This window comes from Niallia sp. FSL R7-0648 (assembly GCF_038007005.1).
Classification (GTDB): domain Bacteria; phylum Bacillota; class Bacilli; order Bacillales; family Cytobacillaceae; genus Niallia; species Niallia circulans.
Map to the genome: position 1 here is coordinate 3,112,699 of NZ_JBBOWE010000001.1, position 115,343 is coordinate 3,228,041.

Genomic DNA, 115,343 nt, shown 5'->3' on the forward strand with positions numbered 1-115,343 from the left:
ACAGTGGCTTTTCTTTTATGTAATGTACAGGAATATGCGGAAAATTATTTGCTATTAGATTGGTTAAGTATTCCATGCCAGGTTCTTCACTAACTGCATGCCAATTAGGATAAATGCTTTTTTCTTTCCTTGTTGGACGGCATCTCTGACATACTCAGGAGACTCCCATTCTGGTCCTTCTCCTGCAATAATCAGGTCTAAATTTTGATTTTGAAATAAAGGGATCACTACTTCGCCTCCTCCGCGATAACCTGCTAACAAGCCAATTCTTTGGCATTCCATGGATAACTCCCCCACAACTCTTACAAACGGGGCATCAAGCTTATCTTTCACGTATTTTGCAATATCAGCGACAGTTTTCTTTGGTGTGACAATAGTGGTTGCGATGGACAGATGCTCTTCGACATGATTCTCCCATTCCAGTTTTTGAATTAATCCCGCCATAACGCCATCTGGATTGTAACGATGATAATAATCATGAAAGCGAAAAATATGGATAGCAGTATCTTCTATTAATTGGAGCTTAGTCATGTATACTGAATCTTTCTCATATAATTTTTTCCAATTCTCATGGCTGTAAAATGGTCCTTCATGGCTTATAATCATATTTGCTCCAATAGATATCGCTTTCTCCAATACTTGCTGCGTCAACATGAATGCGGTTACAATTCCTTTCACATTAGAATCTGCTGAACCTTTTATTAATACATCTGTTGTGGATTCAACCATTTTTGCGGGCTCCAATAACTTATCTATTACTTCTTGAATAGTTGTCATTCTATCTCTCCCATCAAGTTAATCCAATTATACCACGCTCAAGTTTGTTTATTCAATATACAAACTATATTTTTTTTACAACTTTTACTATATTTTATAATCAATAAGTCATTGACTTCCTCTTATTCTGTGATCGCTTTATTCATATTCTGTTTTTGCAACCGCTGAAAAAGCAGAATACTACTCGACATTAGTATACATGCTGCGGAAATTCCACTAAAAAAAGGGAGAAGTCCAGGTATATATAATAATAGAAAAATATCTGCTGCTAACCCAAGTATAATCAATAATGTAATATGGATATTTAGAATTCCTAGAAAAAAGGAGTATTTAAAGTAATCGATGAATCTTAACTGATAATGTACATAGACAGGAAAGAAGAATAAAAGAGTGATAGCATATATGCATGTAATAAGTAGTAAAATACTTATGGAAACAATCCGAATAAATCCCCCTAAATTTAAGATTAGATAGTAATCTACATACAAGATTATACCAGCCACTATAAATACGAATCCAAAAGTATTACTTTTGATAAATTCGCTTTTATAGACAGATAGATATGTTTTCCAAATAGGAACTTCCGTTTCTTTCCGAAACCATTTACGGACAATGGTAAAAAGTGCAACTGTTGCTGGCATAAAACCAAATAGGAAAAGACCACTTGCAGTGAACATAATCCATAACAAATTAACGGAAGCCAGCTTCATTATCCATTCACAGATGGTATATAATTTTCCCATTGGTTTTGTTGTCATACTATCCCCTCTTCTTTCTTTTTCCTTCTAAGCATTGTTTTCTTATTTGCGGATTAGAACCTTTTCTGCCGCTCGTCTAACCAAAGTATGTTTGTTACACCTCTTGGATGATATTTGCTTCCCGCAATTTCTCCTGAAATTATTTGATCGCTCCAACTCCAAATGGATGGTTCTGGATATGTGAGCCATTCCACATAGAGCCGTATATACTTTCTTGATAGGAAAAGCTTGATATGGTTCCTTTTTTAAGCACCAATTTAAATATTGTGTTTCGGAGAACGGCCAAATTCTAATTCTAATCCATCCCCTATACCTGGAAAACCTAATGTAAAGTTTGAGAATGCTCCAATCGGAGAATGGTGCGCATCAAAAAAATATTTTTGAAGTCGGATGAACCCCTCCCTTTATTATCCTTTTACAGACCCAGCTGCTAAACCTTCTACAATTTTATTACTTAATAAAATGAAAGCGATTAAAATAGGAATAATGCTAATCATTAAAGTTGCTCCAATTGCTCCCCAATCTGTTAAATATTGACCTACGAAGTTATTTACACCAACTGTTAATGTCTTCCATTGATCAGAGCTAATGAACGTATTAACAAATACAAATTCATTCCAATTATAAATCATATTTATAATAACAACTGTAGCCATAACAGGAGTCGTCATTGGCAATGTGATTTGAAAGAATATACGGTGAATCGAACAACCATCCATTACAGCTGCCTCTTCTAATTCTCTTGGCAGTGCCTGATAGAATCCTAATAAAATCATGATAGTTAGCGGCAAATTAAACGCTGTATAGGATAAAAGAATAGAAATAGGATTATCAATTAGCTCCAAGTTATTAAAAAAACTAAATAAAGGGATTAACGTAGAATGTAATGGAATCATAATGCCTACCATAAACAAACCAAGAACAAGTTTACTTAACTTCCAGTGCATTCTTGTAATCGCAAAGGTAACAAAACTTGCTAATATAACCGTCAAAACTACTGCTACAACTGTAATCCATACACTATTGAAGAAATATAAGCTGATATTTCCTTGGGTCCATACTTTTACATAGTTCCCCCATTGTGGGTCTTTCGGAAGAGCAAATGGAGATAAGCCGAAAACTTCTTGATTCGTTTTTAAGGAAAAGAAGAATAACCAAACGAGTGGGTATATTTGAAAAATGGCAATTACTCCAAGCACTAGATACAAAATACCGTATCCAATCTTACTTCCCAGAGATCCTTTCGTTTTAGGAGATGTGGATAATTCAGTTTTATTTTGTTTTTTCAGGATTACTTCACTCATGATTACCTCTCTTCTTAATACTGAGCATCTTCTTTTGATGCTGTTAATTTTTGTATAACCCATGTCATAACAAGACAAATGATTAATAACGCAAAGCCAATGGCACTACCGTAGCCAAAATCATATGTTTTGAATGCTTCTTTATACATATAAGAGGCCATCACTTCACTTGCTCCATTTGGTCCTCCACCAGTCATAACATAGATTAAATCAAAATATTTTAAAGATCCTACAATGGCTAAAACAATAGTTACTTTTATTACTGGTGCAATTAATGGAATTTTGATTTTATAAGCAATTTGTAATGGGGTTGCCCCATCAATTTTAGCTGCCTCAATAATTTCATCTGCTACTCCTTTTAAAGCTGCATAATAAATAATGATGTAAAATCCAGCATATTGCCAAACAATTGGAATGAAAATGGAGTATAGTACTAAATTGGGATCCGCAAGCCATAAGGGTGTATTTTCTACTCCAAACATGGTTAAAAGCTTGTTCAACATTCCATTTGTTGGATCAAAAATTTTCAACCATAGCTGTGCAATAGCTACAGACGATAATAACATCGGAATTAAATATATTTTGCGAAGAATTCCAGCCCCCTTAATCTTGCTTGCTAATATAAGTGAAATTACTAAATATGCAATAAGACTTACTGCAGAAAAAACAGCTAATAAAACGGAATGATACGTACTAGACCAGAACATTTTATCTTTCATAAGCTGTATATAATTATCTAAGCCAATAAAAGTCTTAGCCCCGATACCATCCCAATCCATTAAGCCATAATATCCTGTTAATACAATAGGAATATAGATTAAAACCAAAATGAGCAACAGTGCAGGGAGCACATAAAGAGTGATTACCCATTTGTTTGACATCACGTTTTTCATTTTCTGCTTTCCCTCCTTATTGATTGGGAGGAGCTTTGTTAAATGATATATAATTGTTCATGAGTTATTCATGTAACCAATATCATCGTTTAACAGAGCTTTCTCAAAAATCAATAATGTATCTTCCCAATTATCTAAAGTGATTATCTTTTAAATAGTGGAATCCACCTTTTTTTTCGATAGATTCCACCCATTCTTTATTATTCTTCTTCCGCTAAAGCTTGCTCTTGTTTGGCTGTAAATTCTTTTGGTGCTGCCTGACCGCCAAATAGTGATTGGATCATATCTAAGTGCACTTGTGCAACACTAGAGCTCATTTGAACATCTGCATATAATGTTAAATTAGAAGCATTTCCAAGGTCATTTAAAATATCGATATACATTTGATCTAGTTCAATATTGGAAGTGTCTACAACTGTCGCTGGAATTACACCTGCATCCTTAACAGAATTTTTGCCCCATTCTTCTACTAAATATGCGACAAATTTTTTCGCTTCGTCTTTTACCTTTGATTTTTCAGAAACAAATAGTCCAACCCCAGGGCCACCTACAAAACTGTTTATGTCTCCTTTTCCGCCTACATATGTTGGAAACTTAAAGTATCCTACTTTATCTTTAAATTCTTGCGTAACATCTGGGCTTGTTGTATAGTTTGGCAATTCCCAAGTCGCCATTAAATACATAGCTGCTTGTTCATTCATAAAGTACCCTTTTGCCTCATCATTTGAAAGACCATTAAACCCTTTGACAAATCCGCCCATATCTACTAATTTTTTTACTTCTTCGGCTGCTTGAACAAGCGCTGGGTCTTCAAAGCTTCCAGTACGATTAATTGCATTCGTTAACACTTCAGGCCCACCAATTCTATCTGCAAGATACATATACCACATAGAACCAGTCCAACGGTCTTTATTACCTAAAGTAATTGGTGTAACGCCGTTATCAGCTAACGTTTTAACAATATTTAAAAACTCATCATACGTTGCAGGAACTTCTAAATTATATTTCTCAAAGATTTCTTTATTGTAATAAACAGGTGTGATATTTAATTCAAGTGGAAGACCATATGTTTTCCCATCCATAGCAAATGCCTCTGTTGTACCTGCAACAAATTGGTCTTTAAAATTGCTATCAATTATATCATCTAACGGAGCAAACATTTCTCCTTTAACGAACGGCTGCATATATCCTGCTGCCCATGTCACCCCAATATCTGGTAGTTCATTTGAAGCTGATAATACTTTAATTTTATCTTTATATTGCTCGTTTCCAAGAATTTCTGTCTGAATTTTTACATCTGGGTGGTCTTTTTCATACTGTTTAATGATATCGTTTACAATAGTGTACTGTGCTTTTGAACTTCCCTCTGGCCAAAGATGCATGAATTTAATCACTGTTTTATCTCCATTTTTTGAAGCGTTTTCATTTTTGGAAGATGTCGATGAAGAACATCCTGCTAAAACTAAAACCAGCAATAAAGCAACAGATAGACATGCTGACAGTGCTTTTCTATGAAACATTTAAACTACCCCCTATACTTTCCTTTTTAATTATTCCTTCTAACAATCTAAAGTCTATCATTAATGATTTTTCTAAAAAAGGTAACAATGATTAGGAAAAGTTCTACTATTTTTAGAAAGCCCTTTCATTATTTTTCGTTATTTATTTTTCGGTAACCGCTCGGTGTTATTCCTTCTAATTCTTTAAATATTTTAATAAAATATTTGGCCGTTTTGTATCCTGACTCTTCTGCAATATCCGTAATGGAAAGTTTTGTGGAGATAAGTAGATTTTTCGCATGCTGAATTCTTCTTCTGGTGATATATTCACTAAACGTTAACCGAATCTCTTCCTTAAACAGCACACTAAAATAACTTGGATTCAAATACACATGGGCAGCTACGTCACGTTGTGTCAATTCCTCATTTAAGTGATTATCAATATATTGCAAGGCTTTCTGGATTGGCTCTCTTACTGATTCATTTGTTACTCTTGCATCAATCAGCTTATTATCAACTACTCTTGAGATAATATCATTTCTGTCTTTATCTCTATCAATCTTAAGAGCATCTTCGACGGCTTCTATTAATTTCTGTTTACTAATTGGCTTTAATAAATAATTAATAACGCCTAAGCGAAGAGCTTCTTGCGCATATTCAAATTCTGAATATGCTGAGATAACAATAACAACAGGCAGATGTTTTTGGCTTTTGATAGTTTTCAACATCGTTATTCCAGTTATTTTAGGCATGCGAATATCTGTTAGAAGAATATTTATTTTTTGTTTTTGCATTATATCAATGGCCGATTCTGCATTTTCCGAAATTAAAATTTGATATTGACCGCTAGACCAATTCTCTAGTGCTTTTTTGATTCCTTCTCTCGATCTCGGTTCATCATCAACAATCAATATTGTTTTTGCATGCATCTTACATACCCCCATCTTTTGGAATTTCAAAAGAAATGAATGTACCTTTATTCTCCATACTTTCTATCATTAATCCCTTTTGCTGTCTTTCCTGATAATAGAGCGTAAGCCTTTTATATACATTAGAAATAGCCATTCCCTTACCTGTGATTGAAGTAATTCCTTCCTTTTCCATCGATTCCTTAATCTGCTTTAATTTAGACTCGCTTATGCCAATTCCATCATCTCTAACTATTACCTTTATGTTATTATCTATCTCTCCTTGTTGCACAATAACGTCAACAGTACATTGTCCTACCTTATTCTCTGCTCCGTGCAGGACAGCATTTTCTACTAATGGTTGTATTAAAAATTTGGGGATTTTCACTTCTTCAAATACCTTTGGAAGCTGTATTTGCCAATTCAGTTGTTCTCCAAATCGCATTTTCATTATTTCCATATAGTCTTCAATATGGGCAATCTCCTCTTTTATGCGAACCCACTCATCCTCTGTAGATCGTGAAATGGTATAGCGAAATAAATTAGACATGGTAACAACGAGTTCGGCTAATTCTTCTTCGTCATTTTCCTCTAATGACCAATGGAGAGCATCTAATGTATTAAATAGAAAGTGAGGATTAATTTGTGCTTGCAAAGCTCTTAATTCACTACGGTTTCGAGTAATTTCTTTTTGATAAACCATGGTGATTAAATGGTTTGTTTCTTTTACGAGCTGATTGTATGTACTATTTAATTCATTTATTTCATTTACAGAGGGAATCTTTGGTGTCAGCGGCAAAGACCCTTCACTTGCAAATCTCATTGTGTTCGTTAAGCGGATAATCGGGCGAGTAATCATGTTAGAAAGAAAAAAAGAGCATACAAAGAAAATCATTAATCCAATTATGCCAGCAAGAAGAATGCTTGTGCGCACAACCGTTATGCCTTCCGTTAGCGTCTTATAGGGAGTTAAAATAAGGACAGTCCATCCTGTCATATACGAAGAATTTTTCGTAATCATGTAATCCCTTTCATTTATCTGCACCGTTTTTTTCTTAGTCTGTAAAATGAACTCACTTGATTGCTCATAATTAGTAATAATCGGTTTACTTAATTCATCTAAAAGAATAAAATACTGATCCGTTTTGTCTGTTAATGTTTGATTAGCAAACTGAAAATAATTAGCATAAATACTAAAGAGTAAATACCCTCCATTTGTAAAACTGCGATTAATTAAATTTACTCTTCTTATAGCAAGAAAATAATTGCTGTCATTTGGATCTTCTCCAATCCAAACTAGACTTCCCTTTGCTTGGTCCGCTTTTTCTACCCAATTAGCATGCAAATCGGTCATTATTTTTGCATCATCAAGTGGTAGTATTCGTTCCTGTTCCCTGGTAAATAATTGAAATGAAAAAATCCCATCAGAATTGGCTGTAATTGTATTAACAGTGCCCATTAATTCTTGTTTTTCATAGAAGGTCACTTTCTTTTGTTCGTATTCCTTTGTTAGCAGCTTTTGTACTTTATCATTCGTCGCCGCTAATTTCGAGGCCATATTTAATTGCTCATACAGTGTCTCAATTCTTCCACTTGCTTCCACTGCGACTTGCTGAATTTGTTTTTCTGCATTATTTTCTAATAAAGTAGATACTTGATTAAATATCAATATACTTACAAATAAAAGCACGACTATCATTACGGATAAAAATACAAATAAAATTTGATTTCGGAGTGTATTCCATTTCCTTAATAAGCTGAACATAGATTTTTATCGCCTTTCGCCCCATTTGCAACTTATTATACCAAAAATCCTTTTTACTTTGTTTATTCATTATACAAATAAACATAATAATTATTCTGCTATCTAAAATTTTTATCTTTTATTTAACCAAAAAAAGAGCCTGACTATTTACTATTGTAAAAAATTCAGCCTCTTCTTTTATTCTTATTTATATGAATGGATAATGGTAACTCGATTTCTCTTTTGCAGCTTTCTTTGTATATTTCTTATAAATAAATTCTTTCCAATTCTTCTCGTTGGCGGAAATAGAATAAGGACACCTGCAATATCTGTTAAAAATCCTGGAAACAGCAATAAAAGCCCGCCAATAAGAATACAAAAGCTATCTAATATCGCATCTCCTGGCATGATTCCCTGATTTATTTGCATTTGTACATTACGTATCGCCTTTAAACCTTGTTTCTTCAGTAAAATACCGCCTAGAATTCCAGTGCCTATTGCAATAATTAAGGTTTCTGGTATACCAATTATGTTTCCGGCTATCAGAAAAACCACAAGTTCAATTAGTGGTAATAGCAGCAAGCTGATCATAAAATTTCTCAAATTGTCACCATCCTCCTTTTCATTTCCTTTTTTTATTATACCTTTTTTTTATCTGGTCTGATAGTAAGCTGCCTTCCTTTTCCCTGTTAAATAATGTAATAACGCGTTGCTGCTTATAGTCGATACCTTGGATATTTAAGAACTGAAAAAGAAGAGTAGCCATTGCCTAAAGATTATTAGGTATGGCTACTCTTCCAATTTTTATGCTTTACAGATTAAAGTACGCTCGCATGTCCGCTATATACGTAGCCGCTACGAGAATCAACTGTAATATCTAAGCCATCTTTTAAGATGCTAGTTGCGTTTTCTACTCCTACAATAACAGGAATTCCAATATTTAATCCTACAACCGCAGCATGACTTGTTAAGCCACCTTCTTCAACGATTAAGGCACTGCATTTTTCTAATGCTGGTACCATATCGCGATCTGTAGCATTTGTTACAAGAATAGAACCGAAATTAACTTTATCTAGTGCTTCTTTTGCACTAGTAGCAATTACTGCTTTACCAAAGGCTGTTTTGCGGCCAATTCCTTGTCCTTTAGCAAGTACATCGCCAATTACATGGATTTTCATGATGTTTGTTGTACCTGCTTCTCCCACAGGAAGCCCAGCAGTAATCACAACTAAATCACCATGTGTAACAATTGAGCTGTTAACACCTTCTTGAACTGCTACATCTAGCATTTCATCTGTTGATTCTGATTTTTGGCTAAGACGTGGATATACTCCCCAAACTAGCGCTAATTGTCTTTGAATTTTTGCATCATATGTTACTGCAATAATTGGAGCTTCTGGACGATATTTAGAAATCATTCTTGCAGTATGACCACTGCCAGTTGGTGTGATTACTGCTTTTACTTCTAAATTTAACGCTGTATGAGCAACAGATTGTCCGATAGAGTCTGTAATCGAATGCTCTGAATCTTTGCTGCGTTTTGAGAGGATTTCTTTATAGTTTAATGCCTCTTCTGCTCTTGCTGCAATATTATTCATTGTTTGTACTGCTTCCACAGGATATAATCCTGCAGCTGTTTCTCCAGAAAGCATAATAGCATCTGTTCCATCAAAAATTGCGTTTGCTACATCACTTGCTTCTGCACGAGTTGGACGTGGATTACGCTGCATAGAATCAAGCATTTGCGTTGCTGTAATAACAGGTTTCCCTAATGTATTACATTTTTTAATTAGCATTTTTTGAACTAATGGTACTTCTTCAGCAGGAATTTCTACCCCTAAATCTCCACGAGCAACCATTAGCCCATCAGAAACCTCAAGGATTTCATCAATATTATCCACACCTTCTTGGTTTTCGATTTTAGGTATGATATGGATATGAGAAGCATTATTATCTTCTAATAATTGCTTAATTTCTAGAACATCAGATGCACGACGAACGAAAGATGCTGCAATGAAGTCAATTCCTTGTTCAATACCAAAAAGGATGTCATTTGCATCTTTTTCCGTGATACCAGGAAGATTTACAGCAACACCAGGTACGTTTACACCTTTTTTATTCTTCAAAGTCCCTGAATTTAATATTTTTGTATGTATTTCTCCAGCAGCTTTGTCTATTTTCGTTACTTCAAGGCCGATTAAACCATCATCTAATAGAATTTTGCTACCTGGCTCCACATCATCAATTAAACCTTCGTAAGTAACAGAGAATTTCTCTGTAGTACCTTCAACTTCTGTCATAGATACGATAATATCATTACCAGCAACTAGTTCAATAGCGCCATCCTTCATGTTGTTTGTTCTAATTTCTGGACCTTTTGTATCTAAAAGAATCGCGATATTGTTACCAGTAATTTCAGCAGCTTCACGAATGTTTTTTATTCTTGCTCCATGCTCTTCAAAATCACCATGTGAAAAGTTAAGGCGTGAAACATTCATTCCAGCTTCCATTAATTGCGTTAATTTTTCTACGCTTTCACTTGCAGGACCAATAGTACATACAATCTTCGTTTTACGCATTAATAATAACCTCCGATAAATATTAGTAAAAAATAATAGCGAACTAAAACAGCATTTTAGGAATTTATGGATGATCTAATCATAAAATGCACTAGATAATCATAAATTCCTACTGATTTAAATGGATAATTCTTTTGATAAGTGATATAAATTATTATCAATCGTATGTTTACGTGCTAACGCTTCAATGATATCATAATCAACCAATTGATTTTTTTCGATACCAACAGCTCTTCCACCTTTGCCTTCTACTAAAAGCTCAACTGCATATGCACCTAGACGACTAGCTAACACACGGTCTTGGGCTGTAGGTGATCCACCACGCTGCATATGTCCTAACACAGACACACGAGTATCGAAATCTGTATTTTCTTCAATCAATTTACCGATTTCAACACCGCTGGCTACTCCTTCAGCTACGACAATAATACTATGCTTTTTACCACGCTCTTGACCTTTTTTCAATCTGCCTACAATTTCCTCCAAGTTAAAGCCTTCTTCTGGAATAAGAATTGTTTCAGCACCACCAGCTAAACCAGCCCATAATGCGATATCCCCAGCATTTCTTCCCATTACCTCAATGATGAATGTTCTCTCGTGAGATGTAGCTGTATCACGGATTTTATCAATCGCATCAATAACTGTGTTTAATGCAGTATCGAAACCGATTGTGAATTCTGTTCCTGGAATATCATTGTCAATTGTTCCTGGAACTCCAACACAAGGGTAACCTTGTTCTGTAAGCGCCTTCGCACCCATATAAGAACCATCTCCACCAATGACTACTAGTCCATCGATATTATGTTTCTTTAATTGCTCAATCCCTTTTTGTTGTCCTTCTTTTGTTTTAAATTCTTCACAACGTGCAGAGAAAAGGAAGGTTCCACCACGATGGATTATATCACCAACTGAACCAACTTCTAATTTTCTGAAGTTGCCACTAATTAGCCCAGCATAACCACCAACTACCCCATATACTTCCACACCATGGAATATCGCTTTACGAACTACGGCTCTAATAGCTGCGTTCATTCCTGGTGCGTCACCGCCACTTGTTAATACACCAATTCTTTTAACTGTCAATTTCCTCACCTCATAATTTCATTAACAAATAAATTATGTAGCATAACATACATATACTATTATATAACAAATTACTTGTCTGTAACATTTTTCACAAAATTTACATATATAATTTATGTAATGCTAACTTTTGTAAATTAATCAAGAAATTGGCTTTTCTCTATTAATTTATCTTACATTTATCCAATTATCCATTAAACAATTCTACCATATCATGAAGAATCGTGTATCTCAACTTAATATGAAAAAAAAATAAAAGACGGAATAATCAGCAAAATGCAAACGTTTTATCTATCACTATTTTGTAGCTATTTCCCCTTATCGCAAACTTTAAACCTATTAACTGGCATTCAGAAAAGAAAAATCATAAAAATAGTGTTAATAGTTTTAAAATAAAATAAACATTTTTTATTCTGCAAACTACATTTTTACCTTCTTACCGCATTTTCATACCAATAAAAAAAGAAGAAAAAACAAAAATACTTCCCAAATTGGATCGGACAAACGTTTTCCGCTATTTGATTATGTGTGTTTAGATTAGAACTCGTCCATAACGTTATAATTAAACGATGCACTGGGTGGGAAATTAAAACCTTTTGACGCATAAAAAATGAATAAAACCCCCCCAACAATCATACGAAATAGTTTTACTATCTCCGCATAATTATGGGGGGTTATCTTCGCTTGGAAATTTATTCTTAGTCTCGTTTAAAAACTCTTATCAATGATTTAAATAGACACCCATATTTTTAAACTTAGCATAGCGGTTATTCACAAGTTCTTCCTTTGTCATTCCTTTTAATTCTTTCAGAGATGCATATAATACTTCATCAATTTGTTCTGCTTGTTCTTTTATATTATGGTGTGCTCCACCTTTTACTTCCTTAATGATGGAATCAATAATGCTTAACTCTTTTAAGTCAGGTGCAGTAATCCTCATTTTTTCAGCTGCTTGTTTAGCCTGCCCAGCATCTTTCCATAAAATAGATGCGGCTCCTTCTGGTGTAATAACTGAGTATGTGGAGTTCTCTAGCATGTGAATATGGTTACCAACGCCAAGTGCTAAAGCACCACCACTACCACCTTCTCCAATTACAATACAGACTATTGGGACTTCCATCGATGCCATTTCAAATAAATTTTTGGCAATAGCTTCACTTTGTCCTCTTTCCTCTGCAGCTTTACCAGGGTATGCACCTTTTGTGTCAATAAAACAAATAATGGGACGATTGAACTTATCCGCTTGCTTCATTAGACGCAGGGCTTTTCGATATCCTTCTGGATGAGGCATTCCAAAATTTCTGCGAATATTTTCCTTTGTATCTTTTCCTCTTTGATGGCCGACAATCGTTACTGGTAACCCTTTGTATTTCGCAATTCCACCTACAATTGCCTCATCATCTCCAAAGCCTCTATCTCCATGTAATTCGATAAAATCAGTAAACAAATGGGGAATATAGTCAAGGGTCGTTGGTCTATTTGGATGTCTAGCAATTTGAACTCGATCCCAAGGCTTCATATTATCGTATACATCTTTTTCCAATTTTTTTAAGCGTATTTCTAATTTTTCAATCTCTGTACTTAAATCAACATTTGCATTTTCCGAGAAGTCTTTTAATTCTTGGATTTTATCTTTCAATTCATTAATTGGTTTATCAAAATCTAATCCTACCATTCTAATTCACCACCTGTTTGATGCATTTCAAGCACGAGGCTAAGCTTCTCTTTTAATTCTAATCTAGGTATTACCGCATCTAATTGACCATGCTTTAGTAAAAACTCTGCCGTTTGGAAGTCCTCCGGAAGCTCTTCTCCTATCGTTTGTTCAATAATACGACGTCCCGCAAAACCAATTAATGCACCTGGTTCAGCAAAATTATAATCTCCAAGTGAGGCAAAGCTTGCAGAAACGCCTCCTGTTGTTGGGTGGGTCATAATGGTAATATATAAACCGCCATTATCGCTAAATCGTTTTAATGCTACACTTGTTTTCGCCATTTGCATAAGACTTAGCACGCCTTCTTGCATTCTTGCTCCACCAGAAGCCGTAAAAATTATAAAGGGTACCGAAAGCTCATCAGCCTTTTCGACAGCGAGGGTAATTTTTTCTCCAACTACTGAACCCATACTTCCCATCCGGAAAGAAGAATCCATTACAGCTATTACTACTTTTCTGCCATTTATTTCGCCTGTTCCTGTAACAACAGCTTCATTCATATTCGTTTTTTTAATATCGCCGGCAATTTTATCTTCATAACCAGGAAACTGCAAAGGATTTCCGGTTCTCATTTCTGCATTTAGCTCAACAAAAGTTGCTTCATCCAAAATGCAATTCATTCTTTCATAAGCCTTCATAGGCAGATGATACCCACAGTTTAAACAAACCTTATGATTCTTCTGTAATTCACGTGTATACATTATTTTCTTACAATTAGAACATTTTGTCATAATCCCTTCTGGAACTTCATTCTTTGATAATTCTGAAGGTAATGTTGCATACTTAAGTTTTTTTGATTTCGAAAATATTCCCTTAATCAATATGGAAACCTCCCCATAAGTAACAATTTAGATTTGAATCGGATTCCTATCATTTCCAAGCACCAATAATCAGTTAAAATTATTGTAATTACTAAATACACTCCATAATTGCATTTGATTCTTTTTTTTTAATGAATCTAAAAGAAGGAGGTAATTCTCCCTCTTCCATTCTTTCGCAGGAATTGTTAGTGAATGATAATAGTCATTTAAAATAGTCCATAAACGATGGACCAAGAAATTATCAGCTATTTTAATGATTTGAAAGAAAAACTCACTTTCTGATATTTCTCGTTCATTTACCAACTGTGTTAAATGTGCCAATTCATCTTCTGTAATTTTTTCCATGGCAATATATAGAGCATTTAATTGAATATAGTTCTTTGTTTCCAAAACGTCTTGTTTTGCTTTATCATTCTGCAATATAAAAGTACTGATCAATTCTACTAATTTATGACCTTGAAAATCACGAAGAAAGGTTCCTTCCCCTTTTCTTGTTTCAATCAACCCAAGCAGCTCTAATGCTCTCAGAGCTTCCCTGATGGATGATCTGCCTGCATGCAGGGTTTCACTCAATACTCGTTCAGAGGGAAGCTTGTCCCCTGGTTTCAGGCCGTTTTGATCAATCATTTCTCGTAAATGATTCACGATATCCACATATAATTTGGATTCCTTTGAAGATGATTCATTCACCTTATGTCATCACTCACTTCTTTCTTGCCTTTTTTGGCAATGTTATAAGAAAATAAATAAAGTATAAGTACAAAATATCCAATCCAAAAATTTAGGCTAAGTGGTCTGACCAGTCAGCTTATTAAACAATATAACAACTTTTTAAAGTTGTAAAGTTTTATTCGGATAAGAAAACGCGATTAGCACCTAGTAAAGTAGATAATTCAACGATACATTCCTTACTTGGTGAAATTTTATATTCTTCGTTTAAAACGATGTTTTTTCCTGTTTCCTCATAATGAATAATAACTGGAGTAGTTCCCGGGAATTTTCTCATAACCGCCAGTAACTCTAATCTTTGGTTCATCATATGCTTCTCATTCATCACTTTAATAAACAACTTATGTTCCTTTTTAGAAAGTGACTGGACAATCGTCCTCATCGATTCAACTAATTGAATAACAAATTGTTTACTGCCGTTTCTTTCTTCACATTTCCCTTCTAAATATACGATTTCACCCGAGTTAAGCAGACTTTGATATTTCTTAAAAATAGTTGGAAATATAACCCCTTGCATTTCTCCGCTCTGATCACTCAGCTGGATAAATGCCATCGGCTCCCCTTTTTTAGTGCGAATGATATTTATTTCTGTTATATAGACAATGCTTTTATGTTTTTTTCCTACTTCCATTCCATTAATAGCAATGGTTTGCAAAGTTGCTTGATACGGTTTATAGATAGACACAGGATGGTCTGATAAGTAAAATCCTAAGGCATCTTTTTCTAAAGCTAATTTATCTTCCACTCTGAGTGGTTCTACTTCTACATATTTCGGTTTAAAAAAGAAATCATCCTCACTAAATAAATCATTTTGCTCTTCATCCTCTGGATGAACTAATTGGGCGTGCTGTATGGCTACATCAATAGATGCCAGCAAAATAGCACGATCTACTCCGAATTCATCGAAGCTTCCGGAATAAATAAGCATTTCCAAGACTCTTCTGTTAACCGTCTTCGGGGAAACTCGTATACAAAAATCAAACAAATCTTCAAATTTTTTCTGACTTCTCGCCTTTAATATTTCTCTTAATACATTTCCGCCAATACCTTTTATGCCTGCTAAGCTATAACGGATTTTATTCTTTTCTACACGGAAAAAGTAATTACTTTGATTAATAGAAGGCGGAGTCAATTCAATATTCATCTGTTTTAACTCTTGAATATACTGAATTATTTTCCCTGTGTTTCCAAGGGAAGATGTTAATAGTGCCGCCATAAAATACAGGGGGTAGTTTGCTTTTAAATAGGCAAGCTGATAAGCAATCATACTATATGCTACTGCATGACTTCTATTAAAACCATAGTTGGCAAAACGCACAATTAACTCATATATTTCATTCGCTGTTTTTTCATGATATCCTTTTCTTTCTGCTCCTTTTACAAAATGAATTCTTTCTTTTTCCAGAATTTTCTTTTGTTTCTTACTCACAGCTCGTCTCAACAAATCCGCCTCTCCTAGTGAGAACCCAGCCATTTTAGAAGCGATTTGCATAATTTGCTCTTGATAAACAATCACTCCATAGGTGCTCTTTAGTATCTCTTCTAAATCAGGATGATAATAGTTTATCGATTCTTTGCCATGTTTTCTATTGATGTAATGCGGTATATTCTCCATAGGTCCAGGACGGTAAAGCGCATTAACAGCTACAATATCTTCAAAATTAGTTGGCTGTAACCTCTTTAATACATTGCGCATTCCTTCTGATTCTAATTGAAAGATCCCTGTTGTATCTCCTCTACTTAATAGCTTGAAAACATTTGGGTCATCAATTGGTATTTTTCTTATATCTATTCTTTTCTTTGTTGCTTTATAAAGCATATCAAGAATAGCTTCAATAAAAGAAAGATTTCTTAAACCAAGAAAATCCATTTTCAATAAGCCAAGTTCCTCTAAATATTCCATGCTATACTGTGTTAAATAAATATCGTCATGACCACCTTGAATCGGAATAATATCAACAAGGGGCTGTTGACTAAGAACCACGCCGGCAGCATGGGTTGATGTATGCCTTGGAAGCCCTTCGATTTTACATGCAGTATCAAATAGTTTTTGATTTCGAGGAGATGATTCAACAAATTGCTGCAAACGGATGGATTCTTGATAGCTTTGTTTGAGATTAACACCTAGTTTAGATGGGATCATTCTTGACAGTTCATCCAACTCTTTAACAGATAAGCCAAAGGCTCGCCCAACATCACGCAAAGCTGCTTTAGCAGCAAGCGTACCAAAGGTAATAATTTGCGCAACATGCAGCTCTCCATATTTATTTTTCACATATGAAATAACTTTATCCCGCTTATTATCAGGAAAATCAATATCGATATCTGGCATGGAAATTCTCTCTGGATTTAAAAATCTTTCAAAAAGCAATTGATATTTAATAGGATCTATATCTGTAATATGTAAAACATAGGCAACGATTGATCCCGCAGCTGACCCCCTTCCAGGACCTGTTAGAATTCCGTTCTCTCGCGCAAACTTCATAAAATCCCAAACAATTAAGAAATAGTCACTATAATTCATTCTCCCAATGATGTCCAATTCATATTCCAACCGTGCTGTGTGTTCTGGAGAAGGATGAGAATATCTGTCATTTAAACCAGCCATACATAATTCTCTTAAATAACTAAGAGCATTTTTTCCTGCAGGTACAGTATATTTAGGTAAGGTAGCAAGTATGCCATTCATTTCAATCTGACAAGACTCTCCTACCTTCCATGTGTTTTCCAGAATATCTGGTTGATCATTGAATAATGTGATCATTTCTTCTTTGTTTTTTAGATAATGCTGATTAGAACTCCATTCATCTTGCTCTATATCGGAAAGCTTCTCCCCATTTTTGATTGCCTTTAAGCATTCATAAGCAAAATGGTCCTCCTCCTCCAGGTAAAATACATTATTTGTTGCTACCAGCTTGACTTTTTCTTCAGAAGCTAATCTGAGTAACTTTTCATTTAGTGCATCTTCCACCGCAATGCCGTGTCTTTGAATAGATAAAAAGCATTGACCAGGTTCAAAAATGGACTTCCATAGCATTAATGTATTTCTTGCTGATTCCGTATCATCCCTCAGTAAATTTTGTTCAATCTCCCCTTCAAATCCAGGTGAGATTGCAACGAGACCTTTAGCATAATGCTTTAACCATTTCACAGGAATTCCCTGTGGATTTTTTGTTTGAACAGCACTCGTAATTTTCAATAAATTTTTAAATCCTAGACTAGTTCTAGCTAATAAGACCAATGGATAAACATTATCTTCTTCCCATTCACTTATTACATCTACTGTTAGTCCGATAATCGGTTTTATCCCTTGCTTTAATGATTCTTTATAAAAAGAAGCTGCACCATACATCACATTGCGATCTGTTAAAGCAATAGAACGATAGCCATGCTTTTTAGCATTTGTAACTAACTCTTTTATCGAAAGCGTGCTAGATAAAAGGCTATATGCACTAGATACTTGAAGATGTATAAAAGACATAAATTAATTCACCACTTTTCTTAAAAAATTTTTTTCCTTATAACAAAAAAATATATAAAAATGCTAGAGAAGATGTCATTTTTGCTTTATTTACAAACCTTTTTACCACTTTAAAGGCTATTCCCTTAAAAAAGCAATCATTGTTATTCTATCTTATTAGTTTGCCTCAAAATAAAAGACTTTTTCCTTTCATTATAGATGTTCACAGCAAAAAAAGAAAATATGTTCTCTTTATTAAGGAATGACGTGAAACTTCAACACTTGTATAATCGACCTTTAAATTCATTCATAAATGCAATAGATTGTCCATAATAATAAGAAGAAGAATAGAAGATTACAAGATATGAGAAAAATATACAACCGTGAGAATAAATATTTTGCTCTATGGAGAAGACTTCATTCTATTTGATTTATTGCCTGCTTAGAAACAAAAACTAATAAAAGTTAGAGAGGTAAACGTATGAATCAACAACCATTCTTCCCTACCTTCATCGAAAGCTACTTTATTGCCTTAGGGGTTATTTTAGGAGGCGCACTTTTAGGTGGACTTGCTGCATTTCTAACCGGAAAACCACTCCTTACTGAAATCATACGCATTTCTGGAATCATCAAAATTTGGGCGATTGTTACAGCGATTGGCGGGACCTTTGATGCTATTGATACGATTGAAAAAGGAATCTATGATGCTGGCACAAAAGACCTATTCAAACAAATCTTATTAATCGTTTCTGCTTTCGGAGGAGCTCATACAGGCATTACAATTATTAAGTGGATTACACAGGAGTATATATAAATGAGAATTCCACCATATTATAAAAATCAGGCTGTACAACGTTTTTTTGCCGGAATGGTTATCGGTGGAGTAATCAGTTGGTGTATTTTTGTCTTTATTTTCGGTGTATGGCAGGAACGATATAGCTCGGAAATTAAAACACAAAAAGCAACTATTGAGGATTTAGAAAGAGAGAAAAAAATATGGCAAGAGGAATTTGCTGCACAAAATAAAACGACCGAAGAAAAGCTGACAGTGGAGGATATCGTTGTAAAGATAAACAATACAGATAAAGAAAAATATGATATTAAACCCTTTAATGCCTTAGAAATGGAAGATGCCATTAAAGAAGATTTATCGACCATTATTGCAAAAGACCTCGATATGGTCTATAAAAGTCGCGCACTGTTAAAAAAGTCGATTGAAAACAAAGTAGTTGTTTCCGATAAAAAGCGTTATAAATTTAAAGTAACAGAGTTGATTATTTATACAACGGTTCATGTCGAATTAAGAGTCACCTTTGGCGATTAAAAAGAGGTGCAATCCATTATAACGTAACGGATTGCACCCTTTTTCTTTCTTGTTGAATAATTAAGCCATAAGAAAACTACCTTATTTACAAACTGCTTCTAAATCCTTCACTACTTTACAGGCATCCTCCCATTGATAAATGGTTGCGCCTGAGGCCATTGGATGTCCTCCACCATTATATTTTTTTGCAATTCCATTAATAACTGGTCCTTTTGAACGCAATCTTACACGAATTTGATCTGCTTCTTCAATAAAAAAGACCCATGCTTTTAAACCTTTTACACTCCCTAGACTGCTAACAAGTAACGATGCCTCTGCAGGAGTTGCCTGAAATTGAGCTAATATTTCCTTATTGAGCTTCATACTTGCTACTCCATTTGCATGAACTTGAAAATTTTGCAGAACATAGCCACTCAGCTTGACAATATGGGGATCGAGTTCATACATTTGGTCATACATTTCTGTGCGCGAAAAAGAATATTTGATTAATTCTCCGGCATAAAGAAATGTTTTTTCCGATGTACTTGGATATAGAAATCTCCCAGTATCTCCAACAATTCCCGCATATAGCAGCCTTGCAGCCTCATCACTCATCTTTAGCCCCTGATCTTCTCCAAACAAATAAAACTCATAGATCAACTCACTTGTCGAACTAGCTGCAGTCTCTACCCAAACTATATCGCCATATGCATCATCATTTGGATGATGGTCGATCTTTATTAGCATTTTCCCAGTCAGAAAGCGCTGGTCACATACTCTTTCTTGATTAGCTGTATCACATACAATGACCAGCGCATCAGCATAGGTGCTGTCATCAATGACATCGAGTCTTCGTAAAAAGTTTAAGGAAGCTTCTTCTTTTCCTACCGTATAGACGTTTTTATCGGGATAAGAAGTTTTTATAATTTCTGCTAATCCACCTTGCGATCCATATGCATCTGGATCTGGACGGACATGTCTATGAATAATGATAGTATTAAAGGCTCTTATCGCATCTAGTATTTTCTGTTTCATTTATTTCTCCTTTCATTAATGACGATCGATTAATTGACACATCATCATCGCTTTTCCAACAAGTACTCCGTGGTTAAAAACTTCTACATCGACTTTCCCAAATTTTCGTCCAACTTCTAAAATTTTGGGAACTATTTCAATAACACTATCCATTTGAACTGGCTTGATAAAATAGATGGTCATATTTTCGACAACTAAATCACCTTTTTTAAACCCTCTAAGTACTCTGTTCGCCGCTTCGGAAACAATCGTTGTAAACACCCCATAAGATATGGTCCCTAAGTGATTCGTCATCTGCGGAGTTACTTCACAGGAAAAGGCTGTTTCCCCTTTGTTTTTTCCTTTAGTCAACAAGACATGCTTTGTGACAATATCATCAATCGTTTCGCCAATTTGAGGCTGTCTTTGGTTCATTTGCAGCGCTTTTAATACATCTTGTCTACTAATAATCCCTTCTAGCTTGTTTGCTTCATCTACAACTGGCAAGACTTCAATTCCTTCCCATACCATCATATGCGAACAAGAAGCAACACTTGTTTTGCCACTAACCGTCATTGGGTGTTTTGTCATGACTTTATCGATCGTCATATCCATCGATTTTCCAATGATATCCTTTGATGTAATCATCCCTTGTACTTTTAAACTATGATCCACTACTGGGAACCGACCGTGTAACGTTTCTTTATTATATTTATGCCACAAAGCAACATCATCCGTTGTCTTTAAGTAAATCGTTTCTTTAAGCGGTGTTAAAATATCTTCTACTAAAACAATTTCTTTTTTTATGAGCTGATCATAGATTGCCCGGTTTATCATCGTTGCAACAGTAAATGTATCATAGCTTGTTGAAATAATCGGGAGCTGCAAATCGTCTGCTAAACGTTTCACATGTTCCTCTGTATCGAAGCCACCTGTAATTAAAACCGCAGCACCAGCTTTTAATACATGTTCATGTGCCCGCACACGGTTCCCTATAATCAAGAGATTTCCAGGACCTGTATAACGCATCATTGCATCTAATTTCATTGCCCCAATAACAAAACGATTTAAGGTTTTATGTAAACCAGCTCTCCCACCAAGAACTTGTCCATCCACAATATTAACTACTTCTGCATAGGTTAACTTCTCAATATTTTCTTTCTTCTTTCGTTCAATTCTAATTGTACCAACTCTTTCAATGGTACTTACATACCCTTTATTCTCTGCTTCTTTTATCGCTCTATAAGCTGTTCCTTCACTTACATTTAATGCTTTCGCAATTTGTCGAACAGAAATCTTTTCTCCTACTTGTAATTCATCAATATAATTTAATATTTGCTCATGTTTTGTAGCCAAATTACCACCCTCTTTTAAGAAAAGCACACTGCTTCTCGCAGACAAACTTAGAAAATTCTATTGGTTAAACTCTCTCGTTTGTTCTATGCGAAAACTGCCTGTACTAGACATTTTCATACCATTTATTTCTATTTATTACAATTTATCCATCTATGTTTCAATAGTTTTCGGCTAACTATTAATTTCTTTCATTTAAAGCTGCCTTCTTTAATATCTATGATTTCCCTAGGTAAAAAATCTATTGAAAAAAGCTTGTATATCTTTATTATAGAGTGAACTACTAGGGTATTCAATGAATTCTCTGTTAATCGCCATTAAAACATTCAGTCATTTTGTTTTTTGAGTGGAGTATGTCTTTTGTGGACATCTTTATTTCTTATTAAAATATTACATGCTAAAAGGGCTGGAAGAAAATAATTCCAGCCGTAAATAAATCGAACCACATTATACGGATATCGGCAATAAAGACCCGCATAATCATTTACCAGCATACGGACCCTTATTTATTGATAACGGGAGATAGATTTTCGTTTTAGTTCTATCTCTCTCCTCTTTTCATCTTATTGGTAATAATAGATTTTCTTCTTTTTCTGTGCTTTACTATAGGACCTTTTGGCTGGTCGTGGTTTTTTAGGGGTATATAGTAATGCAGTTAAATTTCCCGCTACTACCATTAAGGCAAAGGCTAGCCATGTAACCGAAAATATTCCTTCAGCCCCGTTACTGAAGGGAGAAAGTCTTGGCATTCCATAATATAAAAGGACACCACATAATAATATACATAGTAAATATCTATTCTTATTCATAGTCGCTAAAACCTCCTTGATACTATCCTATGCGGACAAGGACAAAAAAAGTATTTAAAAATTAGCTAAAGCATCTGATCACACAGAAAGTTTCGTAAGTCTAAATATTTACATACACGACTTATGTTGATAATCTTATAGGATAAGAATAATATTTAACTGGTCCTACAATATAAGGAAATGGAAAAAAGTATAGACTTGTTAAGAAACACTTGGAGGTAGGTTGAATTGAAAAAAAAAATAGCGTCTCTAGCAAATTGGATGAAGCAGGAAGAAATTGATTTCACTTTTTTAACTTCTACAGATAATATTTTCTATTTTAGCGGATTCTATAGTGATCCACATGAAAGATTATTGGCTTTGATTGTCTTCCCAGAAAACGATCCGATATTAGTTTGTCCTGCAATGGAAACAAATGATGCTAAAAATGCCGGGTGGAGCTATGATATCATCGGCTATAGTGATACAGAAAATCCATGGGAGGCTATTCAAAGTATGGTTCAAAGCCGTACAAACCGTACAACAAAAGTAGCTCTTGAAATAGATCACATGAATGTGGCAAGATATCAGGCACTTCAAACGTCATTTCCAAACATTGAAGGATATGTTTCAGCAGAAGAAAAAATTAATACTTTGCGCATGATAAAAACATCAGATGAATTAGCTAAGATAAAAGAAGCTTGTAAATGGGCTGATTTCGCTATAGAAGTAGGCTGTAATGAAATAGCAGAAGGCAAATCTGAAATGGAAATTCTAGCTGCAATTGAATATGAATTGAAGAAAAAAGGAATTGGTAAGATGTCCTTTTCAACCATGGTTTTAACTGGTGTGAACGGCGCTTCCCCTCATGGTAATCCAGGAGAGACAAAAATCAAAAAAGGAGACCTAGTATTATTTGACTTAGGGGTTGTTGTTGATGGATATTGTTCCGATATAACCAGAACAGTGGCATTTGGCGACATTAATGATAAGCAAAAGGATATTTATGATACAGTTTTAAAAGCTCAGCTTACAGCGATTAAAGCCTCTAAGCCAGGCGTTTCTTGTGCTACTGTTGATCTAGCTGCTCGAAACACAATAAGAGAAGCAGGTTATGGCGAGTTTTTCCCTCACCGTTTAGGGCATGGATTAGGGATTAGTGTTCATGAATTCCCTTCCTTAACTGAAACAAATTCCCTAGTTTTACAAGAAGGTATGGTATATACAATCGAGCCGGGAATTTATGTACCGAATGTTGCAGGAGTTCGGATAGAAGATGATGTTTATGTTACAAAAGATGGAGTGGAGATTTTAACTAAATTTCCGAAAGAGCTTCAAATTATTCAATAAATGGTAAACAAGAAAATCCGCCTGTTTTTTAATATCTGTCATGCGGATGTTAACCACAAACCTGTTTTCTAAATAACCCCAACGATAATTCGGAGTTTCCCCTAGCATCTCCGTATAATCGTTGGGGTTTATATGTGAATGAAATACTCATGCCCCCAAAAAAACGAATCTATTATCTTCTCTTTTAATGTACTTGCACCTAAATTTATATTTTACATAAGATACCTAAACTTAAAAAGGAATAAATGGGGGAGAAGAGAATGGTTAAATATGTAGATTATACAGATCCAAAAATCCAATACCATTTTGATGTAAATAAAAGTAATTTTTTCACAAGAGATAGTCATAACTATATTAATGTTTTAGGAGAACAACAGTTAAATTCGTTAGAGAATGTGTCATTGCTAGATATCTATTTAAGCAGAGATATTGTAGTTGAACCACATATTCACCAAAATGCGGCAGAGCTCGTATACTGCATTTCCGGTTCTGCTACTGTTTCACTATTAAATCCTTTTACAAAAAAAATCCTAAACTATACCATTACGCCTGGCCAAGTAGCTAATGTTCCCCAAGGCTGGTGGCATTATGAAATCGCAAATACAAATAAGACACATTTATTAGCTATATTCAATGCACCTACACCTGAAGCAATCTTTGGCTCTGATTTACTTCGTCTAACTCCTCCAGACTTAATGGCACATACTTATTCATTGGATCTTCATAAGTGGAAATCCACCATCTCTCCCATTAATAAAACAACAATTCTTGGCCCAGTGATTAGTAGAAATAGTTCTAGTCAAAATTATTATGCAGACGCCCCTTATCCTCAGCCTATCTACCAGCCTTACTACATTCCAAGAAATTACTAACAAGTTGAGTGCAGATGATGGATTAAAAATTAGGGCAGTTATTTATTTAAAAAGGACGATTTGTTTTGCAACAGTACTCACAGGCTGAATGGTATATATTGCTTTCCACCAGGAGAGCGTTGAGGGAGGTTCAGCCTCCTCCATTCAGCCGCAGGTCATAGTAACTTAAAACTAGTTTATCTTAAATGATAGGTGGAATTAGTTATTATTCGCCTATCATTTAAGGCTCAGGCTCTTCCTACAGTCTTTTTTGTTTAGTCCTTTATTTGTTTCTGCTCTTTATCCAAGAAGGCATCAACCGCACCGTCGTTATAGGATTCCATCACTTGGGCAGTTACTTCTTCGCTTCCTTTTTCATCAAATTGAAAATCATTCTGTATACTTTCATTTTGTTTGTGCATCTCTATTCCTTCCTTTCTTATTTTTCCCCCTATTATTTGATTGAAAAGTTAAACTTATGCATGAATTGGGTATATAATAGAAGTAGATAAACTTAAGGAGTGAATGCTTATGAACGTAAACTATCAAAACATTATTGTGGCAGTAGATGGTTCTGACGAGGCTGATAACGCTATAAAGAAAGCGATTTCAATCGCAAAAGAAAATAATGCTAGACTTGTCATTGCCCATGTTATTGATACGAGATCTTTTGCAACAGTAGCTGCGTACGATCAATCCATTGCAGCTAAATCAGATGAATTCGCAAATGAGCTCTTAGATAAATATATTGTTCAAGCAACTGCAGCAGGAATTGAGAATGTTGTAAAGGCAATTGAATTCGGTTCTCCAAGAGCAGTAGTTCCTCGAGAAATTGCGACAAAGTACAAAGCTGATTTAATTGTGTGTGGAGCGACAGGTTTAAATGCCGTTGAGAGATTTATTATCGGCAGTGTCTCTGAAGGAATTACCAGAAATGCTCCTTGTGATGTTTTAATTGTTAGAAGCAGTGATCAATAGAAATAAAAAGAAGAAAATTCTATTATTGAAAGCAGTGTTTGCAATCAAATAATAGAATTTTCTTCTTTTACTTCACTTCTTCTTTTTCCAAAACGCAAAGCTTTGCTTTTTCAATCGCCTGCTTTATTTGGGTAAATCCAGTTCCGCCAGCACTATTTCGTCTTTCAACTGCCGTTCTGGGATTCAATACATGGTAGATATCCTGTTCAAATAAGCTGCTCGCCGCTTGTAGTTCTGTAATACTTAAATCCTGCAAATAACATTTTTTATTCACACAGTATAGAACCAATTTCCCTACTACTTCATGTGCCTCTCTGAATGGCATCCCTTTTTCTGATAAATAATCAGCTAATTCTGTAGCATTAGAAAAGTCATTTTTCGTGGCATTTTCCATTCCTTGCTCATTAACCTTCATTGTTTGAATCATACCAGCAAAAATGCGCAAAGAGCCAACCACCGTTTTTACGGTATCAAACATCCCTTCTTTATCTTCCTGCATATCTTTATTGTATGCTAAAGGCAAACCTTTCAATACAGTTAACAAGCCCATTAAATTTCCATAAACCCGTCCGGTTTTTCCTCGGATTAATTCAGCCATATCTGGATTTTTCTTTTGGGGCATAATGCTGCTTCCCGTGGAAAAACTATCGTCTAATTCAATAAATTTAAATTCTTGAGAAGACCAAAGAATAATTTCTTCACTAAAGCGCGATAGATGCATCATTAAAATAGAACTAGTCGATAGAAATTCTAGAATAAAGTCACGATCGCTTACTGCATCCATACTATTTTCATAAATGGAATCAAAGCCAAGTAAGTCAGCACTATAGGAACGATCAATAGGAAAGGTTGTTCCTGCTAAAGCACCTGCACCTAGTGGTGATACATTAATTCTCGTTACATTTTCCTGATATCGCTGTTTGTCTCTTTCAAACATCCAGAAATACGCCATTAAATGATGCGCAAAAGAGATAGGCTGGGCACGCTGAAGATGTGTATAACCAGGCATTACTGTTTCAATATGATGCTCTGCCTTTTCCAGCAACGAGCTTTGCAGCTCATTCAATAATTGGATAATTTGTTTCACTTGTTTTCGCAGGTAAAGATGCATATCTGTTGCAACCTGATCATTTCTACTTCTACCAGTATGGAGCTTCCCACCTACAGGACCAATTAAATCCGTTAATTTACTTTCTAAATTAAGATGGATATCTTCTAGTTTTACAGAAAAAGATAATTCATCCTTTTCTGCTTGCTTTTTTAGAGTAAGTAATCCATTTTTGATTTTCTCTGCCTCTGCTACTGACAATATCCCTGTCTTAGAGAGCATTTCCACATGGGCAATGCTCCCTTCTATATCTTCTAACACTAGTTCTTGATCAAAGGAAATGGACGCCCCAAATTCATCTACCCATTCCTCGGCAGATTTTGTAAATCTGCCTCCCCATAACTTCTTCACACAGACACCTTCTTGTCGTTTTCCACAATGCTTTGAACCTTTGTAGGAAGTCCCCAAAGTTTAATGAAGCCAACCGCTGCTGCATGATCAAACTCATCGTCGGAAGTATACGTAGCAAGTTTTTCATCATATAAAGAATACGGTGATTTTCTTCCTTCTACAATCGCATGCCCTTTAAATAGTTTCACGCGAACCGTTCCTGTCACGTTTTTCTGGGTTTCTTGCAAGAAAGCTTGCAATGCTTTTGTAATTGGAGAGAACCAAAGTCCCTCATAAATAACTTCTGTGATTTTCTTTTCGATAACTGGTTTAAAATGAGCTACTTCTTTTACAAGCGTAATATCTTCTAATTCTTTATGTGCTTTCATCAATGTTAAAGCACCTGGACATTCATACACTTCTCTTGATTTAATTCCTACTAATCTATTTTCTACATGATCGATTCTACCCACACCATGTTTTCCAGCGATCTTATTTAACTCAAGAATTAGCGCAGATAAAGAATAAGTAATACCATCTATGCTGACAGGGACACCTTCCTTAAATTCAATTTCAATAATATCTGCTTGATCAGGAGCATTTTCGAGACTTACCGTTAAGTCATACGCTTCTTCTGGAGGGGCAGCCCAAGGATCTTCTAAAATTCCACATTCATTGCTTCTTCCCCATAGATTTTGGTCTATAGAAAATGGACTATCCAAGTTAACCGGGATGGGAATATTTTTTTCTTTTGCATAAGCAATTTCTTCTTCACGAGACCATCCCCACTCACGGACTGGTGCTAATACTTTTAAATTAGGATTTAATGCTTGGATAGATACTTCAAAACGCACTTGGTCATTTCCTTTTCCCGTACATCCATGTGCGACCGCAACAGCATTTTCTTTTTCTGCAACTTCTACTAATTTTTTGGAAATTAAAGGTCTTGATAATGCAGAAACAAGGGGATACTTTCCTTCATAAAGGGTATGTGCCTGCATAGCAGTAAGTGCAAAATCCTGTGCGAATTCTTCTTTTGCATCGATGACATAAGATTGAACTGCACCAACCGAAAGTGCTTTTTGTTGTATAAAGTTCAAATCCTTTCCTTCACCAACATCTAAGCAGCAAGCTACTACATCATAACCTTGATCCTGTAACCATTTTATTGCTACAGATGTATCTAATCCTCCTGAATATGCTAAGACTACTTTTGGATTTGCCATTACCTAATTCCTCCTATATGCGAATAAATATTCATTTATTTATATTTTTATTCAAAAAAAAACTATATGTATCACTTTAACAACTTTCCCTAATAATTTCAATAGAATTTTTATAAAAATTTAAATAATTTTATTTTTATACACACAAAAAGATAGGAAGTCTCAGTATACATCCTATTAATAAACTAATTATTTGTATCTATAAAAGTAAACTTAATCTTTTATGCATTATTTTATACATTTCATTAGTAGATAAATTCTATTTTTATATATAAAAATAGGTCAACCCTTTTCTTTACTTGAAAAGTTATTGACCTTTTTATTATTATTTATGCAATTCGCTGACAACATGACTTAATTCAGGAAGGATTAATTTGTTCATCGCAAGCCGTACAGCACCTGTAGATCCTGGAGTACAAAAAATGACCGTATTATTAATCGTTCCAGCAATCGCTCTTGATAATATAGCACTAGAGCCTATATCTTCTGTATAGCTTAACATTCGAAACAGTTCTCCAAATCCATCTAATTCTTTTGTTAGGAGAGGTTTAATGGCTTCGATGGTAATATCCCTGGGTGAAATTCCTGTCCCTCCATTTAAGAGAATACAATTAATTTCAGCTGATTGTACCCCCGTCATTATTTCGTGTACAATTTGTTCTTTCTCATCCCTTACGATGACATACTTTCGTATAGAATGGTTTTCCTGTTCTAACAGATCAATCATCAATTTACCGCTTTTATCATTTTCCTCAGATCTTGTATCACTAACGGTTATCACTTTACAGCCAACCTGTAAGTATTGATGCTTCGTATGGATTTGTTTATTCATATTCCCCACTCTTTCGCTCGTTTTCTTTCTCCACTGTAAAATATGCTTTATGTGCCTTATCCAATAATAACGAGGCTTTGTCGCGTGTAAATAAATGAAGACGATGCATTGGTCTTGTCATTGCAACATATAAAAGCTTTAAATCTATTTCTTCTTGGGAAAAAGACTCATTTAACGTAAAAAGAAGAACTGCGTCAAATTCCAGTCCCTTGGAAAGGTAGCTTGGTACAATAATTAAATATTTCTTTTCAAGCTCTTCATTTTCTTGAAGAAATTGGACATTAGGCACTTTTCTTTTTTGCATCTCTTTCAATATTGCTCTACATTCTTCCTCTGTTTTACCAATAATAGCAATGGAGTGATAACCGTCATTATGCAGTCGATCTGCTACTTGAATCATTCTGTCAATCAATTCTTGTTTTTGCTCATATAAATGAACAGTCGGTTTTTCTCCATGGCGGACAACTGGTTTCACTTTGGGCAAATCTTCATTGACTAAATGCAAAATTTCATTTGCCAAAAACATAATTTCAATCGTAGTCCGGTAGCTTTTTTGCAAGGTCATATAATTCGCGCGCGGAAAAATAGTTTGCCGTAATGTCTGCCAGTTCTGTAATCCCCGATAGGAGTGAATCCCTTGTGCTAAATCTCCAACAAGGGTAAACATATCTGTTTCTAGTCCTGCTTTTAAGGCATATAGCTGAAATTCGCTATAATCCTGCACTTCATCAATGACAATATTCTTCGCTCGATATTCTTTATCTATGCCAAATATTTTATACTGCAAATAAAATAATGCCCCTAAGTCCTCGATTTCCACTTTCTTTTGTTTTAATATCTTTCGCTGGAAGGCAATCAAATAATCTAATTGCTTTTCTGTTAGCGAATCTTCCGTATATTTTCTAAGGAGCTCCTTATCCGCAAATAATCTGGAATAATACTCATATAAATCGGTTGTCTCCATTGTCTTCATATATCTTCTAACAGCAGTTGAAGCTTCTTTCTTTACAGTTGCTATTCTTTCTGCCTTCGTGTCTAGAAAATAGACAACTTTCTCTTTCCGCTTTGAATCTTCTTTTATCTTTAAGGCACGATCTAATGCATCTTCATACTTATCTTCCAACTTACTTAAAATTATTTTCTTTTTCCGTTTTAAATCAGCTTGTAAGATTCCCTTTATTTTCTCCTTCCGTTTGATTAAGGGAAGATAATCGTATTCCTTCTTAAATAAACGCTCCAGTTTCTTTGCTCCATATAACGGGAATTTTTCTACCCGAAAATCTTCTTTTGGACTCATTTCATTACATATATCCACTAAATATTTATCCATTACCTTTTTATATTCTAAAGATCCTTTATAACGGGAAAGCCACTTAACCAGTTCTTCTTGTTTGTTCTTATGATTTATAAATGTTAGTAATTTCTTATTTGACTGAATTACTTTCATTTTCTTTCCAATGCATAGTAAAACATAATCTAGGAATGTCGTTTGACGAATCTTCTCTACTCCCAAATCAGGCAGCGCTTGTGCAATATAACCGATAAACATATTATTAGGCGCAATAATCATTAATTGCTCAGGCTGAAAATATTTTGCATAGTTATAGATAAAATAGGATATTCGGTGTAAAGCAATTGTGGTCTTTACACTTCCGGCCGCTCCTTGGACAATGATTGGCCGATTTAGATCTGCTCGAATTATTTCATTTTGTTCAGCTTGAATAGTTGAAATGATCTCTGTTAGTCGCTGGTCTGCTTTTCCAGCAAGAGATTGCTGCAATAATTCATCTGTTGTAGTTAAATCAATATCCTGATAATGAAGGAGCTCTCCTTTTTCAATTTTAAATTGTCTTTTTAATGATAAATGCCCTTCAATCGTTTCTTCATTCACTTCGTATGAAACTTCGCCCAATCGTCCATCGTAATAGACATTTGCAATTGGTGAACGCCAGTCTACAATTATTGGTTTTTGTGTGTCCTTTTCAAAAAGCGAAGTTTTTCCTAAATAATAGACATTCTTTTGGGATTTCCCTTTCATTTGATAATCAATCCGCGCAAAATAGGGAGTATCTAAAATACGTTTTAAAATACTTAACTCGGTTGTTGCAAGCTGTAAAAACTTACTATTCGTTAAATAGTTGATATAACTCAAACTACTGTCAAGCGCCTCTTCATTGCTTATGGATTCTCGCACATTTTCCTGTAATGTCCCTTGATTGATCTGCGCCTCCTGCAAAACAATATTCATATAATTTTTCGTATATTCAAGTCTTTTCCTTTCCTGTTCCCATTCGTCTAATGAAAAGTCTTCCATAGTTTCCCCTTTCTCCATTTATAAGAAAACTTCCATCCGCACCTTTTTTGGTCCCGGTTGCTACACTTATCTTAAAGACGGATAAATTCCATCTCGTTTACTTAGTAAATAGCTTTTTTGATAAAAATGATGTGCCAATTCCGTCATCTCTTTCGTAAAATGGTAATTCGCCGCTGCTCCTATTATGGTACCAGCCATACTCGATTTCCTTTTAAAAAATAAGATAAATGAAAGCTTTATCAGCTCATTTAATAAAGAATGCAGCATCTTTTCCTGAACTATTTCATCCTTTCCATCATAAAAGAAACCTTGCTGTTCTTGCTCTAATTCATCCATTAGCTCATTCCATGCTTCTTTTCGCTGCTCATGCGGCAAACATCCTGCACAGAAAACTTTCAATGCCGTCATGATTTCATTGGGACTATCAGCTGGTCTTCCATATAGCGAAGCAAGAACCTGAACGGATCGAAGATTAATAATAAGCATCGAGAGAAAATCGCCCATGAAAAAACCAGTATGCTTCGAAGCCAAAGCCCCTTGGACCGAGGCAAGCATCCTGTAATGAGCCATTAGTTTTTCTGCAATGGATTGTAATTGGTCTATACTCAATTTTGTCATATCTCTTAAAGTGAAGATGGATTCATTATGTACTCTTGCCTGCTGCATAATTTTTTGGGCGGTGTTTCGTTGAAATGTGGAATTAATTAAGATGGCATGAAGATGGAATAAGATATTATTAAATGATCGTACAATTTTTTGTTTTTGCCATTCAGGTAAATAGGATAAGCCAGTATCTATGTAATCAGAATAAAGATGGAGAATTTTGATGGATCGTTCACTTTTCCGTTCATTTTCCCATTGCTCTAATTTATCCAAATAATAAGCTTCAGCTTTTGTAAGCATTTAATCCCCCCCTAAATAATAAGAATCATTCCTTATTTTACTAAAAGAAGCCAATAAAAGACAATATATTTATCCATTCAAGTAGTATTCCTTTTTTTATAGGAAAAAGACAATCTTTCTCGTACATTATGCTACGAAAAAGATTGTCTTCTAATTTTTCATCCTAGACCTTTGTACGCTTAACTTAAATACCAGCTAATCTACAAACGTCTCTTGCAATCATTACTTCTTCATTTGTTGGGATTACCATTACTTTTACTGGAGAATGTGGATAGTTAATGAATGACTCTTCACCAGAGATTTTATTCAATGTTGGATCCCAATAAACTCCCATAAATTCAAGCCCTTGAAGAACTCTAGCACGAACAATTTCACTGTTCTCACCAATACCAGCAGTAAAAATAATTGCGTCTACACCGTTCATTCCAGATGCATATGATCCAATGTATTTATGGATGTTATCTGCAAAAATTCTCAATGCAAGTTCCGCACGATCGTTGCCTTCTTTTGCTTGCTCTGTAATATCACGTAAATCACTGGAGAAACCAGAGATTCCTAAAAGACCACTCTTCTTATTTAATACTTGTAATACTTCATCAGCAGATTGATCTGTTTTTTCCATGATAAATGGAATTAACGCAGGGTCAATATTACCAGAACGAGTTCCCATTGTAACACCTGCAAGAGGAGTGAATCCCATTGAAGTATCAACAGACTTTCCACCTTCAATAGCTGCGATACTAGCACCATTTCCTAGGTGACATGAAATTAAGCGTAATTGGTCAATAGGACGGCCTAATAATTCAGCAGCACGTTGAGACACGTATTTATGGCTTGTACCATGGAAACCATATTTACGAATTCCATATTGCTCATAATATTCATATGGAAGGCTGTATAAATAAGATTTTTCCGGCATTGTTTGATGGAAAGCTGTATCAAATACAGCTACAGCCGGAACATTTGGCAATACATGTTGGAATGCACGAATACCAGTTAAGTTAGCTGGATTGTGTAAAGGTGCTAATTCAGATAAAGTATCAATTTTACCAATTACATCATCTGTAATTACTGCAGAATCAGCAAATTCTTCTCCGCCGTGAACAACACGATGGCCAATTCCTTCGATTTCATCTAAAGATGCGATAATGCCTAATTCTGTTAATTTGCCTAAAAGAATCTTAACAGCGACATCATGATCAGGAATTTCTGTAACTTCCTTGATTTTTTCTCCGTTGACAGAGATATTAAATACAGCATCAGTTAATCCAATGCGCTCTATTAAACCTTTTGTAATTACTTCTTCACTTGGCATTTCGAACAATTGAAACTTTAGTGAAGAACTACCAGCATTAATCGCAATTATTTTTGCCATAAAATGATTTACTCCCCTTTTGTATAACAACTTTTTATTTACTTTGCCTGACATTGAACAGATCGAATCATACAACAGACAAGATTTACTTCTTTCAGTTTTTCATTAAAACATTCTACTAGAAACATTTCAAGCACATTATGCCCAGTTATTCATTTTTTTTTAGATTTTCGTCGATTTTTCGAAAAAAAGACAAATTTGCGCCGATTATCTTCTATATAATAAAAGGAAACTGTCTTATAACACTTAACGTAATTTAAATTATTATCCTTACTTATTTGCTTGTATCCATGTGTCCAATTCACTTAAAACTTGTTCCATTGCACGCATATTAGAGAAGCTTGGAACTTTTGCAAGTAAAACTTGCTTTGGTGCTACTATATTATTCCCCTTTTTCTGTAGAATCAATATACTTTTTGCGGACTGTTTATTTTTGAAAAGCGTTTCCGGCAATTGCATTATTGCTTGTATGTGTACTTCTTCTTTTATATAGTCATGAAGTTTAGCCGCTTGCTCTGACTCAAATAAGTTATTAGGAATAACAAAGAAAGCATAGCCCCCAGGCTTAACATAATTTATACTTTGTTCGATGAACAAATGATGTGCATATGTATGCCCATCTTCCGCTTTCACTTTAAATTCATTCGCACGAATATCGTTCGGATAATACCCTACTGGTAAATCACTTACGACAACGTCGACTGGATCAATAAACAAATGCTCTAAGCTATCTTGGTTAAAAAATTCAATCGGTTGTTCCTGAAGATTCGCATTTACTAATGCTAACTGTAAAAGCAAGTCATCAATATCAACACCGTAGGCTGCAATATTCTTACCGACTTGATGGTTCATCACAGTTGTTAATAGATTGCCTGTCCCAACTGCCAAATCTAATAACCGAAGCTCTTCACTCGTATAAAACTTTTGTACTAAATAACCAAAGAGGATTCCAATTGAATCTGGTGTCATTTGATGATTAGGCTGTGTATTTTCTTTCATTCCTTTTAAAATGACTAATTGAAATGCTTTACGAATTTCCTCTTTTGAATATTTAGCCAAGTGAATCGTTTCATATGATTTTTTTAATCTTTTTTTACTTAATTCACTTAACTCTTCCTGTAAAATCGCTTCTTGAAAAATATTCTCTCCTGTTAAAGCTAAAGATTCTAAATACGTATATTCTAGTTCTTCTTGTATAATCAATGCTGTTTCATTAAAAACTGTAAATAATTCTTCTACTGGAGAAATGTTCATGTTATCACCTAATTATTATAGATTTCTTATAAAATAAACCAAATAAAAAGAGTCTGTCCCTTTTAAAAGGCCAAACTCTAGCTTATCATACGGTTAAGAAATTAACCAGATAATCGATTGTATTATCTGCCGTTCGGCAAATTAATTAGCTTCTTTTACTGCTGCGATTGCTGCCTCATAATTTGGATGATTGCTTCCTTCACTTACATATTCTACGTATGTTACCGTATCATTAGCATCTACTACGAAAACAGCACGTGCTAATAATCGCAATTCTTTCATCACAACACCATATGCTTCCCCGAAAGACAAGTCTCTATGGTCTGATACGGTAATAACATTTTCCAACCCACTTGCTGCACACCATCTTCTTTGCGCAAAAGGTAAATCGACACTTACTGTTATTACTTCCACATTTTCAAGCTTGGAAGCTTCTTCATTAAATTTTCTTGTTTGCGCATCGCACACACCTGTATCAACAGAAGGAACTACACTAAAAAGACGAATCTTTCCTTTTGAGCTAGCTAAAGTCACTTCTGACATATCATTCGCTAATACAGTAAATTCGGGAGCTTTGTCTCCAACTTTAATTTCGTTCCCAATCAGTGTGACTGGATTATGTTTAAATGTTACATTTGCCATTTGTCTCTCCTCCATATTCATATGTAATTACTATCATCATATCGATAGTTGCTACTATTTGCAAAAAATACGAACTGTTTAAGGATATTTACAGGCAAAGTGAAACGAGCTCACCGATTCTTGTGAACTCGTTTTGCTAACAATTAAATTCGCAGTTTGCTGAACATTAAAATTCAATATCTTCTTTTTGTTGCTGTGATTGTCCTTCACTACTGTTGGAATTAGAAGATAAATCTTTCTTGGCAAACATTTGCTGAATTTTATCAACAGCTTGTGGAGCAATATCCAAGATTTTTTCATAAAGATGGGTACTTTCATCTAAGTGGACCATTTTTACTCCTTGAGCATTTACAATTAAAAATGCAATTGGTGTAATACTAACTCCACCACCGCTACCTCCACCAAAAGGATGCTTTGTTAAAGAATCATTTAATGAATGATTCTCTAACGTAAATTCGCTCCCTCCGGCCGCAAATCCAAATCCAACTTTAGAAACAGTTAAAATAACGCTGCCATCTGGTGTTTCGACAGGATCGCCAATAATCGTATTGACATCAATCATTTCTTTTAAATTTTCCATCGCAGTTGTCATTAAGCCTTGAATCGGATGATCTGACATTTTCCTATTCCTCCATTGTCTATTGTTTACTTTGGATAGACGTTTCATTTGTTTTAAAATTAGGGAAACCATCTTTCCAATATTTCACCAGTTTAATTCCTGCCATCATAGCATGCCCTAACCGAAATTGAATCATACAAGAAAATAATGTTTCAGAGGCAACTCCCTGAAATTGAGGATAGATATTTATTTTCGGCATATCACGCAGCTTCATATAATTACTCATCATTCCGATGATACTGCCTTTTACTGCCCAAATTGCACCCGAAACCATCCCTGTATGCGCCGCATCTCCTAGGCCCACAATGGAGCTCCATTCTATATTCTTTATTGTTAGTTTTGCTAAAAACGCTCTTACTATGCGGTGAAAATGAACAACATGATTTAATAACTCTTGGGAATTTGATAAAAAATTTAATAAATCTGAGCCAGAAAATTGTTTCGTATCCTCCATTGTCTCTTTTTTGCCTGTTATTTCTGTTTCTTCTTCTATTACTAATGAAGGAGAGTCCTCATCTATTTTGATTAGTGGTATCGTCTTCTTATACCGAATAATTCCAAATAACGCACGAACTTCTATTTTTAAATCATCGTTATCTTTCTTATGGTAATAGCGGATATGTATCGTTAATTTAAAAAAACATAAAGATAGTAGAAGTAATAAAAAAGCACCAATAATAATAGCTAGAATGAAAAGAACTTTCATTTTGGCAACACTTCCCTTCAGCTTATTATTATTGGATAAAGCAGCCAAAATTAAACATGCTAGGTCTGCAGTTAATTACCAGAAAGCGTGTTTCACAAAATCAATAAAAAAACCCAAACGATTATACGAAAATTACCATTTCCGTATAATTGTTCGGGTCTATATTCGTTAAAATACTGCAATCCTCGTCTCATTTTTGTTATCGGTCATGTACTACTGCCGTATCAGCAAATATATCATGAAGTCCTTGTTTCTTTGGTAAGAAGGCAACTAATGCATATAAAATGAAAAAGCTGCTAGAGATAAATCGACCTATCCACTCACGGAAAAGAATAGTATCCCATGTTAGTTTTTCTTTGTTTATCGGTACAACTTTTAATCCAAAAATCATTTTCCCTAATGTTTGTTTCAAAAACTTTGTCATTAACACAAAATATAAATAAAACGTAATAGCTGTACAAATGTTTACTGTTGAGAAAATCCCTGATTCGTATAACGGGATATCGGCTATTCGTAAAATCGGATAGATTAGAATTCGATTGACACTTGAAACAATAATTAAATCTGCTAGATATGCCCAAAAGCGCATCCAGAATCCTGCATACACATAAGGAGCTTCCCCCAATGGCAACTTCTTTTCTTTTGGTACATTTGGTGTCTGCTCATCCCTATCTACTGTTTCCTTATATGAAATAGTAGATTCTGACACTGTTTCTCCCTTTAAAGAAGTTTCAGTTTCCAACTTTTCATGTTCATTACTCAATTAGTTCCCCTCCTATTCTGCATATAAATACATTAGTCGAGGCGAGTTAGCATTTGTAACGATTTTTAATATATTTGCTAATTCTTTATCCTCACTTGTTATTAATTTTTTCGCAGTCATGCCAAACAAGGAACCAAAGCCAGTATTGTCCGTATACTTAACAACCGCAGCATCATTTAATTGATAGTCTGCTTTCATCTTTTCTACCACATCATCAAAATAACCAAAATCATCAATTAAATTTAATTCCTTCGCTTGTCTTCCATCATAGATACGACCATCTGCGATTTTCTTCACTTCTGCCTCTTTCATACCTCGTCCATCTGCGATGACTTTAACGAAACCAGCATATGAATTATCAATTAATCGTTGTAAAATGTCTCTTTCTTCCTCTGTCATTTCTCTAGTAGAACTCATAATATCCTTGTATTTACCACTTTTAATTGTAACAAATTCAACACCATACTTTTCAGCTAGACCTTCAAAATTATATCCACTCATAATAACACCAAGCGAACCAGTTAATGTTTCAGGACTTGCAAAAATTTTATCAGCAGGGGCTGAAATATAATAACCTCCAGAAGCTGCCATTGATCCCATTGAGACATAAACAGGTATTTTAGCTTCCTTTTGAATTTCCACTATTTTATCGTGAATCTGCGCACTTTCCACTACTCCTCCACCTGGAGAGTTCACTTTCAAAATAACCCCTTTTACACTTGGATCTTCTTTTATGTAATCCAGCTTTTCCATAAAGGAAGTATGGTTATATCCAGCTGCTGAAAAAAGAGAATCCGCATCACCAGTATCCTGTATCGTTCCAGACACTTCTAAAACTGCTATTTTATTAGCGATATTTCCATCCTCTATGTATTCTTCTACATAAGGCGCTTTACCTTCACCTAGAAATTGTCCAAATAACTCTTCCACATCGGTTGTAAATGCTATTGATACCAAACTAGTAATAATGGAGAAGGCAAAAATAACACCTGCTATGCCTAAAGCTGCCCAACGTTTTCCATTCATTCACTCAAAACCCCCTAATATTCGTTCTCTTTCCTTTACGTTCTACCAAGAAAAATGTTTCAGAAAAATGCATAATTCCAACTATAGTATTTTATTATTTTTCTCTTATGCTATTCCTTTAGCTTCTTCTTTCTTTTTTGCTGAAGAAAATAGCTTTGTTCGTGAAAGAGAATAAATCGTTAATGCAGACCAAATAAATATAAATGCTAATAAGTGTGCCGTTGTAAATGGTTCGTGATAGACAAATACACCAAGAATTAATGTTAATGTAGGTGTTAAGTATTGTATGAATCCTAGCATGGATAAAGGAATCCGCTGCGCTCCCTTAGCGAAAAATAATAACGGAACAGCTGTCAACACGCCTGATATAATTAACAAAAAGTCTAAACTGGTTGAAACAGCCAAAAAGGCATGATTCCCTTTTGCAAATAAATAACCGATATAAAGGAGCGCAAATGGGGTAATAAACATGGTTTCCAATGTTAATCCTACATCGGAATCAACTTTGATTAATTTTTTTGCCAAGCCATATAAACCAAATGTCATTGCTAAAGATATTGCTATCCAAGGAAAGGCTCCATGGGCGAATGTAATAATACAAACTCCGATTGCAGCTAATAGTACGGATACATACTGGATCTTCGATAATTTTTCTTTCATCACAAAAATGCCTAATAATACACTTACTAATGGATTTATATAATACCCAAGACTCGTTTCGATTATTTTGTTGGCATTTACCGCCCAAATATAGATAAACCAGTTACAACTAACTAGCACAGAAGCTATAAATAGCATAATCGCCTGTTTTTTTTGATACTTAAATGATCGTAGTGTTTGAAAAAACAATGTCCATTTCCGTGTAATAGTAAGTAAAATACACATAAAAATAAACGACCAAAATATTCTATTTGCAAGAATTTCATCTGCTCCTACTCCTTGCAGATGTTTCCAATATATCGGAAACAGCCCCCATATTAAATAGGAAATCCCCGCAAAGATGACCCCAATCCGAACATTATTTTTCTCCATTTTTCATCGCTTCTTTCTATAATCGAAATATTCCATATTATATACATTTTTTTGGAGGTTGACAATCAATCTTTTTTAGAAATCTTTGTAATGGATTAACTTCCTCTGTTAAATACGTTCGTACATTATTTCATTTCCAACAATAGTTTTCGTTACTTCGATTTGCTCTATTTCATGTGAGTTCACGTGAAATATATCCATATTTAAAATCGTAAAATCCGCTACATACCCTTTCTCAATCTTCCCCCGATCCTCTTCATGACAAATAGCATAGGCACTCCCTTTTGTATACAGGCAAACTGCTTCATAAATCGTCAAAGCCTCTCCGGGAATATATCCTTTTCCTTGTTTATCCTCTTGGTTAGATCTTGTCACTGCTGCTTGAATTCCTACTAAAGGATTCACATTTTCAATTGGAGCATCTGAACCACCTGCACAATGCAATCCTTCTTCTAATAATGTTTTCCAAGCATAACAGTATGCTAAATTTTCCTCTCCCAGTCTATCGATAACCCATGGGAAATCGGAAGCTACAAAGCTAGGCTGGATATCTAATATTAAAGGTAATCCCTTCATACGTTCGATTAAATCCTTGCGCAGCATGGTTGCATGGATAAGACGATCTCTCCCAGACCCTTGCAAGGGATACTTTTCAATAGCATTCAACACCATCTCAAAGGCAGCATCCCCAATGGCATGTACAGCAATCGGATTTTCTTTTTCTCTTGCCTTTGCTACTAGGTCATCTAACGTTTCTTGGGTAAAAATACTTACTCCATTTGTCGAAGGATCATCATGATACGGTCTACTTAAAAAGGCGGTTCTTCCTCCGAAAGCGCCATCTGCAAATATTTTCATGCTACCAAACTCTACCCATTCGGAACCACCTAAGTATTTCCCACCATCTTCTTTCATCTCTTCAAACACTTCATGGTGCACAAGCAGATGAGCTCTAAATAGATTGCCCTCTTCTTCTATTACTTTTTTAAAGGACTGATATGTTCCTTTATATCCATGATAGTAATTTAAGTCTTCTGTATGAGCTCCAGTAAGGCCTAATCGGTAAGCATCTTTAATTCCTGCTCGTAATGCATTCTCCACATATTCGTCTGTTACTTTTGGTAGAACACTTGTGATTAATTCTTGAGCTTGATCTTTAAATACGCCATTAAGGTTGCCTAATTCATCCTTCTCGATAACTCCACCAAATGGAACTGGTGTATCATTTGTAATATTGGCAATCTTCAAAGCATATGAATTCACCGCAATCGCATGCTTGCATATTCGGTTAAGGAGAACGGGATGATTGGGAACATGTTGATCAATGTCCTTAGCTGTCAGGACTTTCTGTTCAGGCCACATGTTTTCGTTCCAACCATCTCCGATAACCCATTCGCCTTCTTTAATATCCTTTGCATAACTAGCTAGCATTTGTAAAGCTTCCTCTTTCGAGGTGCAAGCAGATAAATTTAGTCTTAAAAGTTTTTCTCCGTGACCAATTAAATGCATATGACTATCAACAAAACCTGGTAGAAGCACATCACCTTTTAAGTCTATTTCTTCCTCTATGCTTTCTCCATGTTTTTCTAACAAATATTCCTTATCACCATAGTCTACTATATATTGTCCATCTGTTAAAATAGCTTCTACCAGATCTCCTTCTTCTTTAAGTGTATATATTTTCCCACCATAAATAAGTTTTCTCACGTCAATCCCTCCCCATTTTCACTTTTCTTTTTACAAAAAGGACACTCTTAAAAGTGCCCTTTTTGTCTCCCTGCTTCAATTCAATATACTGTTTTAGTACTTTCTATTTTTTTCATTCTCTCTTAATTCAACTCGTCTAATTTTACCTGAAGTTGTTTTTGGCAGCTCATTCATAAATTCTATTTTACGAGGATATTTATAAGGAGCCGTTAATTTCTTGACATGGGATTGCAGCTCTTTCGTTAATTCCTCGTTTCCTTCCATTCCATCTCTAAGAACGACAAATGCCTTCACAACATTCCCTCTTATTGGATCTGGACTTGCTACGACCGCACATTCTTTCACCGCTTTATGTTTAACAAGAGCATCTTCCACTTCAAATGGTCCAATCGTATAGCCAGAACTGATAATAATATCATCTCTTCTACCTTCGAACCAATAATAACCATCTTCATCTTTTCTCGCACGATCCCCTGTGACGTAATACTCCCCGCGAAATTGATTTTGTGTTCTTTCTGGTTCTTTTAAATATTCCTTAAACAACGCTGGCGTATCTTTGTGAACTGCTATATCTCCAACTTCACCAACTGAACAAATTTCACCATCTTCATTGATGATTTCCACCAAATTTCCTGGTGTTGGTTTTCCCATGGAGCCAGGTCTTAATTCGACTCCTTTTGTTATCCCAACTAATAATGTATTTTCTGTTTGTCCATATCCATCACGTACATCTAGGTGGAAATGTTCTTTAAATACATCAATTACTTCCCTGTTTAATGGTTCGCCAGCAGAAACAGCACTTCGTAATTGGTTTAATTGATACTTATGAATATCCTCCACTTTCGCCATTAGACGATACTCTGTTGGTGTACAACAGAAAACATTCACTTCATATTTCTCCAAAAGTTGTAAATATTTTTCTGGATTAAATCGTCCATGATAAACAAGTCCAATTGCTCCAGATCCTAATACTGATAATAAAGGACTCCATACCCATTTTTGCCATCCAGGTCCTGCTGTTGCCCACACTAAATCTCCTTCTTCAATACAGAGCCAATTTGGAGCAGCTGTTCTTAGATGAGCATATGCCCATCCATGCGTATGTACAACACCTTTTGGATTCCCCGTTGTTCCTGAAGTATAGGAAATAAAAGCCGTATCTGTTTTCAATGTAGGAGCTAACTGCAGCTCGTCAGAAACATCTTCTGCTCTTGCATCTAAATGCATCCAGCCTTCTTTTCCTTCTCCCAGCACAAAGCGTTTAATCATATGTATATCTTCTACTAGTTCTAATTCGCCTATGAAAGGATAATAACTAACAACTGCTTTTACGTCTCCATGCTTGATCCGGTATTGCAAATCTTTGGCCCGCAGCATTTCAGAACTTGGTAAAATCGTTAACCCTAGTTTTAAAGCTGCTAAATATACTTGATATGCTTCTATTATTCGTGGAACAATAACAAGCACGACATCTCCTTTTTGTAACCCTTCATCCTTAAATACATTTCCTATTCTATTTGCTGCTTTCATTAAAGAGGAATATGTAACTTCTTTTGTTTCGCCTTCTTCGTTCTCCCATTTCAACGCTAGCCTATCTGGATTCTGGGCAAATTTCTCAATCTCCGAAACAAAATTATATTGTTTGGGAGCTATTAAATCTTCCGTCTTCATAACCTATTCCTCCTGATTCTAATTGTAAATACTTAACCCATTATACTACCCCATTTGTATTTTTTAAATTATTTAAATTTCAAAGCACTAGGAATTTGATAGTTTTTCAAAGAATTACTCTAAAATCTACATGAAAGTTCAATAGAAACTCACTCTGCAAAATGATAAAGTGTTTCTTTTTATAAAAATATCGTAAAGAAAAGAGCAAGGCATAACACCTTGCTCTTTGTAGCCATTTTATTCAATTATTTAGAGAAACCGCCGCCTAATTGTTGCTCAGCCATTTGAACTAAACGTTTAGTGATTTCACCACCAACTGAACCGTTAGCGCGAGAAGTTGTTTCAGCACCTAAGTTTACACCAAACTCAGTAGCGATTTCATATTTCATTTGATCTAGAGCTTGAGAAACTCCAGGTACTAATAATTGATTTGAATTGTTGCTGCTTGCCATGTGTATCACCTCCTTGTGATAATAGAATGTGTAATACACATGGCATTCATTCGTTTTAATTACTGGTAATTCTTCACAAAAATATTGGGGATTTTTGTTAGCAAAAGTTATGATGCTCCACTTAGAAAAGGGAATCCATTTCTGTGTTTATTTTATTTTCTTCTCTTTTCAGGATTATCGTTTCCACATTTTTGACTGCTTCTTCAATCAAAGGCTCAAAATCAGTAAAGCTTTCGTAATACTGTATTTTTTCCTTTTTCGGTTTTGTTTTTGGAGAAGAAGGTACAAATACTGTACAACAATCCTCATATGGACGAATGGAGATATCATGGGTATCAATTTTCTTTGCCCATTCAATAATTTCCTTTTTATCTGTTGTTATTAAAGGTCTTAAAATAGGAGTATTTGTCACGTCATTGATTGCATACATACTTTCTAACGTTTGGCTCGCCACTTGACCTAAGCTCTCACCCGTAATGATAGCTAGTGCTTCTTGTCTTTTCCGAATTTCGTCTGTGATTCTTAACATAATTCTTCGTGTTGCAGTCATCGTATAGTTCTCTGGAATTTGTTTATGAATCAACTGCTGGATTGTCGTAAATGGAACAATATGCAAGACAAAATGTCCGTTAAAACGAGCCAGTTTCTCCGAAATATCAATTACCTTTTGTTTAGCTCTTTCACTAGTAAATGGCGGACTAAAGAAATGTACTCCCTCTACTTCTAATCCCCTTTTCATGGACAAGTATCCAGCTACCGGACTATCCAATCCTCCAGATAACATCAACATCGCTTTTCCACTTGTTCCTGAAGGTAATCCTCCTGCTCCTGCTATATTTTCACAGGAAAGATAGATCGCTTCTGTTCTGACTTCAATTTGGACATTTATATCAGGGTTTTTAACATCTACTTTTAAACCAAGGATATTTTTTAATAAATGACCACCAATCGCCTGATTTATTTCATTAGTATCAAGTTCAAACCCTTTGTCTGCACGTCGAGCACTTATTTTAAAAGTAGATCCTTCCTCATATAAAGAAGTAACAATATCTAAAGCAGCCGCTTTGATTATTTCGATATCTCTTTCTAGCTTTATTGCAGGACTAAAAGATTGAATGCCAAAGATATTTTTAAGAACTTTGGAAATCTCCTCCACATCTTCCCCATTTAATAATACATACATTCTTTCTCTTTTTGCTTCAATAGACACAGCTGGAAACGCCTCTAAAGCCTTGGCGATTGTCCGTCTTAATTTATCTACAAATTGTTTTCTATTTCTTCCCTTTGTTGATAGTTCCCCATAGCGTATTAAAATACGATCATATTTCATTTCATTACACCTCTCAACCATTCTTTGATATCTTGTATAGCAGCCACTACTTTTTCCATTTCTTCCATTGTGTTTGCATACGAAAAACTAATTCGAAAAGAGCTTTCAGCAATTTGTTCGGATACACCCATACCTAATAATGTCTTACTAACTTTATTAGTTTTGGAGGAACATGCACTCGTTGTAGAAATATAAATATCACGTTCTTCTAACGCATGAACAAATACCTCTGCTTTTATTCCTTCAATAGAGAAATTAAGAATATGGGGCACACTTTTTCCTAGAGCTGGCGAATGGATAGAGACACCATCTATTCTAGCTAGCTGTTCACGCAAATAAAGATTTATCTGTGTTAGGACAGACATTTTCTTTTTTTGATTTTGTAGCTGCATTCGTAATGCCTTGGCAGTTGCTACTGCTCCAGCTACATTCTCGGTCCCACTTCTAAAAGCATTTTCTTGACCACCACCTGCTAATAGCGGTTGAATCCTTTTACCTTCTTTTATATATAGAACGCCATTTCCTTTAAGTCCATGAAATTTATGAGCTGAAATCGTATAAGCGTCTATATTTGCTTTCTTTAAAGAAATTGGCTGCTTTCCAATTCCTTGAACGCCATCCACATGAAAAAAAACATGCGGATAATTAGATAAAAACCTGCCTATTTCTTCAATCGGCTGAATTGAACCTACTTCATTATTAACATGCATCACCGAGACAAGGATGGTTTCTTTACGAATCTGTTTGATTATATCCTCTGCAGAAACTTGTCCATATTCATTAACGGGTACATACGTAATAGTAAATCCATCTTCTTCTAATTGTTCCATTACCTTGTGAATAGAATCATGTTCAATAGTTGTCGTTATTATATGATTTCCTTTTCCTTTAAATGTACGCGCTATCCCTTTTAAAACAGTATTATTCCCTTCCGTTCCTCCTGAAGTAAAAAATATTTCATTACTTTTTACTTCTAAGAGCTCAGCAATTTGTTCCCTTGCCTGTATTAGTAATTTCTCCGCTTCCATTCCTATCCCATGGATCGAGGATGGATTCCCAAAATACTTTTGAGATACAGTAGTATATGCATCAAGAACTTCTGAAAAAGGTTTAGTTGTAGCACTATTATCTATATAGATCATTACATCGGGAGTTCCTTTCCTTAAAAAAGTTAACTTTACTTAGTTAAATGGATATATTTATTAACAGCCATTTTGCTGTATCACATCATAAAAACAAAATCTTTTCTAGAAGGTAGTTTCCTTTTAAAAGAGTATTTATCGATTGAAAACTGCAACTGCTTTTTTATGTTCTTTGACAGGATATCCGATAAGTCGAACACTTCACAACAGATGCCCATTACATTTAGGTAATAAGCCCCACCATGAAAGTTTTACTTTATAATGCTACCATATGTTAAAACTTTTGCAAATACACGGATAAGCTACTATGATTTCTTCATTACATAAAAAAAGTCTGAGTTTATTTCCTCAGACTTTTTTGCACATATTGCATTAGCTTTCTAATGTTGATTTTCTTTCCATTCATTTGACCAAGCTTCGATTTTATTCATACTGCCTGGCTCTATTTCTTCGATGGTGGCTGCTGCATATTGCAATGCTTCTTTATAGCGATAGTGTCTAAAATGAGCTTCTGCTTCTAATAAACCTTGATGGACTTTTTGATATTTACGACGATACCTGTTTCCATATTGAATAATTTTCTCTGCTAAATAAACTGTTTCAACCAATTCAATTGTTACATTTACTAGCATTGTCACTTTTTCTTTGGTCACATCAATTATCTTTTTCACTTCAACCATATTTAATGGCGTATGTTCTAGCATTCTTTTTGCTTGATCAATACTCTCTTTTGCTTCTTGCATTAGTTGATTGTATTCCTCTGTGACACCTGGCAAATTGCTATTTGTCACGCTTCTTACCGCATCTGCCACTTGTTTACTTAATTCTCTTAAGCGATTATGGGCAGAAACTTCGTCTTTACGAAGAGCATGCAGCTTTTCAAATAGTGCTTTTTGTTCTAAAGAGGCACTTTCTAACTGTTCCTTTAAATCTTTTAACTCTTCTCCCAAAAGTGTATGTGCTGCAGATTCGGTCAGTAATTTATGCTCTAATACTTCATATTGCTTGAATAGAAAATTTAATTTCTTCTCCAACTTAAATTGAAGCTCAATATCTTCATTATCTAAATTATAGTTCTTTTGTAACAAGCCAACCTCGACTTGAAGCTGCGCATTTCCTTGCTGCACATCTGCTAAGATTTCTTTTGTTGCATTCATATTGATATGGCAATAATTTTTTGCCAGCACTTCTTTTTCTAATAAGTCATAAAGTAAATCTAGCTTATCCTGAATTTCAGAAACAACCTTCTCTACGGCCTCCACATTTCCTTCCTTTAAATCTGTTTCTGTGGAAGCAAGTTCATTAGTTAAACTTGCTATTTCTTCATCCATCTGCAAATGTTCTAAAATGTATCCTTGCTCCAGCATATCTGCATAGCCATCTTTTAACTCATCAAGTTGTTCAGGCAGCTTCGTTTGACATTCAATTAATAATGGAGGAATTTTTTCAATCAAATAAGTAATAGTAGATAAGCGATCTTGGATTTTATAGACTATTTCTCTTGCTTCTAAATAATCTCCATTATTCGTTTTCTCCTCATAAGTAATAAATAATTCCGCTATTTCTTGAAGCATTGTTTCAATCTTTTTCTCTGTATCACCAAAAGTATGGCGATGGGCTAAAAGATTTTTTTTACTGACACGATAGGATTCTTTTAGTTCTTCCATTTCTGTGCGGTTTTTTTCTTCACTACCGACAAGGTTATTAAGCTCTTCTAATAGTGTATCAATTCTTTTATCCACACTTTCCATTTTCATCCGAATTATATCTTGTGTCTTCTTCGCTCTTGGAAAATTATATTTATCAATATAACTCTCTGTATCAAAAAGCAGCTCTTCAATTTCAGGTAATTCAGCCGTAACGATATCGTCCCATTCTTGTCTCCATCTTTCAAATAACTCTTCAGTTTGTCCAATCATATTCAATTGTTTAACCTTCGCGAGTTCTTCCAGTACTGGACGATTCATGATATTTATTTTCCAGTTTTCTAATTCATCGACTCCGTTATAATACTTTCTTTTAATAAAATATCCCGCTACGAATAGGCAAATAACTATCCCTATTCCTCCAATTATGTAATTCATTTGAAGCCCCCTGTTCATACACCGGCCATAATTCCGTATCTATTTTCACTATTTTTTATCAAAATTAAGCAGCAGTAATCCGTAAGTAACAACAATGGATTAAATGCCCTAAAAAACTAAATAGGTTCAACAAATCTGTACGATAACAAAATAAGAAAAAAAATTAAGAGATGTCTCCCTATAAGCAAGTAAAATTCTTTGTATTTATGATAACATGTAAACGACAATTTTTGACTATTATTTTACGTTTTTTTCATAATTTTGTATTCTTTTTTCAAAGTTCGATAGTTATCTTAATTATATAAGGATTAATTCAAAAAAACACGCAGGAAAACTTCTTTATTTACCTTGCTGTTAAATTAAGTATATATTGAATATAGAAGGAATAGAAAGGATGGTAATTACGTTGAAGAAGGACGGACATATTCATACACCATTTTGCCCCCATGGAACGAAGGATTCTCTTAGACAATACGTTGAACAAGCAATTATGCTCGGTTTTACGGAAATGACTTTTACAGAGCATGCGCCATTACCAAAAGGTTTTATCGATACCACACCAACACAGGATAGTAGTATAACGCTGGAAGCACTGCCATTCTACTTAAAGGAAGTTCAGCATATCAAGAAAGAATATGAAGAAAGAATAAAGATCAATATAGGACTCGAGATTGATTATATAGAAGGATTCGAACTAGAAATAAAAGATTTTCTAGCTGAATGGGGACATTTTTTGGACGACAGTATCCTAAGTGTTCACTTTTTGAAAGATCCATTATCTAATCGCTATGATTGTGTGGATTATAGTCCTGAGTATTTTGGACATATGGTGAAACAGTATGGGGGAGTTTCAAGACTATATGACTGCTACTATCAAACACTTCTTAAATCGATTAAAGCAGATCTAGGCCCAGCCAAGCCAAAACGACTAGGCCATATCACCCTTATACATAAATTCCAGCAGCTTTATCCCCAGGAGCAGAACTTTCAAACCATTATTTTCACCATTTTAGATGAAGTGAAAAGCCATGGATATGAACTGGATTATAATGGGGCAGGCGTAAATAAGCCATATTGCAAAGAACCATATCCTCCTAAGTGGATTGTCAAGGAAGCGATAAACCGTCAAATCCCTTTAGTATATGGATCTGATGCTCATCAGGCAAAAGATTTAGGGCAAGGCTGGGACGTTATGTTATGGAATAATCAATAATTCTTTTTCGTTCAAACAAACAACATCGCGAATCCATCGGTGGATCTCTTCTATATACTTTCTTTTAAAGTAGTCCTCATTTAGAAAAATATGAAGAACCTCGGTCACATAATAAGAGTGTATAAAGGGCATCGAGAGTAGTCCTTTTAATTGAATGATACTATAAGAAATAGATTGTTTTCTAAATTCTTTGCTCTCGATCCCCTTTTCAAGGATTTGCGTAAAAATATATCTTTCTTTCACATAATAGGTGGACATTATTTCTCTTACAACTTGGGAATCGATGGATACCTCTCGTAAAACAAATCTTGTCAGCTGTGGATTTTTACATTGATAGGAAATAATGCAATCCACCATTTTTTTTAATTTCTCTGTTGGACTATCAGACTGGAGAAATACTTCTTCAAGCAGTTCTAAATACGTTTCAAAAAAGTTCATATAGCAATACTCTAATAATCCTTGTTTCCCATTGAAATAATACGATATATTGGCAATATTTACATTTGCTAATCCAGCAATATCACGTATAGAAGTACCATGATAGCCTTTTTGATTAAATAAAGAAATGGCTGCTTCTACAATGGCATCCCTTGTTGAAATTTCTTTCATCTAGTCTACCTCTTTTCTGTTGCGAATCATTAAAAAGTATGGTTGAATAATAAAAACTTCTATATAATTGAGAAAGACTGTTTTTATGAAGACAATCGTTTTCTATTTAATTACAATTTCTTTATCAGCGGAAAGAATCCTTTAAAAACCTTCCGACAAAGTGCTGGATTCTTCTGTATTTATCGTCAAAAAAACACATTTAAAACGAGAAAGATTGGTGATATACATGTTTAGTGTCGAAACATATAATGGTAACCGTGAACAACAGTATCAATTAGTTGAAAAGCAATTACGTGCTTTATTAGAGGGAGAACATAATGCTATTGCGAATCTTTCTAATGCATCCGCATTATTGAATCAATTTTTGCAAAACATCAATTGGGTGGGTTTTTATCTAGTGGAAGAAAATGAACTAGTTCTTGGACCATTCCAAGGATTACCTGCTTGTGTTCGAATTCCATTTGGGAGAGGGGTTTGTGGTACAGCCGCTCACAATAAAGAAACAGTAAGAGTTGAAGATGTCCATCAATTCCCTGGCCATATTGCGTGTGATGCCGCTTCTCAATCCGAAATTGTAATCCCATTAGTAAAAGAAGATGGCACATTAATTGGAGTGCTTGATATCGATTCCCCAGAAAAGAATCGATTTGATGAATTGGATCAAAAATACTTAGAATTATTCGCTTCTACTTTAGTTAAGTATTTATAATAATAGGAATAATTTTGTTATTGTCAGCTTGCAAAAAAGGTGTTTTATCTTTCCTCTGGAGAAAGGTAAAACACCCTTTTATTCTCTAAATAAGAAGAGTATTTTGAATGATAACCTTATCTTTTCCTGTTTCTTTTGCCGTATACAAGGCTTTATCAGCACGCTTAAAAAGAGTATGATACGTATCATTACTTTGTTTATTCCAATAAGCAACCCCGCATGAAATGGTTACTGCTGGTTTAGAATTTCTCCTTACCTTTTTTACTAATCTTTCTGCAATAGTTACACCTAAAGAGAGAGGAACTCTAGGGAGGTAAATAGCTAATTCCTCTCCCCCCCATCTAGAGCCAATATCAGAACTTCGAATATTATCTTTTATAATATTCGCTACCTGAATAATAATATCATCGCCAATTTGATGACCATATGTGTCATTTATCAATTTAAAATCATCAATATCGATTAAAATAAACGTTCCTTCTTTATCTTCCAGTAAAGACATTTGGATTTTTTCATCCAAATAATTTCTTGAATATAATTTTGTTAAATGATCTGTAACAACCATTTTTTCTAATTCTTCTCTTAACAAAGAATTGGTTAAGGCAAGGGTAGAATGATGAATCAATGATTGTAATAGTTTAAATGTATCAAAAGAAAAATGATAGGCAGAAGGATGTATGACAATCGCAACCCCCTTTAATACACCTGTCTGCATCATTGGCACAGCCATAATGGATTTATATCGTGCTCCCTCAAGCTGCATACTAAAATCTCCTAGAAACAGAGAATCTTTCTCGATCTGAATTTTTTCTTTAACATATTTAATATATTGCTGTGATTCTTGATTAAAAAAGAAAGAGGAGCTCCCGGACAGCACTTTTGTAGAATTGTTTTCAAGTGAAAATAAGATAAATCCTACTTCTTTTGCATCAAAACTAGCAGATATTCTTTCACAAATATAGTTCATCATTTCATTTAAACGTAAATTGGAATTTAATTGATGAGAAGCCTCATTAATTAGTTGCAAATCAGTAACTAATTTTTTAGATTGTTGATATAACTGAGCATTTTCCAAAGCCCCTCCTGCTGTATTAGCTAATAAAGAAATAAATTCCACTTCGTTTTTCGGAAAGGAGATTGCATTCGGAACAATAATTTGCAAAACGCCATATACACCTTGTTTTCCTTTCAAAGGTGCATAGATAACCGAACTTTTTTCCCCTTTCAAGTTTTCGAATTGTAATTCAGCTGTAACATAAGCCTCCATTGCAGCCATATTTTCGCCATTGTATTCTAAGTCCTTAACTGGTAAATCTGTTGGACTATTGTTATCATGGGAAAGCAGAAGAAAATAATGATAGAATGGGTAAACTTCCTTTAAAGTGAAGATAACTTCTCTTAATACGTCTTCCATCATCATGGATGAATGAAACTTCTCCGTCACTTTAAATAACTGCTTGTATTTCTTTTTTTCTTTCATTGTATCCACAATATTCTGCATGTTTGTAAAAAAGATTCCAACTTCTTTACCTGCCATATCAAACAAAAGACTCTCTCCATGGGGGTCATCCAATAGTTCCTTCTTCATTTTAATTGCTAAAATATAATCAACTTGTTCTTTTTCCTTGTTCTTAAGTGCTAACAACATATAATCATGTACCGAATCATCTTTTATAGAAGTTCGAGAGAATTTATATTCACATAGAAAAGATATGTCTTCATTCAGATAAACAGCCTGCTCCTTGCAATTCTTTATTACAGTTGAAGACACAATCGTCCAATTCGCATTCCATTCTTCGATAGAATATAAAGTTACTTCAACGGCACCAAGTACTTCTTGGATTGCTTCAAGTGCTGCTTGCATGATGATGCCGATGTTTTCATTTATCACTTTCATACTATATAAATCAAAAAAACGACTTTTTAACATTATTATTTTTTGGTGGCCAAGGAAGTCCATGTATTTATCACCTAATTCACCTAACTATTCTTTCTTTGATTATTTATTCCTATTTTTAGCTAGACAAAATAAACCAATATATTCCATCTCGTCGTAAATAAATTCCATCCATTTTAGTTATTCAATAATAAATATAGTTTTGGAATTCAATCGTAAACAAATTTCTGAGAAACAAACCACATAATTAAAAACAGGGAAATAATTTCTTTGAGGACGTAAACTAATAATGCTAAAAACAAAAACAGTTCTAATTACTTATAATATATACCTATTCAAACAGGAGGAATATTACTCATAAAAGCCTTCAAAGCATTACAACACAATAGGCTTTTCATGAAAATATGTATATGAACAAGTGATTTCTGGGAAATATCACCTAAATGTATAAATCTAGTTAAATTATACTAATTATATCATATTGGCAATAAATAGGTAGAAAAAAATATAAGTGATATTCTAAAATTTTTCCTGATAGTAACCTATCAGCAAATACTACTTGACTTTTCACCTATAAAAAACATATAATATTCTTTGTGTAAAATAGCGCAGCATATGTAAACACTTTTTGTCTTATTTTGTTCCTCAAATATTAATTTGATGGTGTATTGGGTAACCCTTGGCTGCTAGGGCGAAGGTACAGGAAGACAAAATAATCAAAAAGAAATGTTACATCTGTTTTTATTTTACCAAATAAAAACATGAAGGAGGAGTCAATTATGGCTCGTTATACAGGTCCAAGCTGGAAACTTTCTCGTCGTCTTGGTATTTCTTTAAGTGGAACAGGTAAGGAGTTAGATAAACGCCCTTACGCTCCAGGACAACACGGTCCAAACCAACGTAAAAAATTATCAGAATACGGTTTACAATTACAAGAAAAACAAAAACTTCGTCACATGTATGGTGTGAACGAACGTCAGTTCCGTAATCTTTTTGATATCGCAGGTAAAATGGCTGGTAAGCATGGTGAAAACTTCATGATCTTATTAGAAACTCGCCTAGATAACGTTGTTTACCGTTTAGGTTTAGCTCGTACTCGTCGTCAAGCACGTCAATTAGTTAACCATGGTCATATCTTAGTAGATGGCAAACGTCTTGATATCCCATCATACCGCGTTAAGGCTGGTCAAACTATCACTTTACGTGAAAAATCTCGCAACCTTGAAGTTGTTAAAGAAGCAGTAGAAGTAAATAACTTCGTACCTGATTTCTTAACTTTTGATGCAGATAAATTAGAAGGTACATTCACTCGTTTACCAGAACGTTCTGAATTACCAGCTGAAATTAACGAAGCTCTTATCGTTGAGTTCTATTCTCGTTAATAGAATTGCTAAAAAAAGTCCCTTTTTCCTTTTGGAAACAGGGCTTTTTTTATGATATATTTCTTTTTCTAGTCACAATTGTTTTTTCCTCCCAAAGGAAAAAGTAGTTCTCCCCAATTAGTCTTCTCTTTCAATTTTGGTCTTTTCACTAAAATATTGTTTATATATAATCCCTCTTCATAAAAAAATGTCGCTACTTGCACTTGGTGAAAAAAAGGAAAGAATAAATCTTTTATTCTCATTTCTATATCCCTTGAATATTTAATATTCGGCAGGCTAATTTGAATAACAGTCTTTTCTCTTTTTTGTTGATATACAAGCCAATATTCATGGACAACCTGGTTTATTATTTGCTGAAATCCCCATTTTTCCTTCTTCTTTTCTTCCCTGCTAGTAAGACTTATTTTATCACCTAATATCTCTTGATTCTTAAATAGTTCTATTATACCGTCTTTTTGGAAATCCACACTCCATTCGGGGGAAACAAGATCTCCTGTTAGAATTGTCGGAAAGCAGTCCATTCGATCTTCTACTTTTGTTTGTTGATTTAAATAATCTATTATCGCCATATAGGATGACCGACTATCACATTGATTCACTTGCATGAGGATTTGTTCATATATATCCTGGCGTAAATTAATTAAAGTAACAACATTATTTTTCCACTTCACTTTATCAAAAAGCATTTGAAATTCCGGAATCACATAGCTGCTCTCAAAACGACTTAAAGGGTATTGAAAAGCGATGGAATAATGATCCTTTTCATAATACTTCATCATAAACATTCGCATTACAACATACTCTAAAAAAGGAGACGGTACATTTAAGACTTCACTGTTTAGTTTCATCGATTACACAGGAAAAGTAAGTCTATTACATCTTCCCGTTTCTCCCTCCTTCAACAATTGTTTATTTTAAGTATAAAACAATTTATTGGATAAACAGATTAGAAATGGAAAAAAATATATCTTTTTCACATTTTAGACAATATATTGTAACAAAATGTTGCCATTAAAAATGCAGGATAATGAAAAATAATTCCTCATTTCATTAAACACCATTATTTCTTTTCCAAAAAACCATCCTAAAAGTTACCTTTTAGGATGGTTGCCATTAAAACTTAATTAAATAATATTTTTTCTTGCCTCGTCGAATCACGGTAAACTGTCCTTCAATTCGATCTTCTTCTGTAAGTGCATAATCTAGTTCCTGTTTGCGCTCTCCATTAATATAGACAGCACCATTTGTTATATCTTCGCGCGCTTGTCTTTTTGAGGATACAATACCAGCAGCCACTAGTATATCAACAAGCAGAGCTTCTCCTTCTGTATGTTCATATGTTGGCACATCTTTAAAGCCTTGTTTGATTTCTTCTGCCGTTAAATTTTTTATGTCTCCACTAAAAAGCGCTGCCGTTATTTTTTGTGCCTGTTCTAGTGCAGCTTCTCCATGAATTAATTTCGTCATCTCTTCCGCTAATGTTTTTTGTGCTTTGCGGAGATGAGCCTCTTCTTGCACAGATTTTTCTAATTCCTCAATTTCCTCTTTAGAAAGGAAAGTAAAGAATTTTAGATACTTAATCACATCAGCATCTGCTGTGTTAATCCAAAATTGATAAAATTCATAAGGAGTGGTTTTTTCAGGATCTAACCAAATAGCACCACTTTCCGTTTTACCAAACTTTGTACCATCTGCCTTTGTCACAAGCGGAATGGTTAAACCAAACGCCTTAGCCCCTTCTGACATGTTCTTTCTAATTAATTCTAATCCTGTGGTAATATTTCCCCATTGGTCGCTTCCTCCAATTTGCAATTTACAATCATGATGTTCATATAAATGTAAAAAGTCTAATGCTTGTAAAATTGTATACGTGAATTCAGTAAAGGAAATTCCTGTTTCTAAACGATTAGCAATGGTATCTTTTGCTAACATATAATTTATTCCAATGTGTTTTCCATAATCACGTAAGAATGTAACAATATCCATTTTCCCTGCCCAATCATAGTTATTGACCATAATTGCAGCATTTGTTCCCTCAAAATCAAAGATTCTTTCCAATTGTCCTTGCAAGCATTTCACATTATAGCCAATAACATCTAATGTTTGCAGCTTTCTTTCTTCGCTTTTTCCACTCGGATCCCCAATTAAACCTGTTGCGCCACCTACTAATACAATAGGACGATGTCCTGCGTTTTGAAAACGTCTTAACGTTAAAAACGGTAATAGATGTCCAATATGCATGCTATCAGCAGTAGGGTCTACTCCACAGTATAAACTAGTCATTTCTTTTTCTAATTGTTCTTTCAAGCCTGCTTCATCTGTCTGTTGGTAAATAATACCTCTCCATTGAAGATCTTCTAGTAAATTCATGTATATTCCTCCATTTTAAAGTAAAATATCCTTGTCCTATTTTTCGTTATTGATTAAATAACACAAAAAGTCCCTGCATCTAATATGCAGGGACGCCAAATCAGCGCGGTACCACCCATAACTTGAGAAAATAGATTCTCCACTTCATTAGAATAACGGTCCACGCCGTTCACTGCTACTAATTTAAAATAACTTTCCCAGTGAAAGCTCCAGGAGGTAATTCATTCTTTTATTTATGCCATTTTGCACCGACCAATGGCTCTCTGTTTATAGTGATAAAAGAACTACTTCTTCCCTTCAAAGCAATAACGAATCAATATATAGTTAGTTTATTTTTATCACATAAAAGCTGTTAATGTCAAACAATTATTCGAAGAAACAGGAAAAATATCGAACTCTGTCTATATTCCCCTCTCCTTTATGCTATAATGTATGTGATTTTAGGGGGAATGATACCATGAACGAAAGGCCGAAGTGGAAAAATGCTTTAAACCATTTTAAAAACTTCTTCACCAATAAACGAACACTGAAAGGAGCCCGTTTAACTTATGAAGTAACATGGAATGTGACTTTGCTCTTTATCATCATTACTGTGGTAGGGGGTGCATTTGGGCTCGGAATTGGTGCAGGATACTTTGCATCACTTGTTAAGGATGAGCCAATCCGTCCTTACACAACTATGCAGAAAGATATTTATAATTACGAAGAAACTTCAGAGCTATTCTTTGCTAACAATGAGTATTTAGGAAAAGTGCCTACAGACCTTGAGAGGGAAGAAGTAAAAATTAAAGATGTTTCTCCCTATTTAAAAGATGCTGTTATTGCTACTGAAGATGAAAATTTCTACACTCATAACGGAGTAGTTCCAAAAGCAATCTTCCGTGCATTATTTCAAGAAGTAGCTAACTCTTCTACGCAATCTGGTGGAAGTACGTTAACACAACAGTTAATAAAGAATCAAATTTTAACTAACGAAGTCTCTTTTGAACGAAAAGCAAAAGAAATTCTCCTAGCACTGAGGCTAGAAAAATTCTTTGAGAAGGATGAAATATTGGAAGCTTACTTAAATGTTTCAACCTTAGGAAGAAATTCATCTGGCAGAAACATTGCAGGTGTACAGTCTGCAGCAAATGGTATATTTGGTGTAGATGCAAAGGATTTAACTTTGCCTCAAGCTGCATTTATCGCAGGGCTTCCACAAAGTCCATTTGGTTACACTCCTTTTACACAAGAAGGAAAATTAAAAAAGAATTTAGAACCAGGTTTAAATCGCATGAAAACAGTTTTAAACCGAATGTATGACCAAAAGAAAATCTCTAAACAAGAATATGATACTGCCATGAAGTACGACATAACAAAGGATTTTATCGGACCGCAAAAAAATCCAATTGAAGATTATCCGGCGGTAATGATTGAAATCCAACAAAGAAGCATAGAAATTATTGCCGAATTGTTAGCAAAAGAAGATGGATATACAAAAGAAGACTTACAAGAAGACGATGTATTAGCAGAACAATATACTACACTTGCTGACCGTCAAATCCACCAAAATGGATACAAAATTCATAGTACTATCAATAAGAAAATCTATGATATTCAACAAAAGACAGTCAAAAACTTCTCTCTTTTTGGACCAGATAAGAAACAACAAGTGATTGATCCAGAAACAAAAGAAAAAGTTACTATTATGGAACCTGTAGAAACCGGAGCCATTTTAATTGAAAACAAAACGGGGGCTATCGTAAGCTTTGTTGGAGGACGCGATTACAATCGCGAAGCGACAAACCACGCCACACGCAGCGTCAGATCAAATGGTTCCACAATGAAACCACTTTTAGTTTATGGTCCAGCTATTGAGCTGGGAACATTATCACCTGGAAGTGTTTTACCAGACGTTCCATTAAGATTAGATCCTAGTAAACCAGGGAGTATTTGGCCAAACAACTATGACTCGCGATTTCATGGCTTAGTAACGGCAAGATATGCGCTACAGCAATCATACAATGTTCCAGCAGTAAAAGCATATATTGATATTTTGCCACAAAAACCAATCAACTTCTTAGAAAAAATGGGCATTTCAACATTAACTCCTGTTGACGCGTCAAACAGAGCTACTGCGATTGGCGGACTGAAGGATGGTATAACTGTCGAAGAAAATACCAACGCTTATTCTACCTTTGCTAATAATGGAAAATTTATCGATGCTTATATGATTGAGAAAATTGAAGATAAAGAAGGCAATGTTATTTATCAGCATGAAGTAAAACCTGTCGATGTATTTAGCCCACAAACCGCATACTTAACATTAGACATGATGAGAGATGTGATGAATCGCGGAACAGCCGCTGCCGTAAACAGCCGCCTAAAATTTAATTCTGACTGGGCAGGTAAGACCGGAACAGCCCAAAACTTTACAGATTCTTGGTTAGTTGCGACAAATCCAAATGTAACATTTGGGGTTTGGACAGGTTACGATACACCAAAATCTTTAGAAACATCTGGTTTATCATACAGTAAACGTAATAACTACTTGTGGGCAGACTTACTAAACGCAGCTTATGACGTTGCACCTGATCTTGTGGCTCCGTCAAAAAGCTTTAAAATGCCTGGAGGAATCGTAAGACAATCTGTATGTTCTATTTCTGGACTACTGCCTTCTGAGGGATGCTCAAAAGCCGGATTAGTGACAACTGATTTATTTAAGTCAGGAACGGTTCCTTCTAAGAGAGACGACAGTTTAGTTACAGGTAAATATGTAAAAATCGGTGATAAGAAATACATGGCTTTAGATTCTACTCCAAGTGAATTCGCTGAACCAGGATTAATGCTAAATCCAGACTATATCGAAAAGCTATTTGGTATTCGGATCAGCGATCCAAGTATTCTGAGCGAGAACAATCAAAAGCTTAAAAATCTTATCATTCCAAGCAATAAAATTGAAGAGAATGGGAAGACTCCTAGTCCACTAAAAATCAATCTTAAAGGTGACACTATTACATGGAGCAAGCATAGCGAAAAAGATGTAATTGGTTACCGGGTCTATAAAAATGGCAAAAAAGTAAAGAGTTTAAAAACAGCAAATACGTTAAGCTTTAAAGGTGGTAATGGAAAATATATCGTTAAAGCAGTTGATATTGCTGGTAAAGAATCAAAGGCATCAAATGAAGTGGTAATTGGCAATTCGCAAGAAAAACAAAAGGATCAAACTGAGCAGGAAAATCAAGAAAAACAAAAAGATCAAACGAAACAGGAAAATCAAGAAAAACAAAAGGATCAATCTAAACAGGAAAATCAAGAAAAAAAGACGAGCACTAAAGAGCAAACAGCGAACAAGCCAAATAATGACAAACCCAAAGACGACAAGCCAACAGAAAATAACCAGCAAAACAATAAAGAACAAACAGAAAAGCCTGATAAAAAGACAGAAAATAATTAACTCCAATAAGGTTAGAACATAAGTATTTCAATCAAATATAACCTCAAACAATTATACGTACACACTAAAAAGTATTTGTATAATTGTTTGAGGTTTTTATTTATTTTAAGAAAGAAGGTTTGTGGTAATACCCCGCAGACTAAAATACATTTCGCTATCCATAAGATGAGCGCTAAGCCTCCTTGCTTCGTTAGTTCCTGCGGGAAGCCAGAACAAGCTTTAGCCTCCACACGCTAAAGCTTGTTCCCCGGCGCATCGAGTGTCTGTAATAGAATGACTTGGTTTCGCCACTAAATTCTTTATCCATTAAATATTTTATTCCAGCCACTTTCCTCGTTTCCTTTTTTTCTTCAACAAAAAAGACCAAAACTGGATGTACAATCCAGTTTTGGTCTTTTCCGTATCTGAACTTATTTTGTAGATTTTCGAGATTCTATACGGTGTGGAAGTGTAACAATATGATCTTCTACTGTTTCTTTATTCATATATTTAGTAAGCAATCTCATAGCCACAGCACCGATATCATACAATGGTTGTACAACAGTTGTTAGTTGCGGGCGAACCATTAATGTTAATTTTGTATTATCAGAGGTAACAATTTCAAAATCCTCAGGAACTTTATAGCCTTTGTCTTCTGCTCCATGAATGACACCTAGCGCCATTTCATCTGAGCCAACAAAGATTGCCGTTGGTTTATTATCACCTTCGATTAATTTATCGAAAGCTTCCATACCAGATTCATAGCTATAATCTCCTTCAACAACTAAAGACTCATTAAATTCGATTCCAGCTGCTTCTAATGCCTTTTTATAACCGCCTAATTTCTCATTTTTGTTGATTGGTTCTTCTAAGGATCCAAGGACAATTCCAATAGACTTATGGCCCTTTTCAACAAAGCTAGTTACTACATCATACGTAGCTTGCGCATAATCAATGTTAACAGAAGAAATCTTTTTGCTTTCTTCGATACTAGCCGCAAGCACAATTGGTACAGGAGACTTTTCAAATTCAGTAACATGTTCCTCAGTTATATTGCCACCCATAAATACAATACCATCCACTTGTTTGCCTAACATGGTATTTAATAAGTGCAGCTCTTTATCTTTATTTTGATCAGAGTTACTTAAAATAATATTATATTTATACATTGTAGCAATATCCTCAATTCCTCTTGCTAATTCCGCAAAGAATGTGCTTGAGATATCAGGGATAATTACTCCAACTGTAGTGGTTTTCTTACTTGCTAGCCCTCTTGCTACAGCATTTGGACGATATCCTAATCGATCAATAACTTCTAATACCTTTTTTCTTGTTGTTGGCTTAACGTTTGGATTTCCATTAACAACACGGGAAACGGTTGCCATAGAAACACTAGCTTCTCTTGCGACATCATATATTGTGATATTCATTGTGATTTTTGCACTCCTTTTAGTCGAACTATTTCTTTCTATTATTTTATGGCAAGAAGCTACTTTCTTAATCATAAAAGATTCCCAATTTAGCTAATCTTGTCTAATTATGTACTAATGATACGATATAGCAGGAAAACCCGCAATGACAAGCTTTCATTTTTTTTCAAAAAAAACGACTTTTTTTCGCTTTTTTAGCAAAAAAATTTTTTTATTAAACATTCTTCCATTCAGTTTACCATAAAATGATGAAAAATATAAATGAATTTGTCATACTATCAAATTCTTATTAAAAAAAGTATTTCTATAAAAAAACTCGTAAGTGTTTCTAAACACTTACGAGGCATTTATCATATTTTTATGCATTTACATATGGTGTAGCTTGTAACGCACGGTAAAATTCATCGAATTGCTCAATATCCATTTGCTGTGCTGAATCAGATAATGCGACAGCAGGATCTGGATGAACTTCTGCCATTACTCCATCTGCCCCAATTGCTAAAGCTGCTTTCGCACAAGGTAATAATAAATCCTTTCTTCCAGTTGAATGTGTTACATCAACAAAGACAGGAAGATGTGTTTCTTGTTTTAAAATTGGAACAGCAGAAATATCTAATGTGTTTCTTGTTGCCCGTTCATACGTACGAATACCACGTTCACAGAGGATAATCTGATCGTTTCCTTGTGACATTATATATTCTGCAGCATTGATAAATTCTTCAATGGTTGCCGCTAAACCACGTTTTAATAGAATCGGTTTTTTTACACTTCCTGCAGCTTTTAACAGCTCAAAGTTCTGCATATTACGAGCACCAATTTGAATAACATCAATATAATCTAACGCCGTTTCAATGTGTTCCGTACTAACAATTTCACTAATTACTGCTAAATCGTATTCATCTGCCACTCTTTTTAAGATTTTCAAGCCTTCTACACCAAGTCCTTGGAAATCATATGGAGATGTTCTTGGCTTAAACGCGCCACCACGAAGAAGCTTTAACCCTTTAGCTTGTACGGACGCTGCCACTTGAGCAACTTGTTCATATGATTCTACTGAGCATGGCCCAAACACAAATTTAGGTGTACCGTCACCAATTTTTGTTCCTTTTATATCAACAATAGTATCCTCTGCTTTTTTCTTACGAGATACTAATAACGCTTTACTGTCATCTTCTTGTTGTAATTGTAAGCCCATTTTGAAAATTTGCTTAAACAAATGTGAAATTGTCCCATTATCAAATGGTCCATCATTTTTATTTAAAATATGATCGAGCATTTTTCTCTCGCGAACAGGATCATATCGATGTGCACCGTGGGTAACTTTTGTTTGGGCTATTTTTTGCACAAGGCTTGCCCGCTCATTAATTTTTTCTAAAATTTCTAAATTTAATTCATCCACTCGATTACGTAATTCTTCTAATTCCTTATTACTCACAATCATCTCATCCCTTCATTAAAAGCACAAATCCATGTAATTTCCTTTACACTATTTGCTTAGATTCTTTATACAAATGCAAAAATATGTTACATTTCTCTTAATTGGGTTAATTATAAATCATATTTATCCCATTGTCACTAATTTTATTTAATGCTTAAACGCTTTTAAGTGTTAAAGCATTAATTTTTGTTAAGAAGTTAGATAATTGTTTCCTATAATCTATTTTATTTTTTTATAAACAATCTTTAAATAAAAAGAAGGTGTTTTCTATGCAAAAACATGAAAAACTATTTGCATTAGATATTGGTACTCGATCAGTTGTCGGAATTATCTTGGAAAAAAAAGAGGAAAGTTATCATGTAGCTGATTTATTATCCATCGAACATACAGAAAGAGCTATGTTAGATGGTCAAATACATGATGTGTTAGCTGTTTCCAAAATTATCAAAGAAATAAAAGATCAGTTAGAAATCAAACATGGACCTTTAGAAAAAGTGAGTGTCGCGGCTGCTGGAAGAGCCTTAAAAACAGAACGGGCTTCTTATGAAATGAATATAGAAAGAAAGCCGCTCATTACAAAAGAAGATATTTTACATATGGAGTTAACAGCTGTACAGCAGGCACAAAGCTCTGTCGCAGAAAAAAACGAGCGAGATAAAAGCCAATTTTATTATTGTGTGGGCTATTCCGTACTTCAATACTCTTTAGATGATCAAGCTATGGGTAGCTTAATTGATCAGCAAGGATCAATAGCGAAGGTAGAAATTATCGCAACTTTTTTGCCTAAAGTAGTTGTTGAATCATTAATCGCTGCCTTGCATCGAGCAAATTTAGAAATGCAGGCATTGACGTTAGAGCCAATTGCTGCCATTAATGTCCTAATTCCTCCATCTATGAGAAGATTAAATGTAGCTTTAGTAGACATTGGAGCAGGAACATCAGATATAGCCATAACCGATACGGGGACCGTTATTGCCTACGGGATGGTACCTGTCGCTGGAGATGAAATAACAGAAGCAATCAGCGATGCATATTTATTAGACTTTCCATTAGCCGAACAAGCCAAAAGAGAATTATCTCAAAAAGATCAGATTTCTATTTCTGATATTCTTGGCTTTACAACGGAATTGCATAAGGAAGAAGTAATTAAGGAAATTGAACCTGCTTTAGATAAATTAGCAGATACGATTTGCCGGGAGATTCTTTTACTAAACAATCATAAATCGCCTAAAGCTGTAATGCTTGTTGGTGGCGGAAGCCAAACGCCAGCTTTACAACAAAAAATGGCAGAAATGCTTAATCTGCCTTCTAACCGGGTTGCCATCAGAGGCATTGATGCAATTACTCATCTTACCTTTGAGGAAAATTTCCATTTAGGGCCGGAGCTTGTTACACCTGTTGGAATTGCTATCGCTGCTGAAAAATCACCAGTCCAATATAAAACGGTTTATATAAATGAGCAGCCAGTAAGACTATTTGAAGTAAATAAATTGACCGTCGGGGATTGTATTTTAGCCTCTGGCATTCGAATGAACCAATTATACGGAAAGCCAGGTAATGCAATGATTGTTACACTCAATAATCAAAAAATTACCATACCCGGAAGTCATGGTGAGGGACCCACTATTTTTAGAAAAGATGTCCCATGCTCTTTAGAAGATACAGTAGAAGATGGCGAAACATTAACGGTTTATCGTGGGAAAGATGGAGAACAAGCCAAAGTTCAAATAAAGGACTTACTAGATGCGGAACCTGACAAAGAAATAAAGATCAATAATAAAAGCTACACGCTTCATACCAAAATTCTTTGCAATGGGAACCCTGTTTCTGCTGAACATCCGATTGCTGACAAAGATATTATTGAATACCGAGCAGACACTACTATTCAAGAAGCTCTTGAGTCGCTTCATTTAACGAATTTAATGGAGGAGTTAAGACCTTTCCATCTGTTGATTAACGGTAAAGAGACGATCCTTCCTGCTTTCTCTGGGAAGATTGTAAAAAATGGACTTCCTTGCCGATTAAACCAATTGCTTAGTCACAAAGATGAAGTTATCCTGGAAAAAAGAAAAACACCAACTGTTCAAGAATTAGCCGAAAGAAAACAAATTTTAATGTATCAAGTGCTTCCAGTTTATTTTAATGACAAAAAGATTACACTTACAAAGCAGCTAGCACAAATACAAAGAAGAGGACAAATCCTCCAAATGGAAGATCTTTTATTCAGCGGGGATGATATTCGTATAGAACAGAAACCATTTGAAGGCTTTTTATTTCAGGACTTATTTGCATTTGTTGATATCAATATGCCACAAAGCGGCGGAGGAACTTTTCAACTATTGCGTAATGGTGAACAAGCTACATTCTTAACCCCTATAGAAAAAGGGGATAAATTATCGATTGTTTGGCCAGCTAAAACGAAAAGCTCTTCTATAAATAATTAATATTTTACATAAAAAAGGAATTCAGAATATACTCCTTCTGAATTCCTTTTTTATCGAATGTTTATAACTTATTTTCTTCACTAACTTGTTGTAAAGAAGCTGCGGTAATCTGCCCGTGAGATGCATGCCAAACAATATTATTATGAACAAAAAGCAATGCTTGTGGTGATTCATGTCTTACTTCATATTTTTCAGCAATATAATTAGATACATCTCTTGCATCTTGCACAGTTAAATAATAAGTATCAACAGCATTATTTTTCCCTTCATATTGCTTATATTCATCGAAAGCACTTGCACTAATTGGACATGTTACACTATGTTTAACCAGCCAAAAAGCATCTTTATTCTGAACTAACTCTTCGAACTTTTCGATAGTTTCTATTTTTTCCATTCTTAAAAAATCATCCTTTATCTATTTATTTATCGTAAACATATAAAAAACAGTCTATATACCGTTTCCTTCTTGCATTGTTCTAAAAGACTTGGCTCTCATTGAACGCAGAAAGCAATGTGTATATAGACTGGATACTTTATCTCACTTTTATACAAAATAATGATTAATGGTTATACTTACTTTCTGTTTCATCAAATGCACGTTTGGTTTCTTCTAACTTTTGCTGAATTTCATCAAACTCAGCGTTTTTTAAGCTTGAACTTAAATCAGATGCTTCTTCTTTCAGCTCATCAAAACGGGCTGACATATTCTCTTGCCCTTTTGTATTTTTTACTTTATCCATAATTTCAGCAGACGTTTTAGTAACAGTATTACTAATTTTGCCTGTTTTGTCTTTAGCAATAGAAATAAACTCTGATCCTTTTTCTTTTACCGTATCAGTTAACTCAATTCCTTTTTCCTTGAGCATGCCAGCTTGTCCGTTTAAATCATGAAGCAGTTCTCTTCCAGGCTTTGGTGCAAGAAATAAAGCAGTTGCCGCACCGACAACCCCACCTACTATAGCACCTAATAGAAAATCCTTTGAACTTGAGCTTTCATTTGCATGGATTATTTCTTGTTCTCGCTTCATCGTAACATCCTCCTTTAATTACTTCTTACTCGTGTTCGGCTTTGTTCAGCCTTCTTAGCTCTCCATTGATCTCTAATATTCATAAACACCTTGCTATATTGAACAATTTGAGCTATTTTATCTTGATTTTTTACAAGGGTGTTTTCCACATTATTTGTAATCGCTTGAACCGATTGATTAAACCCTTGTACACTCGTACCAACATCTTTTACTGCATCAACCACAGAATTTAAACTTTCAGATTTCTGTTGAATATCTGCAGCTAAATCATTCGTTTTTTGCAATAAAATAGTTGTTTCTCTTGTGACACCATCCAGTTGCCTTTCTAACCCGACAAGTGTTTTAGAAACACTATCCAGTGTAGTATGTAATGACTTCAATGTTCTCGCAACATAAATGACAAGAATCGTAAACGCAATAGCTATTAAAGCTACACTTAAGTATAAAAGATTTACCATATTTATCGCACCTCCACTTTATTGGTCTTTTCCCAGATTCGCGTTTGCTAAAACCTTAGTTTTATTATAATTGGAAAAACTTTCAGAAACAAATGATTCTTTAGCAAGAGTAAACCTACATTCGAAGCAAGTAATTTCTTCTCCCTATTTTTCTATTTTGAGTTTTTTTATTTAAGGAAAAAATATTTTCGGGTACAATAAGAGAGTTATCACATTTTTTTAAATTTTGGAGGTACATATGAAGGATCCACGAATTGATCAACTAGCAAAAAATTTAATTAATTATTCCATTCGCTTACAAAAAGGCGAAAAAGTTCTTATTGAAAACTTTGGACTTCAAAAGGAACTTGTAAAAGCGCTTGTGCGTGAAGCATATGCAGCTGGTGGTTATCCTTTTGTTTCACTGAAAGATAATGATATTAATCGCTCCTTGCTTTTAGGCGCTCAAACAGAACAATATGAAATGATGGCCCAATTCGAAGCAAATGTCATGAGTAATATGGACGCGTACATTGGGCTTCGAGCTGGTGATAACATTAATGAGCTTGCAGACGTTCCTGCAGAACAAATGAAAATTGAAGGTGCAACCATTGGCAAAAAGGTACATAGAGAAATTCGTGTACCAAACACAAAATGGGTAGTTCTTCGTTATCCAAGCCCATCCATGGCCCAGCTTGCGAGAATGAGCACCGATGCATTTGAAGATTTTTATTTCAACGTGTGTAACCTAGATTATGGAAAAATGGATAAAGCAATGGATAATCTAGTAGAATTAATGAATCGCACGGACAAAGTTCGCTTAACTGGTCCTGGCACTGACCTAACTTTCTCTATTAAAGATATTCCGGCAATCAAATGCTCTGGTCAAATGAATATTCCTGACGGCGAGGTTTATACTGCACCTGTACGTGATTCTATTAATGGTGTACTAACCTATAATACACCTTCTCCTTATCAAGGATTCACTTTTGAAAATGTCAGCCTGAAGTTTGAAAACGGAAAAATTGTCGAAGCAACATCTAATGACTCCGAAAGATTAAATAAAATTTTAGATACAGATGAAGGTGCTCGTTATATTGGCGAATTCGCTATTGGAGTAAATCCGTATATTCTACATCCAATGCAAGATATCTTATTCGATGAAAAAATCGATGGAAGTTTCCACTTTACACCGGGTCAAGCCTATGATGATGCTTATAACGGCAATGATTCCAATATCCACTGGGATATGGTAAATATTCAACGCCCTGATTATGGTGGTGGGGAAATCTACTTTGATGATGTGCTCATAAGAAAAGATGGTAAATTTGTTATTCCAGAATTAGAAGTATTAAATCCAGAAAATTTAAAGTAAACTAGAAAAAGGAGATCAGAATATTTTCATTCTGATCTCCTTTTTCAATTTATGATTTGTTTTGATCTATTCTTTATGCTCTTCTCAAGCTGTTACCAGACTCATCCAAGTCAGTTGGCCATTTTCTTTAAGTTCACGGATCCACAAGTAAACAAGGTCTGCATAGATAATTTTTTATGTCCCTTTAAAGGTGTCCATCGTATGCCATGCTTTTCTTTTGCATCAGGAACAAGTTGATCTAAAGCAATCATTTCTAATTGGTCTCTTTGAATAACTGTTTGGAAAGCATAATTTCACCTCTAAAAAATATCTATCTACATTTTAAAACCAAGAGCAGTTAAAATTCTAGACTAACATGATGAAACCAGGTTGATCGGAGCCGAAGGGGCGAGACTCCTATGGGAGATACGAGAAAGTCCGAGCGTATGCAACAAAGCGGCTCGGCACTCATGGATAGCGAAGCCCTGTAGCGGAAGTCAACATCCCTATTAGAAGGAGTCACAAAAAAAGACCATAGACAAAACCTCAAATTTAAAAGAGTTTGTCTACAGTCTGAAGGAATCTGAATGTAAATTCTGATCCCTTTTTATTACCCTAATGTTTTTTCATAAGCACTTTGATATTTTTGAATATCTCCTGCACCCATAAACAAGATTACACTATTATCATGTTTTTTCAGAGAAGAAACTGTCTCTTCTGAAATAATTTTGCTTCCAGGTACCTTATCAGCTAAATCTGTAATACTTAGCTTTCCGTGATTCTCACGTGCAGAACCAAATATATCACATAGATAAGTAGAATCAGCTAAATTTAAGCTATCTGCAAATTCTTGAAGAAATGCTTGAGTACGAGAGAATGTATGTGGCTGGAATACAGCAACAATTTCTCTATCAGGATACTTTTGACGAGCAGCCTCCACCGTTGCTTTTATTTCGGTCGGATGGTGAGCATAATCATCGATAATAACCTGTGTACCAATTGTCTTTTCTGTAAATCTTCGTTTTACTCCTTCAAATGTCATTAAGCGTTCTTTAACGATTTCTGCATCTAGTTCCTCATAATGACTAAGCGTAATAACAGCTAAAGCATTTAAGATATTATGGTCCCCAAATGTCGGAATGGAGAAGGTGTTGTAATACGTATTACGTACATAAACTTCAAAAGTTGTACCTTCAGTTGTTTTTTCCACATTCCTCGCTTGGAAATCATTCTCATCTCCAAAACCATAAAATACAACTGGCACTTTTGCTTGAATCTTTTGTAAATGTTCGTCATCCCCGCAAGCAAAAATTCCTTTTTTAACTTGCCATGCCATCTCTTGAAAGGCAGAAAAAACATCTTCCACATTGGCAAAATAATCTGGATGATCAAAATCAATATTGGTCATCAATGCATAATCAGGGAAATAGGATAAGAAATGTCTGCGATATTCACATGCTTCAAAAGCAAAATATTCTGCTCCAGTTACCCCTTTCCCCGTACCATCACCAATTAAATATGCTGTAGGCTTTGCCCCCTTCATTACATGGGAAAGCAAACCAGTTGTAGATGTCTTTCCATGTGCTCCAGTTACAGCTATACTTGTAAATTGCTTCATAAAATCTCCAAGGAAACGATGGTATCGAATCACTGGAAGACCCAGCTTTACTGCTTCTTCTACTTCCTCATGTGTATCCGGAAATGCATTTCCTACAATAACATTCATTCCTGGTTGAACATTTTCACGTTGAAAAGGAAGAATTTTTATTCCAGCTTGTTCTAAAGCAATCTGAGTGAAAAATCTTTTATCCACATCAGAGCCTTGTACCTCAAAACCCATATCATGTAAAATTTGTGCTAACGCACTCATACCCGACCCTTTTATACCTACGAAGTGGTAAATAGTCATATAAAGAACCTCCAACTACGCATATCTTTTAACAGTATATGATATCCTCATTCAATTTGCTCATTGCATTTATGTATGCAACTTTGTTCACTTTATTTTTCTCATTCCATTAATTATTCATGTTTCTACAATACATTAACTTTTTTTTCCTTTTTTTATTTCACATTTATACATTATACCATCTTTCATGATGAAAAACTACGGAACAATATAATTCCAATCTATGGAAGCATTTTACGAAGTAATCCTTTCTCCGATTATTCGTTTTCCTGTAATAACAGCAATTCACTTTCTGTTATTAATACGTCTCTAGGCTTTGTTCCTCTAGCTTCTGATATAAATCCCTGCTTTTCCATCATATCAATTAATCTCGCTGCTCGATTATATCCTATTTTGAATTTCCTTTGCAGACTAGATGTAGACGCTCCACCCTGTTCAATAATAAATTCACAAGCTTCGTAAAATAATTCATCTTCTTCTTCAGACATTTGAACTTTTTTTAACAGGTCTTCTTGTTCAAATAAATATTCTGGTTTTCTTTCTTTCCTAACATGTGCCACTACCTGATCAATTTCTTCATCTGATACAAATGTACCTTGCAATCGAACGGGCTTTGATGTTCCATTTTCTAAAAATAGCATATCCCCTTTACCCAAAAGCTTCTCGGCACCACTAATATCGATGACGGTACGTGAATCAATTTGAGAGGAAACAGAAAACGCAATTCGTGTTGGAACATTTGCCTTAATTAATCCTGTAATAACATCAACTGATGGTCTTTGTGTAGCAATTAATAGGTGAATCCCGCACGCCCTTGCCTTTTGAGCTATTCTACTAATCGCTTCTTCTACATCCGCAGGTGCCATCATCATTAAATCTGCTAACTCATCAATTACGATCACTAAATATGGCAATTTCTCACTATACCTTTTATGCTCTTCTGCTAATTGATTATATTTTGTAATATCTCTAACACCAGCATGTGCTAATAGCTCATATCTTCTTTCCATCTCTTCGACAGCCCATTTTAGTGCAGCAGTTGCCGTCTTTACATCTGTAATAACAGGACTTGCTAAATGGGGAACATAATTATATGGAGCTAATTCAACCATTTTAGGATCTACTAATAAGAGCTTCAATTCCTCTGGTTTTGCTTTGTATAGTAAGCTCACAAGCATTGTATTAATACACACACTTTTTCCAGATCCAGTCGCTCCAGCTATTAATCCATGTGGCATTTTGCGTAAATCTGTAACGATTGGTTTTCCTGAAATATCCAATCCCATTGCTACCGTTAAGGGAGAGGCTGAACTTTTAAATTCTTCACTTTCCAAAATCTCTCTTATAAGTACAGGTCGACTTTTTTGGTTTGGGACTTCAATTCCTACTGTATGCTTTCCAGGAATTGGCGCCTCAATTCTGATATCTTTTGCAGCCAAACTTAATTTTAAGTCATCAGAAAGATTGGTAATTTTGCTAACCTTAACTCCTGGTTCTGGTTGTACCTCATAACGTGTTACAGAAGGTCCTTGTGTAACATTTACCACCTTTGCATGAACATTGAAATTGGTAAATGTATCGTTTAAGAGCATAGTCTGCTCTTCAATCCAACCATCCTTTTCTATTTGCAAAATGGGTGGATTCAATAAATTTTCTTCGGGAAAAACGTAATAAGGTAAGTCATTTTGTTCCTCATCTTCTTTTTCTATCATAGAGGGAACTACTACTTCTGCCTGCGACTGTGGCTTTGGCTCCTCACATATTTTTTTCTCGACTTGTTGATTTGCCAATCGTTTTCTGTCTTTATTCAGCATCAACACATTAAAAGGTAAAGGACCTTTACGAGAAATTGTCTTCTTCTCCTCTATTTTCGCCTGGGAGGCTTCTTCCTTTTTTTCTACTACTAATTCTTCATCATTTTCCTGATAAACTTCTTCTACTACTTCCGCTTCTTCAAACTTTAACAATGATTGATTATTATCAAGTTCTTGGTCTTCTATTAAACTTTCTACCTGCTCATTTACTTCCTTTTCTGCTTCCCTGGCAAAAACGCTTAGAGAAGCAACATTCTCTATCTCTAATGCACTATCAGCTCTAGAAGTTATTTCTTCAGCGAAATATTCCTCAGCTTTTATAGAAAAAGATGTATCTTGCTCCATTATCCTGTCCACTGTTACCGTTTCTTGCGCAACAGCTGTCTCAGCTTTATGCAGTTCAACTGTCTCCACATGAATTTCGCCATGTTGTTGTCCAGCTTCTTGCGTTTCTGCTGACTCTATGTTACGTTCCGCTTCTTGAAGTTCTGCTACTTCCACATTCTTTTCCGCTTCTTGAAGTTCAGATGATTCTACATTTCTTTCCTCTTCTTGCGGTTCTGCTGCTTCTACATTCCTCTCTGCTTTTTGTGATTCAGCTATCTCCACATTCTGTCGAACTTCTTGTGATTCAACCACCTCATCATTCATTCCAGCGAATGTTAGTAGTTCTTTATTGCCTCTTGTTTTGTTCTGTTCTTTCTGGTTAATCCTCGCTTCTTTCGAAATTTCAACTTTTTTTTCTATTATTGGTCGTGATTCCGTAGTCCTTATCGCTTTCCTTTCTGGACGGTTATATCCATATATCGGAGAAACAACTTCTGTAGGTTTGAAAGGACGATTAGTACTATATGTATTCGATACTTTTTCTTCCTTCTGATCGCTTTTCGTCTGTTCTGCATATGGACGTTTAAATGGTTGATCGTTTTCACGTCTATTCTCTAGGAAGGCTTGCCTAGGTTCCCTTCTTTTCCTTCTATCCATCTCTTTCTTATCATCTATCTCTTCATCAGGAATTAGTGGAAAGCGAAAGTTCCCTTTCGGATATTGATAAATAATCTTTGAATCTATCTCTTTCTTCCATGCCGTAGACTCCATTTTCGGTTGCTGTTCTGCTTCAACCGATTCTTCAACTTGGTTCAGCTCCTCTTCTTCACTAGCAAACTGTTTAAATACTTTTTTGAACCAATTCACACGTAATCACTCTTTCTTTCCAATCTCATTACTATTTTAACAGTTATGTTCAGAATTTCGAGCACTATTTTTTAACAACTCTCCCTTTCCCTCTTTAGCAGAAGGTTAAACAAAGATAAATTCCCTCTTTGTTTTTTTAAATTGCCAACGCTCCAACAACTCTGGTTCTATAACTAGATACATTTATATATAGCAATTAAAAAAGAGACACTTTTTGAAAGTTTGTATATCCTAATTGCCTCTTTCATTAAGTCTCTCTTTTTTTCAGGTTAAAACAGGGAACTTATAGAAACATTCTAGCTTTTCAATCTACATAATTGTTATTTTAGTATAAAAATATTTCAATTAGATGTCATTCAAAAGTAAATTATAAATCGATTTGATTACATTGTCCCTATTCTTTTCCTCTTTTTTTATTTTTACCTAAAATAAATATAGGCTCTAATTCGCCACCCTCATACAGGAAAGATAGTGCTGTAATTGGAACTCTTCCGCTCGCAAAGAAACTCATCGTCATTTGAGCGAGGATATCGTATCCTGTTTCATTCCGAATATCACCTATAATAAGTACATCTTGATGAGGAACAGCTACCGTCATTGTGCCTTCACACTGATCATACATATCCTTTAAAAAGGCATCATTTAATATTCGACTTGCATCATAGCCATCATTGCTGTTTATAAAATAAAAAACATTACCAGCAACACTATCTGCTTTTACATTTGTGGATAAAGATCTTACATTAAAAAGAGCCATTTCCTTAATCGAAGCGGAAGACCAATTTTCTTTTTCCATCAATCTCTCATCAATAAGACGATAGGTATTCCCCATATCCAAAGCATAATATACTCTGGTTTCTGCCGTATGCTCTTCTGTTATAAAGGGAATTTCCTCATTTGATTGTTGAGGAAAAGAAGTAGAACGAATCACAGGAAATATTTTTTTCTCTTTTCCTTCTATTTCTTCATCTTTTTCAATTGCTCCTAAGCCATGTTCAATATAATAAACAATCTCATCGACTGCTTTTTCTTTTTTTGTTTCCCATTTTGCAATTATTTCAGGCAAGGAAACGGTAACTCCCTTTCCCGTTGCTTTACTTTCTATGCGTACTTGATCTTTTTTACTATCAAATGTAAAAGTTCGATCCTCGTTACTTATTCGCTGCATGAGCATATCCTTCATTTTTTTACTTGTCATTTTCATTCTTGTTTCACTTCCGTCCTCTTCAATTTCTTCCTATTTATTATACTCTAAATGAATCGATATTCATCTTTTTAATAGGCAGTTTTTCTTGTAATCAATGGAAAAAGGTTATCTCCACTTAAAATATAGCAGGGAACTACGTCCCTTTCCAAGCTACATTTTATATAGGAGACAACCTTCTATAAGATAAACGTTTATTTTTACATATTACAGCAAAATAAAGAAAAAAATTCTCTACTGACTAAATAAGCCTTGACTATCCTTACTTGTGTTGAGAATAGGATAAATCATTCTATCGCCTATTGTTTTCCCTATAAAGATTCAATGAACTTTTCAATTTCTTCCTGTGTTTTTCGATCCTTGCTTACAAATCTGCCAAGTTCTTTCCCGCCCTCAAAAGCGATAAAGCTTGGAATACCAAATACATCTAGTTCTATACAAGTATCAATAAATTTATCGCGATCAACATGTATAAATGTATATTGATCAAATTTCGCTTCTACTTCTGACATAAATGGTTCGATAAATCGACAGTCTCCACACCATTCTGCTGAAAAAAGAAATATATGTTTCTCTGGACTATTTTTAAGCTCTGCAAATTCGTCTGCTGATTGTAAATGTTTCAATGTAAATGCCCCCTTCATAATATGTACCCTTTCATAAATAGTATCAGAATTATAGGTTCCTCACTACTAATATGCTTTCCTATTGCTACATTTTTATCACTTAATAGGAAAGCTTTTTCTATTTAAATTCAGCTAATTTCCAAAGTTCCTCTAGCTCTTATTTTCCTTGATATTCCAGTTGACCTAGAAGCAATTCAACAACATGTTCAAACATAGCAGTCCTATTAATTCTGCCGTTTGTGAATATTCCTATAGCACCTTCTGTTGAGCGAACATTTTCCTTTTGGGCATATTCATCCATAACCGGACCTAGTTCTCTTCCTGCAACTAGTTTTGTTTCAATTTCCTTTGGTAGTGGAATTCTTGCTCCACTAGCTATATAGGTGGTTCCATCCCTCCCAACAAGCGCTCCCCAATTAGTTAAAAAGAGAATACCATTTGTTCGGTGGACGCCTCCTTCTAAGCCAATCCCTATCTCGCCGGCTCCTTCCTGCAATGCAGCCTTCGCTCGGTTAATGGCTCCTTTGATCGTTTCCTCATCTGAAAATGGCTGTTCGCTTACCCCAGAGCTCACATTAAATGTAGCAAACTCTATAGTCATATCTTTTTCTAAACAGTTTTTTACTGCTTTTACTTTTGCTTTATTATTGGTGCCAATACAAACTTTCACTTTGCTTCACTCCTAATATAATGACCAAACAGTTTATAAAAAAGGTATCTCACATATACCAATCGTATTGGAGATACCTTTAATTAAATTTTTTAAGATGAATTATCTATAAAATAGTTTTGTTTTTTATTGATTTGCACGTAGTGTTTCAATGGTTGTATGATCCGTCGTTTTTACTAATTTAGTTAACAGTTCTTTTGCAGCCGCATAATCATCGATGTGGATAATAGAAGCACTTGTATGAATATAACGTGAGCATATGCCAATAACAGCACTAGGTACACCATTATTTGAAATATGAACCTGTCCCGCATCCGTTCCGCCTGGTGAAATAAAGTACTGATAGGCAATATTATTAGATTCCGCTGTATCTAAAATAAATTCTCTCATCCCTTTATGCATAACCATCGTTGCATCATAAATGCGTAACAATGCTCCTTTTCCAAGCTGACCAAATTGGTTTTTATCACCTGATGCATCATTTGCAGGACTTGCGTCTAAAGCATAAAATACATCTGGCTTAATCATATTAGCTGCAGTTCTAGCTCCTCTAAGACCTACTTCCTCTTGCACAGTAGCCCCAGAATATAAGATATTTGGAATCTCCTCTTCTTGAAGATTCTTTAACAATTCAATCGCTAAACCACAACCATAACGATTATCCCATGCTTTTGCCATAATTTTCTTTTCATTAGCCATTGGCGTAAATGGACAAATTGGCACAATCATTTGACCAGGCTTAATCCCAATTTTCAATGCATCTTCCTTATCATCCGCTCCGATATCGATCAGCATATTTTTTATATCCATTGGTTTACTTCTTAAGGATTCGTCCAATAGATGTGGAGGAATCGAACCGATTACCCCAATAACAGGTCCTTTATTAGTTATAATCTGTACTCTTTGTGCTAAAAGGACTTGACTCCACCAGCCACCGATAGGCTGAAAACGAATCATTCCGTTATCCGTGATTGCTGTAACCATAAAACCAACCTCATCCATATGTCCGGCAACCATAACTGTTGGTCCATTTTCCGTTCCTCTTTTTACCCCAAAGATACTGCCAAGGTTATCTTGCACGATTTCATTTGTATAAAGACTTAATTGTTCTTTCATAAATTTTCGAACTTGATGTTCATTTCCAGCTACTCCCGGAAGTTCCGTTAATGTTCGGAACATATCTAATGTTTGTTGTTCCATTCTAGTTAAACCCCTTTAATAACTATGTATTTTAATAATATATTTATTGTACCGAAATATCTAACTGCATACCACTACTTTCCTCTACCCAATTAGAAATTATCCAATTTAAAACATAGAACCAGTTTTCAGGAAGAAGTCGGCTAATCATTTCTTCTATGATATAAATTAGTTATAATAACAATATCTACTTTTTTGTAGTTTGAAGTACTTAGCCTAATACAAGAAAATACGACACAAAAAATAAGGAGTTCTATTATGAATTGGAAACATATCATAGGCGGTGTTGTGGCAGGACTAGCCGCAAGCTATATCGTAAAAGAAGTCATTGCTAAAAATAGTAGTCTTTCGGGTGACCAGGTCTTATCTTTAGCTAAAACAGCTTTTAAAGAAAAGGGACCGATTAATGGATCTTGGATAAATATGGAGAAAGAAATACTTCATACGCGCGAATCTTCCCTTACTGTTTATAGAGGTGGTATCACGCGCTTGAATGGTGACACCCAAGAAGTATATGAATTCATTTCAGATAGTGAGACAGGCAGAATTCTTGATGTTAATCAATTATCTTAACCTTTATTTTAGCGATAATAAGTGGCTTTTAACAAATATAAAACCCAACCAACGATACGAAATGTTTTTGGAATTCCGCATCATTGGTTGGGTATATCTCGGCTGGAAAGCTTACTCTCCAACCTCTTTTCCCCTTATTTAAATTGCACTTCACAACGATAAATTCTATTGCCTCTATTGGAAAATTTCTCTTCATATTCAGTCATGATATTGCCCTCATAATCGCTGTTATGCAAATCAAGGCTTACATATTTTAAAAGCATTCCATATTCAGAAAAACTCTTAAGAGAGTATTCAAACAGCCCTTGGTTATCTGTTTTAAAATGCACTTCTCCTTTATCAATTAGGACTGATTGATAAGAATCCAAGAACGTTTTATACGTTAGTCTCCGTTTTTCGTGTCTTGTTTTTGGCCAAGGATCTGAAAAATTCAAATAAACTCGGGCAATTTCTCCTTTTTCAAAATAATCCTTAAGCTTTTCTGCATTTATATTCATTAACTTCAAGTTTGGTACTTCTGCTTCAATTAATCGATCTAACGCAGAAACTATGACACTTTCCTGAAGTTCTACGCCGATATAATTAATGGAAGGATTTGCTTTTGCCATTTCTGTGATAAATCTACCTTTTCCAGTTCCAATCTCAATATGGATCGGCCCTTTTTGACTAAATGCCTGATCCCATTTACCTTTCCAATCTTCCGGGGTTTGGATAACATATTGCGGATATGCGCTTAATTTATCTTTCGCCCATGGTTTATGTCTTAATCGCATGTGGACACTCCTTATTAATAACTATCGTTTCAAACAATATCATGCATTATACATCGATGCAATACTCTTTTCTTGGCAATTGATTATTTTTGAAGGATAAATTTACATTAGGAACATTTGAATAAAGAAAAAAAGAATTCACAACCTATAAGTGAATTCCTTAACTGGTATTTGAAAAGAATGATTTTACTCTTTTCATACTAGAACCTATAGAAAGGGTGTTCTAAGTATGCCTATAAACCACGAGCATCAATTAGCATTATTAGCCGATATTCTTAGTAATCAACAAACAGACTGCTGTGGATCTGTAGCGGAATGCGAGCAGATCGAGAGATTGATTACTTCTTTAAGAACCAATGATCAAATTGATCAAAATATCCTTCCGATTTTAGAGGAAGTACATCTTTACAGCAAGCAAGGTGTCAATGCCTCCAATTTAGACAATCATATTCATTCACACCAAGACCAATTATCGCAATGGGTAGATGGAATTAACAATTTATCTTAAAAAGGTAAATGGCCGATTAATCAATGTCATGTAAAAATTGCATCCATTTTTGCATTTCGCTATATCGGCCTTTTTTCTTATACCAACGTATGGAATTAATCGTTTGAGCAATAACATACCATTTCATTCTTAAGGATAAATGATCGGTTAGTTCATACCCGTAAGTATGTAACCAATTTTTCCAATCTTCTTTTGGAATATACCAATAAAGTAACATGCCTAAATCAATTGCTGGATCTGCAATCATTGCACCATCCCAGTCAATTAAATACAACTGGTTGTCTTCAGAAAGCAGCCAGTTGTTATGATTTACATCACAATGACAAACGACATGCTCTGTTGTTTTGATAAATGGAAGATTCTCCTCTAAAAATTGGATATAACGAGTGATATCTTCGTTATCTTTTAATTCATCGTCTATTTCTGCTTTTATGACTGACAAAATCATTTCAGGATGAAAAGATGTTTTACCTAGTCTTTTGAGCATCTCTAATAAAGGCTTAGAGGTATGAATTTTTTTGAGTAACATGGTTACTCTTTCATCCGTCATATCCGAATGACCAAATTCTCTACCAATCAGCCATTGCTGGGCAGTAAAAACATCTCCGTTTTCAAATCTTTTTGTCCAAACAAGTTTTGGGACAATTCCTTCTGCTGACAGCACAGCTAAAAATGGAGACGAATTTCGTTTTAAAAAAAGCTTCTGTCCATTATTTTGTGCAAAAAAGGCTTCGCCTGTTTCTCCACCTGCAGGAGTTATTTCCCAATCTTGCCCTAATAAATGTTCCAAAATTGTTCACCTACTATATATTATGCTCCAAAAAAAAGATGAGAAATTCCTGTTTGAGTCTTTTTTGTCCTAAATTTGTAGGAAGAACAAACAAAAATGGTTATTAGCTATTCATCAATTATAGTAAATTATACTCATCGTACAGCTATCAATCTTTAACTAGCACATATGTGCCTAAAATTTAATGAGATAAAAAAGAAAAAGGACATAGTATCCATACAATTATACTATGTATCCAATATTTCCAATCATTTTATATTAAATTTTACTTAAATACTTATTTTTAATTGAAAGTTTCTCATTTAAATATTATCTCTTATTTCATTTTTTAGTCAAGTGAATCTCCAGTTAAAATAAATATTTCTATTAAAAAAATATCGGATTCTCCTATTAAGAACATCTCTTGTTAAATTCCCACTATTCAAGCAATAGATAATCTCACTTGCCAAATAGCATACTATTTGGCAAGTATCGTTACACTGCTTGGGTTAACTATTAGGCTATCTCCATGTATTGTTGGATAGTCGTCTTCATATACGATTCCGTCTTCCACAAGTATCTTCCATTCATCTTCCGGACAAAAGCCTTCCTCGGCAGAATCATTACCATTTATCAATACGATGATAGTTTTCCATTCTCCAAGTTGCTGCAAATCATCTAAACAATACTGGATAATGTTATTTGCTTGCTGATTTATGGTTACATGTTTTTGGATTTCCTGCACAGATCGTAAGCGAAAAGCACGATTATTTTTTCTTAGGGAAATTAATCCTTTTATATAGTCAACATTCATTAAGAATTGGTCTTTTCTATTCCAATCTAACTGATTAATCTCATCAGGCGATTGATAACTATTTTCCACACCAAATTTTGTGCGGAAAAATTCCTGTCCTGAATGCAAGAAAGGGATTCCCTGACTTAGAAGAACGAGAGAAGTTGCCAGTCGATGTTTTCTCCTTTTCTCTTCATCTGATGCCTCTGGAAAACAAATATCAATTTTATCCCATAATGTATGATTATCATGTGATTCCACATAGTTTACAGATTGCCCTGGTTCAAGAAACATGCCACCCTCTTTATAGATTCCAACGCTTCCAGCTAATAATTCAGCAATTTCTCCTTTATATTGATTATTTCCAAGCGCGTACCCTCGATCATATTGATCAAAGGTGCTCCCCTTTATTTTATCTCTAAATTGATCATTAAACTGGCCAATACCAGGCAGCGACTGTTGATTAGCAATAATGGCTTTCTCATCATGGTTGATAGGAGTTGCAAGATCCCAGCCTTCTCCAATAATTATGATGCTCTTATCAATATTATCACAAATTGACCGGACTTCATTCATAGTTTGGCAATCAAGTATCCCCATCAAATCGAACCGTAATCCATCTATTTGATACTCTTCTATCCAAAAACGAACGGAATCCACAATGAATCTCCTTACCATCGATCGTTCAGAAGCAATGTCATTCCCTACTCCAGTTCCATTTGCTGGCATACCATGCTTATCATAGCGGAAGTAATAACCTGGAACGATTTTTTCAAAAGAGGAATCTTCCTTTTTATAGACATGATTATACACAACATCCAAAATGACACGAATGCCTTGTTCCTGTACAGCATGAATCATTTCTTTCAATTCATTAATTCTTACATAAGGATCCATAGGGTTTGTTGAGTAACTGCCCTCTGGAACATTATAATGGGAAGGGTTATAGCCCCAATTATATTTTTTTAGTACCTCTAACTCATCAATTTCTTCAAAGTCATGTACTGGGAGAAACTCTATATGGGTAACACCTAAGTTTTTAATATAGGTTAGTCCTGACAGATTGTTTCGGGGCGTACGCGTATTTAATTCTGCCACTCCAACATATTTGCCCTTTTGCTGAATTCCACTGTCAGGATGTATCGTTAAATCGCGAATATGCGCTTCGTAGATGATACTATCTACACTCTGTTCTAACGGCGGCAAGACTGGTTTCTGCCTTTTGGTTTTATTTAAGTCAACGATTACTCCTGTTTCCCCATTTACAGAAACAGCGATAGCATATGGATCAATCGCTTCTTTCCATTCCAAGTTAATAAGGACTAGATAGCTGTAATAATAACCTTCCAAATCTGCTAAATAGGTTGTTTTCCAAACGCCTTTTTCTTGTCTTTCCATCTCTACGATTCGTCTTTCCTTACTAGATGAATCTGGGGATTGCAGCACTAATTTCACTTGTTGGGCAGTGGGAGCCCACAGATAGAAAGTGCTCTGATCGGAAGCATAATGAACACCTAGTGGTCCATCATAATAAAATTGCTTATCAAATAAAGGTGTTCTGATAACCGCACCTATCTGTAAATCTGTCACACCTTTATTTCCATCTTCAACTTCATATTTTTGTCCGATTTGTATCTTATCATGCGCACGGCATTTGTACTTGACGAAATGCTGCATTTTTTCTTTGGATTCAATCACAAGATTAGTAGCTTGTTTATCCCCTCTTAATATAAATGATGTTGATTCCCCATGAAAATACGAATAGGGAAGTAGAACAGTTATTAATGACATTTCATCTAAATAGGCAAAGAAACTCCTTCTTATCGATAACAAATCCCTCAACTCCCTTTTCTCATGAACATCCATCTATTCTCAACTTCCCCATTATTGCTTATGATTCCTCTGTATCCCATTCATACCTTCTTTTTGAATTCGTCAAACCATAATGTAAAAGACTTTCTGCTGCTTTTAATTGAATTGCTTTAATTGGCGAATGGTTATTTCTCATTTTATAAAACCAATCTTCATAGTTTCTTTTTTCGATAATTTTCAAATCATATGGTGGTGCTGGAAAATCAACATAGCCATTTCGAGTAAGAATTACTTTTTGTACAGGTAAAGTGATGTCATACTTTTCTAGAATACCCTTTACAATTTTCTCTGTTCTGTTTATAGATATGACAGGACTAAGAATCTTTTTCTCCTTATCCCCCTTTTTTTTAAGCCAAAATTTATCATTCGAACCAACAAATACTGCTGAGTTCTCCGCTTCTAGAACATGTATACACCAAACTTCTGTTGGTGTAACTATAATGGTGTCCAATTCAACCGGAGCATTCTTCAATTGGAACAGCGGTTGATAGAGAACCAAAAATGTATCTGGGAATCTTTGCAAGAAATATTTTAATAAATCATCATAATAAAGTGTTTTTTTTACTTCTGACATTTCTGTGAGCGTAGAACTGGCCCATTTTAGCTGAAATTCAAATAATTGATTTAGAAATTGCTGTTTTAACTCATCGATTGATTGTGGATGTTTATATTTTTTGGCATCGTAATCGAAGTCTAGTTCTTCTTCATCTTCTTCCTTTTTTTGGCTATCATTTATTTTTGCCACTTCTGTTTCTTCCAACTTATTGCGATTTAAGATAGTTTTCTTTACTCTTTCCAGCAAAGTCGGTTTTTCCATTAACCAGTTGTCTTCTATTGGGTTCTCTATGTAAAAGAGACTTCTGTCTTTTGTATCAAAAGCTCTCTTTAGCCCTGTCCACTGTTGCTTTTTTAAACGAACGAAACGTGATGGATACAAGACGATGTTCTGCTCATATCGCGAAACGTAATCTTGTAATTTGATTAACTGCGCCAAGGTTTCCCCCCTATATTACATGTTTCTATTGCTTGTGATTATGAAAGCTGTAACTTTTTATTATCTCATATTTAGGTATTTTATCCATATGTGTTTGAAACAGATGAATACTATCAATATTAGAAATTAAATTTTTAGGCAATGCAAACTCGTTTAACTCCTGCTCTGAAAAGATGGAGTCTTCCTTCCATTTTCTTGCTAAAGTCATATGTGGATGAAATGGCCGCGTTTCTAACTGAAAACCAGCCTTGCTGCTTGCAGCAAAGACCTGATTTCTTAACTCAACCAGTTTCTGCTCTTCTTTCATCCCTGCCCAGAATATCCTCGGACTTTGTCGCTGGCCGAAAACACCCAAATGATCTATATGTATTTGAAAATCGGTACTTAAAGGGAATTGATTTAAAAGAGTTTGTAACTTTTCCCTTTGTTCATCGGAGGCATTTCCTAAAAAGGCAAGTGTAATATGATAATCTAAAGGATGTACCCATCTTTTAAAAGGAAATTTTATTTGTAACTCTTTTCGCATCTTTTCTATTTCATTTATAACTTGTACATCTGGCTTAATACCAATAAAATAATGCGGAATAGTCGTTTTCATATCTAATCTTCCTTTTAGCCTTTTTCTCCAGAGTGTTGTTTCCTCATAAAATTCATTAAATTCCGGCCCCTTAATGCATGACCTGGCATCCTTTATAAGAAATATACTTTATGGAGAACAGCCTGTCTTTGTTTTGTCTTTGCTCCTAGTAACTTTATTCTATTATATAACCTATCGGATTAATTTTAACCGTATCTGTACGATGTTTTAGAAATATATATCTTACTATACCTTATTTTCCATTGAATTACTTTCTTAAAAAAAATGAGTTGTCTCAGAGACATGGCTATTAGCCAGACTGAAACAACTCATTTTTATTTTTATTTAGCAAATGCTAATTGCTTATTTGTCCACACTCACTAATGATTGCTTCAACAAATAAATTTTGGAGTTTTTTTGTCATTTCTCCAACTTTTCCTTCCTTAACGGGGACATTATTCACAGAAACGATTGGTGTAACTTCGGAAGTTGTGCTGGATAAAAAAACTTCGTCTGCATCGATTAAATCTTCGATAGAAAATGCCTTTTCTTCAACCTCAATCCCATTTTCGCCACATAATTGAATAATTTTTTGTCTGGTAATTCCATTTAATATAAATTGATTCGCTTCATGTGTTTGAATCTTTTCTCCATTTACAATCCATATATTTGAAGAGCTTCCTTCTGTTACAGATAATTCTCTATACTGGATGCTTTCATAACAATCTGCTTCTGTAGCTTTTTGTTTCGCCATTACATTACCAAGCAAATTTAAACTTTTTATATCACATCTTGACCATCTAATATCTTCTACTGTAATGGTACTCACCCCATTCTCTAGATTATCAAGTGGTCTATTTAACATCTTAGTATAAGCTACAAACGTTGGAGTAACAGCTTCTGTTGGGTAACTATGATTTCGCGGGCTCACGCCTCTTGTGAATTGCATATAAATGATACCGGTGCTTAATGAGTTTTTGGCAATTAACTCTTCTAAAAGAGTGGTTAATTCTGAGATAGAATAAGAAATAGCTATGCCTATTTTCTCACTGCTTGCAGATAATCGTTCAAGATGTTCCTTTGCCATGAACATTTTACCATTGTACACACGGATTACTTCATATATTCCATCGCCAAACTGATAACCTCTATCTTCAATATCTACTTTCGCTTGTTCTCTTGGTATAAATTCCCCATTCATTAACACCATTCTCATTTTCTCTTCTCCTTTAATAAAACTTTATTTAGCTAATTCATATATTGCTTGTGCATAAATAGCAGTTACCTTCAACAAATCTTCTATATACATATATTCATCTTTTTTGTGTGCAATATCTTCTCTTCCTGGAAAGAGTGGTCCGAATGCAACCCCTTTTTCTAGCGATCTGGCATAAGTGCCTCCACCAATTGATAATAGCTTCGCCTTTTCACCAGTTTGCTCTTCATAGACCTTACTTAGTGTCTGAATTAATTCAGAGTCTTTTTCTACATAATGCGGTTTAGAATCCGAAAAGTTTTCAAGACTGAAATTATATTCTGCTAGTAATTTTATTAATTTTTCTTTTGTTTGATCCATATCATTTGTGACAGGATAACGTACTGTCTGTCCTATTTTTCCACCATGATCTGCCTGATAATCCAAAATCCCAGCATTTAGGGTCAGCTCTCCTGTTATCTCATCCTCATAATCGATACCAAGTTTTTTTCCTCTAGAGTCATTCACAAAGAAGTTTTTTACAAATTGAAAATAATGGTCCGCTTTTTCATCCAATTCTAACTCTACGAGAAAATTAGCCAGCTTTAATCCAGCATTTATCCCATTATTAGGCTCTAGACCATGTGCTGAAACTCCTTCTAACTCTAAAACTAAATCGCCATTATCAACTAAATAGCGGCCAGGGATATTTTCAAGTTTCAAATAATTTTGATATCGTTGAATAACCTCCGTTTGCGCTCCTTCTTTGACTTCTAACACAGCTTGCGCAAAGTCTGGGACCATATTATATCTTCTACCTGATGAAAAACGGAGAATTTTAACTTCACCAGAATCGCTAGATGCTTCCGTGTATTTTTGTACGATGTCAAAATCAGAAATTCCTTTTTCCGCATAAATAATCGGAAAATCTGCATCAGGGGCAAATCCGATTGTAGGCATACTTTCTTCTTGGAAATAAGTATCTACACATCTCCAATCACTTTCTTCATCGGTTCCAATAATCATTCGAATCTCTTTCGTTAAGGGAAGGTGCAGCTCCTTCACAATTTTCATTGCATAGTAAGCAGCCATTGTAGGGCCTTTATCATCTAAAGCGCCTCTTGCGAATATTTTACCATCGCGAATCTCTGCCTTGTAAGGGTCACTTGTCCATCCATCTCCCTCAGGAACAACATCTACATGGCAAAGAACCCCAACGCTTTCTGCCCCCTCACCATAAAGTAAATGTCCAGCAACATTTTTTACATTCTTACTAACAAAACCATCTTTTTCACCTAATGATAGCATATAGGTTAATGCCTCTTTCACGCCTTTTCCAAAAGGTGCATCCTCTGTTGCATTTTCTTCATCTAACACACTCTTTATTTGTAACAGCCCTTGCAAATCCTTAATAAAACTATCTTTACGATTATGTACTTCATTTAACCAATCAATTGAACTCATAGCTGCCTCCTTGCAAGCTTATAAATATATTATAGGAAAAACATATCATAAAACGCTTTATATGAAAAATAAAAGCTTTAAATCCCTATTTCACTAAATTATTATTAAGTATAGTATACCTTTTATTAAAAACAAAGCTATACTATAATTAATCTAGCATATGGAAGGAATGTATTTAATTGGGATATGTAGAAGATTTAAGAAAGCTTGTCGGAAAAATGCCTGTTATTCTCGTTGGAGCCGTAGTTATCCTGTTCACTAAAGACCAGAAAGTACTTTTGCAAGAGAGAAAACATCCTAAACATGTGTGGGGTTTACCCGGTGGATTAATGGAATTAGGAGAAAGTACAGAAGAAACAGCAAAACGAGAAGTTTTCGAAGAAACGGGTCTTCAAGTAATGAATCTTCAATTACTATCCGTTTATTCTGGAAAAGATTATTTTGCGGTGGCAGCAAATGGAGATCCATTTTACACTGTAACAACTGCCTACTGCACTTCAGAATATGAAGGAAAGCTCAAAAATGATCAAGAAGAGGCATTCAGTCTCCGATATTTCAATTTTGATGAACTACCAGAAAAAATGGTCGGGAGCCATCGAAGAATGATTGAGGATTTTAAAATGAATATAAAGGAAATTTAAAAAAGCTTATCCGTTTTATTTTTTATTCCATTTGGTTTATCAACCATAAAAATCGGGAAATAAAATTATTTACTTACTTTTTGCATTTTTATTCATATCATAAACATAAATTCCATATGATGAATGTAAAGAAACCCTGCAGGGGGTGGTAAATTAAGACATAAATAAGCAAATATTTTGTAAATTAACGCAAATAATGTAGAATATATTAGTAAATAGGGGTACAATATTTATATAGAATTTCATTCTATTAACTATTTCACTATTTATTTAACCAGTTGAAAAGGGGTTGTCTGTGGAAAAGAAAATTACATACGCTTGAAGATTTTACTCTTCAAATAAGCTGTCGGTCGCTGGAATTTGCCAAAGGTTTGAAAAAAGGATAGGGAGTGGTTTATTGAAACCTTCAACTAACCGGATGTTAAACCGTATCAAATCCGTCTACATGTTTATTAGTAAGCGTGGAACTGTTACAACACAAGAGCTAGTGGAGGAATTTGGTATTACTCCGCGAACGATTCAAAGAGATTTGAATGTGTTAGCTTATAATGACTTGGTACAAAGTCCAAGTCGTGGAAAATGGACAACAACTAGAAAAAAAGTAAAAATGACATCCTAAAACGAATGGAACGAACTTAAGATTAAAATTTGTATAATAAAAAGCAAAAACCTTACTAGATTTTCGGGAAAGGATTGATATTTTCCTAAAATCCAAGTAAGGTTTTTACTTTCATTCCGCTAATAGGAGCTATTAAAACCCCATGTAATTATTTTACTTCATAGTTTCTTAACAGCTCTATTTCTTCTTCTGTCAACTCCCGATATTCTCCAAGCTCTAGTGTTTCATCCAGTTCTAGTGGTCCCATGGAAATCCGTTTTAAATAAACAACTTTTTTCCCAACACTTTCAAACATTCTTTTCACTTGATGAAATTTCCCTTCCGAAATCGTTAGTTCAATATCAGAAGTTTCGCCAGCTTTTAATATTACTAGGTGACCAGGCTTCGTAAGGTATCCATCATCTAAAACAACACCCTTTTTAAACGCCTCGACATCCTCTTCGCCTACTTCCCCTCTGATAACAGCAAAGTACGTTTTCGGAACATGTTTTTTGGGAGATAATAAACGATGCGCTAATTTCCCATCATTTGTGAGCAGAAGTAATCCCTCTGTATCCTTATCCAACCTACCTACAGGAAAAGGATTATAAACGGAATCCTCTATTTGCAGAATGTCTACCACTGTTTCTTCTCTTGTATCTTCAGTTGCAGAAATAATGCCAGGCGGCTTATTCATCATTAAGTAAATAAACTCTTTATATTCGACTATTTCATTATTTAACGATACTTCGTCCTTTTCAGGATCTACTTGATGCTTTGCATCTTTAATAATTACATCATTTACTTTTACTGCCTTATTTTTCAGGAGCATTTTCACTTCTTTTCTGCTTCCATACCCTAAATTAGCGAGCATTTTATCTATTCGCATATAAACTCAACCTCTATCTATTATTTCTGTTTTTAAAGGCTCTTTTCTATTATTTATAAGCTTGCTTCCTATTGTTTCTACTAAATTAAAAAGGAAGTCTTAGTTTTTGTTTTATTTTAAAAGCTTGCTCTCCAAAAATGCGATAAACCAATTTGGAGCGGTAAGCTAAATAAACGTACATGAGGACTCCAAAAACAGCTACAATTACAACCATTAATAAAGAAGCTACAACAGACTCTGTTGATAAAAATAAACGGAGTAATGAATAGACAATATCTGTTATGATATACATCATTATCGAAAATCCAATGATGAGAATGCTTCTTCGAATAACTATTTTATAGGAATAATTTGCATATGCTTTTATTACTCCTAAATTAATTAAGATAGATACTGTATACCCTAATGAAGTTGCAAGGATAGCGCCATTTGTTTCCCATCTTTCTATGAACGGGATATTTAAGCTTAATTTAATTAAAATCCCTACTAATAAACTTAATATAGTAAATCGTTGCTCATTTAACCCTTGTAAGATGGACGCGGTAACTGGATAAAGGGAAAAAAGAATGGCAACAGGAGCATACAATCTTAGCACTTCTGCACCCATTAGAAGATCTTCTGTCCCATAAAACAACCGATACACCGGCTCTGCTAGAACAGAAAGGCCAATACATGCTGGCAAAGTAATAAATAATAAGACTTGGAAAGTTTGATTTAAGTTTGTGGCAAGACCGGTATGATCCTCTTTTATAAAGGCTCTTGTAATCATTGGAATTAATGCCATTGAAAAACCAGTTGCAAGCGATACAGGAATAATAATGATTTTATGGGTTTGGTAATTAAAAATATTTAAGGCTGTTTCAGAAATTGAACTTAGCCCAATACTACTCATCGCACGGTTAAAAGTGACGGTATCGATTGCCTGAAATAAAGGATTCGCAACTCCCACGAAAACAAACGGAGCAGCAGACAAAAGAATTTCTTTATACATAGAGCGCAGACGAATATCTGTCTGCATGCCTTTATCATATAATAAAAGATTATCATACTCGTCTTTACTTTTTCTCCAATACAATAACAGCACAGCAAGTCCCCCTATTGCTCCAACAAACGCAGCAAAAACGGAAATACTTACTGCTGTAATCAACTTTCCTTTTAATAAAAACAGAACAATAGCTGACCCGCCAAGTAAGAAAACAATCCGAACAATCTGCTCGATTACTGTCGAGACAGCTGAAGGTGCCATTGCATCATGTCCCTGAAAAAAGCCTCTGATTAAACTCATAAATGGAACGACAATCAACGCAAAGCTAACTGCGCGGATAACTGTTGTAACCTGCCCTACGGTTGAGGTCAAGTCATCGTCTGATATAATAAGCCCGGCTAGAAAGGGAGCTGCTGCATATAAAGCTAAAAAAGACAGAACCCCACTTGCCAGCATGATCATTAATCCTGACTTAAATAATCTTCTTCCAACTTTATATTCTCCCATTGCATTATATTTCGAAATAAATTTACTTACAGCCAATGGAATACCAGCTGTTGCAATACTTATTACAATAGTATAAGCTACATAAGAATATTGATATAGCACTGTCCCTTGTTTTCCGACAATCATATTGAATGGTATAACATAAAATAAACCTAACGCTTTGGATATGATAGTCCCAAGTGTTAAAATAAATGTGCCTTTAAGCAATTTTGATGACATAAAATCCCTTCCTTAAACGAAGCTCTCTTAAAACGTTACACAAATAAGTATTTTACCATGAAAATAGGCAATAAAATATATTCGACTAAAAGTAAATATGAACATTTTCTAACACACTATTAGTAGTGTACCCTTTCTTAAAAAGAAACGCTACTTTTAATAAAAAGCATGATGCTGATATGGCTCACAATAAAAGGAAATAACCTCTTTTTTAAATAAATGAGTCACTGACATATTCCTTTAAAAGATAGATACAAACTAAAATAATAGCAAAAAAAACGATACTTCTTCAAGAAAGTAGGATGTAATATGCAATATGATGTAATCGTGATTGGCGGAGGACCATCAGGATTAATGGCTGCAATTGGAGCGGCGGAACAAAAGGCGAAAGTATTACTAATCGATAAGGGAAATAAGCTTGGCAGAAAATTAGCAATTTCAGGAGGAGGCCGTTGTAACGTGACCAACCGGCTTCCAATAGAGGAAATTATAAAACATATTCCCGGAAATGGTCGTTTTCTCTACAGTGGATTTTCTGAATTTAACAATGAAGATATTATCGCTTTTTTCGAAAACCTGGGAATTGCTTTAAAGGAAGAAGATCATGGAAGAATGTTTCCTGTCTCTAACAAAGCACAATCAGTCGTAGATGCCTTATTAAGCGAACTAGATAGATTAGGGGTAACCATTCAGACAAATTCCCCAGTTAAGACAGTTAACTATCATGAAAATAAAACAAAAACGGTGATTCTACAAAATGGTGAAACTAAAACCTGTAAGTCACTAATCATTGCAGTTGGTGGTAAATCTGTTCCACATACTGGTTCTACAGGGGATGGTTATGCATGGGCTAAAAAAGCAGGGCATACAATAACGGATTTATTTCCAACAGAAGTACCTATCACTTCGAAAGAAGCATTTATTCAAAATAAAACCTTACAAGGGGTTTCGCTAAGAGATGTAGCATTAAGTGTGCTTAACCCAAAAGGCAAGCCTATTATTACCCATCAAATGGATATGATTTTCACCCACTTTGGCATTAGCGGCCCAGCTGTATTACGCTGCAGCCAATTTGTCGTGAAGGCAAAGAAAAAATGGAATTTAGAGGAAGTGAAAGTTTCCATTGATTCATTTCCAGATAAAAAAGAAGAAAAGCTTTTACAAGATACAATGAAATTACTAAAAACTGAACCAAAGAAAGCAATTAAAAATACGTTAAAAGGTCTATTGATAGAGCGCTATTTATTATATTTGCTGGAGCTAGCAAATATCGATCCAGCTGCTCCATGTGCGACTATTTCTCAAGATAAAATAAGAGTATTTGTTGGTCTATGTAAAGCTTTCACCTTTGATGTAAACGGAACGTTACCGATAGAAAAAGCTTTTGTCACTGGCGGTGGTGTATCTATTAAGGAAATTGCACCTAAGACAATGGAATCGAAAATGACGGAAGGATTATTCTTCTGTGGTGAAATATTAGATATTCACGGATATACTGGAGGTTATAATATTACATCAGCTTTTGTAACGGGAAGGCTGGCAGGTGTCAATGCTGCTTCAGTTGCTAAAAGCGAGTAAAAAATAAGCAGAGGTGCTTTCCATAAAGTCACTCTGCTTTTTATTTTTCTCTTTTTTAAGTTCTGTAAATAATCATGGAGGAGAAACAATAGATTTGATCCTCCTCATCCTCTTGCATGGCCGCGACATTGTATTTGATATCGATTAATTTCTTCTCATCTATTTTCTGTAAAAATTTATTCATCTGTAATTCTAGATCCTTCTCGTGCTCTTGATCAAATAATTTTACTTTAATCATCTTTTCTTCCTCTCCCTATTATTTTGTAGATTATAATTAAAGGATAGACAAAATTCTTACTATTCAATCAATTTCGCGAAAACTTTTAACTTTCTTTTAATTTCTTAAAAAACTATTCTTATACTTTCAGAGTGTAGACACTTTTAGCTTTCATTTAAGTTTTATGTATAAACGAAGTCCATATAAAAAAGCTCAAAGAATGAAGGTAAATAATACCTTATCTTTGAGCTCTTTCGCTTATATTAAGCTTATCAGCCTTTAAATTGTTTTGCCATGCCAATTTAGCATGCCGCCTTCCATATTTACCACTTTGTAGCCTTGGTCTTGCAAATAGTAACATACATTTTCGCTTCGTCTGCCTGAGCGGCAAATCATGATATATTCTTTATCTTTTGAAAAGTAATCTAAATTTTCAGGGATGCTATTCATCGGAATGTGTTTTGCTCCAGGAATAATTCCTTCTGCTACTTCTTCGTCTTCCCGAACATCAACTAATTCTAGCTTTTCTTCATTAGTCAGCTTTTCCTCTAATTCCTCAGTAGTAATTGTTTTTATCGTATCCATTTTATTTCCTCCATTATCACCTTTTATACTGTGTATATAGTTTCTCTCATTGTAATATAGATTATATGACTATGTTATGCAATTAGTCTGCCTAATTGACAGAAAGAGGAGGCTGTCAAAAAAGACAGCCTCTTCCCTTTTAATTTGCAACGATATTAACTAATTTACCAGGAACAGCAATAACTTTACGTACTTGCTTGCCATCAATTTGCTCTTTAACTTGGCTATCCTCCATAGCAATCTGCTCTAGAGCATCTTTATTAGCATCCGCCGGAACCATTAGTTTCGCTTTCACTTTACCGTTAATTTGAATGACAATTTCGACTTCATCATCAACCAATTTTGCCTCATCATATGCTGGCCATGCTTCATAGGCAATGGATTGGTTAGAACCAGTAATGATCTGCCATAGCTCTTCTGTAATATGTGGGCAAATTGGAGAAAGCAATTTCACGAATCCTTCCACATATTTCTTCGGAATACGATCTGCTTTATAACATTCATTGATAAACACCATCATTTGCGAAATGGCCGTATTGAAGCGAAGTGCTTCAAAAGCCTCTGTTACCTTTTTCACTGTTTGATGATAAATTTTATCTAGCGCCTTCATTTCCTCTATATCTTGAACTTTAGAAGTAAGCTCTCCATTATCATCCACTAACAATCGCCAAATTCGATCTAGGAATCTTCTTGAACCATCAAGTCCATTTGTTGACCATGCAATTGCAGCATCTAATGGTCCCATAAACATTTCATACAGACGAAGTGTATCTGCACCATGACTAGCTACAATTTCATCTGGATTTACGACATTTCCTTTTGATTTACTCATTTTTTCATTATTTTCACCGAGGATCATTCCTTGGTTGTATAATTTTTGGAATGGTTCTTTCGTAGGAACAACACCTAAATCATAAAGTACTTTATGCCAGAAGCGTGCATATAGAAGATGCAAGACAGCGTGTTCTACTCCACCGATATACATATCGACTGGAAGCCATTCTTTAATTTTTTCAGGATCAGCAATCTGCTCGTTATTTTTTGGATCAATATAACGCAAGTAATACCAGCTGCTTCCAGCCCATTGCGGCATGGTATTTGTTTCACGTCTGCCTTTTTTTCCAGTAACAGGATCTACAACGTTTACCCATTCTGAAATATTTGCTAACGGAGATTCACCTGTTCCAGATGGCCTAATTTCAGATGTTTCTGGAAGTGTCAAAGGTAATTCCTCTTCTGGAACACCTGTCATTGTGCCATCTTCCCAATGGATAATAGGAATTGGCTCGCCCCAATAGCGCTGGCGGCTAAATAGCCAATCACGAAGTCTGTAAGTGATTTTCTTCGTTCCTATTTCTTTCCCTTCTAACCAAGTAATCATTTTGACAATAGCTTCTTCTTTATTTAAACCATTTAGAAAATCAGAATTTACATGTTCCCCATCACCAGTATAGGCCTCTGTTTCTACATTTCCTCCAGCTACCACTTCTTTAATTGGTAAACCAAATGTTTTAGCAAATTCATAGTCTCTTTCATCATGTGCAGGTACAGCCATAATACTTCCTGTACCGTAGCTGACAAGGACATAATCAGCGATCCAGATTGGCATTTTTTCGCCATTTGCTGGATTGATTGCGTAAGCACCAGTAAATACACCCGTCTTCTCTTTCGCTAAGTCCGTTCTTTCTAAATCACTCTTACTTTTAACCTTTTCTAAGTAAGCTTCTACAGCTGCCTTTTGCTCTGAAGTTGTAATTTTCTCTACTAAAGCATGTTCAGGAGCAAGCACAGCATAAGTTGCACCAAATAATGTATCCGGTCTTGTTGTAAAGACAGTGAATGTCTCATCATGATTGTCAATTTGGAAGGTAACTTCTGCTCCTTCTGAACGGCCAATCCAATTTCTTTGCATTTCTTTAATACTTTCTGGCCAATCTACTTCATCTAAATCTTCTAACAAACGATCAGCATATGCTGTTATTTTTAATACCCATTGACGCATCGGACGTCTTTCAACTGGATGTCCACCACGTTCACTCTTACCATCAATAACTTCTTCATTAGCTAAAACCGTTCCTAATGCTGGACACCAATTTACTGCTACTTCATCAACATAAGCTAAGCCCATTTCATACAATTTGAGAAAAATCCATTGTGTCCACTTATAATATTCTGGATCTGTTGTGTTAATTTCGCGATCCCAATCATAGGAAAAGCCTAATGATTTAATTTGACGTCGGAATGTGTCGATGTTTTTTTGTGTAAATTCAGCTGGATGGTTACCCGTATCCAGCGCATATTGTTCTGCAGGTAAACCAAATGCATCCCACCCCATTGGATGAAGAACATTAAAATCCTGCATCCTTTTCATACGAGAGAGAATATCTGTTGCTGTATAGCCTTCTGGATGCCCAACATGCAGCCCTGCTCCAGATGGGTATGGAAACATGTCTAAAGCATAAAACTTTTTCTTGCTTTTTTCTTCACTTGTTTTAAAAGTCTTGTTTTCTTCCCAAAACTTTTGCCATTTCTGTTCTATTTTCTGATGATTAAAACTCATCTTAAATCCTCCCATAAAGTTGTTTTGACCAAAATAAAAAGCCGCTCATCCCAAATAGGGACGAGAGGCATTATGTATAATCTCCCGCGGTACCACCCACAATTAGTGAATAAATCACTCGCTTCATTATCCTTTAACGCAGGTGTACGGCAAGCATTACTAAAAGTTCACACTTGCAACTCAAAGGTGAGTTCAAGATGTTTTTGACTGACTTGCACCATCCGTCAGTTCTCTTCTTTCAAAAGGGCATCTTTACTATTCCTTATCCGTGTTGATTACTTATATATGTTTTTTATTGTATTGTATTTTAATGTATGTTGCAAGTAGTTTTCAGATTAAGTAAATATTAATAAGAGAAATTAAATTATTCGTTTTGTAACTTAATAATAGTCAAACATTCATTAGAATTTTGCCATTTTCATTTTAAACCCATCTTCTTGACATCACATCAATGACTAAAACTACATGAACAATTTTTTATAGACTTACTTATAGATCCTCTTTATATACTTTATTTCTTTAGCCTCAGCTCTTCTTTTGTCATTGTATTCACACAAAGCAACTAATTCTGCTTGAGGAAGCAACGCATAAACTTCAGCATGATAGGTACCCATCTAACTCTCAGCTTGTTTTCATTATTTCCAATGCCTACACAATTTAATCACATATATTATTCTTATTGCAGCTAACTCCGTACCTGTTTCAATAGTTTAGTTTACAATTAAAGACTACTTGAGCACTTTCAGTGGAAAGCAACCGTTAAATTCTCCAAAAAAGGATTATTCAGATTCAAGTAGTTACTTAAATTTTAAAATTGGCTCACTTTAATATTTTTCGGTCTAAAGTATCCTCTAATAAGGACCAAGCTTCATGACAGCTTGGAGCTTTGATAAACGGTTTAAACCCATAGTTTAAGTACATATTAACTGCTTGGTAACTTGTTGTTTGCGATGTAAGGTAGGCTTTTGAGTGATATTTAGCCAAGATATTCATCGCCTCGCTTAGTAAAGGTTTGGAGAGTTTCTGTCCTTGATATGCAGGGACAATTCCTACCCAATGAATTCTTCCTGTTATTTCTCCATCTCCTTTTAAGTCACCATACCATGCCGTTGTTGTTCCAATCACTTCTCCCTTTTTATTCTCGATGAACAAGCATCTATTTGTCATTTCATCAATATATGGTCCAAATTCTTTATAAAAATGCGCTAGAGCAGCTTCTTTGCTTTCAAATTCATCTACACTCGCCTCCACAAACGCCCAATGAGGTTCGTCACCTTTTTCAAATAACCTAATTCGAAATTCAGCTGGAAGCGGGTATTGCGGAATATGCGACAAATCTTTTATCACCATACTAAGTGGAATTCTTTTCATTTGAATCAGCTCCTTTTATAATTGATTGTCTATCTTAAATCTCGACAAGACACCTTATGTATTTTAGCTGTTCATACCCTTTACAAATCGTTTAGTTATTTCCTGAGGACGTGTAATCGCTCCACCTACTACAACAAAAAAAGCACCAAGCTCTAATGCCTTTCTGGCATCTTCTGGCGTTTCAATTCTCCCCTCAGCTATGATAGGAACGTTTACTGCTTTAACAAGATTCTCTAATAATTCAAAGGCTGGACCATTTTTCAAATGTTGCGTTTTCACTGTATATCCAGCTAGGGTAGTACCAACGAAATCGCAACCCATAGTCTCTGCACGTATACCTTCCTCTAGCGTGGAAACATCCGCCATCACTTTTTTGTTAAGGTTATCCTTTATAAAATCAATTAATTCCTGTAAATCTTCTGCCCTTGAACGGTCGGTTGCATCTATCGCAATAATGTCGGCGCCCGCATCAGCCACAAGCTGTGCATCTGCCTTAGTTGTGGTAATAAATGCATCATAGCCTGGATAATGTTTTTTTAGAATCCCTATAATAGGTAAATCTACTTTCTCTTTAATTCTTTTGATATCCGAGTAACCGTTTGCTCTGATTCCTACAGCTCCCCCTATTTTTGCAGCAAGCGCCATTGCTGCCATAAATTCTGAACCATGTAATGGCTCAGAATCCAATGCCTGGCAAGAAACGATTAATCCTCCCTTTAGTTTCTCAATCATCAAATTACTCCTCTCGTGAATATACTAGTATGCTTTGTCAACCACTGCTTTTGCAGTCGCTTCTCTATATTTCAATGCTTTTTCTTTTAACCGATTCTCACCCTCAAGCATAACATATCAATGACAATAATTGGGTAAACTTTGTCGACAAGGAACCGCCTCGAAGTACACTTTCTCTCGTTCCTGTTAATAAAACATCATCTACTTTCTTTGTAATGGGAGAACGTGTAAAGTGCGTAATAGATATAATTTTTGTGTTTTCTTCTGTTAATTCGGCTGCAAGCAGCGCATGGACTGCTTATTCACCGTATAAACGAAATTGTTCGGTAATCTCTTGTTTTTTTTACTAGACCATCGACAAAAGCTGTTGTTAACTGGTTCATAGGAAAGACCTTCTTACTTTGAATTTGTGTGTGGAACAACTTAATTCTACAAGAAAAAAGGTCTTCCTTTTTGTATTTATTCATTTACATACGGTACTTAGTACGCTCTTGTAAAAACTAGGTTCACTACTTCTTTTATAATATGCCTATATTTCCTTTAAGGTTATATCATTACCATTTCTTTACCCACTCAGCTACTAATTGAAGTAAATTTCTATCTTGGTTTCTACCAGCTATAAAAGAAAGACCTACTGGTACTCCATTGCTTGTAGTTAATGGTATGTTCACTTGGGGGAAACCTGTTAATCCTGCTATACAGCATAACTGAAAGGTTTGCTTTCTTCTTTCTTCTAATTCATAAACAGGTAGATTTAAAAGAGGTGCGATTCCTGGAGCTGTAGGAATGATCAAAACTGCATCATCTTTAAGCAGTTCTTCCATTCTTTGCTGAATTTTACGTCTCAACTGATGATATGGTGCTAAATCTTCGTCTTTTATAGTACTAGCCCACTTAAATCTTTCTGCTATTCCCGGACCAAACGTAGGCTTTGCTTTTTGAATCCATTCTCCATGCTCTTGCCAAATTTCTCTGCCCTGCAGCATTCTAAAGACTTCAGACCACTCATGTAGTCCTTCTTCTGCTATAACCGTTGTTACGTAATTAGGTACCGACTGTTCTAATTTCTCCAATAAAGGAGCAAAAGCTTTATGTACTTCTTGGTCGGCCAATGCCCATGCATCACTTCCCATGATAAATCTCGTAAAAGAGCCGTCTCTTTGGACAGGTAAAAGTACTTTTCCAACTTCATTCAGAATTTCTGCGTCATTTGCCATCCATCCAACGGTATCAAAGCTTTTGGCAAGAGGGATGACTCCTTCTATATTCACTGCTCCATGGGAGGGGCGGATTCCATATATCCCACAATAAGAAGATGGAATTCTTATCGATCCTCCTGTATCTGTCCCTAAGGAAAAATCCGTCTGCTTAGCAGCAACCGTAACAGCTGAACCACTGGAGGAACCACCTGGAATTCTATTAGGAGACTTAGGATTGACTGGAGTTCCGTAATGAAAATTCTCTCCATTTAAACTATACATCAATTCATCTGTGATCGTTGTACCCTGCAGCCGGGCACCATTATTCAGCAAGCTAGTTATCACAGGTGCTGTTTCTTTAGCAGGGGGATGACTAGAAAGCCAATCTGGATTTCCTGCAGAGGAAAGATAGTCCTTAATTGTAAAAACATCCTTTACAGCGAAAGTCAACCCATCCAAATTTCCTCGTTTTATTGGTTTCAATGAAATATTTTTATCGATATATGCACCAAAATCGCTCATTGATCACTGCCCCTTCCAATTATTATTCAGGTATCTCCACTAAATGATCAACCAAGTTGTAATCTTTCACTTCCCAACGCTTCTCTTTATACTGAATATTGCTAATACAAGCATTTGATAAATATTTTTCTATTTTGAGCGAATCTTCTGACACTATGGTTAATAATGTATGGATAACTGCACCGTGAGCAACTAACAATACTTTTTCGTCTGGAAACCGGCAAATAACTTTTTCGAGGCCGTCCGTTAGTCTTTTTACGAGAGCTTCTCTCGACTCCTGGTTTGGATATTGGTGATCTGGATAAAGAATCGCTCGTTCCTCTCTTGTTTTTCCTTCCGCATCGCCAAAACTACGCTCCATGAATTCATCCATTTCTACTACTTCTAGTTGCAAAGCTTCATTTATAATCAACGCCGTTTGCTTTGCTCTTTTTAGAGGACTTGTAACAATGACATCCCACTCTGAATGCTTTAAATAGTCACGGCATTGTTCTGCCTGCTTCTTGCCATTTTCATTTAAAGGGATATCTGTTTTTCCTTGAATCCTTCCCAGTGCATTCCAATCTGTTTCTCCATGCCTTATTAAACATATTTTCGTCATTTATTTTATCCTCTCTCCATGCTTAATTTTGGGGTTATTACTACTTTATTAGAAAAATACTTATTTTTCAAACAAATTAAATATTAAAATTATTGTAATTGACTTTTCTTCTTAATTTACTCTTCAAAAACTCTTTTCCTCGCACTTTTCTATCAGAAAATTCCGCCTATATAAAAATGGGCACTATTCTATTGCAGGTTTGTTAAAAAGCAACTACACTTATTTTGGTATTTAAGAATAAAGTTGAAAAGGAGCATTATTATGCCTCGTTCTCTATGGCTTTTAGTTATTGGAATGGCTGTTAACGTTACAGGATCTTCCTTACTTTGGCCTTTAAATAGTATATACATTCATGAGCATTTAGGAAAAACACTTACGGTTGCAGGTTTTATTCTTATGCTTAATTCAGGAGCAAGTGTTATCGGTAATTTAATCGGAGGCATTCTTTACGATAAATTAGGGGGATATCCATCCATCTTATTAGGAATCTCTTTAACCGCCTTTTCTTTACTAGGATTGACTCTGTTCCACAATTGGGAAGCTTATTGTACATTCTTTACGTTATCTGGGTTTGGATCAGGTATTATATATCCTAGCATGTACGCAATGGCAGGGAATGTTTGGCCAGAGGGAGGAAGAAAAGCTTTTAATAGTATTTATGTTGCGCAAAACGTTGGCGTGGCACTAGGATCAGCAATTGGCGGCTTTATCGCTTCTTATTCGTTCCAATTAATCTTCTTGTCAAACACCCTAATGTATGGGGTATTTTTCCTTATTGCCTTCTTTAGTTATAAAAACATTCAAGTAAAAGCAGATGTTCTTCCCTCTACAAATGGTACTGTTTCTAAAAGAAAGGGAAAACATTTGTTAAAAGGCAGTCCTGCTATGTATTCTCTCGGAATTTTAGGATTGGGTTATTTATTGTGCTGGATATGCTATGTCCAATGGCAAGCTACCATTTCTACCCATACACAGGAGTTAGGTATTCCTTTAACACAATATAGTTTATTATGGGCTGTTAATGGTGGTCTTATTGTATTCGGCCAACCGCTGATTTCTTTTTTCACCAAAAAAGTTTGTACATCTATAAAGAAACAAATGCTTATTGGAATCGGCATTTTTATTGTTTCCTTCCTTATTGTAGGAAAAGCGGAATTCTTTACTGGTTTTCTTGCGGCGATGATTATCTTAACAATCGGAGAAATGCTTATTTGGCCAGCAGTTCCGACCATTGCTGATAAGCTGGCTCCTAAAGGGAAGGAAGGATTTTTCCAAGGAATCGTAAACAGTACAGCAACTGGTGGCAGAATGATTGGTCCACTTGTCGGGGGCATGCTTGTAGACAGCAGTGGTATGACTTTGCTTGTGCCTATATTAGTCGTACTGCTTGTAATTAGCTTGTTTACAGCCTTTTTCTATGATTATCCAACAAAAGAAGCTTCTAAGTTAACGCCTAAAACAAATTGATATAAATGTCCCAACAGTCTTCATGCCGTTGGGACATTTTTTATTAATAAATTATTCTTGTCTTGATTTGGATTTAGCAGGCTGGCCTCCAGAATTCTCATATTTCTTTTTGGCTGCTTTTATTAGATCAACATCTTTCCCCAGCTCTACATCCTGATTATTTATCCCATTACGTGTTTTTTGTTCTGGATTATTTTTCTTCGAACGTTTATCCATTTTAATTCCCCCTTAATGCAATCTTAATGTCATTTGATTTTGCATTTGCTCTATAAATAATCGCATGCGATGCAGTTCTTCTCTTTGCTGCTGGTTTGCACTGCGATCCATCGTGTGCAAATCATTGTAAATATTCTCTAATTGCATTTGTGCATCCGTATATTCCGTATCATTAAAATGTTCCTGACGTCTTGCTGCTTCATATTGCTGCTCTGCAAAATTGATTACATCATTACATCTTTGTAGTAAGTCGCTCATGGAATCACGAGTAGCCAAAAAATAACCTCCCAACAATCTTTTCAATTAGAAGCAGATTGCTTCACAAGTAGTATCTGTCTAATGTCCCTCTCCTATTACTTCCTTTTCTTAACTGATGAAGAAATTCTGTTGGATAAAGTACTGAGTCATGTTAAAATGCTTAGGTGGAAATGACAAAAAAAAGAATTAAAATTACTTAGGAGGTTACACTGATATGAATCAGAATAACCCATTCCCATTTGCCTCTGATAATAAGAGATATCATACATGGAATTATCATCTTCGAAATGAATTCGGTCACAAAGTTTTCAAAATCGCCCTAGATGGCGGCTTTGATTGTCCGAATAGAGATGGCACGGTAGCTCATGGTGGATGCACCTTTTGCAGTGCAGCTGGTTCTGGCGATTTTGCTGGCAATCGTGTGGATAGCCTTGAAAAGCAATTCCATGATATAAAAAACAAGATGCATACGAAATGGAAAGACGGAAAGTATATGGCCTATTTTCAAGCGTACACCAATACTCATGCTCCTGTTGATGTACTTCGAGAAAAATATGAAGTGGTGCTTAAGCAGGAAAATGTCGTTGGTCTTTCTATCGCAACACGCCCAGATTGTTTACCAGATGATGTTGTCGAGTATTTAGCTGAACTAAATGAACGTACTTATTTATGGGTAGAACTAGGTCTTCAAACCGTTCATGAAAAAACCGCAAACCTTATTAATCGGGCTCATGATTTTCAAACATATGTGGAAGGCGTTAATAAGCTGAGAAAGCATAATATTCGTATTTGCTCCCATATTATTAATGGTTTACCAATGGAAACGAACGAAATGATGATGGAAACAGCCAAAAGCGTTAGCGAGCTAGATGTACAAGGAATTAAAATCCATTTGCTTCATTTATTAAAGGGAACTCCGATGGTCAAGCAATATGAAAAGGGCCTCCTGGAATTTTTAACATTTGATCAATATATATCATTGGTTTGCGATCAATTAGAAATATTACCACCAGAAATGATTATTCACCGAATTACTGGAGATGGACCAATTGAATTAATGGTTGGACCAATGTGGAGTGTAAATAAGTGGGAAGTGTTAAACAAAATTGATGCAGAATTAAAAAGCCGCAATAGCTGGCAAGGTAAATTTTATCAGGCAAATAAGAAGGTGACACAATGAAGTTAGACAGAGTCATTCCATTTGCTCATCAATTATTGGAAAAAGCAATATCGGCCGGAGATATTGCAATCGATGCTACAATGGGAAATGGTCATGATACCGTTTTTTTAGCCAATCTTGTTGGAAAAAAAGGAAAGGTATTCAGCTTTGATATTCAGGAAGCTGCTTTACTGGCGACAAAGGACAAGCTAATTAATCAAGCATTGCAAGAAGCTGCTTCTCTTCATTTGTGCGGACATGAGCATATAATGAATGTGATTCCTTCTCAGTACCACGGAAAAGTCACAGGAGCTGTTTTTAATCTAGGCTACTTACCTGGTGGGGACAAGTCGATTGTCACAAAGGCTGAAACAACTATTGCCGCAATCGAACAGCTACTTCAAATCCTGTCTAAAGAAGGAATTATTGTATTAGTGATTTATCATGGTCATCCAGAGGGAGCTATTGAACGGGACAAACTTATTACCTATGTTGAAAATATAAATCAACAGGAAGCTCATGTGCTTCGTTATCAGTTTATAAACGGCATTAATAATCCTCCTTTTATTATCGCGATTGAGAAAAAGTAGTATTAATATTTATAACTTCCTACCAAAGGATACCTTTAAAAACGAAATGAAATGGAATGGAGCTATGGACGTTTTTCTCCTGCGGATAACAAGTGCCCATAGCTCAATAGAGTAAAATAGACAAACTCCACTTCCAGGGAGTTTGTCTATTTTTATTTGCTCAATGCTCTCAATGCTCCAATCGGTATTACTTTTTGAAACTTTCTATAGGCTCTTCCGTTCAGATAGAAAAAATAACCGATTGGACCAGATGTCCTTATCATGTTTTTAGCAAGTTTGCGGATATTTCGTTGCTTATTTACCTTCTCATCAGATAAATAGACGCCTAATAAACCTCTGTTAATCAGTTTATGAAATTTTTGATGAGGGAGTTTATTAGTATGGCGATCGGCTTCTGTTACAAAATGCTTTAGACGATTAAATAATTCCTCTTCATTTTTATAATAGAAACAAAAGTTTAAGTCGCCACCTATTTTATCCTCTTCTTGATCGATAAAATAGTCCAGTAAGATATGCAGTCCTTGAATATAAGGAAAATATCCATCTCGAATTAGCGCCGGATAAGAATCATCAAAATCATCACGAAATGCATAAGAGACTAAGCAAAAAATTCCTAAAGTCGAGCCAGAGCAAGCAGAAAATTCATACCACTCCATTTTAGGGACATGATTTTTATTTTTTTCAAACCAAAATTTCAGTCGAGGAATCCGTTCTTCCATTATCACATGTTTATGTATCTGTAAATCACAGTAGTAGCGGCATAATTCTAAAAGCTGTTCCTTAATGCTTCCGTAATTCTGCAGCTTTGACAGCGTATCTCTGCATGTCTTAGCTAAATCATATAAATAGCCTCCATCATCTTGATCCTCTCGATAACGATAATAATTACTTGGTTTAGCACCAACTGTTAAAGCGTGTTCCATTGATTCATGTAAAGCAGAAAAATCTTTCGGGTCAAGCGAAGTGCTTCGATCACAAAGATTATCTAAATAATCACTTATCGTTTGGTAGGCTACAATAAATTTAATCACTTCTTTGTACTTACTCATGGCAATTAGAGCCATGATGGAGCCACCTTCACAATGAAATGTTTTATTCTCAATACTTGCTAATGCTTGTTTTCTTAATTCTAAATTAGGAATACTCCCTGCCCTTTGCGTCCAATAACTTAATTCCTGATGGACAACTGGAAAAACCTTCAAGTAAACTTTTGACATTAATGTTAATGGCATCTTTGGAACTGACATATAAAAAACCTCGCTTATACAATATAACCAATTGCTTTCAATTGACTATTAATAAAATCCTTCGTGTATTCAAAAACTTCATCTCTTTCTGGCTCATTAAAAATTTCATGATAAAACTCTGGCCATTCTTTATATCTCTTTTCAGATAATGGTATCATATTGAACCAGGTTTTTACCATTTTTTTATCTACAACTAAATCGCCGCCGCCTTGCATAAGCAAAAGGGGCAAGTCTTGCGTATTGGCTATGTCTTCAAAGGCTTTCTTTGTTGCATTAATCAATTCACGGTACCATCTGATAGAAACTTTTGTTATATATAAGGTATCATTTGAATCAATTTCTCTTACTTCTGCATTACGAGTTGCCATATCAATCGTTAAACCGGAACTAACCCTTAGCTTTGGGGCCACTTTATTCAAGAGAAGTGATACTAAACTCATCAACTTGGAGGGGTAATTAATCAGCCCTAAGCATGGTGAAGATAAAATCAAGCCTGCTATCTTTAATTTCTCCTGTTGGAGAAGTCTGATAGAAGCAAGGCCACCCATACTATGCCCTAATAAAAAAATAGGCAGATCAAATTGATAGGCAGCTTGAATCCAGTCTTTAATTTCTATTGTATATTCATCAAATGAATCAATATGTCCTCGATCAGATCTAGTTGTCATTCCCTGTCCAGGAAGATCTCCCATTACAACATGAAAACCAGCTAACCGAAACATTTCGATAAGCCAGCCATATCTACCATGGTGCTCCATTGCTCCATGAACAATAACAATGACCGCTTTCGCGTTTCCCTCAGCTTCCCATTTCCACATAAAAGCTCCTCCATCCCATGTAAAAAATCTAAATTAGCTTCATCCAACTTTAACAAACCAACAAATTATTGAGAAAAAATAAAAATTTGCTTTGTAATATAATCATTATAATAAATGCGAATAAACGAAGATCAGCTTTTTTATTATGAGCCAAAGTTACTTTAATTATAGCAAATTACTTAGAAATGTACCTTTATAATACAAACCTCATCATTATTCAAAAAAAATGGTATACTAAAATGGTTTCATTTGTCGAAAAATAGGGAAAAGGAACGCAAAAATGGTTACCATTTTTTTAGAAAGTTCCCACATTAACTTAAAGAAAGGAAATTTTGTGACAATTTATATATTTTCTAAAAGAACTTTTTTTCAAGCCGATATAATTTAATAAAGAAATTGATTAGGTGATATTTAAATGGAATCAAATACAATAATAGTAATTTCATTGATTACTTTATTTTTCTTATTATATTTATTAGTAAGAAATAAACTAAGCATCTTTGTCAAAAGTCTCTATTTATTTACGATATTCGCCATGATTGCAATTAGTTTTCTACTTATAAATAGAGACGGCTATCAAGCAATTGTTTATGCGAAGGAGTTTGCCACACAGAATACTCGAAAAGCCCTCATATCCATAAAAGAGGAAACAAATTTAATAAAAGAATCTGTATTATTAGATGCGCCTATTTTAAACCAGTTACCAGAGCTTCCACGAGGCTGTGAGGTAACAAGTCTTGCTATGCTGCTTCAATATGCAGATGTCGATGTCGATAAAATGACACTAGCAAAGCAAATTAAAAAAGATACTACTCCCTATACAAGAGTCGATGGTAAAATTTATTATGGACATCCGAATGATGGATTTATTGGGGATATGTACTCATTAAGCGGTCCAGGTTTAGGTGTATACCATAAACCAATTGCTGCATTAGCGGAGAAATATTTACCAGACTCTATTGTCGATTTCACTGGATCTGATTTTGAGGAAATAAAAAATCATCTATCAAATAATCGACCTGTATGGGTCATTACAAATTCAACATTCAAAAAGTTACCAGAGAGCCAATTCCGGACATGGAACACACCAAGCGGAACTGTAAAAATAACTTATTCAGAGCACTCGGTTCTTATTACTGGCTATGATGAAACATTTGTCTACTTTAATGATCCACTTACAGGAGAAAAAAATAAAAAAGCACCCATAAAGGATTTCAAAGAATCCTGGGTGCAAATGGGAAGTCAAGCAATTACGATTAATTCTTAATTGCTACCTTTCCTTCTTTTAAATATTCCTTTTCGAAGGAATATTTTTTTTCAATATAAATACTGTGCCAAACCATGAACATCAGTACGGTCCATATTTTACGGCTATTGTCTGCTTTACCTTGACAATGGTCTTCTAGCAACTGTAGAACAACCGATTTATTTAATAAGTGATCTGTATCACTTTCTTTAATAATGTTTTTCGCCCAGTCATTCATTTCATCTTTTAACCAATGACGAATTGGAACAGGGAAACCTAGCTTTTTACGATTTAGCACATGCTCTGGAACAAAGGATTCTGCTGCTTTTCGTAAAATATATTTTGTTGTACCATCCGCCGTTTTTAAGGAAGTAGGAATTTTAGAAGCAACCTTAAAGACCTCTTTATCTAAAAATGGTACCCGTAATTCTAGTGAATGAGCCATCGTCATTTTATCCGCTTTTAATAAAATATCCCCACGCATCCACGTATGAATGTCAATAAACTGCATACGATCCACAGGATCATACCCTCTGCTTTCTTCATATAATGGATTAGTAATATCACGATAATGCAAACCATTGTTGTAGACAGAAAGTAGTTTTTCTTTTTCCAACTCAGAGAACATTTTCGCGTTTCCAATATATCTTTCTTCCATCGGTGTAACTCCGCGTTCAATAAAACTTTTTCCTTTCACGCCTTCTGGAAGAATATTTGCTACAGCTCGTAACAATTTTTTTCCGACATTCGGAATTTTATTAAATACTTCAAGAGATTGCGGTTCCCGATAAATATTATATCCACCAAATAATTCATCTGCACCTTCTCCAGATAGAACAACTGTTACATGCTTTCTTGCTTCACGGGCAACAAAATATAAAGGCACACAAGCTGGATCTGCTAAAGGATCATCCATATGCCACATAATTCTCGGAATTTCGTTCATATATTCCTGTGGAGAAATGATATAACTAATATTTTCTAATCCTAATTTATCAGCTGTTTCTTTTGCTACATCGATTTCACTGAATCCATTATGTTCAAATCCTACAGAAAATGTTTTAATGTTTGGATGGAATTCCTTGGCAATACTGGCAATAATGGATGAATCAATGCCTCCTGAAAGGAATGATCCAACAGGAACATCACTTCTCATATGCATTTTCACACTATCAAACAACACATCTTTAATTTCTTTTGTATACTCGTCCTCTTGCTTTACAACAGGTTTAAAGGATGCTCTCCAATAACGTTTAATCTCCATTGGCTTACCAATTTTTTTGGTAAAATAATGGCCTGGTTCTAGCTTTTTAATTCCCTCTGACATCGTATAAGGCTCAGGAACAAATTGATAGGTTAAATAATGCTGCAGAGAACGATAATCAATAACATCACTTTCTAATGCCAATGATATACTTTTCTTCTCAGAAGCAAAGTATGTTTTCTCTCCGTCATCAAAATAAAAGAATGGTTTAATTCCAAACGGATCGCGTGCTCCATATAATGTTTCTTCTTGTTTATCCCAAATGATAAAAGAGAACATACCACGTAATTTCTCTACCGCTTTTTCCTTTTCATGGCTATATAAAGCAATAATTACTTCTGTATCTGAATTTGTTTGGAAGGTCAATCCCGCCTTCACTAACTCTTCTCTTATTTCTAAATAGTTATATACTTCTCCGTTAAAGATTATCCAATAACGTTCATTTTCATATGTTAAAGGCTGATGCCCACTTTCAATATCGATGATACTTAATCGGCGAAAACCGAATTGAATGTGGTTATCATAATAATATCCTTCATCGTCAGGACCTCTATGTGTTATAACACGATTCATTCCTGCAAATAGTTCTTTTTGTTCTTCTTGAAAGTTCTGTGCTTTTTCATATACACAGCCAACAAAACCACACATATTGCTCTCACCTTCTCCATTTCTTTTCCTACATGCATTGAGACATCTATAACTAACTCATTGTTCTAATAGCAGAACTATAATCAATTTTTTACTATACGCTTAAATAGAATAGATGTTAATAGGTAATAAGTTTTATAAAATCTTCACTTAGTCTTCTATTTTAACATAAATAGTGTAAATATATAAATCAGTTATTAGCATTTCCATCCTTATTTTTTATACATGTAAAACAATTGTCATCATTAAGTATTAGACGAAAAAAAAAGAAAGAAGTTACACTTTCTTGTAACTTCTTTCAGATTAACCGCAAACTCCTGTATTTTGGAAGAAGAAGTTTGAGTATAGCATATATATTAATCACTTTGAATCGGAATGCTGCTTTCCGTGAGCACGCGCTGAGCCGCAGTCTGCCTTCAACCTGCAGGGGCTCAGACTGTCTCGCTAATCCCACAGGAGCATTCCTGTGGGATTAGTTTCTGTGGTATTGCACAAAAAAAGATCCTCCTTTATGATGCTTATATTGAGACCAATCAACACAGCGTCAGAAGGAGAATCTATTATGAATAATACCCGTAATCACCGTTTAAATCAAGTGTCTACTTCCACTTTAATCATTGGAATTGACATTGCTAAAAATACACACTATGCATGTGCGGTGGACGATCGAGGGGTTGAGTTAAGTACCTCTTTTTCTATCCACCAGTCTCATCATGGTTTTCATCAATTTTATCTCAAGCTTCAAAATCTAAAGGCAATTCATCAAAAGGATGATTTATTGATTGGATTCGAGCCTACTGGGCACTATTGGATGAATTTAGCTGCTTTTCTTACCCAAAATGATATTCGTTTTGTCATGGTCAATCCTCTACATGTGAATCGTTCCAAGGAGTTGGATGATAACTTACAAACGAAGAATGATAAGAAGGATGCGAGAGTCATTGCTAAACTAATAACCAATGGATACTTTAGTGATCCTCGTCAAATAGAAGGAATAGAAGCAGAGCTTAGAGAAGGTTCCTCTATTCGGTGGAATCTGAAAAAGGACATTTCGAAAGTGAAGAATCGTATCATTCGCTGGACGGATCGTTACTTTCCTGAATTTAAAGTAGCATTTAAAGATTTAGGGCTGAATGCATGTGCCATATTAAAACATACCCCTTTACCAGTAGACTTAATGGAAAAAGAAATCGAGGAGTTAGTCCTTTTATACTTGGAAAAGGAAAAACTAAAGTATCCAGCAAGACCTAAAATAGCACAACTAAAGAGAGTGGCGGTACAATCTATTGGATTAACAGAAGGCTCCAATATGGCTCGTATAGAAATTTACTCTTTAATTACTCAATACGAACTTCTGACAAAGCAATTAGAACAGGTAAATGAAAGTTTAAAGACACTAGCAGAGCAACAAGCGGAATATCATTATTTATTATCAATCCCTGGCATTGGGGAAACTACCGTTATAGATTTACTAGCAGAAGTGGGTTCTCTCAAGCATTATAAACATCCACGCCAACTTATTAAATTAGCGGGATTAACCTTACGAGAGAACTCTTCTGGAAAGATGATTGGACAAAAGCGAATCTCCAAAAGAGGGAGAAGAAAGCTGCGAGCCCTTCTCTATCGTGCTGTCTTGCCTTTGATTAGAAATAATGAAACCTTTTATGATTTATATCAGTATTATATCTCTAGAAAAGAAAACCCTTTGAAGAAGAAAGAAGCATTAGTCGTTCTATGTAATAAAATGTTAAAGATTTTTCATGGACTTTGTCAGCAAGAAGTACTGTTTGATAAGGAGCGAATGAGACAAGATCTCTCTATCCTCCAACCCAAATAAAAATCTATAAGACGGTTATATTCAAAAAGATGACAGGAAAGCTGGCTTTTAGAGAGACTTACGACTTAGAGTCCATACAGGAGCATGATGCCAGCCTCTGCCTTATGATGAGACCAAACGAAGGAATGTAAGCGCGCGACGCTAAGAGACATGGGAGGGTACGTCCTCATAAGAAGAGTAGAGATACCGGATGCATCTAATAGTGTATATTTGTCAATAAATCCCTATTGGCTCTAGCGTCGCGTCCACTTACTTACCAAATATTATAATTAATGGAATAGTTAGTTAAAATATGATTCAAAGAGTTTTCCTAAAAAAATATTGGACTAAAAAAATAACGCTGTAAACGTTGGTATATCAACTTTCCTCGAGGGAGTCTCACCCCTACCACTTTAAGCAATGCATGAAATTGTAATGCTAATTTTCATATACCCTTTTTGTTAACAAAAAGAAATAATTTTTATGCTTCTACTGCTTTTTTTACTAGCTCTGCTCTATCTGTACGTTCCCATGGTAGATCGATGTCCGTACGGCCAAAATGTCCGTAAGCGGCTGTTTGTCTGTATATTGGTTTGCGAAGATCGAGCATTTTAATAATTCCTGCTGGGCGCAGGTCAAAATTTTCACGAACTGCTTCTACTAGTTTATCTTCTGAGACAATCCCTGTGCCAAACGTATCAACAGAAATAGATACTGGCTGCGCTACGCCGATTGCATACGCTAATTGTACTTCTACTTTATCAGCTAATCCTGCAGCGACAATATTCTTTGCTACATAACGTGCTGCATAAGCTGCGGAACGGTCAACTTTTGTTGGATCCTTTCCTGAAAACGCTCCACCGCCGTGCCGTGCATATCCACCATATGTATCAACGATGATTTTACGTCCAGTTAATCCAGCATCACCTTGTGGTCCGCCGATCACGAAGCGTCCAGTAGGATTAATAAAATACTTCGTGTTTTCATCGATTAATTCAGCTGGTACAACAGGATTGATTACATATTCCTTAATATTGCGCTGAATTTGTTCTAATGTCACTTCAGGATGATGCTGTGTGCTAATTACAATTGTATCAATGCGCACTGGTTTATTATTCTCATCATATTCGACTGTAACTTGTGTTTTACCATCTGGACGTAGATATGGTAAGATTTCTTCTTTTCTAACCTCAGCTAGTCTTCTTGATAATTTATGTGCTAACGAAATGGGTAAAGGCATAAGTTCCTTAGTTTCATTACATGCAAATCCGAACATTAAGCCTTGATCTCCTGCACCAATTGCTTCTATTTCCTCATCCGTCATCTTACCTTCACGAGCTTCTAGAGCTTGGTCTACCCCTAATGCGATATCAGCGGATTGCTCGTCAATAGAAGTTAATACTGCACTTGTTTCTGCATCAAATCCATACTTTGCACGTGTATATCCTATTTCTTTAATCGTTTCACGAACAATTTTTGGAATATCCACATATGTAGAAGTAGTTATTTCACCTGCAACGAGTACTAGACCTGTTGTTACAGAAGTTTCAGCAGCAACTCTTGCATTAGCATCTTTAGCCAATATAGCGTCCAAAATAGCATCTGAAATTTGATCACAAATTTTATCTGGGTGACCTTCAGTTACCGATTCAGAAGTAAACAAGCGACGTTTTGTTGACATCTGATTTCCTCCTTATTTTAGAAAAAAGTAGAGTGTGGTTTCTTCCTGCACTCCTTAACCTTATCTTGATACGGTACTCATTCCCTAGATAGTATGAAGTAAAAATGGCGTTTTTATCCGAAGTCAATTCCGTGCATTATTATATGTAAAACTGAAAAAAATGTTTAAAAATATAATATATATAACGAAGATTTTTGTTTCTAATAAAAACACACATCTAAAAATATACATTTTTATAAAAGATAAATAATTCATTTTACACAAAAAACCTTTTCATTAGTGAAAAGGCTCCTAGTAAAATCAATTCGCACCTTTCACTCTTATCGTTCAAGGAAGAATTTCCTTGCTTCAGGTTAGCACCTTTCCTAAGAGAATGTCTGTCCCATTACATGTAAACATGAATGATTCAGTAATTTTCTTCACATAGTAGGTTGCTGGGTTTCATCGGGCCAGTCCCTCCACCAGCTCAGGATAAGAGAGTATCCGTTCAAGGTAAAATGATAGCTTAATCCATCAATACATGTCAATCATTTTTCACTTTATTCATTAATTTGTGGAATTTAATGAAATCAATTTATAAGTAATCGATGTTTTATTCTTTTCCCATTCTAATTTTTCAATCGTAGCAATCCCCGATATCTCAGCAGTTTTTGTTCTTCTTACCTCTAACGGGATATTCATTGGATATAAACGATAATCTTCTTTTTCTAACAAAAATAAATTTTCTTCTAATCTTATTTCTTTTCCTTTTGTAACAATCATTGTATTTAATTCTAAAGGCATGCCCATTTTACATTCCCCTTCTCTATTTTTTTCTCTTTCGTAATATGTTACCGGCAATCAAGGCTCCTTGCATGACCATAAAATCGGAACATCAACTAAGATAATAAAGCTTATTTTTTATTTTACCATCCTTTCCGTTTGTTTTTTCATCCAACTGGTTAAGGATGTGACCACTTTTCGATTTGTAGCTGGAGGAAAGTAATGAGTAAACTCTGGAAAATACCAAGAGTCTACTTCTTTTCCGAGTTGTTTTAATCTTTCTTCTAATTTGAGACTATGATCAATCGAAACATTTTTATCCAGCTTCCCATGAATAATAAGAGTAGGAGCATTTATTTGTTCTAATTGATAAAGCGGAGTTCTTTCTTCATATCTGTCTGGATATTTAGAAGGAGTTCCCCCGATAACTCGTTTCATCATCCTGCGCAAATCTTTACGTTCTTCGTATGTTAAGAACATATCGCTTACGCCGCCCCATGTAACAATTGATTTTACAGGGCAGTAAATACCTACAAATAGAGCCATAACTCCTCCTCTTGAAAAACCAAATACATGGACATCCTGAACATTCGATAAATTCTTAAGGAGTGTAAATGCTGCTATAGCATCATTTTTATCTTCTCCTGCAAAATCTTCATTTCCATCGCCACCCTGATTCCCTCTATAAAAGGGAGCAAAGACTACAAAGCCTTCGGATGCAAATTGAATAATTCTTCCCGGACGGACTTTGCCAACATTTTTTATACCCCCTCTTAGATAAAGAAAGCCGTCATAGGTTTTCCCATCATTTGGTGAAGCGAGCATTCCTTTTACTCGTAAACCATCGACATAATAAGTAACTAAAAATAAATCAATGGAAGGGTTAGGAGATGGAAATCGAATTTTCTCTATTATATCGCCATTTTGCATACTATCTGCTCCTTTCCTTTTTTCTCCTATATTACCCCTTCTTTTTGCTTAATAATTCATTTTCAATATAAGATATACAAAATTGGATGACCTCATCCTGCATAATAAAACTAAAGGAATCATTCCATCGCTTTTTTATTATATTGCCAGTAATCAAAACAGGACCATCTGTCTCAAGATAATCCTCTTTGGAGCTTAACTGACTGATTCTTGCAAAAAATACATCCTTCAAAAAAGGAACCTCCCCAAAAACCTGATAAGCTGCAATCCATTGCAGACTTTTTATAATGCCGCCTGTTTCCTCCATCACTTCTCTCTGAGCTGTTTGAATAGTAGTTTCGCCCGTTTCTCTCTTTCCACCTGGAAACTCCAATCCACGTTCCTTATGTTTTGTTAATAACCATTGATCTTTATACTGACAGATAACTAATACATGTCTTGCTTCTTCGTTCCATTCATTTTTTACAAATGAAAGTTTCACTAAATTGTTGTTTTGATCATAAAATATTTCCATACCTACTCCATTATTATGTATTATTAATATAAGTAGCTTGCATACTAAAGCAAACAGCATGCCATTAAGCTGATTTACTGTCTATTATTATCATAGCAAATACTACCATTGAAACAGGAGTTTTTTCCACTAAAATAGGGTATATTTTTTATAGAAGAGACAGTTCTTAATGATATTTATTTTCAGAGTGAATTTTCATGTATGGTAATTAGAATGGCACATGAATATTTGTATTATTCTTTAACATAATGTTCACATAATAGCTAGTAATAATAGGATGTAATCATATATAATACGGTTAAATAAAACGGTTACATTTAAAACTGGCTGAAATAGGAGGAAACAATGATGAAAATTGTAGATGAACTATATAACTTATATAAAAATAAATTAACTGGTGATGAAGAGGATATCGATATGCTTGCCTTTGCTTTTTTAGAGGAAATGAGTAGAGAAGATTTATTACATATAATCCAAGAATTAAATGAACAAGAATTATATGATTTAATGGGTCTTTATTTAATTGAAAGTTTAAAGGGTAAATTTGCAAGTGAAGATTATCGAAAACCGAATAACCCAATCTTTACCCATCGAAATCTCCATTAATTTTCTATACAAAGGCTGTTTGACATCCCAAACAAAATGTTTAGGATAGCAAACAGCCTTTTATATTATGGATTTGTTATATAATCAAATATATTTTTTCCAATCAAAATAGCGGAGACCAAGACAAATAATATTTTTACATAGTTAGACCCTTTCGCAATAGCTACTCTAGAGCCAATGTATGCTCCTAAAATCATGGCAATGCCCATCACAAGCCCATATAAATAATAGACAGAATCATAATATAAAAAAACAATAAGTGCTGTAAGGTTACTTCCAAAGTTAAGAACTTTAGCATTTCCCGCAGATTCCACAAAATCAAATCCCATCAGGAGAAAGGAAAATAAAAAGAACGAACCCGTTCCTCCTCCTAAAAAACCATCATAGAATCCTATTAATGGTACAATAAATAGAGCAAATAAGAGTTTCTTTTTCGTCAACCCGTTGTATGTAGAATGAATTCCCCATTCTTTTTTCGTAAGAGTATAAATGGTCACTACAATTAAAACAACAAGAATCAGCGGCTTGAGCGATTCTGATGGGATTTTTTGTACTACATAAACTCCAATTGCAGAACCAATAATGGAAAGAGGTAAGAGTTTTGATAGTAAATTTTTATCTGTTTTTCCAT

101 protein-coding genes, 1 pseudogene, 1 riboswitch and 2 other annotated features (1 of these 105 running past the window's edge) are annotated in these 115,343 nt (G+C 35.0%); of the genes and pseudogenes, 22 read left to right on the plus strand and 80 right to left on the minus strand.

Translation table 11 applies throughout. The features are described from left to right. Positions 1-63 precede the first annotated feature (63 nt). The 14 genes from NSQ89_RS15345 to dnaE form a co-directional block, all read right to left on the minus strand. The gene (locus tag NSQ89_RS15345) at positions 64-777 is read right to left on the minus strand and encodes a Nif3-like dinuclear metal center hexameric protein (protein ID WP_336045180.1); all 714 of its coding nucleotides are present in this window, start codon (positions 775-777) and stop codon (positions 64-66) included. A 122-nt stretch (positions 778-899) separates the two neighbouring features. After that, positions 900-1,535 (minus strand): YesL family protein, encoded by a 636-nt coding sequence (locus NSQ89_RS15350; RefSeq protein WP_047941867.1) that lies wholly within the window; start codon positions 1,533-1,535, stop codon positions 900-902. A 407-nt stretch (positions 1,536-1,942) separates the two neighbouring features. Then, positions 1,943-2,839 (minus strand): carbohydrate ABC transporter permease, encoded by an 897-nt coding sequence (locus NSQ89_RS15355; protein WP_047941866.1) that lies wholly within the window; start codon positions 2,837-2,839, stop codon positions 1,943-1,945. Positions 2,840-2,853: 14 nt separating this feature from the next. Beyond that, entirely contained in the window at positions 2,854-3,732 is an 879-nt protein-coding gene (locus NSQ89_RS15360; RefSeq protein WP_095258042.1) for a carbohydrate ABC transporter permease, read from the minus strand. Positions 3,733-3,932: 200 nt separating this feature from the next. Further along, positions 3,933-5,252 carry an extracellular solute-binding protein gene (locus NSQ89_RS15365; RefSeq protein WP_047941864.1) on the minus strand — a complete coding sequence of 440 codons (1,320 nt, stop codon included), beginning with the start codon at positions 5,250-5,252 and terminating at the stop codon, positions 3,933-3,935. 128 nt (positions 5,253-5,380) lie between these two features. Beyond that, on the minus strand, positions 5,381-6,160 hold the full coding sequence (locus tag NSQ89_RS15370; RefSeq protein ID WP_047941863.1) for a response regulator transcription factor: 780 nt from the start codon (positions 6,158-6,160) through the stop codon (positions 5,381-5,383). Between the two features lies 1 nt (position 6,161). Continuing rightward, entirely contained in the window at positions 6,162-7,904 is a 1,743-nt protein-coding gene (locus NSQ89_RS15375) for a sensor histidine kinase (RefSeq protein WP_047941862.1), read from the minus strand. Between the two features lie 183 nt (positions 7,905-8,087). Next, on the minus strand, positions 8,088-8,486 hold the full coding sequence (locus NSQ89_RS15380) for an FxsA family protein (RefSeq protein ID WP_047941861.1): 399 nt from the start codon (positions 8,484-8,486) through the stop codon (positions 8,088-8,090). A gap of 215 nt (positions 8,487-8,701) precedes the next feature. After that, positions 8,702-10,462, minus strand: coding sequence for a pyruvate kinase (gene pyk / locus NSQ89_RS15385; RefSeq protein ID WP_047941860.1), 1,761 nt, complete (start codon positions 10,460-10,462; stop codon positions 8,702-8,704). Positions 10,463-10,579: 117 nt separating this feature from the next. Then, a complete protein-coding gene (gene pfkA / locus NSQ89_RS15390) occupies positions 10,580-11,545 on the minus strand; it encodes a 6-phosphofructokinase (RefSeq protein WP_217275753.1) in 966 nt (321 codons plus the stop codon). A 721-nt stretch (positions 11,546-12,266) separates the two neighbouring features. Further along, a complete protein-coding gene (gene accA / locus NSQ89_RS15395; RefSeq protein ID WP_047941859.1) occupies positions 12,267-13,220 on the minus strand; it encodes an acetyl-CoA carboxylase carboxyl transferase subunit alpha in 954 nt (317 codons plus the stop codon). Continuing rightward, positions 13,214-14,083 carry an acetyl-CoA carboxylase, carboxyltransferase subunit beta gene (gene accD, locus NSQ89_RS15400; RefSeq protein ID WP_047941858.1) on the minus strand — a complete coding sequence of 290 codons (870 nt, stop codon included), beginning with the start codon at positions 14,081-14,083 and terminating at the stop codon, positions 13,214-13,216. The genes accA and accD overlap by 7 nt, the downstream gene beginning before the upstream one ends. Positions 14,084-14,152: 69 nt before the next feature. Beyond that, the gene (locus NSQ89_RS15405) at positions 14,153-14,773 is read right to left on the minus strand and encodes a FadR/GntR family transcriptional regulator (RefSeq protein ID WP_341132885.1); all 621 of its coding nucleotides are present in this window, start codon (positions 14,771-14,773) and stop codon (positions 14,153-14,155) included. Between the two features lie 157 nt (positions 14,774-14,930). After that, positions 14,931-18,293, minus strand: coding sequence for a DNA polymerase III subunit alpha (gene dnaE, locus NSQ89_RS15410; protein WP_341132886.1), 3,363 nt, complete (start codon positions 18,291-18,293; stop codon positions 14,931-14,933). A 460-nt stretch (positions 18,294-18,753) separates the two neighbouring features. Here dnaE and NSQ89_RS15415 point away from each other — a divergent pair, with 460 nt between their 5' ends. Next, positions 18,754-19,086 (plus strand): YtrH family sporulation protein, encoded by a 333-nt coding sequence (locus NSQ89_RS15415; protein WP_016202788.1) that lies wholly within the window; start codon positions 18,754-18,756, stop codon positions 19,084-19,086. Beyond that, positions 19,087-19,596 (plus strand): sporulation membrane protein YtrI, encoded by a 510-nt coding sequence (ytrI, locus tag NSQ89_RS15420; protein ID WP_047941855.1) that lies wholly within the window; start codon positions 19,087-19,089, stop codon positions 19,594-19,596. An 81-nt stretch (positions 19,597-19,677) separates the two neighbouring features. On the opposite strand, the gene NSQ89_RS15425 is transcribed toward ytrI, so the two are convergent. The 3 genes from NSQ89_RS15425 to NSQ89_RS15435 form a co-directional block, all read right to left on the minus strand. Then, entirely contained in the window at positions 19,678-20,610 is a 933-nt protein-coding gene (locus NSQ89_RS15425) for a DHH family phosphoesterase (protein ID WP_341132887.1), read from the minus strand. A gap of 15 nt (positions 20,611-20,625) precedes the next feature. Then, positions 20,626-21,945 carry a CBS domain-containing protein gene (locus NSQ89_RS15430; protein WP_047941853.1) on the minus strand — a complete coding sequence of 440 codons (1,320 nt, stop codon included), beginning with the start codon at positions 21,943-21,945 and terminating at the stop codon, positions 20,626-20,628. A gap of 560 nt (positions 21,946-22,505) precedes the next feature. Further along, a complete protein-coding gene (locus tag NSQ89_RS15435) occupies positions 22,506-22,751 on the minus strand; it encodes a hypothetical protein (protein ID WP_047941852.1) in 246 nt (81 codons plus the stop codon). A gap of 228 nt (positions 22,752-22,979) precedes the next feature. On the opposite strand from NSQ89_RS15435, the gene NSQ89_RS15440 reads away from it, so the two are divergent. Continuing rightward, on the plus strand, positions 22,980-24,080 hold the full coding sequence (locus NSQ89_RS15440; protein WP_341132888.1) for a M24 family metallopeptidase: 1,101 nt from the start codon (positions 22,980-22,982) through the stop codon (positions 24,078-24,080). A gap of 260 nt (positions 24,081-24,340) precedes the next feature. Beyond that, positions 24,341-24,952 carry a cupin domain-containing protein gene (locus tag NSQ89_RS15445; protein ID WP_047941851.1) on the plus strand — a complete coding sequence of 204 codons (612 nt, stop codon included), beginning with the start codon at positions 24,341-24,343 and terminating at the stop codon, positions 24,950-24,952. Positions 24,953-25,206: 254 nt separating this feature from the next. On the opposite strand, the gene NSQ89_RS15450 is transcribed toward NSQ89_RS15445, so the two are convergent. Next, the gene (locus tag NSQ89_RS15450; RefSeq protein ID WP_156485418.1) at positions 25,207-25,353 is read right to left on the minus strand and encodes a hypothetical protein; all 147 of its coding nucleotides are present in this window, start codon (positions 25,351-25,353) and stop codon (positions 25,207-25,209) included. A 109-nt stretch (positions 25,354-25,462) separates the two neighbouring features. On the opposite strand from NSQ89_RS15450, the gene NSQ89_RS15455 reads away from it, so the two are divergent. Beyond that, positions 25,463-25,909 carry a universal stress protein gene (locus NSQ89_RS15455; protein WP_047941850.1) on the plus strand — a complete coding sequence of 149 codons (447 nt, stop codon included), beginning with the start codon at positions 25,463-25,465 and terminating at the stop codon, positions 25,907-25,909. Positions 25,910-25,976: 67 nt separating this feature from the next. Here NSQ89_RS15455 and argH read toward each other — a convergent pair whose 3' ends face one another. From argH to ezrA, 19 genes are all read right to left on the minus strand, one after another. Beyond that, positions 25,977-27,368, minus strand: coding sequence for an argininosuccinate lyase (gene argH / locus NSQ89_RS15460; RefSeq protein ID WP_061798734.1), 1,392 nt, complete (start codon positions 27,366-27,368; stop codon positions 25,977-25,979). Beyond that, positions 27,365-28,573, minus strand: a complete 1,209-nt coding sequence (locus NSQ89_RS15465; protein ID WP_047941848.1) for an argininosuccinate synthase — start codon at positions 28,571-28,573, stop codon at positions 27,365-27,367. The genes argH and NSQ89_RS15465 overlap by 4 nt, the downstream gene beginning before the upstream one ends. Positions 28,574-28,898: 325 nt before the next feature. Next, on the minus strand, positions 28,899-29,405 hold the full coding sequence (locus NSQ89_RS15470) for a MogA/MoaB family molybdenum cofactor biosynthesis protein (RefSeq protein ID WP_341132889.1): 507 nt from the start codon (positions 29,403-29,405) through the stop codon (positions 28,899-28,901). Then, positions 29,398-31,719 (minus strand): RNA polymerase recycling motor HelD, encoded by a 2,322-nt coding sequence (gene helD, locus NSQ89_RS15475; protein ID WP_341132890.1) that lies wholly within the window; start codon positions 31,717-31,719, stop codon positions 29,398-29,400. The genes NSQ89_RS15470 and helD overlap by 8 nt, the downstream gene beginning before the upstream one ends. Positions 31,720-31,785: 66 nt before the next feature. After that, on the minus strand, positions 31,786-32,622 hold the full coding sequence (locus tag NSQ89_RS15480) for an EcsC family protein (protein WP_341132891.1): 837 nt from the start codon (positions 32,620-32,622) through the stop codon (positions 31,786-31,788). Between the two features lie 184 nt (positions 32,623-32,806). After that, positions 32,807-33,997: an acetate kinase gene (locus tag NSQ89_RS15485; RefSeq protein ID WP_047941845.1), complete on the minus strand. Its 1,191-nt coding sequence runs from the start codon at positions 33,995-33,997 to the stop codon at positions 32,807-32,809. A gap of 270 nt (positions 33,998-34,267) precedes the next feature. Continuing rightward, positions 34,268-35,251 (minus strand): class I SAM-dependent methyltransferase, encoded by a 984-nt coding sequence (locus NSQ89_RS15490; protein WP_061798736.1) that lies wholly within the window; start codon positions 35,249-35,251, stop codon positions 34,268-34,270. 141 nt (positions 35,252-35,392) lie between these two features. Beyond that, positions 35,393-35,893, minus strand: a complete 501-nt coding sequence (gene tpx, locus NSQ89_RS15495; protein WP_047941843.1) for a thiol peroxidase — start codon at positions 35,891-35,893, stop codon at positions 35,393-35,395. A 166-nt stretch (positions 35,894-36,059) separates the two neighbouring features. Then, complete coding sequence (gene ytfJ / locus NSQ89_RS15500; RefSeq protein ID WP_047941842.1) at positions 36,060-36,512, minus strand: GerW family sporulation protein; 453 nt, start codon at positions 36,510-36,512, stop codon at positions 36,060-36,062. 19 nt (positions 36,513-36,531) lie between these two features. Next, positions 36,532-37,218: a DUF2953 domain-containing protein gene (locus tag NSQ89_RS15505; RefSeq protein ID WP_047941841.1), complete on the minus strand. Its 687-nt coding sequence runs from the start codon at positions 37,216-37,218 to the stop codon at positions 36,532-36,534. Positions 37,219-37,417: 199 nt separating this feature from the next. Then, positions 37,418-37,981 carry an RDD family protein gene (locus NSQ89_RS15510; protein ID WP_047941840.1) on the minus strand — a complete coding sequence of 188 codons (564 nt, stop codon included), beginning with the start codon at positions 37,979-37,981 and terminating at the stop codon, positions 37,418-37,420. A 12-nt stretch (positions 37,982-37,993) separates the two neighbouring features. Continuing rightward, complete coding sequence (sppA, locus tag NSQ89_RS15515) at positions 37,994-39,007, minus strand: signal peptide peptidase SppA (protein WP_095258035.1); 1,014 nt, start codon at positions 39,005-39,007, stop codon at positions 37,994-37,996. Between the two features lie 105 nt (positions 39,008-39,112). Further along, positions 39,113-40,039, minus strand: a complete 927-nt coding sequence (gene rarD, locus NSQ89_RS15520) for an EamA family transporter RarD (protein ID WP_061798739.1) — start codon at positions 40,037-40,039, stop codon at positions 39,113-39,115. 108 nt (positions 40,040-40,147) lie between these two features. After that, positions 40,148-41,746 (minus strand): amidohydrolase, encoded by a 1,599-nt coding sequence (locus tag NSQ89_RS15525; protein ID WP_061798742.1) that lies wholly within the window; start codon positions 41,744-41,746, stop codon positions 40,148-40,150. A gap of 93 nt (positions 41,747-41,839) precedes the next feature. Further along, positions 41,840-43,417 (minus strand): acyl-CoA synthetase MbcS, encoded by a 1,578-nt coding sequence (mbcS, locus tag NSQ89_RS15530; RefSeq protein ID WP_341132892.1) that lies wholly within the window; start codon positions 43,415-43,417, stop codon positions 41,840-41,842. Positions 43,418-43,662: 245 nt separating this feature from the next. Further along, the gene (locus NSQ89_RS15535; RefSeq protein ID WP_031534962.1) at positions 43,663-43,869 is read right to left on the minus strand and encodes an alpha/beta-type small acid-soluble spore protein; all 207 of its coding nucleotides are present in this window, start codon (positions 43,867-43,869) and stop codon (positions 43,663-43,665) included. A 121-nt stretch (positions 43,870-43,990) separates the two neighbouring features. Next, positions 43,991-45,199 (minus strand): tRNA uracil 4-sulfurtransferase ThiI, encoded by a 1,209-nt coding sequence (gene thiI / locus NSQ89_RS15540; RefSeq protein WP_341132893.1) that lies wholly within the window; start codon positions 45,197-45,199, stop codon positions 43,991-43,993. Further along, the gene (locus NSQ89_RS15545) at positions 45,196-46,341 is read right to left on the minus strand and encodes a cysteine desulfurase family protein (protein ID WP_061798746.1); all 1,146 of its coding nucleotides are present in this window, start codon (positions 46,339-46,341) and stop codon (positions 45,196-45,198) included. Before NSQ89_RS15545 ends, thiI begins: the two co-directional genes overlap by 4 nt. Before the next feature lie 380 nt (positions 46,342-46,721). Next, positions 46,722-48,425, minus strand: a complete 1,704-nt coding sequence (gene ezrA, locus NSQ89_RS15550; RefSeq protein ID WP_341132894.1) for a septation ring formation regulator EzrA — start codon at positions 48,423-48,425, stop codon at positions 46,722-46,724. Positions 48,426-48,831: 406 nt separating this feature from the next. On the opposite strand from ezrA, the gene hisJ reads away from it, so the two are divergent. Further along, positions 48,832-49,638: a histidinol-phosphatase HisJ gene (hisJ, locus tag NSQ89_RS15555; protein WP_047942138.1), complete on the plus strand. Its 807-nt coding sequence runs from the start codon at positions 48,832-48,834 to the stop codon at positions 49,636-49,638. Here the strand turns inward: hisJ and refZ are convergent. After that, complete coding sequence (gene refZ, locus NSQ89_RS15560) at positions 49,621-50,247, minus strand: forespore capture DNA-binding protein RefZ (RefSeq protein WP_047941832.1); 627 nt, start codon at positions 50,245-50,247, stop codon at positions 49,621-49,623. The genes hisJ and refZ overlap by 18 nt on opposite strands. 226 nt (positions 50,248-50,473) lie before the next feature. Between refZ and NSQ89_RS15565 the strand changes: the two genes are divergently transcribed. Continuing rightward, on the plus strand, positions 50,474-50,956 hold the full coding sequence (locus tag NSQ89_RS15565; RefSeq protein ID WP_047941831.1) for a GAF domain-containing protein: 483 nt from the start codon (positions 50,474-50,476) through the stop codon (positions 50,954-50,956). Positions 50,957-51,041: 85 nt separating this feature from the next. Here NSQ89_RS15565 and NSQ89_RS15570 read toward each other — a convergent pair whose 3' ends face one another. After that, positions 51,042-52,916 (minus strand): sensor domain-containing diguanylate cyclase, encoded by a 1,875-nt coding sequence (locus tag NSQ89_RS15570; RefSeq protein WP_341132895.1) that lies wholly within the window; start codon positions 52,914-52,916, stop codon positions 51,042-51,044. A gap of 716 nt (positions 52,917-53,632) precedes the next feature. Between NSQ89_RS15570 and rpsD the strand changes: the two genes are divergently transcribed. Further along, positions 53,633-54,235 (plus strand): 30S ribosomal protein S4, encoded by a 603-nt coding sequence (gene rpsD / locus NSQ89_RS15575; RefSeq protein WP_047941829.1) that lies wholly within the window; start codon positions 53,633-53,635, stop codon positions 54,233-54,235. 68 nt (positions 54,236-54,303) lie between these two features. Here rpsD and NSQ89_RS15580 read toward each other — a convergent pair whose 3' ends face one another. Together NSQ89_RS15580 and tyrS are read right to left on the minus strand one after the other, a co-directional pair. Next, the gene (locus NSQ89_RS15580) at positions 54,304-55,026 is read right to left on the minus strand and encodes a hypothetical protein (RefSeq protein WP_141232337.1); all 723 of its coding nucleotides are present in this window, start codon (positions 55,024-55,026) and stop codon (positions 54,304-54,306) included. A gap of 322 nt (positions 55,027-55,348) precedes the next feature. Further along, entirely contained in the window at positions 55,349-56,605 is a 1,257-nt protein-coding gene (gene tyrS, locus NSQ89_RS15585) for a tyrosine--tRNA ligase (protein WP_061798754.1), read from the minus strand. 85 nt (positions 56,606-56,690) lie between these two features. Next, positions 56,691-56,915, minus strand: a binding site (T-box leader). A gap of 147 nt (positions 56,916-57,062) precedes the next feature. Here tyrS and NSQ89_RS15590 point away from each other — a divergent pair. Next, positions 57,063-60,041 (plus strand): transglycosylase domain-containing protein, encoded by a 2,979-nt coding sequence (locus NSQ89_RS15590; protein ID WP_341132896.1) that lies wholly within the window; start codon positions 57,063-57,065, stop codon positions 60,039-60,041. Between the two features lie 410 nt (positions 60,042-60,451). Here the strand turns inward: NSQ89_RS15590 and ccpA are convergent, their stop codons facing one another. Both ccpA and NSQ89_RS15600 read right to left on the minus strand, forming a co-directional pair. Next, a complete protein-coding gene (gene ccpA, locus NSQ89_RS15595) occupies positions 60,452-61,450 on the minus strand; it encodes a catabolite control protein A (RefSeq protein WP_047944490.1) in 999 nt (332 codons plus the stop codon). A 358-nt stretch (positions 61,451-61,808) separates the two neighbouring features. After that, a complete protein-coding gene (locus NSQ89_RS15600; RefSeq protein ID WP_047944526.1) occupies positions 61,809-62,885 on the minus strand; it encodes a bifunctional 3-deoxy-7-phosphoheptulonate synthase/chorismate mutase in 1,077 nt (358 codons plus the stop codon). A gap of 272 nt (positions 62,886-63,157) precedes the next feature. Here NSQ89_RS15600 and pilM point away from each other — a divergent pair, with 272 nt between their 5' ends. Next, complete coding sequence (gene pilM / locus NSQ89_RS15605; protein ID WP_047944491.1) at positions 63,158-65,332, plus strand: cell division protein FtsA; 2,175 nt, start codon at positions 63,158-63,160, stop codon at positions 65,330-65,332. Positions 65,333-65,393: 61 nt separating this feature from the next. Here pilM and ytxJ read toward each other — a convergent pair whose 3' ends face one another. The 3 genes from ytxJ to NSQ89_RS15620 all read right to left on the minus strand — a co-directional run bounded on the left by ytxJ (position 65,394) and on the right by NSQ89_RS15620 (position 66,818). Continuing rightward, on the minus strand, positions 65,394-65,726 hold the full coding sequence (gene ytxJ, locus NSQ89_RS15610) for a bacillithiol system redox-active protein YtxJ (protein ID WP_047944492.1): 333 nt from the start codon (positions 65,724-65,726) through the stop codon (positions 65,394-65,396). A 166-nt stretch (positions 65,727-65,892) separates the two neighbouring features. Then, the gene (locus NSQ89_RS15615; RefSeq protein ID WP_047944493.1) at positions 65,893-66,360 is read right to left on the minus strand and encodes a YtxH domain-containing protein; all 468 of its coding nucleotides are present in this window, start codon (positions 66,358-66,360) and stop codon (positions 65,893-65,895) included. A gap of 14 nt (positions 66,361-66,374) precedes the next feature. Further along, a complete protein-coding gene (locus NSQ89_RS15620) occupies positions 66,375-66,818 on the minus strand; it encodes a DUF948 domain-containing protein (protein WP_047944494.1) in 444 nt (147 codons plus the stop codon). Between the two features lie 238 nt (positions 66,819-67,056). On the opposite strand from NSQ89_RS15620, the gene NSQ89_RS15625 reads away from it, so the two are divergent. Then, positions 67,057-68,172 (plus strand): aminopeptidase, encoded by a 1,116-nt coding sequence (locus NSQ89_RS15625; RefSeq protein ID WP_047944495.1) that lies wholly within the window; start codon positions 67,057-67,059, stop codon positions 68,170-68,172. 110 nt (positions 68,173-68,282) lie between these two features. On the opposite strand, the gene NSQ89_RS25395 is transcribed toward NSQ89_RS15625, so the two are convergent. From NSQ89_RS25395 to NSQ89_RS15655, 7 genes are all read right to left on the minus strand, one after another. Next, entirely contained in the window at positions 68,283-68,423 is a 141-nt protein-coding gene (locus NSQ89_RS25395; protein WP_082138437.1) for a transposase, read from the minus strand. Positions 68,424-68,761: 338 nt separating this feature from the next. Next, a complete protein-coding gene (gene murC / locus NSQ89_RS15630) occupies positions 68,762-70,060 on the minus strand; it encodes a UDP-N-acetylmuramate--L-alanine ligase (protein WP_047944496.1) in 1,299 nt (432 codons plus the stop codon). Positions 70,061-70,317: 257 nt separating this feature from the next. Further along, positions 70,318-73,068, minus strand: a complete 2,751-nt coding sequence (locus NSQ89_RS15635) for a DNA translocase FtsK (protein WP_341132897.1) — start codon at positions 73,066-73,068, stop codon at positions 70,318-70,320. A gap of 394 nt (positions 73,069-73,462) precedes the next feature. Continuing rightward, positions 73,463-74,266, minus strand: coding sequence for a DUF1444 domain-containing protein (locus NSQ89_RS15640; protein ID WP_047944527.1), 804 nt, complete (start codon positions 74,264-74,266; stop codon positions 73,463-73,465). 317 nt (positions 74,267-74,583) lie between these two features. After that, positions 74,584-74,898 carry a thioredoxin family protein gene (locus NSQ89_RS15645; RefSeq protein WP_047944498.1) on the minus strand — a complete coding sequence of 105 codons (315 nt, stop codon included), beginning with the start codon at positions 74,896-74,898 and terminating at the stop codon, positions 74,584-74,586. Positions 74,899-75,055: 157 nt separating this feature from the next. Then, the gene (locus tag NSQ89_RS15650) at positions 75,056-75,568 is read right to left on the minus strand and encodes a DUF84 family protein (RefSeq protein WP_047944499.1); all 513 of its coding nucleotides are present in this window, start codon (positions 75,566-75,568) and stop codon (positions 75,056-75,058) included. A 126-nt stretch (positions 75,569-75,694) separates the two neighbouring features. Beyond that, positions 75,695-76,768, minus strand: a complete 1,074-nt coding sequence (locus tag NSQ89_RS15655; protein ID WP_341132898.1) for a M42 family metallopeptidase — start codon at positions 76,766-76,768, stop codon at positions 75,695-75,697. 258 nt (positions 76,769-77,026) lie between these two features. Here NSQ89_RS15655 and NSQ89_RS15660 point away from each other — a divergent pair, with 258 nt between their 5' ends. Next, complete coding sequence (locus NSQ89_RS15660) at positions 77,027-77,341, plus strand: PepSY domain-containing protein (RefSeq protein WP_047944501.1); 315 nt, start codon at positions 77,027-77,029, stop codon at positions 77,339-77,341. Positions 77,342-77,475: 134 nt separating this feature from the next. On the opposite strand, the gene trmB is transcribed toward NSQ89_RS15660, so the two are convergent. After that, positions 77,476-78,114 carry a tRNA (guanosine(46)-N7)-methyltransferase TrmB gene (gene trmB / locus NSQ89_RS15665; RefSeq protein ID WP_047944502.1) on the minus strand — a complete coding sequence of 213 codons (639 nt, stop codon included), beginning with the start codon at positions 78,112-78,114 and terminating at the stop codon, positions 77,476-77,478. A gap of 229 nt (positions 78,115-78,343) precedes the next feature. Between trmB and NSQ89_RS15670 the strand changes: the two genes are divergently transcribed. After that, positions 78,344-78,622 (plus strand): YtzH-like family protein, encoded by a 279-nt coding sequence (locus NSQ89_RS15670; RefSeq protein WP_047944503.1) that lies wholly within the window; start codon positions 78,344-78,346, stop codon positions 78,620-78,622. A gap of 16 nt (positions 78,623-78,638) precedes the next feature. Here NSQ89_RS15670 and NSQ89_RS15675 read toward each other — a convergent pair whose 3' ends face one another. The 6 genes from NSQ89_RS15675 to pepV form a co-directional block, all read right to left on the minus strand. Then, positions 78,639-79,412 (minus strand): phosphotransferase family protein, encoded by a 774-nt coding sequence (locus NSQ89_RS15675; protein WP_047944504.1) that lies wholly within the window; start codon positions 79,410-79,412, stop codon positions 78,639-78,641. A 457-nt stretch (positions 79,413-79,869) separates the two neighbouring features. Next, positions 79,870-82,017 (minus strand): type I pullulanase, encoded by a 2,148-nt coding sequence (gene pulA, locus NSQ89_RS15680; protein WP_341132899.1) that lies wholly within the window; start codon positions 82,015-82,017, stop codon positions 79,870-79,872. A gap of 58 nt (positions 82,018-82,075) precedes the next feature. Next, complete coding sequence (locus NSQ89_RS15685; protein ID WP_061798760.1) at positions 82,076-83,050, minus strand: nuclease-related domain-containing protein; 975 nt, start codon at positions 83,048-83,050, stop codon at positions 82,076-82,078. Positions 83,051-83,075: 25 nt separating this feature from the next. Continuing rightward, on the minus strand, positions 83,076-83,648 hold the full coding sequence (gene thpR, locus NSQ89_RS15690) for an RNA 2',3'-cyclic phosphodiesterase (protein WP_341132900.1): 573 nt from the start codon (positions 83,646-83,648) through the stop codon (positions 83,076-83,078). A gap of 334 nt (positions 83,649-83,982) precedes the next feature. Beyond that, positions 83,983-84,843, minus strand: coding sequence for a D-amino-acid transaminase (gene dat / locus NSQ89_RS15695; protein ID WP_047944507.1), 861 nt, complete (start codon positions 84,841-84,843; stop codon positions 83,983-83,985). Between the two features lie 24 nt (positions 84,844-84,867). Then, positions 84,868-86,286: a dipeptidase PepV gene (gene pepV, locus NSQ89_RS15700; protein ID WP_341132901.1), complete on the minus strand. Its 1,419-nt coding sequence runs from the start codon at positions 86,284-86,286 to the stop codon at positions 84,868-84,870. A gap of 179 nt (positions 86,287-86,465) precedes the next feature. On the opposite strand from pepV, the gene NSQ89_RS15705 reads away from it, so the two are divergent. Both NSQ89_RS15705 and NSQ89_RS15710 read left to right on the plus strand, forming a co-directional pair. Continuing rightward, complete coding sequence (locus NSQ89_RS15705) at positions 86,466-86,927, plus strand: NUDIX hydrolase (protein ID WP_047944509.1); 462 nt, start codon at positions 86,466-86,468, stop codon at positions 86,925-86,927. A gap of 397 nt (positions 86,928-87,324) precedes the next feature. Further along, positions 87,325-87,546 (plus strand): DeoR family transcriptional regulator, encoded by a 222-nt coding sequence (locus tag NSQ89_RS15710; RefSeq protein ID WP_016202849.1) that lies wholly within the window; start codon positions 87,325-87,327, stop codon positions 87,544-87,546. 148 nt (positions 87,547-87,694) lie between these two features. Here the strand turns inward: NSQ89_RS15710 and NSQ89_RS15715 are convergent, their stop codons facing one another. Then, positions 87,695-88,414, minus strand: a complete 720-nt coding sequence (locus NSQ89_RS15715; protein WP_047944510.1) for a pseudouridine synthase — start codon at positions 88,412-88,414, stop codon at positions 87,695-87,697. Positions 88,415-88,499: 85 nt separating this feature from the next. After that, a complete protein-coding gene (locus tag NSQ89_RS15720) occupies positions 88,500-90,125 on the minus strand; it encodes a putative polysaccharide biosynthesis protein (RefSeq protein ID WP_047944511.1) in 1,626 nt (541 codons plus the stop codon). 309 nt (positions 90,126-90,434) lie between these two features. On the opposite strand from NSQ89_RS15720, the gene NSQ89_RS15725 reads away from it, so the two are divergent. Beyond that, the gene (locus NSQ89_RS15725; RefSeq protein WP_047944512.1) at positions 90,435-91,703 is read left to right on the plus strand and encodes a BaiN/RdsA family NAD(P)/FAD-dependent oxidoreductase; all 1,269 of its coding nucleotides are present in this window, start codon (positions 90,435-90,437) and stop codon (positions 91,701-91,703) included. A gap of 55 nt (positions 91,704-91,758) precedes the next feature. Here the strand turns inward: NSQ89_RS15725 and NSQ89_RS15730 are convergent, their stop codons facing one another. The 8 genes and pseudogenes from NSQ89_RS15730 to NSQ89_RS15760 form a co-directional block, all read right to left on the minus strand. Continuing rightward, positions 91,759-91,941 (minus strand): sporulation protein Cse60, encoded by a 183-nt coding sequence (locus NSQ89_RS15730; RefSeq protein ID WP_047944513.1) that lies wholly within the window; start codon positions 91,939-91,941, stop codon positions 91,759-91,761. Between the two features lie 258 nt (positions 91,942-92,199). Further along, positions 92,200-92,505: a rhodanese-like domain-containing protein gene (locus tag NSQ89_RS15735; protein ID WP_047944514.1), complete on the minus strand. Its 306-nt coding sequence runs from the start codon at positions 92,503-92,505 to the stop codon at positions 92,200-92,202. Positions 92,506-92,644: 139 nt separating this feature from the next. Beyond that, on the minus strand, positions 92,645-95,065 hold the full coding sequence (gene leuS, locus NSQ89_RS15740; protein ID WP_341132902.1) for a leucine--tRNA ligase: 2,421 nt from the start codon (positions 95,063-95,065) through the stop codon (positions 92,645-92,647). Positions 95,066-95,118: 53 nt separating this feature from the next. Continuing rightward, positions 95,119-95,343 (minus strand) — a binding site (T-box leader). Positions 95,344-95,553: 210 nt separating this feature from the next. Next, a pseudogene (locus NSQ89_RS25400) lies at positions 95,554-95,679 on the minus strand (gfo/Idh/MocA family oxidoreductase); the annotation flags it as partial. A 205-nt stretch (positions 95,680-95,884) separates the two neighbouring features. Continuing rightward, entirely contained in the window at positions 95,885-96,436 is a 552-nt protein-coding gene (locus NSQ89_RS15745) for a GNAT family N-acetyltransferase (protein ID WP_341132903.1), read from the minus strand. Positions 96,437-96,499: 63 nt separating this feature from the next. Next, positions 96,500-97,168 carry an N-acetylmannosamine-6-phosphate 2-epimerase gene (locus tag NSQ89_RS15750; protein WP_047944517.1) on the minus strand — a complete coding sequence of 223 codons (669 nt, stop codon included), beginning with the start codon at positions 97,166-97,168 and terminating at the stop codon, positions 96,500-96,502. A 554-nt stretch (positions 97,169-97,722) separates the two neighbouring features. Then, on the minus strand, positions 97,723-98,889 hold the full coding sequence (locus NSQ89_RS15755; protein WP_341132904.1) for an amidase: 1,167 nt from the start codon (positions 98,887-98,889) through the stop codon (positions 97,723-97,725). 22 nt (positions 98,890-98,911) lie between these two features. Beyond that, positions 98,912-99,490, minus strand: a complete 579-nt coding sequence (locus NSQ89_RS15760; RefSeq protein WP_047944519.1) for a histidine phosphatase family protein — start codon at positions 99,488-99,490, stop codon at positions 98,912-98,914. Positions 99,491-99,751: 261 nt separating this feature from the next. On the opposite strand from NSQ89_RS15760, the gene NSQ89_RS15765 reads away from it, so the two are divergent. Further along, positions 99,752-100,957, plus strand: a complete 1,206-nt coding sequence (locus NSQ89_RS15765) for an MDR family MFS transporter (RefSeq protein ID WP_095322998.1) — start codon at positions 99,752-99,754, stop codon at positions 100,955-100,957. Positions 100,958-101,008: 51 nt separating this feature from the next. On the opposite strand, the gene NSQ89_RS15770 is transcribed toward NSQ89_RS15765, so the two are convergent. Both NSQ89_RS15770 and NSQ89_RS15775 read right to left on the minus strand, forming a co-directional pair. After that, positions 101,009-101,173, minus strand: coding sequence for a hypothetical protein (locus NSQ89_RS15770; protein WP_047944521.1), 165 nt, complete (start codon positions 101,171-101,173; stop codon positions 101,009-101,011). A gap of 12 nt (positions 101,174-101,185) precedes the next feature. Further along, positions 101,186-101,449, minus strand: a complete 264-nt coding sequence (locus tag NSQ89_RS15775) for a YtzC family protein (RefSeq protein ID WP_341132905.1) — start codon at positions 101,447-101,449, stop codon at positions 101,186-101,188. Positions 101,450-101,645: 196 nt separating this feature from the next. Between NSQ89_RS15775 and NSQ89_RS15780 the strand changes: the two genes are divergently transcribed. Continuing rightward, positions 101,646-102,611, plus strand: coding sequence for a TIGR01212 family radical SAM protein (locus NSQ89_RS15780; protein WP_047944523.1), 966 nt, complete (start codon positions 101,646-101,648; stop codon positions 102,609-102,611). Then, positions 102,608-103,180 carry a tRNA (mnm(5)s(2)U34)-methyltransferase gene (locus NSQ89_RS15785; protein ID WP_047944524.1) on the plus strand — a complete coding sequence of 191 codons (573 nt, stop codon included), beginning with the start codon at positions 102,608-102,610 and terminating at the stop codon, positions 103,178-103,180. Before NSQ89_RS15780 ends, NSQ89_RS15785 begins: the two co-directional genes overlap by 4 nt. Before the next feature lie 152 nt (positions 103,181-103,332). On the opposite strand, the gene NSQ89_RS15790 is transcribed toward NSQ89_RS15785, so the two are convergent. Together NSQ89_RS15790 and NSQ89_RS15795 are read right to left on the minus strand one after the other, a co-directional pair. Further along, positions 103,333-104,427: a tetraprenyl-beta-curcumene synthase family protein gene (locus tag NSQ89_RS15790; protein WP_047944529.1), complete on the minus strand. Its 1,095-nt coding sequence runs from the start codon at positions 104,425-104,427 to the stop codon at positions 103,333-103,335. Positions 104,428-104,441: 14 nt separating this feature from the next. Further along, complete coding sequence (locus NSQ89_RS15795; RefSeq protein ID WP_144581415.1) at positions 104,442-105,245, minus strand: alpha/beta fold hydrolase; 804 nt, start codon at positions 105,243-105,245, stop codon at positions 104,442-104,444. Positions 105,246-105,660: 415 nt separating this feature from the next. Here NSQ89_RS15795 and NSQ89_RS15800 point away from each other — a divergent pair, with 415 nt between their 5' ends. Then, the gene (locus tag NSQ89_RS15800) at positions 105,661-106,512 is read left to right on the plus strand and encodes a C39 family peptidase (RefSeq protein ID WP_047944531.1); all 852 of its coding nucleotides are present in this window, start codon (positions 105,661-105,663) and stop codon (positions 106,510-106,512) included. Here NSQ89_RS15800 and asnB read toward each other — a convergent pair. Beyond that, entirely contained in the window at positions 106,502-108,403 is a 1,902-nt protein-coding gene (gene asnB, locus NSQ89_RS15805; RefSeq protein WP_341132906.1) for an asparagine synthase (glutamine-hydrolyzing), read from the minus strand. The two genes, NSQ89_RS15800 and asnB, sit on opposite strands and share 11 nt — an antisense overlap. A 562-nt stretch (positions 108,404-108,965) precedes the next feature. Here asnB and NSQ89_RS15810 point away from each other — a divergent pair. Then, complete coding sequence (locus NSQ89_RS15810; protein WP_047945042.1) at positions 108,966-110,240, plus strand: IS110 family transposase; 1,275 nt, start codon at positions 108,966-108,968, stop codon at positions 110,238-110,240. A 460-nt stretch (positions 110,241-110,700) separates the two neighbouring features. Here NSQ89_RS15810 and metK read toward each other — a convergent pair whose 3' ends face one another. From metK to ytkD, 4 genes are all read right to left on the minus strand, one after another. After that, on the minus strand, positions 110,701-111,900 hold the full coding sequence (gene metK, locus NSQ89_RS15815; protein ID WP_047944533.1) for a methionine adenosyltransferase: 1,200 nt from the start codon (positions 111,898-111,900) through the stop codon (positions 110,701-110,703). A gap of 317 nt (positions 111,901-112,217) precedes the next feature. Continuing rightward, positions 112,218-112,378: riboswitch (SAM riboswitch) on the minus strand. Positions 112,379-112,446: 68 nt separating this feature from the next. Continuing rightward, positions 112,447-112,689: a DUF2584 domain-containing protein gene (locus tag NSQ89_RS15820; RefSeq protein ID WP_047944553.1), complete on the minus strand. Its 243-nt coding sequence runs from the start codon at positions 112,687-112,689 to the stop codon at positions 112,447-112,449. Positions 112,690-112,800: 111 nt separating this feature from the next. Then, on the minus strand, positions 112,801-113,592 hold the full coding sequence (locus NSQ89_RS15825) for an alpha/beta hydrolase family protein (RefSeq protein WP_047944534.1): 792 nt from the start codon (positions 113,590-113,592) through the stop codon (positions 112,801-112,803). Positions 113,593-113,623: 31 nt separating this feature from the next. Next, the gene (gene ytkD, locus NSQ89_RS15830) at positions 113,624-114,106 is read right to left on the minus strand and encodes an RNA deprotection pyrophosphohydrolase (RefSeq protein WP_144581418.1); all 483 of its coding nucleotides are present in this window, start codon (positions 114,104-114,106) and stop codon (positions 113,624-113,626) included. A 348-nt stretch (positions 114,107-114,454) separates the two neighbouring features. Here ytkD and NSQ89_RS15835 point away from each other — a divergent pair, with 348 nt between their 5' ends. Continuing rightward, a complete protein-coding gene (locus NSQ89_RS15835; RefSeq protein WP_047944536.1) occupies positions 114,455-114,712 on the plus strand; it encodes a DUF6154 family protein in 258 nt (85 codons plus the stop codon). Positions 114,713-114,777: 65 nt separating this feature from the next. Here NSQ89_RS15835 and NSQ89_RS15840 read toward each other — a convergent pair whose 3' ends face one another. Next, positions 114,778-115,343 carry the 3' portion of a sulfite exporter TauE/SafE family protein gene (locus NSQ89_RS15840; protein WP_341132907.1) on the minus strand. The gene runs 205 nt beyond the window's last position, so only the last 566 of its 771 coding nucleotides appear in the window; its start codon lies beyond the right edge, outside the window — the gene reads right to left on this strand; it ends in the stop codon at positions 114,778-114,780.

Excerpts from the sequence above, each read along its gene's own strand:
- tyrS (WP_061798754.1), bottom strand. The coding sequence starts at position 56,605 with ATGAATTTACTAGAAGATCTTCAATGGAGAGGTATTATTTACCAACAG.
- ccpA (WP_047944490.1), bottom strand. The coding sequence starts at position 61,450 with ATGAATATCACAATATATGATGTCGCAAGAGAAGCTAGTGTTTCTATG.
- NSQ89_RS15425 (WP_341132887.1), bottom strand. The coding sequence starts at position 20,610 with ATGAAACAGAAAATACTAGATGCGATAAGAGCCTTTAATACTATCATT.
- NSQ89_RS15640 (WP_047944527.1), bottom strand. The coding sequence starts at position 74,266 with ATGACAAGTAAAAAAATGAAGGATATGCTCATGCAGCGAATAAGTAAC.
- ytkD (WP_144581418.1), bottom strand. The coding sequence starts at position 114,106 with ATGGAAATATTTTATGATCAAAACAACAATTTAGTGAAACTTTCATTT.
- NSQ89_RS15800 (WP_047944531.1), top strand. The coding sequence starts at position 105,661 with ATGGAATCAAATACAATAATAGTAATTTCATTGATTACTTTATTTTTC.
- NSQ89_RS15620 (WP_047944494.1), bottom strand. The coding sequence starts at position 66,818 with ATGGTAAATCTTTTATACTTAAGTGTAGCTTTAATAGCTATTGCGTTT.
- metK (WP_047944533.1), bottom strand. The coding sequence starts at position 111,900 with ATGTCAACAAAACGTCGCTTGTTTACTTCTGAATCGGTAACTGAAGGT.
- NSQ89_RS15770 (WP_047944521.1), bottom strand. The coding sequence starts at position 101,173 with ATGGATAAACGTTCGAAGAAAAATAATCCAGAACAAAAAACACGTAAT.
- NSQ89_RS15760 (WP_047944519.1), bottom strand. The coding sequence starts at position 99,490 with ATGACGAAAATATGTTTAATAAGGCATGGAGAAACAGATTGGAATGCA.
- NSQ89_RS15670 (WP_047944503.1), top strand. The coding sequence starts at position 78,344 with ATGCCTATAAACCACGAGCATCAATTAGCATTATTAGCCGATATTCTT.
- tpx (WP_047941843.1), bottom strand. The coding sequence starts at position 35,893 with ATGGCAAATGTAACATTTAAACATAATCCAGTCACACTGATTGGGAAC.
- NSQ89_RS15835 (WP_047944536.1), top strand. The coding sequence starts at position 114,455 with ATGAAAATTGTAGATGAACTATATAACTTATATAAAAATAAATTAACT.
- NSQ89_RS15350 (WP_047941867.1), bottom strand. The coding sequence starts at position 1,535 with ATGACAACAAAACCAATGGGAAAATTATATACCATCTGTGAATGGATA.
- sppA (WP_095258035.1), bottom strand. The coding sequence starts at position 39,007 with ATGAATGGAAAACGTTGGGCAGCTTTAGGCATAGCAGGTGTTATTTTT.
- NSQ89_RS15370 (WP_047941863.1), bottom strand. The coding sequence starts at position 6,160 with ATGCATGCAAAAACAATATTGATTGTTGATGATGAACCGAGATCGAGA.
- dnaE (WP_341132886.1), bottom strand. The coding sequence starts at position 18,293 with ATGTCTTTTATACATCTTCAAGTATCTAGTGCATATAGCCTTTTATCT.
- NSQ89_RS15465 (WP_047941848.1), bottom strand. The coding sequence starts at position 28,573 with ATGGCAAATCCAAAAGTAGTCTTAGCATATTCAGGAGGATTAGATACA.
- dat (WP_047944507.1), bottom strand. The coding sequence starts at position 84,843 with ATGAGAATGGTGTTAATGAATGGGGAATTTATACCAAGAGAACAAGCG.
- NSQ89_RS15345 (WP_336045180.1), bottom strand. The coding sequence starts at position 777 with ATGACAACTATTCAAGAAGTAATAGATAAGTTATTGGAGCCCGCAAAA.
- NSQ89_RS15570 (WP_341132895.1), bottom strand. The coding sequence starts at position 52,916 with ATGGACTTCCTTGGCCACCAAAAAATAATAATGTTAAAAAGTCGTTTT.
- NSQ89_RS15625 (WP_047944495.1), top strand. The coding sequence starts at position 67,057 with ATGAAGGATCCACGAATTGATCAACTAGCAAAAAATTTAATTAATTAT.
- ytfJ (WP_047941842.1), bottom strand. The coding sequence starts at position 36,512 with ATGTCAGATCATCCGATTCAAGGCTTAATGACAACTGCGATGGAAAAT.
- NSQ89_RS15745 (WP_341132903.1), bottom strand. The coding sequence starts at position 96,436 with ATGAAAAGAATTCCACTTAGTATGGTGATAAAAGATTTGTCGCATATT.
- NSQ89_RS15750 (WP_047944517.1), bottom strand. The coding sequence starts at position 97,168 with ATGATTGAGAAACTAAAGGGAGGATTAATCGTTTCTTGCCAGGCATTG.
- NSQ89_RS15660 (WP_047944501.1), top strand. The coding sequence starts at position 77,027 with ATGAATTGGAAACATATCATAGGCGGTGTTGTGGCAGGACTAGCCGCA.
- NSQ89_RS15765 (WP_095322998.1), top strand. The coding sequence starts at position 99,752 with ATGCCTCGTTCTCTATGGCTTTTAGTTATTGGAATGGCTGTTAACGTT.
- NSQ89_RS15735 (WP_047944514.1), bottom strand. The coding sequence starts at position 92,505 with ATGGATACGATAAAAACAATTACTACTGAGGAATTAGAGGAAAAGCTG.
- NSQ89_RS15820 (WP_047944553.1), bottom strand. The coding sequence starts at position 112,689 with ATGGGCATGCCTTTAGAATTAAATACAATGATTGTTACAAAAGGAAAA.
- NSQ89_RS15450 (WP_156485418.1), bottom strand. The coding sequence starts at position 25,353 with ATGCACAAACAAAATGAAAGTATACAGAATGATTTTCAATTTGATGAA.
- accA (WP_047941859.1), bottom strand. The coding sequence starts at position 13,220 with ATGGTAGGATTAGATTTTGATAAACCAATTAATGAATTGAAAGATAAA.
- NSQ89_RS15825 (WP_047944534.1), bottom strand. The coding sequence starts at position 113,592 with ATGCAAAATGGCGATATAATAGAGAAAATTCGATTTCCATCTCCTAAC.
- rpsD (WP_047941829.1), top strand. The coding sequence starts at position 53,633 with ATGGCTCGTTATACAGGTCCAAGCTGGAAACTTTCTCGTCGTCTTGGT.
- murC (WP_047944496.1), bottom strand. The coding sequence starts at position 70,060 with ATGACTATTTACCACTTCGTAGGTATAAAAGGGTCGGGTATGAGTGCG.
- NSQ89_RS15360 (WP_095258042.1), bottom strand. The coding sequence starts at position 3,732 with ATGAAAAACGTGATGTCAAACAAATGGGTAATCACTCTTTATGTGCTC.
- NSQ89_RS15505 (WP_047941841.1), bottom strand. The coding sequence starts at position 37,218 with ATGAAAGTTCTTTTCATTCTAGCTATTATTATTGGTGCTTTTTTATTA.
- NSQ89_RS15790 (WP_047944529.1), bottom strand. The coding sequence starts at position 104,427 with ATGTCAGTTCCAAAGATGCCATTAACATTAATGTCAAAAGTTTACTTG.
- NSQ89_RS15375 (WP_047941862.1), bottom strand. The coding sequence starts at position 7,904 with ATGTTCAGCTTATTAAGGAAATGGAATACACTCCGAAATCAAATTTTA.
- ytxJ (WP_047944492.1), bottom strand. The coding sequence starts at position 65,726 with ATGGAAAAAATAGAAACTATCGAAAAGTTCGAAGAGTTAGTTCAGAAT.
- NSQ89_RS15615 (WP_047944493.1), bottom strand. The coding sequence starts at position 66,360 with ATGAAGCGAGAACAAGAAATAATCCATGCAAATGAAAGCTCAAGTTCA.
- NSQ89_RS15490 (WP_061798736.1), bottom strand. The coding sequence starts at position 35,251 with ATGAACATTTCTCCAGTAGAAGAATTATTTACAGTTTTTAATGAAACA.
- NSQ89_RS15415 (WP_016202788.1), top strand. The coding sequence starts at position 18,754 with ATGAATCAACAACCATTCTTCCCTACCTTCATCGAAAGCTACTTTATT.
- thpR (WP_341132900.1), bottom strand. The coding sequence starts at position 83,648 with ATGAAAACGACTATTCCGCATTATTTTATTGGTATTAAGCCAGATGTA.
- NSQ89_RS15715 (WP_047944510.1), bottom strand. The coding sequence starts at position 88,414 with ATGCGAATAGATAAAATGCTCGCTAATTTAGGGTATGGAAGCAGAAAA.
- mbcS (WP_341132892.1), bottom strand. The coding sequence starts at position 43,417 with ATGAAGACGGAAGATTTAATAGCTCCCAAACAATATAATTTTGTTTCG.
- NSQ89_RS15590 (WP_341132896.1), top strand. The coding sequence starts at position 57,063 with ATGAACGAAAGGCCGAAGTGGAAAAATGCTTTAAACCATTTTAAAAAC.
- ytrI (WP_047941855.1), top strand. The coding sequence starts at position 19,087 with ATGAGAATTCCACCATATTATAAAAATCAGGCTGTACAACGTTTTTTT.
- NSQ89_RS15545 (WP_061798746.1), bottom strand. The coding sequence starts at position 46,341 with ATGATCTATATAGATAATAGTGCTACAACTAAACCTTTTTCAGAAGTT.
- NSQ89_RS25395 (WP_082138437.1), bottom strand. The coding sequence starts at position 68,423 with ATGATTGCTTTAGATCAACTTGTTCCTGATGCAAAAGAAAAGCATGGC.
- NSQ89_RS15535 (WP_031534962.1), bottom strand. The coding sequence starts at position 43,869 with ATGGCAAGCAGCAACAATTCAAATCAATTATTAGTACCTGGAGTTTCT.
- rarD (WP_061798739.1), bottom strand. The coding sequence starts at position 40,039 with ATGGAGAAAAATAATGTTCGGATTGGGGTCATCTTTGCGGGGATTTCC.
- helD (WP_341132890.1), bottom strand. The coding sequence starts at position 31,719 with ATGGAAGACTTTTCATTAGACGAATGGGAACAGGAAAGGAAAAGACTT.
- NSQ89_RS15480 (WP_341132891.1), bottom strand. The coding sequence starts at position 32,622 with ATGCTTACAAAAGCTGAAGCTTATTATTTGGATAAATTAGAGCAATGG.
- NSQ89_RS15795 (WP_144581415.1), bottom strand. The coding sequence starts at position 105,245 with ATGTGGAAATGGGAAGCTGAGGGAAACGCGAAAGCGGTCATTGTTATT.
- NSQ89_RS15730 (WP_047944513.1), bottom strand. The coding sequence starts at position 91,941 with ATGATTAAAGTAAAATTATTTGATCAAGAGCACGAGAAGGATCTAGAA.
- NSQ89_RS15470 (WP_341132889.1), bottom strand. The coding sequence starts at position 29,405 with ATGAATAAACAAATCCATACGAAGCATCAATACTTACAGGTTGGCTGT.
- ezrA (WP_341132894.1), bottom strand. The coding sequence starts at position 48,425 with ATGAATTACATAATTGGAGGAATAGGGATAGTTATTTGCCTATTCGTA.
- NSQ89_RS15485 (WP_047941845.1), bottom strand. The coding sequence starts at position 33,997 with ATGGCAAAAATAATTGCGATTAATGCTGGTAGTTCTTCACTAAAGTTT.
- pilM (WP_047944491.1), top strand. The coding sequence starts at position 63,158 with ATGCAAAAACATGAAAAACTATTTGCATTAGATATTGGTACTCGATCA.
- trmB (WP_047944502.1), bottom strand. The coding sequence starts at position 78,114 with ATGCGATTAAGACATAAACCATGGGCGAAAGATAAATTAAGCGCATAT.
- NSQ89_RS15810 (WP_047945042.1), top strand. The coding sequence starts at position 108,966 with ATGAATAATACCCGTAATCACCGTTTAAATCAAGTGTCTACTTCCACT.
- NSQ89_RS15355 (WP_047941866.1), bottom strand. The coding sequence starts at position 2,839 with ATGAGTGAAGTAATCCTGAAAAAACAAAATAAAACTGAATTATCCACA.
- NSQ89_RS15755 (WP_341132904.1), bottom strand. The coding sequence starts at position 98,889 with ATGAGCGATTTTGGTGCATATATCGATAAAAATATTTCATTGAAACCA.
- NSQ89_RS15725 (WP_047944512.1), top strand. The coding sequence starts at position 90,435 with ATGCAATATGATGTAATCGTGATTGGCGGAGGACCATCAGGATTAATG.
- refZ (WP_047941832.1), bottom strand. The coding sequence starts at position 50,247 with ATGAAAGAAATTTCAACAAGGGATGCCATTGTAGAAGCAGCCATTTCT.
- NSQ89_RS15445 (WP_047941851.1), top strand. The coding sequence starts at position 24,341 with ATGGTTAAATATGTAGATTATACAGATCCAAAAATCCAATACCATTTT.
- NSQ89_RS15565 (WP_047941831.1), top strand. The coding sequence starts at position 50,474 with ATGTTTAGTGTCGAAACATATAATGGTAACCGTGAACAACAGTATCAA.
- NSQ89_RS15455 (WP_047941850.1), top strand. The coding sequence starts at position 25,463 with ATGAACGTAAACTATCAAAACATTATTGTGGCAGTAGATGGTTCTGAC.
- NSQ89_RS15785 (WP_047944524.1), top strand. The coding sequence starts at position 102,608 with ATGAAGTTAGACAGAGTCATTCCATTTGCTCATCAATTATTGGAAAAA.
- NSQ89_RS15435 (WP_047941852.1), bottom strand. The coding sequence starts at position 22,751 with ATGAATAAGAATAGATATTTACTATGTATATTATTATGTGGTGTCCTT.
- asnB (WP_341132906.1), bottom strand. The coding sequence starts at position 108,403 with ATGTGTGGTTTTGTTGGCTGTGTATATGAAAAAGCACAGAACTTTCAA.
- pepV (WP_341132901.1), bottom strand. The coding sequence starts at position 86,286 with ATGAGTTCAATTGATTGGTTAAATGAAGTACATAATCGTAAAGATAGT.
- NSQ89_RS15580 (WP_141232337.1), bottom strand. The coding sequence starts at position 55,026 with ATGCGAATGTTTATGATGAAGTATTATGAAAAGGATCATTATTCCATC.
- thiI (WP_341132893.1), bottom strand. The coding sequence starts at position 45,199 with ATGAAATATGATCGTATTTTAATACGCTATGGGGAACTATCAACAAAG.
- leuS (WP_341132902.1), bottom strand. The coding sequence starts at position 95,065 with ATGAGTTTTAATCATCAGAAAATAGAACAGAAATGGCAAAAGTTTTGG.
- pyk (WP_047941860.1), bottom strand. The coding sequence starts at position 10,462 with ATGCGTAAAACGAAGATTGTATGTACTATTGGTCCTGCAAGTGAAAGC.
- NSQ89_RS15780 (WP_047944523.1), top strand. The coding sequence starts at position 101,646 with ATGAATCAGAATAACCCATTCCCATTTGCCTCTGATAATAAGAGATAT.
- NSQ89_RS15720 (WP_047944511.1), bottom strand. The coding sequence starts at position 90,125 with ATGTCATCAAAATTGCTTAAAGGCACATTTATTTTAACACTTGGGACT.
- NSQ89_RS15365 (WP_047941864.1), bottom strand. The coding sequence starts at position 5,252 with ATGTTTCATAGAAAAGCACTGTCAGCATGTCTATCTGTTGCTTTATTG.
- NSQ89_RS15655 (WP_341132898.1), bottom strand. The coding sequence starts at position 76,768 with ATGGAACAACAAACATTAGATATGTTCCGAACATTAACGGAACTTCCG.